The 115,343-nt window shown below is 33.5% G+C and carries 102 protein-coding genes, 1 pseudogene and 1 riboswitch (1 of these 104 running past the window's edge); of the genes and pseudogenes, 50 read left to right on the forward strand and 53 right to left on the reverse strand.

Annotated elements, in window-relative coordinates:
- The 3 genes from CJF42_RS01000 to CJF42_RS01010 all read right to left on the reverse strand — a co-directional run.
- Positions 1–514: CoA-transferase (locus CJF42_RS01000; RefSeq protein WP_141235449.1), on the reverse strand; the 514-nt coding region annotated here is incomplete at its 3' end.
- 49 nt (positions 515–563) lie between these two features.
- Positions 564–1,238 (reverse strand): 3-oxoacid CoA-transferase subunit A, encoded by a 675-nt coding sequence (locus tag CJF42_RS01005; protein WP_212668765.1) that lies wholly within the window; start codon positions 1,236–1,238, stop codon positions 564–566.
- A 62-nt stretch (positions 1,239–1,300) separates the two neighbouring features.
- A complete protein-coding gene (locus CJF42_RS01010; protein ID WP_252097493.1) occupies positions 1,301–2,920 on the reverse strand; it encodes a hypothetical protein in 1,620 nt (539 codons plus the stop codon).
- 185 nt (positions 2,921–3,105) lie between these two features.
- Here CJF42_RS01010 and CJF42_RS01015 point away from each other — a divergent pair, with 185 nt between their 5' ends.
- From CJF42_RS01015 to ybaK, 12 genes are all read left to right on the forward strand, one after another.
- Positions 3,106–3,930, forward strand: coding sequence for a LysR family transcriptional regulator (locus CJF42_RS01015; protein WP_095364883.1), 825 nt, complete (start codon positions 3,106–3,108; stop codon positions 3,928–3,930).
- Between the two features lie 177 nt (positions 3,931–4,107).
- Positions 4,108–5,304 (forward strand): alginate export family protein, encoded by a 1,197-nt coding sequence (locus CJF42_RS01020; RefSeq protein ID WP_095364884.1) that lies wholly within the window; start codon positions 4,108–4,110, stop codon positions 5,302–5,304.
- 127 nt (positions 5,305–5,431) lie between these two features.
- A riboswitch (molybdenum cofactor riboswitch) is annotated at positions 5,432–5,587 on the forward strand.
- Positions 5,577–6,548, forward strand: coding sequence for a GTP 3',8-cyclase MoaA (gene moaA / locus CJF42_RS01025; RefSeq protein ID WP_095364885.1), 972 nt, complete (start codon positions 5,577–5,579; stop codon positions 6,546–6,548). It overlaps the preceding riboswitch by 11 nt.
- 3 nt (positions 6,549–6,551) lie before the next feature.
- The gene (gene mobA, locus CJF42_RS01030) at positions 6,552–7,109 is read left to right on the forward strand and encodes a molybdenum cofactor guanylyltransferase (RefSeq protein ID WP_095364886.1); all 558 of its coding nucleotides are present in this window, start codon (positions 6,552–6,554) and stop codon (positions 7,107–7,109) included.
- 15 nt (positions 7,110–7,124) lie between these two features.
- The gene (gene moaB / locus CJF42_RS01035; RefSeq protein WP_042145519.1) at positions 7,125–7,670 is read left to right on the forward strand and encodes a molybdenum cofactor biosynthesis protein B; all 546 of its coding nucleotides are present in this window, start codon (positions 7,125–7,127) and stop codon (positions 7,668–7,670) included.
- A gap of 2 nt (positions 7,671–7,672) precedes the next feature.
- Positions 7,673–8,146: a cyclic pyranopterin monophosphate synthase MoaC gene (gene moaC / locus CJF42_RS01040; RefSeq protein ID WP_095364887.1), complete on the forward strand. Its 474-nt coding sequence runs from the start codon at positions 7,673–7,675 to the stop codon at positions 8,144–8,146.
- Positions 8,147–8,218: 72 nt separating this feature from the next.
- Positions 8,219–8,467, forward strand: coding sequence for a MoaD/ThiS family protein (locus tag CJF42_RS01045; protein ID WP_095364888.1), 249 nt, complete (start codon positions 8,219–8,221; stop codon positions 8,465–8,467).
- Between the two features lie 4 nt (positions 8,468–8,471).
- Entirely contained in the window at positions 8,472–8,924 is a 453-nt protein-coding gene (locus tag CJF42_RS01050; protein WP_095364889.1) for a molybdenum cofactor biosynthesis protein MoaE, read from the forward strand.
- 76 nt (positions 8,925–9,000) lie between these two features.
- Positions 9,001–9,729, forward strand: a complete 729-nt coding sequence (gene modA, locus CJF42_RS01055) for a molybdate ABC transporter substrate-binding protein (RefSeq protein ID WP_095364890.1) — start codon at positions 9,001–9,003, stop codon at positions 9,727–9,729.
- Positions 9,726–10,415: a molybdate ABC transporter permease subunit gene (modB, locus tag CJF42_RS01060; protein ID WP_095364891.1), complete on the forward strand. Its 690-nt coding sequence runs from the start codon at positions 9,726–9,728 to the stop codon at positions 10,413–10,415. Before modA ends, modB begins: the two co-directional genes overlap by 4 nt.
- The gene (locus tag CJF42_RS01065; protein WP_095364892.1) at positions 10,402–11,019 is read left to right on the forward strand and encodes an ATP-binding cassette domain-containing protein; all 618 of its coding nucleotides are present in this window, start codon (positions 10,402–10,404) and stop codon (positions 11,017–11,019) included. Before modB ends, CJF42_RS01065 begins: the two co-directional genes overlap by 14 nt.
- A gap of 173 nt (positions 11,020–11,192) precedes the next feature.
- The gene (ybaK, locus tag CJF42_RS01070) at positions 11,193–11,657 is read left to right on the forward strand and encodes a Cys-tRNA(Pro) deacylase (protein WP_095364893.1); all 465 of its coding nucleotides are present in this window, start codon (positions 11,193–11,195) and stop codon (positions 11,655–11,657) included.
- 98 nt (positions 11,658–11,755) lie between these two features.
- Here ybaK and CJF42_RS01075 read toward each other — a convergent pair whose 3' ends face one another.
- The 3 genes from CJF42_RS01075 to CJF42_RS29190 form a co-directional block, all read right to left on the reverse strand.
- Positions 11,756–12,004 carry a hypothetical protein gene (locus CJF42_RS01075; protein ID WP_095364894.1) on the reverse strand — a complete coding sequence of 83 codons (249 nt, stop codon included), beginning with the start codon at positions 12,002–12,004 and terminating at the stop codon, positions 11,756–11,758.
- 117 nt (positions 12,005–12,121) lie between these two features.
- A complete protein-coding gene (locus CJF42_RS01080; RefSeq protein WP_095364895.1) occupies positions 12,122–12,502 on the reverse strand; it encodes an HsmA family protein in 381 nt (126 codons plus the stop codon).
- Between the two features lie 124 nt (positions 12,503–12,626).
- Positions 12,627–12,956, reverse strand: a complete 330-nt coding sequence (locus CJF42_RS29190; RefSeq protein WP_212668768.1) for a DNA alkylation repair protein — start codon at positions 12,954–12,956, stop codon at positions 12,627–12,629.
- Positions 12,957–14,303: 1,347 nt separating this feature from the next.
- Here CJF42_RS29190 and CJF42_RS01090 point away from each other — a divergent pair.
- The 5 genes from CJF42_RS01090 (at position 14,304) to CJF42_RS01115 (ending at position 20,293) form a co-directional block, all read left to right on the forward strand.
- A complete protein-coding gene (locus tag CJF42_RS01090) occupies positions 14,304–16,547 on the forward strand; it encodes an acyl-CoA dehydrogenase (RefSeq protein ID WP_095364896.1) in 2,244 nt (747 codons plus the stop codon).
- 227 nt (positions 16,548–16,774) lie between these two features.
- Entirely contained in the window at positions 16,775–17,674 is a 900-nt protein-coding gene (locus CJF42_RS01095; RefSeq protein WP_095364897.1) for a Dyp-type peroxidase, read from the forward strand.
- Between the two features lie 348 nt (positions 17,675–18,022).
- Entirely contained in the window at positions 18,023–19,390 is a 1,368-nt protein-coding gene (locus tag CJF42_RS01105; protein ID WP_095364899.1) for a hypothetical protein, read from the forward strand.
- A 107-nt stretch (positions 19,391–19,497) separates the two neighbouring features.
- Positions 19,498–19,896 (forward strand): cytochrome b562, encoded by a 399-nt coding sequence (locus CJF42_RS01110; RefSeq protein WP_170940423.1) that lies wholly within the window; start codon positions 19,498–19,500, stop codon positions 19,894–19,896.
- A 142-nt stretch (positions 19,897–20,038) separates the two neighbouring features.
- Positions 20,039–20,293 (forward strand): hypothetical protein, encoded by a 255-nt coding sequence (locus tag CJF42_RS01115; protein ID WP_095364901.1) that lies wholly within the window; start codon positions 20,039–20,041, stop codon positions 20,291–20,293.
- Positions 20,294–20,301: 8 nt separating this feature from the next.
- On the opposite strand, the gene CJF42_RS01120 is transcribed toward CJF42_RS01115, so the two are convergent.
- Complete coding sequence (locus CJF42_RS01120) at positions 20,302–20,952, reverse strand: DUF6058 family natural product biosynthesis protein (RefSeq protein WP_095364902.1); 651 nt, start codon at positions 20,950–20,952, stop codon at positions 20,302–20,304.
- 184 nt (positions 20,953–21,136) lie between these two features.
- Between CJF42_RS01120 and dapA the strand changes: the two genes are divergently transcribed.
- Both dapA and CJF42_RS01130 read left to right on the forward strand, forming a co-directional pair.
- Positions 21,137–22,051, forward strand: coding sequence for a 4-hydroxy-tetrahydrodipicolinate synthase (gene dapA, locus CJF42_RS01125; RefSeq protein WP_095364999.1), 915 nt, complete (start codon positions 21,137–21,139; stop codon positions 22,049–22,051).
- Between the two features lie 317 nt (positions 22,052–22,368).
- Complete coding sequence (locus CJF42_RS01130; RefSeq protein ID WP_095364903.1) at positions 22,369–23,538, forward strand: DUF3300 domain-containing protein; 1,170 nt, start codon at positions 22,369–22,371, stop codon at positions 23,536–23,538.
- On the opposite strand, the gene CJF42_RS28970 is transcribed toward CJF42_RS01130, so the two are convergent.
- The 3 genes from CJF42_RS28970 to CJF42_RS01140 all read right to left on the reverse strand — a co-directional run bounded on the left by CJF42_RS28970 (position 23,535) and on the right by CJF42_RS01140 (position 26,924).
- On the reverse strand, positions 23,535–23,657 hold the full coding sequence (locus tag CJF42_RS28970; RefSeq protein WP_286203458.1) for a hypothetical protein: 123 nt from the start codon (positions 23,655–23,657) through the stop codon (positions 23,535–23,537). The genes CJF42_RS01130 and CJF42_RS28970 overlap by 4 nt on opposite strands.
- A 209-nt stretch (positions 23,658–23,866) precedes the next feature.
- Positions 23,867–26,188: a methyl-accepting chemotaxis protein gene (locus CJF42_RS01135; RefSeq protein ID WP_170940424.1), complete on the reverse strand. Its 2,322-nt coding sequence runs from the start codon at positions 26,186–26,188 to the stop codon at positions 23,867–23,869.
- Positions 26,189–26,258: 70 nt separating this feature from the next.
- The gene (locus tag CJF42_RS01140) at positions 26,259–26,924 is read right to left on the reverse strand and encodes a TorF family putative porin (protein ID WP_095364905.1); all 666 of its coding nucleotides are present in this window, start codon (positions 26,922–26,924) and stop codon (positions 26,259–26,261) included.
- A gap of 418 nt (positions 26,925–27,342) precedes the next feature.
- Here CJF42_RS01140 and CJF42_RS01145 point away from each other — a divergent pair, with 418 nt between their 5' ends.
- On the forward strand, positions 27,343–28,656 hold the full coding sequence (locus CJF42_RS01145; RefSeq protein WP_095365000.1) for a DEAD/DEAH box helicase: 1,314 nt from the start codon (positions 27,343–27,345) through the stop codon (positions 28,654–28,656).
- Positions 28,657–28,717: 61 nt separating this feature from the next.
- Here the strand turns inward: CJF42_RS01145 and CJF42_RS01150 are convergent, their stop codons facing one another.
- Positions 28,718–30,088 (reverse strand): Na+/H+ antiporter NhaC family protein, encoded by a 1,371-nt coding sequence (locus CJF42_RS01150; RefSeq protein ID WP_095364906.1) that lies wholly within the window; start codon positions 30,086–30,088, stop codon positions 28,718–28,720.
- A gap of 262 nt (positions 30,089–30,350) precedes the next feature.
- On the opposite strand from CJF42_RS01150, the gene CJF42_RS01155 reads away from it, so the two are divergent.
- From CJF42_RS01155 to CJF42_RS01160, 3 genes are all read left to right on the forward strand, one after another.
- On the forward strand, positions 30,351–31,301 hold the full coding sequence (locus CJF42_RS01155; RefSeq protein ID WP_095364907.1) for a DUF368 domain-containing protein: 951 nt from the start codon (positions 30,351–30,353) through the stop codon (positions 31,299–31,301).
- 399 nt (positions 31,302–31,700) lie between these two features.
- Complete coding sequence (locus CJF42_RS27105) at positions 31,701–31,868, forward strand: hypothetical protein (RefSeq protein WP_170940425.1); 168 nt, start codon at positions 31,701–31,703, stop codon at positions 31,866–31,868.
- Between the two features lie 304 nt (positions 31,869–32,172).
- Positions 32,173–33,294, forward strand: a complete 1,122-nt coding sequence (locus tag CJF42_RS01160) for a tetratricopeptide repeat protein (protein WP_170940426.1) — start codon at positions 32,173–32,175, stop codon at positions 33,292–33,294.
- A gap of 76 nt (positions 33,295–33,370) precedes the next feature.
- Here CJF42_RS01160 and CJF42_RS01165 read toward each other — a convergent pair whose 3' ends face one another.
- The 4 genes from CJF42_RS01165 to CJF42_RS01180 all read right to left on the reverse strand — a co-directional run bounded on the left by CJF42_RS01165 (position 33,371) and on the right by CJF42_RS01180 (position 38,062).
- Entirely contained in the window at positions 33,371–34,177 is an 807-nt protein-coding gene (locus CJF42_RS01165; RefSeq protein ID WP_095364909.1) for a DUF1338 domain-containing protein, read from the reverse strand.
- Between the two features lie 99 nt (positions 34,178–34,276).
- Positions 34,277–35,746, reverse strand: coding sequence for a succinylglutamate-semialdehyde dehydrogenase (astD, locus tag CJF42_RS01170; RefSeq protein WP_095364910.1), 1,470 nt, complete (start codon positions 35,744–35,746; stop codon positions 34,277–34,279).
- 10 nt (positions 35,747–35,756) lie between these two features.
- A complete protein-coding gene (gene astA, locus CJF42_RS01175) occupies positions 35,757–36,782 on the reverse strand; it encodes an arginine N-succinyltransferase (RefSeq protein WP_095364911.1) in 1,026 nt (341 codons plus the stop codon).
- A 74-nt stretch (positions 36,783–36,856) separates the two neighbouring features.
- Entirely contained in the window at positions 36,857–38,062 is a 1,206-nt protein-coding gene (locus tag CJF42_RS01180) for an aspartate aminotransferase family protein (RefSeq protein WP_095365001.1), read from the reverse strand.
- A gap of 184 nt (positions 38,063–38,246) precedes the next feature.
- Between CJF42_RS01180 and CJF42_RS01185 the strand changes: the two genes are divergently transcribed.
- The 3 genes from CJF42_RS01185 to CJF42_RS26560 all read left to right on the forward strand — a co-directional run bounded on the left by CJF42_RS01185 (position 38,247) and on the right by CJF42_RS26560 (position 40,093).
- A complete protein-coding gene (locus tag CJF42_RS01185) occupies positions 38,247–38,675 on the forward strand; it encodes an Lrp/AsnC family transcriptional regulator (RefSeq protein WP_095364912.1) in 429 nt (142 codons plus the stop codon).
- Positions 38,676–38,827: 152 nt separating this feature from the next.
- Positions 38,828–39,727, forward strand: coding sequence for a 23S rRNA pseudouridine(2604) synthase RluF (gene rluF / locus CJF42_RS01190; protein ID WP_095364913.1), 900 nt, complete (start codon positions 38,828–38,830; stop codon positions 39,725–39,727).
- Between the two features lie 171 nt (positions 39,728–39,898).
- Complete coding sequence (locus CJF42_RS26560; RefSeq protein WP_141235450.1) at positions 39,899–40,093, forward strand: hypothetical protein; 195 nt, start codon at positions 39,899–39,901, stop codon at positions 40,091–40,093.
- Here CJF42_RS26560 and CJF42_RS01195 read toward each other — a convergent pair.
- Positions 40,065–41,207: a hypothetical protein gene (locus CJF42_RS01195; protein WP_095364914.1), complete on the reverse strand. Its 1,143-nt coding sequence runs from the start codon at positions 41,205–41,207 to the stop codon at positions 40,065–40,067. The genes CJF42_RS26560 and CJF42_RS01195 overlap by 29 nt on opposite strands.
- Positions 41,208–43,364: 2,157 nt before the next feature.
- Here CJF42_RS01195 and CJF42_RS27110 point away from each other — a divergent pair.
- The 4 genes from CJF42_RS27110 (at position 43,365) to CJF42_RS28345 (ending at position 46,102) form a co-directional block, all read left to right on the forward strand.
- Positions 43,365–43,526 (forward strand): hypothetical protein, encoded by a 162-nt coding sequence (locus tag CJF42_RS27110; RefSeq protein ID WP_170940427.1) that lies wholly within the window; start codon positions 43,365–43,367, stop codon positions 43,524–43,526.
- Positions 43,527–44,026: 500 nt separating this feature from the next.
- Positions 44,027–44,191, forward strand: a complete 165-nt coding sequence (locus tag CJF42_RS29195) for a transposase family protein (RefSeq protein WP_095364915.1) — start codon at positions 44,027–44,029, stop codon at positions 44,189–44,191.
- A gap of 228 nt (positions 44,192–44,419) precedes the next feature.
- Positions 44,420–45,040, forward strand: a complete 621-nt coding sequence (locus tag CJF42_RS29460; RefSeq protein WP_502694768.1) for a TonB-dependent receptor plug domain-containing protein — start codon at positions 44,420–44,422, stop codon at positions 45,038–45,040.
- Positions 45,041–45,130: 90 nt separating this feature from the next.
- Positions 45,131–46,102: a TonB-dependent receptor gene (locus CJF42_RS28345; protein WP_252097495.1), complete on the forward strand. Its 972-nt coding sequence runs from the start codon at positions 45,131–45,133 to the stop codon at positions 46,100–46,102.
- Between the two features lie 433 nt (positions 46,103–46,535).
- Here CJF42_RS28345 and CJF42_RS01215 read toward each other — a convergent pair whose 3' ends face one another.
- The 6 genes from CJF42_RS01215 to CJF42_RS01240 form a co-directional block, all read right to left on the reverse strand.
- On the reverse strand, positions 46,536–47,459 hold the full coding sequence (locus CJF42_RS01215; RefSeq protein ID WP_095364916.1) for an ornithine cyclodeaminase family protein: 924 nt from the start codon (positions 47,457–47,459) through the stop codon (positions 46,536–46,538).
- 11 nt (positions 47,460–47,470) lie between these two features.
- Positions 47,471–48,469 carry a threonine/serine dehydratase gene (locus tag CJF42_RS01220; RefSeq protein ID WP_095364917.1) on the reverse strand — a complete coding sequence of 333 codons (999 nt, stop codon included), beginning with the start codon at positions 48,467–48,469 and terminating at the stop codon, positions 47,471–47,473.
- A 99-nt stretch (positions 48,470–48,568) separates the two neighbouring features.
- Positions 48,569–48,808 (reverse strand): transposase, encoded by a 240-nt coding sequence (locus CJF42_RS29200; RefSeq protein WP_141235452.1) that lies wholly within the window; start codon positions 48,806–48,808, stop codon positions 48,569–48,571.
- Between the two features lie 154 nt (positions 48,809–48,962).
- Positions 48,963–50,090 (reverse strand): PepSY-associated TM helix domain-containing protein, encoded by a 1,128-nt coding sequence (locus tag CJF42_RS01230; protein WP_095364918.1) that lies wholly within the window; start codon positions 50,088–50,090, stop codon positions 48,963–48,965.
- Positions 50,091–50,185: 95 nt separating this feature from the next.
- Positions 50,186–52,309, reverse strand: a complete 2,124-nt coding sequence (locus CJF42_RS01235) for a TonB-dependent siderophore receptor (protein ID WP_095364919.1) — start codon at positions 52,307–52,309, stop codon at positions 50,186–50,188.
- A gap of 307 nt (positions 52,310–52,616) precedes the next feature.
- The gene (locus tag CJF42_RS01240) at positions 52,617–52,823 is read right to left on the reverse strand and encodes an acetyltransferase (RefSeq protein ID WP_095364920.1); all 207 of its coding nucleotides are present in this window, start codon (positions 52,821–52,823) and stop codon (positions 52,617–52,619) included.
- 163 nt (positions 52,824–52,986) lie between these two features.
- Between CJF42_RS01240 and CJF42_RS01245 the strand changes: the two genes are divergently transcribed.
- The 3 genes from CJF42_RS01245 (at position 52,987) to CJF42_RS01255 (ending at position 55,075) form a co-directional block, all read left to right on the forward strand.
- A complete protein-coding gene (locus CJF42_RS01245) occupies positions 52,987–53,826 on the forward strand; it encodes a carbon-nitrogen hydrolase family protein (RefSeq protein ID WP_095364921.1) in 840 nt (279 codons plus the stop codon).
- Positions 53,827–54,009: 183 nt separating this feature from the next.
- Positions 54,010–54,846, forward strand: coding sequence for an SPFH domain-containing protein (locus tag CJF42_RS01250; protein ID WP_095364922.1), 837 nt, complete (start codon positions 54,010–54,012; stop codon positions 54,844–54,846).
- Positions 54,847–54,874: 28 nt separating this feature from the next.
- Positions 54,875–55,075 (forward strand): type II toxin-antitoxin system antitoxin, encoded by a 201-nt coding sequence (locus tag CJF42_RS01255; protein ID WP_095364923.1) that lies wholly within the window; start codon positions 54,875–54,877, stop codon positions 55,073–55,075.
- Positions 55,076–55,135: 60 nt separating this feature from the next.
- Here CJF42_RS01255 and CJF42_RS27115 read toward each other — a convergent pair whose 3' ends face one another.
- The 4 genes from CJF42_RS27115 to CJF42_RS01275 form a co-directional block, all read right to left on the reverse strand.
- Positions 55,136–55,309 carry a hypothetical protein gene (locus tag CJF42_RS27115; RefSeq protein WP_170940428.1) on the reverse strand — a complete coding sequence of 58 codons (174 nt, stop codon included), beginning with the start codon at positions 55,307–55,309 and terminating at the stop codon, positions 55,136–55,138.
- A 510-nt stretch (positions 55,310–55,819) separates the two neighbouring features.
- Entirely contained in the window at positions 55,820–58,576 is a 2,757-nt protein-coding gene (locus tag CJF42_RS01265) for a TonB-dependent receptor plug domain-containing protein (protein WP_252097496.1), read from the reverse strand.
- 280 nt (positions 58,577–58,856) lie between these two features.
- A complete protein-coding gene (locus tag CJF42_RS01270; protein ID WP_095364925.1) occupies positions 58,857–59,912 on the reverse strand; it encodes a FecR family protein in 1,056 nt (351 codons plus the stop codon).
- Entirely contained in the window at positions 59,913–60,476 is a 564-nt protein-coding gene (locus tag CJF42_RS01275; protein WP_095364926.1) for an RNA polymerase sigma factor, read from the reverse strand.
- 208 nt (positions 60,477–60,684) lie between these two features.
- Between CJF42_RS01275 and CJF42_RS28350 the strand changes: the two are divergent.
- A pseudogene (locus tag CJF42_RS28350) lies at positions 60,685–60,891 on the forward strand (hypothetical protein).
- A gap of 62 nt (positions 60,892–60,953) precedes the next feature.
- Here the strand turns inward: CJF42_RS28350 and CJF42_RS29205 are convergent.
- The gene (locus CJF42_RS29205) at positions 60,954–61,088 is read right to left on the reverse strand and encodes a transposase (protein WP_141235453.1); all 135 of its coding nucleotides are present in this window, start codon (positions 61,086–61,088) and stop codon (positions 60,954–60,956) included.
- Between the two features lie 313 nt (positions 61,089–61,401).
- Here CJF42_RS29205 and CJF42_RS01290 point away from each other — a divergent pair, with 313 nt between their 5' ends.
- Both CJF42_RS01290 and CJF42_RS01295 read left to right on the forward strand, forming a co-directional pair.
- On the forward strand, positions 61,402–62,064 hold the full coding sequence (locus CJF42_RS01290) for a TorF family putative porin (protein WP_095364927.1): 663 nt from the start codon (positions 61,402–61,404) through the stop codon (positions 62,062–62,064).
- A gap of 237 nt (positions 62,065–62,301) precedes the next feature.
- On the forward strand, positions 62,302–62,658 hold the full coding sequence (locus CJF42_RS01295) for a sensor histidine kinase (RefSeq protein ID WP_095364928.1): 357 nt from the start codon (positions 62,302–62,304) through the stop codon (positions 62,656–62,658).
- Positions 62,659–63,153: 495 nt separating this feature from the next.
- Here the strand turns inward: CJF42_RS01295 and CJF42_RS01300 are convergent, their stop codons facing one another.
- Positions 63,154–63,957 (reverse strand): alpha/beta fold hydrolase, encoded by an 804-nt coding sequence (locus tag CJF42_RS01300; protein ID WP_095364929.1) that lies wholly within the window; start codon positions 63,955–63,957, stop codon positions 63,154–63,156.
- 406 nt (positions 63,958–64,363) lie between these two features.
- Between CJF42_RS01300 and CJF42_RS01305 the strand changes: the two genes are divergently transcribed.
- The 5 genes from CJF42_RS01305 (at position 64,364) to CJF42_RS01325 (ending at position 73,106) form a co-directional block, all read left to right on the forward strand.
- Entirely contained in the window at positions 64,364–66,691 is a 2,328-nt protein-coding gene (locus tag CJF42_RS01305) for a S8 family serine peptidase (RefSeq protein WP_095364930.1), read from the forward strand.
- A gap of 128 nt (positions 66,692–66,819) precedes the next feature.
- Positions 66,820–67,560, forward strand: a complete 741-nt coding sequence (locus tag CJF42_RS01310; protein ID WP_095364931.1) for a ferredoxin--NADP reductase — start codon at positions 66,820–66,822, stop codon at positions 67,558–67,560.
- Between the two features lie 170 nt (positions 67,561–67,730).
- Positions 67,731–68,441 carry a YebC/PmpR family DNA-binding transcriptional regulator gene (locus CJF42_RS01315; protein ID WP_095364932.1) on the forward strand — a complete coding sequence of 237 codons (711 nt, stop codon included), beginning with the start codon at positions 67,731–67,733 and terminating at the stop codon, positions 68,439–68,441.
- A gap of 316 nt (positions 68,442–68,757) precedes the next feature.
- Entirely contained in the window at positions 68,758–72,414 is a 3,657-nt protein-coding gene (locus CJF42_RS01320) for a collagenase (protein WP_095364933.1), read from the forward strand.
- Positions 72,415–72,569: 155 nt separating this feature from the next.
- A complete protein-coding gene (locus CJF42_RS01325; RefSeq protein ID WP_095364934.1) occupies positions 72,570–73,106 on the forward strand; it encodes a thioesterase family protein in 537 nt (178 codons plus the stop codon).
- A gap of 427 nt (positions 73,107–73,533) precedes the next feature.
- On the opposite strand, the gene CJF42_RS01330 is transcribed toward CJF42_RS01325, so the two are convergent.
- From CJF42_RS01330 to CJF42_RS01360, 7 genes are all read right to left on the reverse strand, one after another.
- Positions 73,534–73,950, reverse strand: a complete 417-nt coding sequence (locus CJF42_RS01330; protein WP_095364935.1) for a type 2 periplasmic-binding domain-containing protein — start codon at positions 73,948–73,950, stop codon at positions 73,534–73,536.
- A gap of 9 nt (positions 73,951–73,959) precedes the next feature.
- Entirely contained in the window at positions 73,960–75,135 is a 1,176-nt protein-coding gene (locus tag CJF42_RS01335) for a porin (protein WP_095364936.1), read from the reverse strand.
- A gap of 100 nt (positions 75,136–75,235) precedes the next feature.
- The gene (locus CJF42_RS01340; protein WP_095364937.1) at positions 75,236–75,523 is read right to left on the reverse strand and encodes a VF530 family protein; all 288 of its coding nucleotides are present in this window, start codon (positions 75,521–75,523) and stop codon (positions 75,236–75,238) included.
- Positions 75,524–75,635: 112 nt separating this feature from the next.
- Positions 75,636–76,586: a sterol desaturase family protein gene (locus CJF42_RS01345; protein ID WP_095364938.1), complete on the reverse strand. Its 951-nt coding sequence runs from the start codon at positions 76,584–76,586 to the stop codon at positions 75,636–75,638.
- A gap of 128 nt (positions 76,587–76,714) precedes the next feature.
- Entirely contained in the window at positions 76,715–78,910 is a 2,196-nt protein-coding gene (locus tag CJF42_RS01350; protein WP_095364939.1) for a TonB-dependent receptor family protein, read from the reverse strand.
- 16 nt (positions 78,911–78,926) lie between these two features.
- Entirely contained in the window at positions 78,927–80,192 is a 1,266-nt protein-coding gene (locus tag CJF42_RS01355; protein WP_095364940.1) for an imelysin family protein, read from the reverse strand.
- A gap of 80 nt (positions 80,193–80,272) precedes the next feature.
- Positions 80,273–82,045, reverse strand: coding sequence for a DUF4856 domain-containing protein (locus CJF42_RS01360; RefSeq protein WP_095364941.1), 1,773 nt, complete (start codon positions 82,043–82,045; stop codon positions 80,273–80,275).
- Positions 82,046–82,324: 279 nt separating this feature from the next.
- Between CJF42_RS01360 and CJF42_RS01365 the strand changes: the two genes are divergently transcribed.
- Positions 82,325–82,558 (forward strand): TIGR02647 family protein, encoded by a 234-nt coding sequence (locus tag CJF42_RS01365; protein WP_095364942.1) that lies wholly within the window; start codon positions 82,325–82,327, stop codon positions 82,556–82,558.
- 176 nt (positions 82,559–82,734) lie between these two features.
- Here CJF42_RS01365 and maiA read toward each other — a convergent pair whose 3' ends face one another.
- Positions 82,735–83,376, reverse strand: coding sequence for a maleylacetoacetate isomerase (gene maiA, locus CJF42_RS01370; RefSeq protein WP_095364943.1), 642 nt, complete (start codon positions 83,374–83,376; stop codon positions 82,735–82,737).
- Positions 83,376–84,704: a homogentisate 1,2-dioxygenase gene (hmgA, locus tag CJF42_RS01375; RefSeq protein WP_095364944.1), complete on the reverse strand. Its 1,329-nt coding sequence runs from the start codon at positions 84,702–84,704 to the stop codon at positions 83,376–83,378. Before hmgA ends, maiA begins: the two co-directional genes overlap by 1 nt.
- Before the next feature lie 86 nt (positions 84,705–84,790).
- On the opposite strand from hmgA, the gene CJF42_RS01380 reads away from it, so the two are divergent.
- Positions 84,791–85,273 carry a MarR family winged helix-turn-helix transcriptional regulator gene (locus tag CJF42_RS01380; RefSeq protein WP_095364945.1) on the forward strand — a complete coding sequence of 161 codons (483 nt, stop codon included), beginning with the start codon at positions 84,791–84,793 and terminating at the stop codon, positions 85,271–85,273.
- Positions 85,274–85,419: 146 nt separating this feature from the next.
- On the opposite strand, the gene CJF42_RS01385 is transcribed toward CJF42_RS01380, so the two are convergent.
- Positions 85,420–88,692: a TonB-dependent receptor gene (locus tag CJF42_RS01385; protein ID WP_095364946.1), complete on the reverse strand. Its 3,273-nt coding sequence runs from the start codon at positions 88,690–88,692 to the stop codon at positions 85,420–85,422.
- Positions 88,693–88,756: 64 nt separating this feature from the next.
- Positions 88,757–89,614: a S1/P1 nuclease gene (locus tag CJF42_RS01390; RefSeq protein ID WP_252097497.1), complete on the reverse strand. Its 858-nt coding sequence runs from the start codon at positions 89,612–89,614 to the stop codon at positions 88,757–88,759.
- A 287-nt stretch (positions 89,615–89,901) separates the two neighbouring features.
- Between CJF42_RS01390 and CJF42_RS01395 the strand changes: the two genes are divergently transcribed.
- Both CJF42_RS01395 and CJF42_RS01400 read left to right on the forward strand, forming a co-directional pair.
- On the forward strand, positions 89,902–90,714 hold the full coding sequence (locus CJF42_RS01395; RefSeq protein WP_141235457.1) for a type 2 periplasmic-binding domain-containing protein: 813 nt from the start codon (positions 89,902–89,904) through the stop codon (positions 90,712–90,714).
- A 1-nt stretch (position 90,715) separates the two neighbouring features.
- Positions 90,716–91,645 carry a hypothetical protein gene (locus CJF42_RS01400; RefSeq protein WP_095364948.1) on the forward strand — a complete coding sequence of 310 codons (930 nt, stop codon included), beginning with the start codon at positions 90,716–90,718 and terminating at the stop codon, positions 91,643–91,645.
- A 55-nt stretch (positions 91,646–91,700) separates the two neighbouring features.
- On the opposite strand, the gene ushA is transcribed toward CJF42_RS01400, so the two are convergent.
- Complete coding sequence (ushA, locus tag CJF42_RS01405) at positions 91,701–93,359, reverse strand: bifunctional UDP-sugar hydrolase/5'-nucleotidase UshA (protein WP_252097498.1); 1,659 nt, start codon at positions 93,357–93,359, stop codon at positions 91,701–91,703.
- Between the two features lie 720 nt (positions 93,360–94,079).
- Here ushA and CJF42_RS01410 point away from each other — a divergent pair.
- Positions 94,080–94,829: a peptidylprolyl isomerase gene (locus CJF42_RS01410; RefSeq protein ID WP_095364949.1), complete on the forward strand. Its 750-nt coding sequence runs from the start codon at positions 94,080–94,082 to the stop codon at positions 94,827–94,829.
- A 145-nt stretch (positions 94,830–94,974) separates the two neighbouring features.
- Here CJF42_RS01410 and CJF42_RS01415 read toward each other — a convergent pair whose 3' ends face one another.
- The 3 genes from CJF42_RS01415 to CJF42_RS01425 are packed head-to-tail and all read right to left on the reverse strand — an operon-like array spanning position 94,975 to position 98,495.
- The gene (locus CJF42_RS01415) at positions 94,975–95,595 is read right to left on the reverse strand and encodes a PqiC family protein (protein WP_095364950.1); all 621 of its coding nucleotides are present in this window, start codon (positions 95,593–95,595) and stop codon (positions 94,975–94,977) included.
- Positions 95,596–97,254: an intermembrane transport protein PqiB gene (gene pqiB / locus CJF42_RS01420; protein WP_095364951.1), complete on the reverse strand. Its 1,659-nt coding sequence runs from the start codon at positions 97,252–97,254 to the stop codon at positions 95,596–95,598. It lies immediately after the preceding gene.
- Positions 97,251–98,495, reverse strand: a complete 1,245-nt coding sequence (locus tag CJF42_RS01425; RefSeq protein ID WP_502694769.1) for a PqiA/YebS family transporter subunit — start codon at positions 98,493–98,495, stop codon at positions 97,251–97,253. Before CJF42_RS01425 ends, pqiB begins: the two co-directional genes overlap by 4 nt.
- Before the next feature lie 223 nt (positions 98,496–98,718).
- Between CJF42_RS01425 and CJF42_RS01430 the strand changes: the two genes are divergently transcribed.
- The 4 genes from CJF42_RS01430 (at position 98,719) to CJF42_RS01445 (ending at position 104,251) form a co-directional block, all read left to right on the forward strand.
- The gene (locus tag CJF42_RS01430) at positions 98,719–99,927 is read left to right on the forward strand and encodes an iron-containing alcohol dehydrogenase (protein WP_095364953.1); all 1,209 of its coding nucleotides are present in this window, start codon (positions 98,719–98,721) and stop codon (positions 99,925–99,927) included.
- A 94-nt stretch (positions 99,928–100,021) separates the two neighbouring features.
- Positions 100,022–100,672: a cupredoxin domain-containing protein gene (locus CJF42_RS01435; protein WP_095364954.1), complete on the forward strand. Its 651-nt coding sequence runs from the start codon at positions 100,022–100,024 to the stop codon at positions 100,670–100,672.
- Between the two features lie 19 nt (positions 100,673–100,691).
- Positions 100,692–103,025, forward strand: coding sequence for an EAL domain-containing protein (locus tag CJF42_RS01440; protein WP_095364955.1), 2,334 nt, complete (start codon positions 100,692–100,694; stop codon positions 103,023–103,025).
- On the forward strand, positions 103,022–104,251 hold the full coding sequence (locus tag CJF42_RS01445) for a hypothetical protein (protein ID WP_095364956.1): 1,230 nt from the start codon (positions 103,022–103,024) through the stop codon (positions 104,249–104,251). Before CJF42_RS01440 ends, CJF42_RS01445 begins: the two co-directional genes overlap by 4 nt.
- Positions 104,252–104,301: 50 nt before the next feature.
- Here the strand turns inward: CJF42_RS01445 and CJF42_RS01450 are convergent, their stop codons facing one another.
- The 10 genes from CJF42_RS01450 to CJF42_RS01495 all read right to left on the reverse strand — a co-directional run.
- Positions 104,302–105,696, reverse strand: coding sequence for a hypothetical protein (locus tag CJF42_RS01450; protein ID WP_095364957.1), 1,395 nt, complete (start codon positions 105,694–105,696; stop codon positions 104,302–104,304).
- 223 nt (positions 105,697–105,919) lie between these two features.
- Positions 105,920–107,146, reverse strand: a complete 1,227-nt coding sequence (locus CJF42_RS01455; protein WP_095364958.1) for a threonine/serine exporter family protein — start codon at positions 107,144–107,146, stop codon at positions 105,920–105,922.
- A 199-nt stretch (positions 107,147–107,345) separates the two neighbouring features.
- Entirely contained in the window at positions 107,346–108,569 is a 1,224-nt protein-coding gene (locus CJF42_RS01460; protein WP_095364959.1) for a glycosyltransferase, read from the reverse strand.
- Positions 108,570–108,717: 148 nt separating this feature from the next.
- The gene (locus CJF42_RS01465) at positions 108,718–109,083 is read right to left on the reverse strand and encodes a hypothetical protein (RefSeq protein ID WP_095364960.1); all 366 of its coding nucleotides are present in this window, start codon (positions 109,081–109,083) and stop codon (positions 108,718–108,720) included.
- A gap of 78 nt (positions 109,084–109,161) precedes the next feature.
- Positions 109,162–110,631, reverse strand: coding sequence for a M48 family metalloprotease (locus CJF42_RS01470; RefSeq protein WP_212668766.1), 1,470 nt, complete (start codon positions 110,629–110,631; stop codon positions 109,162–109,164).
- Between the two features lie 16 nt (positions 110,632–110,647).
- Entirely contained in the window at positions 110,648–111,319 is a 672-nt protein-coding gene (locus CJF42_RS01475) for a hypothetical protein (RefSeq protein WP_095364961.1), read from the reverse strand.
- A 100-nt stretch (positions 111,320–111,419) separates the two neighbouring features.
- On the reverse strand, positions 111,420–112,031 hold the full coding sequence (locus CJF42_RS01480; protein ID WP_095364962.1) for a hypothetical protein: 612 nt from the start codon (positions 112,029–112,031) through the stop codon (positions 111,420–111,422).
- Positions 112,032–112,064: 33 nt separating this feature from the next.
- Complete coding sequence (locus CJF42_RS01485; RefSeq protein ID WP_095364963.1) at positions 112,065–113,069, reverse strand: vWA domain-containing protein; 1,005 nt, start codon at positions 113,067–113,069, stop codon at positions 112,065–112,067.
- A gap of 9 nt (positions 113,070–113,078) precedes the next feature.
- Positions 113,079–114,158, reverse strand: a complete 1,080-nt coding sequence (locus CJF42_RS01490; RefSeq protein WP_095364964.1) for a vWA domain-containing protein — start codon at positions 114,156–114,158, stop codon at positions 113,079–113,081.
- A gap of 4 nt (positions 114,159–114,162) precedes the next feature.
- Positions 114,163–115,343 carry the 3' portion of a hypothetical protein gene (locus tag CJF42_RS01495; protein ID WP_095364965.1) on the reverse strand. It continues 106 nt past the right edge of the window, so 1,181 of the gene's 1,287 nt are visible here — the last part of the coding sequence; its start codon lies beyond the right edge, outside the window; the stop codon is at positions 114,163–114,165.

Below are 115,343 nucleotides of genomic sequence, written 5' to 3' on the forward strand. Positions count from 1 at the left end.
CACGGGTTATTGAGGTGTTACCATCATTTTTAGTGACATGTTGTGTGATAATATAAATGGTTTTAACGCCGGCCACTAAATCCATAGCGCCGCCCACAGCTGGAATGGCATTTTTAGAACCTGTTGACCAGTTTGCTAAATCACCATTTTGAGACACTTGCATTGCACCTAATACACAAATATCAATATGTTGCCCACGGATCATGGCAAAACTATCTGCGTGATGAAAATATGCGGCGCCTTTTACGGCTGTAACTGGCTTTTTACCAGCGTTAATTAACTCAGGATCTTCACTGCCTACTTCAGGAGTCGGGCCCATACCTAATAAACCGTTTTCAGTGTGATATATCACTTCACGGCCATCAGGGACATATTTTGCTACTTGCTCTGGAATACCTATCCCTAAATTGACATAAGCACCATCTGGGATATCTTGTGCAGCGCGCTGCGCCATTTCATTGCGATCCCAACCTTTTTTGTTTAAATCAGTTTTAATATCAGAAACTTGACTCATGGGTAAGATACTCCTTGAGCTATTAATTTAGATTCTTGCAATGGCTCACTTATACTGTAACGATGCGATTAACAAATATGCCTGGGGTTATCACATGTTCTGGTTCTAACTCTCCAACTTCAATTTGCTGTGTTGTTTGTACAATTGTTGTCGTTGCTGCCATTGCCATAATAGGTGCAAAATTACGTGCTGTTTTATTAAATGTCAGATTGCCGTATCTGTCGGCTGTTTGTGCTTTGATTAATGCAAAGTCAGCTGTGATTGCTTTTTCGAGAACATATTGTTTACCAGAGAAAGCAGCTTCATCAAAGCTACGGTGCTCTTTACCATCAGCCAATACCGTCCCAACAGAGGTAGCAGTATAAAAACCAGGTATACCTGCGCCACCCGCACGTATACGCTCAGCTAATGTACCTTGTGGTACTAATTCAAGTTCAATATTCCCTGCATTATATAAGTCAGGAAATACTGTGGAATTTGCGGTACGAGGAAATGAACAAATCATTTTTCCTACTTGGCCATTTTCAATAAGTGCAGCTAATCCCACATGACCACTTCCGGTATTATTATTTACAACGGTTAAGTTTTTTGCACCTTGATCTATCAATGCATGTATCAACTCAATTGGACTACCAGCTTCACCAAAACCACCTATCAATACCGTGGCACCATCAAAAATATCGGCAACAGTATCTTTCACACTTGCAATAGATTTATCTATCATTACAACATCCAAAAACGATATATTTTGTAAAAAAAAGCGCGAAAAAATTCGCGCTATTATCTTTAGTTTAATTTCTTAGCCAATGCTGCAGCTAAGTCATGTTCGATTTGTTTAAGCTCATCAGCAAAGAAGTATTTTTCTGTATCAAATGGCGTTAAGAAATCTATGGTATTTTCTGTTTCATTAAATTTGGCATGGAATACTTTATCCATCCACTTCATATTTCTCGATTCAGTGAATTTAAGCGCAAAGCATTTTTCTCCACCAATTTCTGAGGTGCCTAAAATAGCTAGTTTACCCGCAGAAATGGTCATTGAAATATGACGAGAGGGGCGGTTAATTGAAGCTAATGAGCGATATACCTTATTAAATATTTGCTCAATATCAGCAAGAGGTGCTGTATAATAATGATGCTCACCTGTAGGGCGCGCACAATACATAGAGTGGAAGCCAACACACATCATGCCCAAAATTTCAGCTAGATCTATCCAGTTTTGCGCTGATTTATCGATATCAACTTTACCACTATCATCTTCAAATAAACTAATATGATTCATAATTGGGCTTTGAGATCGAATATTTACACCATGATCTTGTAATCTTCGAATGGCCGCAATAGTACTTGGATTTAATAGCTCTCTAGGAGTTGAAAAATGCGCCATCCAAGCAAGTTGAATACCGTTGTCTCTCAATAAATCAAATACTTCTAACATGCCATCATATTTTTCATTTAATATCATTTCAGGCTGAAAAGTAAGTGAACGAGTCGCTAAGCGAACATTTTTGACATGTAATAGACTTGGATCTTCAATTAAAGGCATGATGTATTGTTTTAAACGGCTAGCTGGCATATAGCCACCGTCACCACCAGTGATCAATAAATCAGTAATTTCTGGGTGTAAACGTACATAGTCATGTATTTGTTTAATATCTTTTTGAATAAACATATCTTCATCGCCACGTACTTGCGCATGGCGGAAACAATATGTACAGAATGAAAAACAGTTTTGTGTTGTCTTATCGAAAATAAGCTGACATTGTGGGTATTTATGCTGAGAGCCATCTAAAAATTCGATTTCACCTTGATCATTTTCAAACCAAGGCTTGTTTAATTGCTGATTACCATCATGTGGATTTGTTAACTCAGTATAATCAATCGCAACTTGTGTACGTGCTTTAGCATCAGTTGCATCTATGTATTTTTGAGTTGTTTCGTCGTTAATCATTTTCGGTTGAGGAAAAATTAACTGAAATACAGAATCAGTAGGATAGTCATCCCAATTAATACTATTTAAAGAGTGCCGTGTGGCTAAAAAGCGATAAACTTCTACAAAAAATTCGCGCTCGTCAATATGGCCAATATCGATGCCATTTTCATTTAAAATTGCACATACTTCTCTAAATCCAGACAAACCTGAGTAATGCGCTTTATCAGTAAATAAAAATGGTTTTTTCTCCATAAAACCAGAATGTTGAGGATATGAGGCATGCAAACGACTTAACAAACCAACAGGTAATAGGTTTTCTATATTTATTGTATTTATCATTTCATCAGAATAACCATATCTGTTCATGGTATCGCTAATATCTTGCTGTGAAACGACCAAATGTTTTGTATTTTTTATAGTTTCAGATGGAATAACTTTAACAGCAATATTACTTGCCTTGTTTTGATTAATCATTTTATCGCCCTATTAAATGAATTAAAAAGTAGAATGTTTTTTAACCTTATTATTTATGTGAGTATATGAGAAATATTTAATTTTTATGTAAGCTATAGGCAAAAACTATAGCTTGATATAGATCAAACTATTATATCTATAGATAAGTTAATCTGATTAAAAACCAATCAAGATTTTATTTATATATGGATTTAAGAGCGCTTAAGTATTTTGAAGCAGTATATGAACAGGGCAGTGTCAGTGCCGCAGCAAGGCACTGTTATGTATCTCAGCCATCAATCACTACTGCAATATTGCAACTTGAACAAACCCTATCAACACAATTGTTTAATCGCCATGCAAGAGGTGTTGTACCGACAGCCGCAGCTCAAAAGTTATATCCCTATGCCAAGGAAATGTCAGGAAAATCTAAAGCAATTCTGAACATGTTTAAAGACGGTCCATCACCAGTCCCTGTAAAATTAGGGATAATGCGCTCATTAGGGGCAAAACGTATGAGCCAATTGCTAACTAAACTTAATGACAAAATTGACAACTTGGAAATAACATTAGTTGATCCCCACGAAACCTGTGATGCCCGGGTTGTTTTAGCACAATCAGCCAATGCAAATGAAAGTTTCGTACCTATTTGGAAGGATAATTATGAACTTGCGCTACCTAAGCAATGGAATATCGCAAAAAAGTCGAATATTTCATTAATGAATCTTAAGAACTTACCTTTTATTAACCGAAATCCCTGTGACGCATTAGATAAATTAAAATTACAACTTGATATGTTAGATATTCAATTTCAAACAAGAGCCAACATTAGAACAATTGAATACGCATGGCAATTAGTCAGTGCGGGAGTCGGTGCAGCCTTATTACCTAAATGGCAAGAAATCATAGAAGCAAATGCAGTAACTTTTAAGCCAATTCACAAAATTAACTTATTTAAAGACATAGGACTTGCATATAAAACAGAAAATAAAAACGATCCACTTGTATCTGCATTGATAGCGATTTGTTAATTAGTTAAAGAAATTGTTAGATAAATCTAATCGTAAGTAATATAAATCATATAAACTTCAAAATATTTTTATATAAAATATAAAAATTGATTTTAATCAAATTCTCACCTTTAAATAGGCGTACCTTTAGCCTCTATAAATTAATAAGAATTCAAATAAGTCAACTAGGTAATTAAAATGAACAAAGGAATTTTCTCTGTCTCTAAAATAGTTTTAGCGCTTTCAAGTGTTTTAGGCATGAGCCAAGTAGCGATGGCAAACCAGGCTCCCTTTATTACTGATGCAGTTGCAAATGGTACGGTTAAAATAAATATGCGAGCGCGTTATGAAGGTGTTGATGAAGATAACGCTAAAAAAGGTGCAAACGCTGGTACTTTACGTACGCGTTTAACATATAAAACAGCTGGCTTTATGGGCATTAATGTGCTTGCTGAAGTAGATAATGTAACAGCAATTGGTCAATTCAACAGCACAGATAACGGCAATACAGGTTATTCAGTAGTTGCAGATCCAGAGGGTACTGATGTAAACCAAATCGCATTAACATATAAACGTGATGATTTAAAAGCAACAGCGGGTCGTCAACGTATATTACACCAAGGTCAGCGCTTTGTTGGTGGCGTAGGTTGGCGTCAAAATGAGCAAACATATGACAGCTTACGTGTTGAATATGCATTAAACTCTGCGCTTAACTTTGATTACGTCTACATTCATAATATAAATCGTGTTTTTGGTGACTCATCTGCAAAACCTGATATGCATGGTGCTTTCCAATTAGTCAATGTTAATTATAAAATCAATAAATCACATAAAGTAACAGGTTTTGCATATAACTTAGATTATGATACTTCTGCTGATAGCTCAACACAGACATTAGGTTTTGATTATGACGGTAAGCTTGGTGTAGTTTATCTTCATACAAGCTATGCTACACAATCAGATACAGCAGATAGTACAAAAGATTTCAGTGCCGATTATTATGCTGTTGATGCAAGTATAAAAGTAAGTTCATTTAAAATTAAAGCAGGTGTAGAAGTACTTGGTAGCGATAATGGCGTAGCATTCTCTACACCACTTGCTACTTTACATAAATACCAAGGTTTCGCTGATAAGTTCTTAGGCACACCTGCTACAGGTATCCAAGATGTATTTGCTGGCGTGGCAACTAAAATTGGTCCAGTAGCAGTAAGTGCAACTTATCATGACTTTAAATCTGATGTAGATAGCATAGATTACGGTTCTGAATTAGATTTAACGGCTAAGTACAAGTTCAACAAAAATGTGACTGGTTTAGTTAAATATGCAGATTACAGTGCTGACGAACATTCAGTAGATACAAGTAAACTGTGGGTTATGGTTAACGTTAACTTTTAAAGAAACAAGTTCCACACCAACAACCAAGGGCTCATTTATTACGCCCTAAATGATTTAAATCATGAAAAGATATCATAGTTCAAATTCAGACTAGCTTTATGTTTAAAGTATCTTTATATTGAACATAAGATTTTAACAACTCCGAGCCTTTATACCTTCGTTCCAGAGCGTTCAAGGAATACTGGCCGTGATCAGGTTAGTTTAAAAATAATTTGGTCACCAGGGTTTAAAAAGAAATTTTTAAACCTCCCACAACTTGGAAAGGTGTTGACATGCTACAAGACCCACAGGGTCGTAAATTTAGTTATTTACGGCTTTCTATAACTGATCTCTGTAATTATCGGTGCACTTATTGTTTGCCAGATGGATACAAGTGCAATTCTAAACCTGATTATTTATCTCTGGATGAAATAAAAATGGTTGTTGCTTCTTTTGCACGGCATGGTATCAATAAAGTACGGATCACAGGCGGTGAACCGAGTTTAAGACGTGATTTACCTGAAATAATTACAGCAATCAAAAATACCCCAGGTATAGAAAAAGTGGCATTAACAACTAATGCCCATCAACTTGATCGTAAAGTGCAGCAATGGGCTGATTGTGGATTAGATGCTATTAATATCAGTTGCGACAGTTTAGATGGTCGAATGATGAAAGCGATTATTGGTCGTGATAATTTAGCTGAAATGATGGCTGGAATTGACATTGCCCTTAAAAGCCCAATCAAACAAGTGAAGATTAACACTGTTCTATTAAAACAACATAACTACAAACAATTAGATCAATTAATTGACTGGGTAAAAGATACGCCTATCTCATTACGCTTTATTGAACTAATGCAAACAATTGATAATAAAGAATACTTCAAAGCTAATCATGTTAGCGCAGAAGAAATAGGTAAACACATAGAAAGCAATGGCTGGGCGCAAATTTTACGCGGTAAAAATGCGGGTCCGGCAAAAGAGTTTTGTCACCCTGAATATGATGGTCATATTGGTTTTATTGCGCCATATAGCAATGACTTTTGTGCCAGTTGTAATAGATTAAGAATATCATCAGTCGGTAAATTACATTTATGCTTATTTGGTGAGTCAGGCTACAGCTTAAGAGATTTAATTGTGAAAGGCCGCGAAACTGAACTTGATCAATTTATCGCAAACGTTTTACAAGATAAACCCGATACGCATTTTTTACATCAAGGATTTTCTGGTGGTACCACTGACTTAGCCATGCTTGGAGGTTAAATTATGTCTGTTTCAAATCATATTCATTATGGTTTAGTGCTCGCTGGTGGCCGTTCTTCAAGAATGGGTACAGATAAAGCGATGCTGGTAAAGGGCAATGTAAACTTGCTTGAAAATGCCCAAGTTTGCTTATCAACCAGTTTATGTAAACAGGTCTTGATCAGTAGAAATACCGAACAAGGTATACGTGACCGTTATCAAGATAAAGGTCCTCTGGCTGGTATTGAGGCTGCACTTGAACACATCCCTAATGGTGCTTGGCTAAGTATCTTACCCGTAGATATGCCACTTATTCGCAGTAGCGACTTAATACAATTACAAAAAACAGCACAAGAGTCACAAAACGCTGTTTATTTTGAATCTCATATGTTGCCTTGCATTGTAAAAGTCACTGAAGATTTAAAAATATTTTTAAAAGATGCCCTAGATGGCAAATTTAAAAACTCAATTTACGCCATGCTAAAGACACAAAACGCACAAACTTTGGTACAAGGCGAACCGCTTTACTTAACAAATGCTAATACACCAAATGATTGGCAAGCTGTTAAAACTCACTTTTAATTAAGGATTTCCACTATGGGCCATAAAACTCCACAACCTTTTCAACCATTACAAATTGCTGTTTTAACGGTTTCTGATACACGTGATGAATCAAATGATACATCTGGTGCAGCCTTAGTTGATGGTTTACAAACTGCTGGCCATAACCTAGCTGACAAAAAAATTGTAATTGATGATGTTTATAAAATACGTGCAATTGTATCTCAGTGGATTGCTAGCGATCACATACAAGCCGTCGTTATTACTGGTGGCACAGGTTTTACATTTAGAGATTCAACACCTGAAGCATTAACACCATTATTTGATAAAGAAGTGGATGGTTTTGGTGAGTTATTTCGTCAAATTTCTTATGAACAAATTGGTACTTCTACAATACAGTCTCGTGCAATTGCGGGTATGGCAAATAAAACCGTTATTTTTGCAATGCCGGGTTCAACAAACGCATGTAAAACTGCTTGGAATGATGTCATAAAACAACAATTAGATGCCTCTCACCGTCCTTGTAATTTTGTGCCTCAACTTAAAGAATCTACAGTTGAGCTATGTGAGAGTCGAGGTTAATTATGGGCTTTACACACTTAAACGAACATGGCGAAGCCAACATGGTTGATGTAACTGAAAAAGCGGTTACAGAACGTATAGCTCGCGCATCAGGCCGTGTTTACATGAAGCCTGAAACTTTAGCCATGATCCGTGATAATGGTCATAAAAAAGGTGATGTTTTACAGGTTGCACGCATAGCAGGGATACAAGGCGCAAAAAAATGCTCAGATCTGATCCCATTATGCCACCCGTTAATGCTTACTAAAGTACAAGTAGATTTTACTTTAAATGAATCACAATCATGTATTGATATCGAAACTCTCGCTAAATTAGCAGGGCAAACAGGTGTTGAAATGGAAGCATTAACAGCCGCTTCAATAGCTGCGCTTACAATTTTTGATATGTGTAAAGCAGTTGATCCCGCTATGTGCATAAGCGATATCAAAGTTTTAGAAAAGCAGGGCGGTAAATCAGGTCACTACCAAGCCCAATAAACCGATTAATTGTCAGGCTTAAACTCAATAGTTAAAGCCTGAATATATAAAATATTCATTTAAAGGTTAAAAATGATAAAAGTATTATTTTTTGGAAGATTAAGAGAATTACTAGATTGCTCTCAATTAGAAATCACGGATTTTGAGCAAGGTACCATTGCACAATTACGTTTAGAGCTTGCCAATAAGGGTACAAAATGGGCTGAATTTATAGCTGGAAACAATGCACTTGCTGCTATAAATCAAGAAATGGTTGAAGAAACTAGTATGATTAATTCTGGTGATGAAGTTGCTTTTTTTCCACCAGTAACAGGCGGTTAATATTATGATCAGCGTACAAGAAGCCGACTTTAATTTAAACACCCAGTATCAGATGCTACGTGCTAAAGATAATACAGATGGCGCGATTGTTACTTTTATTGGTTTAGTGCGTGATTTTAATCAAGGTCATGATGTTACAGGGCTATTTTTAGAACATTACCCAGCAATGACAGCCAAATCTTTAGAAAAAATATCAGATCGTGCTAAAGAAAGGTTTAAAGTAAACCAGTTAGATATTATACACAGAGTAGGGCAATTAGCCTTAGGCGATCAAATTGTCTATGTTGGTGTCAGCAGCCCACATAGAGAAGAAGCATTTGCTTGTGCGCAGTTTGTAATGGATTACTTAAAAAAAGAAGCGCCTTTTTGGAAAAAAGAAACACGTAAAAAACAACAACAAGATGTGTGGATTGAAACAAACCAAAAAGATAAAGAAGCTCTAAAAAAATGGCAATAGATTAATAATACTATAACATTGCTATTTCAATACGTTAAAGCCCTTTTAAATATAAAAAGAGAACAAACAAAAATATATGCTAACAAGATTTATAGTTTTATTAATCACAGTTTTTAGCTTTCAAAGTTTAGCAACACCGCTTCGAATCGCGGTTGCTAGTAACTTTAAATTGCCTCTAAATAAAATCGTTTCACAATACCAAAATACGACAGGTAACAAAGTCACTTTATCTTCGGCCTCTAGTGGCATTCTATATCATCAAATAAAAGCAGGAGCACCATTTGATGTATTTTTATCAGCTGATGTTGCTCGACCTGAAATGTTACTTAATGAACAGTTAGCACTAAAAAATAGTCAATTTATCTATGCCCATGGTCAATTGGTATATTATTCACCAAATACAAAAATTAAGTTAACCGAATTAAACAATACTAAAAATAAATTAGTTATCGCGAATCCTTTACACGCACCATATGGAGTCGCTGCAAAAAAGGTGCTAAATGAACTACTTGATGAGCCCTTTAAAGGTATATATATTACAAGTAGTAATATTGCTTCAGTATTTCAAATTGTGCATTCCGGCAATGCACCTTCAGGTTTAGTTTCTTTAAGCCATATTTTATCAAGTAAAGTAAAACGATCAGATTATAAAGTTTTAAAAAGTGAAGCAGCGCAAATCCCACAAGCTGCGGTCATTTTATCTCGCACTAAGAAAATATCAGAATCACAGCAATTTATTAATTATTTAAAAACAGATGAAGTTAAAAATATTATTAAACAGTATGGTTATCAGGTGAATAAATGAGTATATCACTTGGTCCTGCTGAGATTGCTGCATTTTGGCTAACACTCAAACTTGCTTTATCAACGACGATTATTTTAATGTTGATATGCATCCCCTTTGCTTGGTGGTTAGCTAAAAGTAAATCTTGGTTTGCTATGATCATAGAATCAATTGTCGCTTTACCTATTGTATTACCACCTACGGTATTAGGGTTTTATTTACTTATCGCTTTTTCACCTCAAACATTACTTGGTGAGCAGTATCTTGCAATAACAGGACAACAACTGGCATTTTCTTTTTATGGTATTTTGTTTGCTTCACTTATTTACTCATTGCCCTTTGCCATACAACCTTTGCAAGCGACATTTTCTCAATTAGATACCCGATTATTAGAAACCGCACATTCTTTAGGTGCAAAACCTTTAGACGCTTTTATCTCAATTGTGCTGCCAATATGTAAAAATGGCATTATCAGTGCTGCATTATTGTGTTTTGCACATACAGTAGGCGAGTTTGGTGTTATTTTGATGATAGGTGGCAATATCCCTGGTGAGACTCAAGTACTTTCCATTGCATTATTTGATGCAGTTGAATCACTACAATATGAAAAAGCCCATATGATGGCGGCTGGGTTATTAGTATTTTCTATGGTTATATTAATTGTAATGAATATTTTAAAAAGAGGGCAATTGCGTGCTACAGATTGATTGCGCCATAACATTAAATCAAAGACATTTTAAATATAAACAAAGATTAGATCTTAAAAACCGTTGCATTGGTATCAGTGGAGATTCAGGCTGTGGTAAAACAACCTTATTACGTATTATCGCAGGACTTGAAACACGTGCAACAGGCTCAATTAAATTAAATGAAATTATTTTACAAAATTCCAATGACAAAATGATGGAGCCAGCTTACAGTAGAGCTATCGGCTTCGTATTTCAAGATACGCGCTTATTTCCACATTTAACTGTTTCTGCCAATCTAAATTATGCATTAAAACGTGCGAACCAGATAAACTTTAGTTTAGAACGGGTAGTTGATGCTTTTTCACTCTCTCCTTTATTAAAACGTATGCCAAAAATGTTATCTGGCGGTGAAAAACAAAGAGTTGCTATTGCGCGTGCGATTTTAAGCTCTCCTAAGTTACTATTAATGGATGAACCACTAAGTGGCTTAGATTTAGCGCAAAAAAATGATTTATTGAAATATTTTAATCAAATTAAAACTAACTTTAACCTGCCCATTATATATGTGTCTCATATTGAGCAAGAACTTAACGAATTAAGTGATGAAATCATCTATTTATAACGTTAAGTTTTTTCAACTGTAATTCAACATAAATTCCATTATTATCAATCGATAAGTTAATATGGGAATGGGTATATATAAAGGCTTTATAGAAGGAACTTATAAACTCAGCTACGACAGTCAGACTAAAACTGGAAGTATGGCGAAAAATAGATTAATTTAGAGTAAAAATTATGACTCCTGCAATCGTATATTTAAAAAAACAAAAAGTGACGTTTGATATTCACCAATATCAGCACGAAGTAGATGCACAATCATTTGGTTTAGAGGCTGCCCAAAAACTTGGCGTTGATCAAGCCAAAATATATAAAACAATTGTACTTGAAACTGACCAACAAAATTTAGTTGTTGCCATTGTGCCTGTTAAAAACCAAGTAAATCTAAAGAAATTAGCCAAAGTATGTAAAGTTAAAAAAGTGATCATGGCGGATAAAGCAAAAGTGCAAGCCAGTACCGGATATATATTAGGTGGAGTGAGCCCATTGGGTCAAAAAAAACGCTTAGCCACGTATATGAATGAATCAGCTTTAGAACACCAACAAATATATATTAGCGCAGGACGACGAGGACTTGAAGTATCTTTAGCTGCAAGTGATTTAGCACAATTATTACAGGCAAGTTTTTGTGATTTGGTTTAAGGTACTTTTAATTTTAACAGCTGCTTGATACTTGAAATCTAGGTGGTATTAATATTTGTATAAAATAATAATACCTCTTAGTTTCTATAAAGGAAAAACTAATGTTTTCTTTTTACGCCATGGCGTACTATATCTTTACCTTGTTCAAATACTTCTTTAGTAACCCATTTAGAAAAAAGAAGCTTCTGATTTTTATCAAACACAGCAATAAAATGTCGACCATCAGAGTTATTAGTCGCTAAACCGATTCCTTCTACACCATTTAGGCCAAGGCTTCCATTTTCAACAGATAGTAAAAAACGTTCTAATTCAGCTAAATTATCAATTATATCCAGTTCGTTATTCATTTCTAATACTCTTAATTTATCTCACTGCTAACACCGCAGCTTAAGTTTTATGCCATAACATATTTTACAATTGATATTAATAAATTTGAATCTAAAATTTGTAATATTAAAACAGAACTAACCTAAGCTGCTTATTCCAAGGTACAAGCCAGAAATATAAGAAATCATCCAAAAACTCCATACAAGAATACTGAATCGATGGAAATTATTTAATAACTTAACATCGTTATTTCGTATCACCAAAAATGCCCAACTAAAATGGAATATCATTAAGAAAAGTCCGAAAAATCCTGAAATTGAATGAGCAGTAAAGATAAGATGACCAACATGTAAATACATTAATAATGTACCTAGGCTATCTGTTATAACTCCTAAACCAAACATACTTATATGCCATGCTTTTAATTGTTTATGGTAATAGTCATTCCATATTCCAACCGAATAAAAAATAAGGGCTAAGGTGAAGAATATAGCACCCCATAGAACAAATGGTGTCATTGATTTTCCTTATGAAAATTTTAAAATGCATATTAATCTAATTGAGAATTAATTGCACTTAAGTTTATTGACTACATACATCTTTATTAAAAATTACAGTTCATATCAAGATTTTATTTAGTCATTAAAAGAATTTTTTACGAGTATCAGTGTCCATTTTCTCTATTGCATATCTAATCGTGGCACGAGTCATTGCTGTAAAGTGTACTTCAATATATTCAATGACATCTTTTTCATGATGTATCGATGTTATTTTTAATAACCAACCTATACTTTTTTGAACATATTCATCTTCATCATTAAGAAGTAAGTCACAGTTTTTAAAAATTAATTTTTTATCTAAACAGTAAATTGATTTTCCTATTTTACGATGAATAAATTTGACCCAAACAACATTGCTAGCGCGACGACACCAAGGTACTTCTGAATACGCCCAATGCTGCGTTTGCTCTATTAAATGAGGCCGAGTGAGTCAGAACTGATAAATTGTTTTAATACATACATAAATCATCCACCAAAGACCAATTAGTTACGTTATTCTCCAACCAAAACTAAAACTGCAACAATAGTTCATCGCTATAATTTCTCTTGACAAATTTATTTATCAATTCAAAAGCTAGCATAATTTCCTCACGATACTGCACTTTTTGAAGTAAACATTCAGACAAAATAAGGACTTCATTTGCATTAAGCTCACCATTTTTTTATGACAATCATCTATGATTTATTTAATGTCAGAAGCATTAACACCGATGCAATGTATCCCTTTAGAGAAATAACGCTTACTGGCTTTAGCCTTTTTTGGTAAGAAATATAGTGCGCATACTGTGAGCGGGTGCTCATACCATTTCCGTTAATAAAGTGATAATTCAGCGTGAGTTCAAAGCGCTATGGGCAAGGCATTGGTTATTCTATTATCAAAACTAATAACGCTGCATAAAGAGCATTGAAGCCCGCCTAAAAGGAGATTTTGATAATTTACTCTTCGTTGTTATGTCACTCCTAAAGGGAATACCATAAATTCACTTAACTCAGAAAAAATAACTTGATGTTTATGGGTTGATTTTCCATCGATATCTTTTAACCCGAATTAAATTACAGGATCTTTCTTTTACTTATAAATAGATTCTTTGTCACTGAGGCAAGCTTTGTTCGATTCCAACGTAAGTCAGATAGAATAACTTGTAATTTTTGTTATTTCCGCCATACATATAAGAAGTATAGATACCATCTATTCGCGTTCTTCTTTTTGAATTTTTATCTTCATTAAAAAAATCTAGTAGAGTAAGACGATTTTGTTCTTTTTGGACATATTCAATAGCTGCATCATTTTCACCGTAATCATGATCATCCCAAATCGTAATTACATCAGTATATTTTTAAATGCTTGTATACCTAGTATTTCACTTAGTTGTTTATATTTGTTTGCGAGTTCAGCTATATTTTCAGTATCGCCATATACGTTATCAAAAAAAATTAACAAACATCGTTTTATTTATAAATCTGAGGTTATTTTTACAAAAATTTAATGACAATTAAAAGTCGGTTTAATGAAGAAATAACTAATTAAACATATAAATCAATAGCTAAAAATACCTTCTATATCTGTAAACACTAAAAATAATAATTAGTTTAAACAAGCGATATTATAGTCTTAAACTCAACCTACTGAAATAAAAGGAATATACATATAAAAAAAATAAAATTATGATTTTTTGTAAAAAAAAATGAATAGAGTAATTGATCTAAATCCATTTTTATGACGTAATAGGGATAATTAAACTGGTCAGATGAGTGAGTTATGAGCCTTAGAACAACATTAAGAAAAGTATTACCTACAATTTCAACAACAGAACAAGAAGCATTAGATGCAGGTGATGTGTGGTTAGAAACTGGTATTTATCAAGGTAAACCTGATTTTAATGGTCTAAGATCAATTCCAGTTGCGAAATTAACCTATGAAGAACAAGCTTTTTTAGACGGTCCTGTTGCTGAACTAATCGATATGATTGATGATTTTGAAATTCAAAACAGCATTCATCTTCCAGAAAAAATATTAAATTTCCTTAAAAAAGAGCGCTTCTTTTCTCTTATTATCCCTAAAGCATATGGCGGTCGTGAGTTTAGCCCATACGCAAACTCAACAATTGTAGGCACTATTTCTACTAAAAGTTCAGGTGTAGCTGTAACTGTCATGGTGCCTAACTCATTAGGTCCAGGTGAGTTATTAATGCACTATGGTACAGACGAGCAACGTGCATTTTGGCTACCTCGTTTAGCTGATGGTACAGATATTCCATGTTTTGCACTTACTAGCCCAGAAGCAGGCTCTGATGCCGGTGGTATTCCTGATGAAGGTCTCGTTACCATGGGTGAGTATCAGGGTAAACAGGTATTAGGTCTAGAAGTGACTTGGGATAAACGCTACATTACATTAGCACCTATTGCGACAGTCTTAGGGTTAGCTTTTAAAGTAAAAGATCCACAAAACTTATTAAGTTCAGATCAAAACTTAGGTATTACATGTGCGTTGATCCCACATGATCATCAAGGTGTTGAACTAGGTAATCGCCATAAGCCAATGGGCGTGAACTTTTATAATGGTACAACTCGAGGCGATAAAGTATTTATCCCAATGGAATTTATAATTGGTGGTCAAAGCAATATCGGTAATGGATGGAAAATGCTAGTCAGTTGTTTAGGTGCAGGCCGTGGTATTTCATTACCTGCGATGGGTGCATCAACAGCGCAAGTATCTTTTAAAAGTGCAGCAGAATACTGCGCGGTACGTGAACAATTTGGCTTATCAATCGGTCAATTTGAAGGTATTCAAGAAAAGCTAGCTGATATTGCCGGAAAAGCATTTTTACAAGAATCTATGCGCGTATTAACAACTGAAGGCTTAGGCATGGGATTAAAACCAGCTATAGTGACTGCAATTGCTAAATATCACATGACAGAAATTGGTCGTGATGTCTTAAATTCAGCAATGGATATCCAAGCGGGTAAAGCAATTCAATGTGGACCACAAAATACCTTAGCACAAGGCTATATTGCACAACCAATTGGTATTACTGTTGAAGGTGCTAATATCTTAACACGTAACTTAATGATTTTTGGTCAAGGCGTAATGCGATGTCATCCATATTTACAAAATATGGTAGAAACAATTCATAGTGAGAATAAAGGATCAGACAAGAAATTTAATAAAATATTATTGAATACTGTTGGCTACAGTGTATCAAACAGCTTACGTGCTTTTAGTTTAGGTTTAATGCCTTTTATGGCGAGTGCAAATTCAAATTTTGCTGAAGTACGTCCATACGAAAAAGCCATAAACAAACTGGCTTCTAAACTGGCTGTTTACGCTGATTTTTCTTTGTTAGTGCTAGGCGGTAAATTAAAACAAGCTGAAATGTTATCTGCTCGCCTAGGAGATGTAATGAGTTACTTATATGCAGCTATGGCTTCTATCAGATATTACGAGCAAAAAGTAGCAAACCAAGATAAAGAGCAAGCAAAATCTTACTTTCATTATGCAACTCGTTGGTCATTATTACAGGCTGAGCAAGCATTGTTTAAATTCTTAGATAACTTCCCTTCAAAAGTCACTAAGCATGCAATGAAGTTACTAACGCTTACTTACAATGAAAAGATGCCAAAAATCAGCGATGACTTAATACGTGAATTAGCAAAACAAGCACAGCTTGATACACAAATTAAAAAACAACTAACACATTTAGTAAAAGTAACACCAAACAGCGGCCATGAAATTAATGAAAATGCATATAAAGCTAAGCTAGAGTGTTTAGATTTATTAACAAAAATTAAAAAAGGTCTGCGTGGGAAAGTATTTAAATCGGGTATTAGATTTCCAGATACGTTAAATAATGCATTTACCGCCAATATTATTACGGCTGATGAATTGAAAAAACTACTTGATTACAATATTAAGCGTGAGCTTGCTATTCGTGTAGACGAGTTTGATTTTGATATGAACTTACTCAATACAGATACAACCGAAATAAAACGTAAAATAGCATAAAGCCTCAAAATCAACAATGCAACAAAATGTCACTTTAACCCAGTGACGTTTTTATTTGACATTAGAGATGATAAAAAACTAGCGTGGAGTCTTGTTAATGGAATAACAAGGCTTTTTTTATTTGTAATCTACTAAAAAATTACATTAATTATAACGCAGAAGTCTATATTTATTAAAATATTCATATATCCTGTTATTTTATTACCTAAATTTTGACAGGGGCCTTTATGTCTATACCTCAACCTGGCATTTTTGTAGAAACCAGTAACCAATTCTATTTTCTCGAATACCAAATTAACCACGGCTTACCTTTAGCTGAAATCAAACAACAGCTTGCTAAAGCACTCGATATTGCAAACGATGTAAATATTGTAATCGCTTTTGGTAAATCTTTAATTAATAAATTAGAAGCAAGTTCAATCAGCCTAGAACTAGAAGAGTTTAAAACAATTAAAGGCGTTAAAGAATTTTGTGCAAAAGGAACCCAAAGAGATGTCCTATTTTGGATCCACAGTCAAAATATCGGTAAAAACTTTGATGCTATGATGACAATTCATAATTCGATGAAGTCAATCTCTATTGCAGCGCTTGACTTGCATGGTTTTACTTACCATGATGATAGAGATTTAATTGGTTTTGTTGACGGCTCAGCTAATCCCAAATTACCAGAGCAACATCAAGTCGCTTTAATTCCACAAGGTAAAGAATATGCAGGTGGTAGTTATATGCTCACACAAAAGTGGTGTCATAATTTACCCAAATTCAATAAAATGCCAATAACAGAACAAGAACAAGTAGTAGGGCGTACCAAAATAGACTCTATCGAACTTGAAGGTAATGATATGCCAATCAACTCACATGTTAGCCGAACAGACGTGAAAGTTAATGGTGAAGCGATGAAAATATATCGTAGAAGCGCACCTTTTGGTAATACGTCTGAAAGTGGGTTGTATTTTTTATCTTTTGCATGTGAAATGCAACGATTTACAAGTCAACTAAACCGTATGTATGGTTTAACTGATGATGGCATTCACGACAAATTAATTGAATTCTCGAGCGCGCAAACTGGTTCATATTGGTTTGCACCATCTATGGATGATCTAAAACGTATTATTCAAGTTAATTAAAATCTTTATAACAACTGGTTGATAAGCTAGACTATATATACCCATGACACCTCAAAATGCGCGATTTCAACGAGAATTAAACAGAATTTAGGTAAGGCATTAATTGAAGATAATGGTTGTTCCTGTATCAAAATTAATAACGCAGCATAAATCCTGTTTAAACTCGCCGAGACGGCGTTTTTGAGCAAACCCACTATATCGTTGCATTGGTTTGAAAGGTGCCTACATTCCTTCATCAACACACCTTGAATTGGGCTCGCTCAGATAACTCTGAAACATGTATTTTGAAGTAATATGGGTATATGTAAATAGCATTATATTAGTCTTTAGACTGGGGTAAATATACGAGTGAATAAAACGACTTTAAATCAAGAAGAAAATCTTTCTTTTGCTATTAGCCACCAATTATTACCTCAAGCACATCAAAGACTAGACCTTTATTTCTCAATTCCGGTTGAGATGGGTATAAATCCACACACCTTATCCGAAGAAATTTTTTTTCATAGCAGTATTAACACCCGAAGTGCTTATTACTCTGACCAATTACACTTACCTTTAGTGCGAAGCCGTTTTATCTCTAAACAAAAAGGTGAACAAACAGATTACCGTGTAAACCTAAACCTTTTTTCATATCAAATTCGAATTGCGCTCAAAACAGATATTAAGCAAACTTTATTACTTAAAGATGTAGCTGAGTTTTATGCCAAAGCAGATGAAATTGCAGAACAAATTACTTCTTTACTTAAAAAATTACGTCGGTATACCCCGCCAGATAAAAAACTCAGTTCTTACTTTGAAAATGCTGATAATTATTTAAGCTGGAATGTTGAACAATCATTTTTGAAGTTGTTAACCAATGGCCCTAAAAGTAGTGAATATGCTGAGATAAGAGACAAGCTGTTTGAAGTGTGCCGTACTGAAAATCAATATCGAACTACAAACCAGTATAATTCAACTACGACGATAGAAGATCCCAATCGGATTTCAAATAAAATGAGGTTATTACAAAGACTAATTGAATATGGCGTTGTATTTAAAAAAGAAAACAGAAGACTTAATATAAACTACAAAAAGGTAGTCAGAGGCTTAGTGACTGCTGTGATCATGGCATTTGTTATGATGTTGATTTTACGTGCCCGTTCTACATTTACTGAAATCACATTATTATTAGTATCATTTCTTGGTTTTATTTACGGCTTACGAGAAATATTTAAAGATGATATCACAACGCTTATTTGGAATTATTTGAAAAAGGGCAGGCCCAAATGGCAAAATATCTTCACAAATAGCGCTACAAAAACTAAAATTGCAGTGCAAACTATTTGGTTAGAATATATTTCAAAAAAAGATTTACCCGAACAAGTAAACAAACTTTTTCAAAGCCGCCGCCAACAAAATAAACAAGATGCCCAGCTGTTACACTTTAGAAGCGATACTAAAGTGCTTGTAAAAGATTTTATGCCTGGATATGACGAAATACAAGAGCAGATTTTATTTAGCTTAGCGCCTTTTGTACGTTATTTAAAGAAAGGCGACGGTAAATTATATAACTTTGAAGGTAATAAAATTAATAAACAAGCGATAGAGCGCAGATATCAAATTAACTTGGTCATGGTACAAACAAATAAAGATAATAAACAAGAACTACAGAGGTATAAAGTAACCTTAAATCGCTCTGGTATCATTAATATTGAAGGGATCACAACTAAAGAGTAAATATTCTATTTTTTAATCCAACTTTGTAAAGCCCCTTTACAAAATAGTGATTCAAAATGTATTACCAAATGGTATACTCATGTGGATCTCAAACATTAGGCTCTCAAATGAAAATTATATTTTTAATATTTACTCTAATGAGTATTGCTGTAATGGCTAATCCAAAAGTAAAAGAATTTGATCTTGAAGCCAATATGAAAAATATGGGACTAGAATTTAAAAAAGCAGTTAAAGCGCCAAATAAAGCTGTACTGACTGAGCAATTATTCAAATTAAAGAAGCTTATTCGGTTAAGTAAAACAGCAAAATTTACAGATGGTAAAAAGAAAATATCACTAGAAGGTTTAAATAAAGTAATAAAGCAAATTGAGCTATCTGAACAACAAAATTCAAAAGGGCAATTCAACCAAGCAAAAGAAACATTAATGAGAGTTGACGACTTAAGAAAAGAGTACCATGAACATCATAAACCGCCGAGTATTTGGAATTTAGTTTTTAGTTTTTAGTCTTGAAAACACATGAAAATACTATTAATTGAACACTACGCTCACTTTATAAGCAATCAAACATTATATTGTTAAATATACTGGAATATTAATGAAACACTGGTATAACAAATAGTAGAAGGTTTGTGATAAGTGAGCAAATATGAATACCAAATTAAGTCGTGAATGTTTATCAGCCATAGAGTCTCATGATGTTAAGCTTGATATATTTGAAAAATTAGAACAGCAAAACTTAAAGCTAACCAAAGTCATTTCGTTACTCGCACAATATCAATCGATCAGTGAAAATGATGACGATGATATTGCCGATAATTGGCTAGACAGTTTGTCTGATATTGACCGTCAAGTTCTAAAAGCCTTTGAAATTGCCAGAGGTCGGTACGAACAAAGCACTTAGTTAATGACTTAAATAGATAAATCATATTGAGCAATGGTTTTGTTAATAAACCTTGCTCTATAACTTTGTGCTCTTTCATGCGGAGCAAAATGACTTAATGATTTATTTAAGTATTTTATTGCTTGCCTGATCCCAGTTTTATCATCATTAGTGAGTTCATCCACACTATGGCACTGTGTGGTATTCATAATGATCATCATGCCAACTTCAGCTTCAACTATCTCTTCAATATAGCCATTTTGTGTTGTTAAACCAAATTTACCATTAATAAAGTGTTGCCACTGTGTTTGAACATGTTCTTGTAATTGCTCTGTAAATATTTCATCTTCACAATAGAAACCCTGATTTTGTAAATACATTAAATGAGTACAATATTTATTAAAAAATAACTCAAATGCCTGGGAAGGACTGCATTCTTCTTTACTATTAATTAATTTTACCCATTTATCACAGCCTCTCGCGTAAAAATCCCAATATTCTTTACATTCATGCAAACCGTAATATGAACTACATTCTATTTGACTGTTTAGTCGGTATGCAGGTTTAGGAAAAATGCCAATATCTTGCCAACGTGATAATTGTTCAATATCAATAAAACAAGACTCTAGCACTTGGTTTTGATCGTAATAATATGATGATAAGTATTCAAATAAACTCATAATTAACCACTGTTGATTTATACAGTACTTATATAATGCAAGATATAAATAATTATTTCAAGGAGATATTTATCACTTTATATTATCAATAACAAAAAAACGTAATAAAAATGCTTTGAAAGATGCAAATTTTAAGCAAAATATGGTACAAATGGGTAAATTATTTAATAATCAAATTATGCTGATGCGCTCTATAGAACAAATCAAACAAGCAAGTCTTATCACAGCGATAAAAACTCCGTATTTAAGCAATGGTAATATTGACCTAAAAACTTTCGACGCATTAGTCAATGATCAAATAGACCATGGCGTAGAAGGTATCGTTGTTGGTGGCACTACAGGTGAAGGCCAGTTAATGAACTGGGAAGAGCATCTAATGTTAATAGCCCATACTGTTACTTTATTTTCAGACAAACTTATTATAATTGGTAATACAGGCAGTAATAATACCAGAGAGGCAATTAAAGCCACTGAATATGGTTTTGCAACTGGCATGCATGCATCTCTTCAAATAAATCCTTATTATGGACGTACATCAAATAGGGGTGTTCAAGAACACTTTAAAAGACTATTAACTTTAGGTCCTGCTTTTATTTACAACGTACCTGGTCGTACAGGCCAGGACTTAACACCTGAAATCATTGAACCATTAGCACAACATGAAAACTTTATTGGCGTAAAAGAATGTGCAGGTAATGAACGTATTGCTGCATATGAAAGCAAAGGAATAGCATGCTGGTCAGGTAATGATGATGAATGTCATGATGCTCGTCATTTATTTAATTCTCACGGTGTTATATCAGTAACATCAAATTTATCACCATCCTTGATGCGTAAGTTAATGGATAAACAGAATGATAAATTAAATGAACAATTAATACCTTTGATGAACTGGTTATTTTGCGAACCAAATCCAATTGCTATTAATACTGCAATGGCCATGGCTTCAGCAATTAATCCTGTCTTTAGATTGCCATATATGCCATTAACTCTTGCTCAAAGAGAAACAGGCTTAGCATTAATGTCAAATATCAATGAGTCTGATTTAGTAGGCGATAAACTACAACTTTTGTCCGATGATGAATTCATTATTTGCTAATATACCCAAGTAACTTGGAAATACATGATTTCAGCGGGAGTTTATCAGGTAAGTAATCACTACGTTACATCAGTTTTAAAGGCAGTAAGCATTCCTAAAATGATGTGCCTTGTGCTAACTCACCTGATAAATTCTAAAACAAGTATTATCAAATGGCTTGGGTATATACTTATAGTAAAATCTATATAAAGTGATAAATGCCTTCTAAAAAGAAGGCATTTATATTTTATTAATGCTAACACTGCACATTATTCATATTAGATTCAGTTAGCATGCTCTTTAATAAAGGTAATATATTCCCAAAAGAGTAAGCTAAAATGAAAAATATAATAATTAGATTTATCATGTGTATTTTAGTTGGATTAACTTCTTTATCGAGCTATTCAAATGATGACCAACAAAAGAAGTTTAATGAAGCAGAATTGGCTCAAATGCTTGCCCCGATTGCTTTATATCCCGATAGTTTATTAACGCATATACTTATTGCATCAACTTACCCACTTGAAATTGTACAAGCACACAGGTGGCAAATAACAGATGAATATTCTCGCCCTGCATTGGATAGTCAAATATGGGATCCCAGTATAAAAGCGTTAATTCCATTTCCTAAAATCATTGACAAATTAAATGAAGACTTACAATGGACGCAAAATTTAGGTGATGCATTTCTACAAGACGAAACAGCATTACTAGCCAGTATTCAGACTTTACGTCATAAGGCTAAACAAGCGGGTAACTTGTCTCAAATGGACAATGTTCAAATCAGCCAGAACAACGATAATATTGTGATCCAATCAATAGAAAGGCAAGTGATATACGTTCCATACTATGATACTCGTGTTGTATATGGAGATTGGCATTGGTCGCATCACCCACCAGTATATTGGCATCATTCAAACCACCATAATTTCTATCACCACAATGTATTTTCTTGGTACCCAAGGGTTCATATTTCATTCAATCATTTTTTTACAACATTTCATTGGCATAATCGTCATGTGATTATTAGACAAAAATACCCAAGAACTCATCACAATATCACAATCGTAAAACCAAAACGTTGGCACCATAACCCAAAACATAGGCACAATGTTGCTTATCGCTCAGTAAAGGTAAACCAAAAATATAAAACATCGCGTGCTTCAGTTTCACAAAGTAAAGTTGTTAAAAAATTAGTAAATCAAAGAACTTATAAAAACAATGTTGTAATAAATAAACACAACACATCTTACAAAGCAGATAAACGTCATACTAAAAAGGTTACCAAAGCCAACACTAAACATATTCAAGTTAAAAATAATAAAAATTCAAAAAATAGTAAACTTATAAAGCATATGAAAAAACAAAACCATATAGCAGCCAGCAACTATAAGTCATCCAAAGTAAAAGTTACAAAAAAAATGAATAATCAAACAAGAAGTTCTAGATCGAAAGTAAAAAGAAGTCACCACACCAACAAAGTAAAAAATAGAAAGGAACATTACTAAAAGGCAATATACCCAAACCACTTCAAAATGCGAGTTTCAGGACTGCTGAGCAATTCATGATTTAGGCGTATCTTTGTACTAATGGTCACTCCCTTAAAAGAAGATGCAACAACAAGCATGACTTGCTCAGAAGCCCCGGTACGGTTGGTTTAGAATCGATTTATACTGCGTTATTGATTTTGTAAAGGGAATAACCATTCTCTGCAATCAATGCCTTATCTAAAGCGATTCTAATTCCAACTGAATCCTGTATTTTGAGGTGGTTTGGGTATATATAAAAAAAACTGCGATATTGCAGGGCTTTTTATTCAAACGGTTACATTTATCATTAGTATTTAAACTGCCTAACAATACTTGACATATTAATAGCTAATTTTGCTAACTCATCAGATGCTTGCGCTGTTTGTAACGAGGCACCGGCAGTATTTTCAGTATAACGAGAGATCTCAATAATATTATTATGAACCTCTTCAACATTCGCATTTTGTTTACTCGCAACAGTTGCATTTCCAGCATTTTGTGTACTTACATCAGATACTAAGTCAGTCACTAAACGTAAGCTACTCGTAGTATCTTTTACTAAAGAAATGCCATCAATCGCCTGCTGAAATGCGTTATTCATAGCCGTTACAGAGCTATTAGAAGATTTTTTAAGTGCCGATATTTTATTTTGAATCTCAATTGTAGATTGTTGCGTTTTACCAGCTAACATTCTAACTTCATCAGCTACCACTGCAAAGCCTCGTCCAGACTCACCAGCCCTAGCAGCTTCTATCGCTGCATTTAGTGCAAGTAAGTTTGTTTGGTCTGCTATGCTATCAATGACACCTAAAATACTACTAATATCATAAATTTGGACTTCCAACTCTTTTAGTTCAGTAGAAGCGCGCTCAACTGAACCAACTAAGTTATTAATTGCGACTTGCGAATCTCTGGCAACTTGTGCACCATTAATGGATTCTTGATTTGCACGATCAGTCAAGCTCGCTGTTTGCTCTGTATTCATTGCTATTTCGGTAATACTACTACTGAAATTAACCATAGATTTAGATGTTTGATCTGTTTTGTATTTTTGTAAAGTAACAATTTCATTTGTTTCTTTTGTTACGCATGACAACTCTTCAGATGCCGAGGCAAGTTGACCTGCATGTTTATCTATATCAATAATTACGTTTCGAATATGCGCAACAAATTTATTAAATGCTTTACCGACATCACCAATTTCGTCTTTACGTTCTGCAAGACATAATGAAGCAGTTAAATCGCCTTCTCCTTCAGAAATATCTGTAATTCGATCAACTAGTAGGTTAATTGGAGAAACTAGAATTTTTGTAATATATAAACCAATTAGAATACTTAATATCGCAATAACAATTAAACAAAGTACTGAATAGAAAAATAAATCGTCAGACAATTTATATGCATCAGCGAATGCTTCGTCTACATCAATTTCGGCCATCAATGCCCATTTTAATTGACCAAAATTAATTGAAGTATAAGCGGATAAAACCGGTATATTCCTGTAATCGATAAATATATCGACTCCCTCTATACCTTGCAATGCTTGAGACACGCCACTTGTATTAACAAACTGTAAACCAATTGCAGAGTCATTGGATTGGATTTTATTGATATTTGGCTGTTGAGAAGAGGCTTTTAACGCTTTAATATAATTTGATTTATCTTGAATTAAAAAACGACTTTCACTTCTAAGTAACTTATCTTGCCCTACAAGATAAGTTTCACCAGATAAGCCTAAACCAACATCTTGCCATTTTTGTTTGTTTGTCATGGTATTATTAATGCCATCAATTGGCATTTGATAAATAAGTACGGCAATGGTTTCACCTAATTCATTTTTAATGGGAGATGATATAAAAGAAGCAGGGAAGTTATATGAAGGAAAATAATTTTTGAAATCAACCAATGCAGTATGGTTTACATCAAACGATCCAACTGATTGTCTAAATGCATCAGCAATACCTGAATTTGAATAAGGACCTTGTTTTAACGATGTAGCAAAATCTAATTCTTTATAAACCGAATAAACAATATTACCTGTGTCAGCATCCGCGATAAAGATATCGTAATAACCAAATAAGTTTAAGAAATCACGAAACATACTATGATACTTTTCATGTGTTAAATCATAAGGCGTATTTCCAGCCGAATTTAACTGATCTTTACTACCCAACGGAAATTGATTAGATGAAATATATTTATTTTGAAAATGTACACTTCGATCACTTAATTGAGATAATTTAGAATCTGCATTTATCTTTGAATTTGGATTTTTATTCTTAAATACTTGTGTAAAATCAGATTGATAATATAGAGATAAGTCACTTTTATTTGTTGTAGCATTTGAAGCTATGTTTTCTTGATTATAGCTGGATATAAAACCACTTGATGCGTCAATAACAGCAGGGTTTTTTGACATGCTAATAATTTGTGAGTTTATTGTATCAAAATAAGACTCAATTTGTGTTTTCTTTAATTCACGTAAAGATACCAATCTTTCTTTTGTTTTATTTTCTAAGGCATCAAATGACGCTTGATTTGCTTCAAGAGTGATAATTAGAGTTGTTACCAGAGCTGGCACTAATGCTAAAAATATAGCTTGAAATATTAATTTAGATTTAAGTTTCATTACTGTTCCAATAGCAATTGAAAAAGCCATTTAGACAATCTAAATGACTTAGAGTGATTAGTAATATTGTTTAAAGGTCAAAACTGCGGTTGTAAGAAATAGAGATAAGTTCATCTTCTAATGCTTGATTACCGTCTAATGTGGTTACCATAAGACTTAATCCACTGATATGCGACAATGCAATACCAAAGTCTCTGTAATTTCTAGCATCATTTAAATCGTAAAAGCCAGCGTGTAGGCCAAAAGATAAGTTTTTTGGCAACTCAAATGTATAGTTACCTTCAAAATATGTGAGTTCCGAAAAATTATCTTCCCACTGACTATCAACTAAAGTTGAAATTCCTAAATTTAGGCCATCAAAACTCACTTTAATATAAGCTTCACTAAAATGATTATCTTTACCTCCTTGGTAACCATAATAAATATAGCCAAAATCGACATCCGCACCTTTAATTTGAGTGCTGTAACCAGAATACATATCAAGTTCTAAATCCGTATCATCATTAAAATCAACGTTAGAAAGCCATGTGCCGGCATAAAATCCTGATTGATGATTGTAGTCAGCACCAGCAGAAACGCCCAGTTTTTTATCCGTTTGAGTAATGCCTCGCCATAGATAATTACTTGTAATTCCCACGTTTGTAGTAACCAAATGTTCAGGTGTTGAAAGATCAGTTGCATTTACAGTATTTAAGCAAGATCCAAGAAACGTAGAGTAAAATATAATTTTTTTCATGAATTTTTATAATCTATTGTATTAAATAAAGTCATACATATAACTAATTGATATATGTAAAAAACGGAATATACTCTAATTTAAAAGTATATTGGATTCAACGTTTATTACATTAATATTACAATTAAAATAAGAATTATAGGCATCTATACTTGCGATTCTACACATGTTAACTATAAGTAACTAAAATTGATTTCAAAAAAACAGTTGCTATTTTCATGTCTAAAATAATGAACTCGTTTAGTTACAAATTAACTTTGAAAAACGTAACTATGCATTAAAAAAAAGATTTAGAAAATATTCCAGAATGCCATTTCTTTTAATGGGCAATGTCAAAAAATATCAAGAGGACATTTATAGCTTATTAAAGTATAATCGCGAACAATTTTATACCTGTGTCATTAGTGAGAAACATAGCATGAATTTTAAATCTTTTAGCTTTGCACCAGAAATTTTACGTGCCATCGAAGAGTGTGGTTATCAAGAGCTATCCCCAATACAGAGACTTGCTATCCCTTTGGTACGCAAAGGTCACGATGTATTAGCAAATGCACAAACTGGTACAGGTAAAACAGCAGCTTTTGCTCTACCTATATTACAAAAAATCTTTGATACACCTAAAGAGCGTGTTACGGCTAATGCCCGTGTATTAGTATTAGCGCCAACAAGAGAGTTAGCTGAACAAATTGCAAAAAGCTTCGAGAAATATGGTCAGTTTATGGACTTAAAGGTTGCTGCTGTTTTTGGCGGAGTAGATATTAATACTCAAGCTAAAAAGTTAAAACAAGGTGTTGATGTTATTGTAGCAACGCCAGGTAGGTTATTGGATCATATTAATTCTTGTAATGTGAGTATTTCTAACGTTGAATTTTTAGTTTTAGATGAAGCCGACCGTATGTTGGATATGGGCTTTATTGCAGAAATAAATACATTAATGGAAGCCTCTAAGTCAGATCGCCAAACATTATTATTCTCAGCTACTTATCCAAATACCATGAAGAAGTTTTCTACTTCGGTACTTAAAAACCCGAAAATTGTTCAAGCCTCTAAAGATAATGCAACAGCAGATACAGTACAGCATGTTGTATACCCAGTAGAACAACGTAAAAAGCAAGCGCTTTTATCAGAGTTAATAGGCACAAAAAATTGGCAACAGGTTTTAGTATTTGTCAACTTTAAAGAAACAGCAAATGACTTAGTGAAAGAATTAAATTTAGATGGTATTAAAGCCAGTGTTTGCCACGGTGATAAAACACAAGGAAATAGAAGACGCGCACTTCGTGAGTTTAAAGAAGGTAAAATCCGCGTATTAATTGCAACAGAAGTGGCAGCTCGAGGTATTGACATTGAAGGCTTAGAACGTGTAATTAATATTGATTTACCATGGTTAGCTGAAGATTATGTTCACCGTATTGGTAGAACAGGACGTGCAGGTAAATCTGGACAGGCAGTCTCTTTTGTAAGTCGTGAAGAAGAGGAAACACTTGAAGAAATTGAAACGCTAATTGGTACAAAAATTCGTCGTATTTACGTTTCTGGATACGAAGTGAGTAACCGAGATGCGCTAGTTAAACGTCTTCATAACAAACCAAATCATTTAAAACGTGGTGGTCGTACTAATAACGTAAGTTCTCAAGCTGCTGGTGAAGCTCGAATCATGAACAGAAATAAAATTTCTGGCGTTCGTAAAAGTACTAAAAAGCAAAAATTAAAATTAAAATTATCAAAATAGTTACTAAAAAAGGAGAAACATACGCTTCTCCTTTTTTGTTTAATATTATAATATTTTAGACTTACATTAATAATCCAGCAATGATGTAAGCAATACATGTAATTAGACCACCAAATAAGGCATATGGTAATTGTGTTTTAACATGCTCTAATAAATCACACCCTGAAGCAATAGCAGAAACAGCTGTGGTATCAGAAATTGGAGAACAATGATCACCAAAAATACCGCCACCTAAAACAGCAGCGATGATCAAAGAAGGTGGTAAACCTAAAGTTTGAATTAATGGCACAGCTAAAGGTATTAATATTGCAAACGTGCCCCAGGAGGTACCTGTTGTAAAAGCGATTATTGCCCCTGCAATAAAGAGTACCACAGGTATTAAGAAGACAGGTAAAAATTCCCCGACAATGCCCGCAATAAAAGTGCCTGTACCTAGCTCTTTTAAACTTGCACCTAAAGCAAGAGAGAAAAGTACAATCGTTACCAGGGGCAATAATTCTGACATGCCTCCAAAACCTATTTTTACAAGCTGTTGATGTGAGAATTTTTTAGTAAGTATCATCATAATATAAGCAACAAAACATCCAAGGCCTGTAGCCCATAATATGGACTTAGAACCACTACCAGAAGCTAAATCGCCATTTCCTGTATAAAACATAAAAGCAACCATGCCACAAATCATAGTGCCCAGCGGTAGTAACATAAAACGTGCTTTAGTCGGTTGAAATTCATGTTCATGTTTTGTATTTACTTCACTTTTAATTTCGCTATATTTCATAGGCCCAAATACCTTACCAGATACTACGGTAAACATAACGAGTGCTATCGCTATTAGTGGGTAGAAATTATAAATTATTGTTCCCCATAAAACAGAAGCTGCAGATTCATTAAATTCATAACCGCTGAGTAGTGCTAATACATATGCTCCCCAACCATTTAATAGCACTAAAATACAAATAGGTGCTGCCGTACTATCTATTATATAAGCTAACCTTGCTCGGCTCATGCCAAATCTATCAAATAGTCCTCTAGAAAGAATACCTGATGTCAAAACACTTAAATTTGATTCTATAAAAATAAACATACCTGTAAAAGTTGTCATTAAACCAACTTGACGAGGTGTTTTAGCAACACCTTTTTTCATCAGCATTTCAACGGTTGCAGTTACACCACCAGAATGCCTGATGTAAGCTAAAAGAGTGCCAACTAAGAGGCTAAAAATAAGAATTCTAGTATTACCAGGATCACTAAAAACAGCAGTTATACGTTCAATAGAGGTGATGCCTCCCATAATTAATGTTTGATGTGGGTCTTTAAAAGCTAACAATAATTCTGATGTGAAAATAGCCATCAATAAAGCCAAAATGACTTCTTTTTTCCACAAAACAATCGTGATAGCCACTAATGGTGGTAAAACAGTTATCCAATCCATATAAATTCTACTTAATTTTTATTTTTATTTTTATTTTTATTTAAAAAGAGTACCCAATATTAAGCGCCTAATAAGCGATACGACTTAACAATTATAAAGCTTTGCAAGCTAACGTAATTTTAAGCGTAATGCAAATAATTGAGAGTGAAATAAATTTTAATTAGATACAAAAGCATTTAAATTTTTACAGTTATAAAAGAATGTAATCTGGTAGAATGCTGTTTGCCCCTCTAATTTTTTGCATAAGGATTTTTACATAAACATGTCAGCCAGTAAACAAACAAAAAAAGACCATTTATTATTATTTTTTAAGGGTGTAGGGATGGGTGCCGCTGATGTCATTCCAGGTGTATCCGGTGGCACAATAGCCTTCATCACAGGAATATATCAAAGACTACTTAACGCTATTCAAAGTATTAATATAGACGCTACTAAAATATTATTTCAAAAAGGCAGTTTTAAAAATAATATTAAAGCACTATGGCTGCATATAGATGGTAATTTTTTGCTAGCTGTTTTTGCCGGCTTAATTACAAGTGGTGTTTCACTGGCAAAAATAATTACCTATGTGTTAACTAACCATCCTATCTATGTATGGTCATTTTTCTTTGGATTAATAATCGCTTCATTTATTCATATCGTAAAACAAGTTGCAGTTTGGAATATAAAAACAATATCAAGCTGTCTATTAGGTGCTGCTTTAGCCTTTATTATTACCACTTTAAGTCCATCAGAGGCTAATCCACAATGGTGGTTATATACTTTAGCAGGTTCGATTGCTATCTGTGCAATGATTTTGCCAGGAATTTCAGGCAGTTTTATTCTATTATTGTTGGGTATGTATGGCCATGTTTTAGCAGCCATTAATAATTTAGCATTTGATTTAATTTTCTTATTTGTAACTGGCTGTATTATAGGTTTAATGGCTTTTTCTCGGATATTAACTTGGTTACTCGCCCATTACCATCAAATTACATTTGCATTATTATCAGGGTTTTTAATTGGATCATTAAATTTATTATGGCCATGGAAACAGGTACTGACTACCTATACAAATTCACATGGTATTGTTAAACCATTAACTCAAAAAAATATATTGCCAGATACCTTTTTACACATAACAGGACAAGATCCCCAACAAATAGCAGCTTTTTCACTAATGGTATTTGGCTTAGTACTCATTCTATTTATTGAAAAATTAAGTCAAAAATAACGGATGCTATTTCCGTTACGGTACTTAAAGCGCTTTAGACAAGCATTGATATTAATTGAAATGTAAAAAAATTTGCATTTCACTCTTTATTAATATATATTCCCATTCTAGTTAGTGAACCTCCTCTATTATTTACTAACTAGTAGTAATGCCTTTTCTTGCCTTGATCCAGTAAGCCTGCATTTTAAAAAGAATAAGCTAAATTATCGTACGGCGAAAAATCTATAAAAGCTCTATAGCTTAGAACTTTTATATAGAATCCAATTTTATTGACTATAAATAAAACCAATAAACATCGACTGCTCGTCAAAACTGTAATGAAGCTGTAACTAAAATTTGTTTTTATTAGTGTAAATTCAACTTTCACTCTTAAGACAAACAAAAAAAGTGAGTTTTATTATGTCTTATACATATAATGGGTCTGAGATCCAAATTGCACATCCAGTGCAGACAATCTCAATTAACAATTTACGTGTTATCTTTGCTGACAGCCAAGGTCAAAAATACACTCAGTTCGATACAAAAAGTCATGCTAGACAATTTGTAAAATGGCTACAAATGAGTTGATTGATATGACTTTAGATGTACTTCATTTTTGAGGTACATCTAACGTTAAATTTATCACTGCTTCTATGCAAAAATGATAAAGCCAGATAACAAACTAATTTAACCGAGAATTTAATTCCTGATTTACAAAGCTCTAACGAACTACAAAAAATAATGTTAACTAATTGTAATATTAAACTTTATATGTTGACAGATGTAAATAATTAATTATATGTTGATATTTTATATCATAAGAAAGGAATGTCTTATCTTACAATACACTAAATTTAATTTAATACTGCTTGTTTTTATATTATGTACTTTATTGGTAGGATGTAAAACAACACCTCAAACCACTGCAAAAAATGAAATTTCTAATATTTTAGATGTAATAGATTCCAGTGTTTTTGGGGACAAGCCTCAAATAATTCCAAGCAATTCGATATTTACTCTCAGTAAAAAAGATCAGGTACAATTTTTTGAGTATTATAATGCGCAGAACCACTCAGATATACCTCCTCATAAACGTGTTTATAATTATATAGAAAATAACCTGCATGCATTTAATTATTATGGGGAAACTTATACAGCTCAAGAAACCATTAATAATAATGCAGGTAATTGTATTTCCTTAGCCATTTTAACAACTGCTTATGCTAAATTAGCCAATATAAAATTTGGTTATAGCGAAGTAACTACCGCCCCTGTATATTTGAAAGAATCAAACTTCCAACTTATTTCAAATCATGTTAGAACAAAACTTTATGATCCTACGTTTGTAGAGTATGACAAGATGGTTTACTTCTATAAACCAGGTATCATTGTTGATTATTTTCCAAGTAGAAATAACTGGTCAAGTGGTATCGCATCTTATAATCAATTTATCTCAATGTATTATCGAAATTTAGCCGCAAAGGCATTGCTTAAAAATCAGTTTAACAAAGCAGGATGGTTAGTAATCGAATCATTAAAATTTGCGCCACAAAGCTTAAGTGCAATTAATTTGCTCGCTGTAATATATAGAAATCTTAACCGTTATGATTTATCAGAAGAAGTATATCTGCAAGGTTTAAAATTTAGTAAAGATAATTTAAATTTATTGACCAATTACCGCCTTTTATTATTAAAGAAAAATAAGTTTCTAGAAGCAGAGCTAATTCAAGAAAAGATTGATAGTGCAAAAGATCCAAGCCCCTTCAGGTGGTTAACTTTAGCGGATGAAAATTATAATAATCAGCAATATTATCAAGCGATAAAGTACTATAAAAAAGTGATAGAAATTGCGCCTTATTTACATCATGGCTATGCTGGTACAGCAAAAGCACTGCATAAACTGAGAAAAAATAGCGCTTCCAAAAAATTTATGGAAATTGCCTTAGAAAAAACGCATGAAGCAAAACAGGAAAAGCTATATAAAGCAAAACTAGCAATTTTACAAAAATATTAGCGGATTAAAATAATATAACGCCAGAATCTTCTGGCGTTTTAGGCTTGAATAAATCCAAGTTTATTTTATTGCAATGCTATCTAACATTTGTGCTTTCAAAGATCTTATCTGCAGATGCAGCAACAAAACCCGTGTAGATTTCTCCATCAGGTTTATTGTAACGTAGGGCAAACTCATAGAAACAACTAGGGATCAACATTTCACAATCGCTGAATTTAACATGAAAGTTATCAGCAAGCGTAGATGATTGCTCAAGCAAAACTTCTGGAGAACCTTTAACTAAACCACCAGTCGTATTCATTTCAAAGTTAGCATCAATTAGCTTTTGGTTTACAGCTTCAATTGTCTCAAACCCAGCTAAATAATTAATACTTACTGTAAAGTGGTTTGCACGGTAACCCCATGCAGCAGTCCAAGCGGCGTATTCACTTTCTTTTAATAACATTTTGTAAGTTTCTGAATCAATTGACCAATGCGTACCAGAATAAATAAAGTTTTCTGCTGTTACTGATGATTCATCTACTTGATCTACAATATCATGAATGACTTTTTGTAACTCATCAGAGAATTTTTCAACTAAAAGTTCAGATATAAATACTTTTGGTTTTGTTGGATCTGTGTGCTCAAAGTGTTTTGCGTATAGATTTTTTGCTTCAAAATGATATTCACCGCACTCTGTATAGCCAACAGCTTTAAAATGTGCCGCTAATTTTTCTAAAGCCACTTTTTCAATATTAAAAGTACGAAGTGCAATATGATCATTGATCACATCATCTTGTTGAGTAGAGCCTAATAATTCATGAACTTTTTTTGCTGATGGTGTCACTGCTAAATAGTCAGCCCATAAATTTGCAAAAAGTGTGTCTACATTAGTAGTGTGCATGTTAATTCCTAAATCTTAATCAATAGGAAGCCAATGTCTCAGACTTCCTAATTACTTGTGATATTAATTAAATTTAAACCATTTTACTGGCATTAGATATTAAACTGATAAACCAGGTGCTAACGTTGCTGGCATTGTCACTTTTTCAGCTTCAACAGATGCAACAGGGTAGGCACAATAATCAGCAGCATAAAAAGCACTAGCCCTATGGTTACCGCTGGCACCTATACCACCAAAAGGTGCAGCACTTGAAGCACCGGTGATAGGTTTATTCCAATTTACGATACCCGCGCGTATGCGCTTAAAGAAATGATCGTAATCAGCTTGTTCATCAGCAAGTAATCCTGCTGATAACCCAAATGAAGTATTATTACCTTCATTAATTGCAGCATCAAAATCTGTATACCTATACACTTTTAGTAATGGACCGAAATGCTCTTCATCTGGCAAAGGTTGCGCATTGGTTACATCAATAATACCAGGAGAAACAAAGCCAGTTCCGGCTTGTAAATGCTTAAGCTCAATTAAAGATTCACCACCAATCGCTTGTATTTCAGCTTGTGCCTTAACCATTCCTAAAGCTGCAACTTCAGAGATCATTGCGCCCATAAATGGCTGTGGTTCAGCAAAAGAATCACCCACTAATATATTTTTAGTCGCTTCAATAAGTTTTGCTAAGATAGCATCACCATTAGCACTTTGTTCAATAAACAAACGGCGTGAACAGGTACATCGTTGACCAGAGGTTACAAAAGCTGATTGTAAAATATCATGAACGGCAGAGTTTATATCTGATACATTTTTTACGATAAGTGGGTTATTACCGCCCATCTCTAACGCTAAAATTTTTCCTGGATTACCAGAAAATTGCTTATGCAACAAATGACCTGTATTTGAACTACCAGTGAAGAATAAGCCATCTATATCATTATGAGAGGCAAGTGCTTTACCTGTTTCAAGCTCACCTTGAACTAAGTTTATTACACCATCAGGTAAACCAGCTTGTTGCCATAATTGCAAGGTATATTCAGCAACCATAGGTGTTAATTCTGACGGTTTATATACAACTGTATTGCCCGCTAGTAATGCAGGTACGATATGACCATTTGGTAAATGACCAGGGAAATTATAAGGGCCAAATACTGCAACAACACCATGAGGTTTATGACGAATAAATGCTTTTGCGCCGGGCATAGGGTTCTCTGTGGTACCAGTGCGTTCTTCGTGGGCTTTAATTGATATAGCAATTTTACCAGCCATAGTGCCGACTTCAGTTTTGGTTTCCCAAATAGGTTTACCCGTTTCTTTAGCTATTACGGTTGCCATCGTTTCACTGTTATCTTTCAATAACTGAGCAAATTTATTAAAGATTTCGATTCTTACACTTAGCGCTAGATCTGACCAAGAATAAAAAGCAGTTCGCGCAGCTTTTACCGCATTATTTACTTGTTCTGCAGATGCACCTGCACCTTGCCAAATTGCTTCACCATTTGAAGGGTTAACTGATGAAAAGCTAGGTCCAGTGCCATTAATCCACTGACCATTTATAAGTTGTACTTTGAAGCTCATATGTGCATCCTTAAGTTAAGTTGATAAATCTAATTGAATCGCCTTCACTTACATTAAGTGCTTTGGCAACTTCGGATGAAATAACTGTAATACCTTTTTCTTTTATATATTTAACTTGTGGTGTGAATGTCGCTCTAAAGTCAACAATACTTGTATTACAAATAGCAAAAACAGTTTCATTAGCAATATCATCTGAAATTATTACTTTGCTATTTATGCTCTCTTTTACTGATCTGATTTTACTCAGTTTTGACTCTACAGTAGGTCCAGCATCAAATAAATCTACATAACCACGGTGTTCAAAACCTTCTTTTACGAGTAGACGCAATGCGGGTTTCGTTTTTTCATGAACTTGACCAATAACCGACTGTGCTTTTTTGCTGAGTAAATTGGCATAAATAGGGTGTTTGGGCATCAATTCAGAGATAAAACCTTTGCTGCCGATGCCTATTAAATGATCTGCCTCAGGGAAGTCTATGCTAAAGAAGTGCTCTTGTAGCCATTCCCAAAAAGGAGAGTGCCCATGTTCGTCAGATACACCTCGCATTTCAGCAATAACAGTATCAGCAAATCTCGTGGGATGTTCAGCCATAAATAAGAAGCGCACACGAGATAGAAGTCTTCCAGCCAAACCTTTTCTATATGCTTCTCTTAAAAACAATGTACAAATTTCACTGGCACCTGTGTAATCATTACACATGGTAAGTACTTCAACTGTGTTATAAACACCTAAAGCTTTAGAGTGATGAACCGATTTACTTTTATGATAATGGTATAAAGGTACATTCATGCCAACCGCTGCTTCAATTGCTGTGGTACCAAGAATTTCACCTGTTTGTGTATTTTCTAAAACAAAGAGATAGCCTTCATCACCAGGTGATGACACTGACTTATTAAAACTAAGTTCTGCTCTTTGTATTTTATCTGATAACTGTTCATCATTAACGGGTAATGATGTGAAACCATGGCCTGATTCAATGGCAATTTGCTTAAGTGCTGCAAAATCCGATTTTTTGATAGGTCTAATTACTTGCATAGTAAGTTACTCATACCTTTTATAGACATCAAAACAGGCTCAATATTTAGCCTGTTTAATTAATTAAAAAGTGATTAGCCTTTAACTACTTGTGCAACCGCTTTTTCAAAGCGATTTAAACCTTCTTTTATATCTTCAAGTGGGATCACTAATGAAGGAGTGAAACGAATAACATTCGCACCAGCAACTAAGCTCATCAGACCATTTTCAGCTGATGCAACTAAGAAATCTTTAGCGCGACCAGCGTAATCTTCGGTTAATACAGCACCTAAAAGAAGACCCTTACCACGAACTTCACTAAATACATTGTACTTAGCGTTAATTGCTGAAAAACCTTCACGGAATAATTGCTCACGCTCTTTAACTCCGGCAAGTACTTCATTAGTATTTACAGTATCGAAAGCCGCTTCTGCAACAGCACAGGCTAATGCGTTACCGCCATATGTAGAACCATGAGTACCAATTTTTAAATGCTTAGCAATATCAGTACTTGTTAACATAGCTGCAATTGGGAAACCACCACCTAATGCTTTAGCAGTAGTTAAAATATCAGGTGTTATACCTAGACCTTCGTATGCATATAAGTCACCAGTACGACCTACACCTGTTTGTACTTCATCAAAAATAAGTACAGCATTGTGTTTTGTACATAAATCACGAACACCTTGCATAAATTCATTTGTTGGAGAAATAATACCGCCTTCGCCTTGTAAAGGTTCAATCATAACTGCACAGGTTTTATCAGAGATCATCGCCTCAAATGCTGCTAAGTCATTATAATCAACGTGATCAATATCACCAGGCTTAGGGCCAAAGCCATCAGAGTATGCAGCTTGACCACCAACAGTAACAGTAAAGAAAGTACGTCCATGGAATGCTTTATTAAATGCTATGATTTGGCTTTTTTCTGCACCATAATTATCAAGGGCAACACGTCGTGCTAATTTTAATGCAGCTTCATTTGCCTCTGCACCAGAGTTTGCAAAATATACTTTTTCAGCAAATGTTGCATCGACAAGTTTTTTAGCTAAACGTAACGCTGGTTCATTAGTCATTACATTTGATAAATGCCAAATTTTTTCGCCTTGCTCTTTTAAAGCATTAACAAGATTAGGGTGACAATGACCTAAACAGTTAACTGCAATACCACCAGCAAAATCAATAAACTCTTTACCATTTTGATCCCAAACACGTGAGCCCTCACCTTTAACAGGGATCACATCAGATGGAGCATAGTTAGGCACCATTACGTCATTAAATATATCTCTTGTTACTTGCATTTTAAAACCTTTCATTTTCAGATTAAATATGATTAAAAATTTAGTTCACTTTACTTATATGAATCTAAGATAACCAATAATTATTATGATTTATCCATTATGTTTATAATTAATTTTAAAGTGCAGTGTTAATTTGTTAAAATTAACCGATAAAAATCACATTTTAACCAAATAAGTTAGCAAAATGATAAGTAAACAAGATGAAAAGCTACTTTCTATACTAAGAACAAACGCCAGAACAAGTGTTTCAGACTTAGCTAGAGCACTTAGTTTATCACGCTCTACTGTACAAAGTCGTATCTCAAAACTTGAAAGTAATGGTGTTATAAAGGGGTATGTTGTGCAATATGGTAGTGAGTTTTCACAAAATTTAGTATCAGCTCATGTATCTATTAAAGTAAAACAAAAATTAACGACAAAAACAAATTTAGAGCTTAAACAGATCAGTCAAATTAGTGAATTATATGCTATTAGTGGAGAGCATGATCTGATTGCAATTGTGCAAGCACAGTCTTTAGAGCAATTAAGTCGTATTCTTGATGATATTGGCAATTTAGATGGAGTAGAGCGCACAAACTCTTCTGTTTTATTAGAAACTAAGTTTAAACGCTAATATACCCATGTTACTTCAAAATACATGTTTCATAGCATTTTGAGATATCATGGGTATACACTTTTTTTAATTTAATAATTTTAATTATTGGTCGATTCGCTTAGCTCGTTTACAATAGCGCCGAACTTTGACTTTTATTTATTGGAACACCTATGACAGATACCAAACGTCTCAACAAATTTATCAGTGAAACCGGCTTTTGTTCTCGCCGAGAAGCTGACAAATATATTGAAAGTGGCAAGGTAACTATTAATGGTTTTAAAGCAGAAGTCGGAACGCAAGTTTGTGAAGGTGACGTAGTAAAAGTAAATGATCGACCTTTAAAAGAAAAACCTAAAGCTGTATATATTGCGTATAACAAACCAGTTGGTGTTACTTGTACAACTGAACGAAAAATTCAAAGCAATATAATTCGTGCGATTAATTATCCTGAGCGTATATTCCCAATTGGACGATTAGATAGACCTTCGGAAGGTTTAATATTTTTAACCAATGAAGGTGATATCGTTAATAAAATTTTAAGAGCAGGAAATAATCATGACAAAGAATATGTGGTTAAAGTAGACAAGCCTCTTAACAACACCTTTGTACAAAAAATGTCTAATGGCATTCCTATTCTTGGTACGGTTACAAAAAAATGTACTGTTAAAAAAATTGATAAAGATTCATTTTCAATGATACTTACGCAAGGGTTAAACCGTCAGATCCGCCGTATGTGTGAGTATTTAGGTTATGAAGTGATTACATTACAACGTACTCGTATCATGAATGTGACATTAAAAGGCCTAGCTGTTGGAAAGTGGCGTTACTTAACTGAATCTGAAATGCAACAAATAAATGGTTCCGTCAAGGACTCAGGAAAGACCGAAGAGCATTCAATTGATCTTAATAAGCGACATCAAAAAAAATCATTTAACAATTCACATAAAAATGATAATAAAAAGCTTTTTAATAAAGATAAAACATCTCACCCGAAAAGAAATAATGATTCTAATAAAAGTAAATCAATACAACAAAAGCGTATTAAAGGAACATTATCTTTAAAGAAGTAAATGATATACATTGTATATATACCCAAAGCACTTCAAGATGCAGGATTCAGTTGGAATTAGAAATGCTTTAGGCAATGCATTGATTGAAGAACATGGTTATTCCCTTTTCAAAATCAATAACGCTGCATAAAGTATTTATAAACCAACCTTACAGGGACTTCTGAGCAAATCATGCTCGTTGTTCCAGTAACCATTAATGCAAAGATGCGCCTAGCTCATGAATTGCTCAGCAGTCCTGAACCTCATATCTTGAAGTGGCTTGGGTATATAATAAAAAGCATAAATAGCTTATGTTTTTATTATATCATTGACTTGTTAATATTTAGTAGGGTATTGATCAAATCACATTCGAATCAGGGCAAATAAAATCACTGTAAACACGTCCTACTTTATCTGGCAGTTGATTAATTTCGTCATTAGTAATCTTTTTAGATAAACTCTTTAAACCTTTAAGTTTACCATTTGAAATGATCATCTCTTCAACAAAATGATCCGTTGGTTCTAGATAATATAGATAATCAAATTCTTCATCATTAATGCGTTTTTTAATAGGTGATGGTAACGTTTTGATAACATTTTTTTCAAGTAAATCTAATAATGCTGCACGCATATCTCTGCGTTTAGTTATGATTGATACCTGTGGTTTGCCAAAAGACTCCATTATACGCAATAAGCTGATTGGCTCTTTTCTATCAATTGTGGCTGATGTCCACATGCTTGATAAATAGAGATCTAAATATCGTGAGAACGTAGAGCCATAACAGGTCAAACGACTAAATAAAATTTGTCTATAGCTAAGGTTAGATATTTCTTGTACGACAAAGTCACTGAAACCAATGTAACAGCGATCTCTCCCTCTACCATTACCCTCTAACTCTAATACAGCATCTGACCATACATCATGTGTTATTTCGGCTCTGCGTTTAGAATTATTTTGATCTATTTGGCTGATACGTGTTTTTGAATCTCTTATTATAGTTAATGACTCGCGAATTTGTTCATAACTTTTTGTTTTACCCATTAATTGAAGATATTTTTTAATTTCATAAAGGCTAAAGCTTGTACCGTAACGGGTAATACCACCAATAGACTTTCTTTCTAGACCATTTGTTGATGCTATTAAAAAAATGACTTTTTCAATTAATTCTTCAGCGTCGGAAGGTAGAGCATAAAACTCTATTTTTTGTTTTGTTTTTCGATCTAACCTTTGGATCACTGCTGGCTGAACGCGGCAGGTATAATTTTTACCTTGAATTGAGAAGTTATTTGAAATTGAAACTGTATTTGATGCAAGATCAGCTACTGGCTTAATTGCACCATATCCTCTGTAAAATCTAGGGATTAAATCTATACTCGTTATTGAGTTTGAGTATTTCCTTTCTAAACTCAGATCATATTTATCTCCATCTAATACTTCAAATAAGCGTAACCTCAAAGCTTCTTTAGGATCAACTTTGAAATCAGGTGTTGTTGCTAGCATTAGATGTTCTCTTTTCTTATTAATAAATGATCATTAAGTGACTGGGATCATAAATTTTATATTCATAGCATGCAACTTAGCTTTGGTTAGAAATTGAGATCTTTTTTGATCTTAATTTTTTTAATGAAAAGGTAATCTAAGGAATTTCTTTTTGGTAAGGTTACAAAAGTATAATTAATAGTTTAAAAATAGGTTTTGGACTTGGTTAGGTAGATGAATTTAAGTAGATGTATTTTAAGTATTTTATTTTTTTAAAGATGCATATATCTAACCAAGTAAGTATATTTATCTGACTATTAATACCAATATTTCTGACTAATAGATCATAATTTCTGACCATTGTGATCTTCAATGAGATCAATATAACTAACCAAGTAAATACATATCTCTGACTATTATAGAACAGTATTTCTGACTAAAGAAATATTATTATTAGATCTATCCACAGTATTTTATGATTTTAAACACAATGAGATCAATATTTCTAACTATTAAATACGTTATTTCTGACTAAATAAAATTTTTATGATCAAAAGATCTAACTAAAAGATCAGTTGTTCTAATTAATAAAAACAGTATTTCTGACTATTAATATGAGTTATTCACAGCATATTGAGTGATTAATTTATAAAACCAAACAAATTTAATGATAATATTTAACAGCTGTTCACAATTAATTTTTATTTTTGATCTCTTTTTTAAAGTTATTTTAGTCAGAAATACAGATTTAATATTTATTTAAAAAAGTAACAGCTTCTAACTTTTAGTGAGAAATTTGCTGCTTGAATAATCTTTTTACTTAGAAATATCCTGCTTGTAATTAAGATCGTATAAAAAGTAGCTTAAATATGTGAGTGTTGGTTAGAAGCATGATGTTTGATTTCACTATCGGATCACTATTTCTAACCAAAACAAGTAAAAGCCAAACTTTCATTGGTTAGAAATAATGATCTTGTACTCAAGTTCACTATTTTATATGCCATTTTTTACTGTTATTGGTTAGAAATATGATGTTTATGACACTAACTGTTAGAAAATCATTGCCATGTATATCTATTAGATAACTAAGTTTGGTTAGAAATATGCTTCTCTTTAGAATTATATACATTATTTTAGGGGATGTTGATCGCTGTCCGAAGGATTTGGCTAAAAGCTTTTTATTCTTTGTTGAGTAGTATTTGCTTAGAATGACTAGGCTACACACTACTCGCCGCGACTATAATACTAAAACTTAACCCTGAAAGATCAGCAGCCCCTAGCTAATAATGAGCAAATTAATCAGTGTTTGATTAGAAATATGGTGCTTGAACATTTCTTTATTTTTAACATGTGTTTATGCTCGCCCAGTTTGGCGACAAATAATACATGAATGTTATGTTCAAATACTGTTTCTATAAGGGATTTTCTGGACATCAAGCAACCTCCTCCGATAATAAAATTTTCCTCGGATAAGACTTATTTATCAGATAATAAGGTTTAGTCGTATTCTACTATCTGTGATTTTAATCCTTTTTTTTCGCAACTTACTTTTGTGGCTTGACTTGGGAGCATCGCATCCATAAACAATATTGGCTCATCAAAAACTTGTGCTTTTAACTAAGCATATTTTTCAATAAAATCTGCTTACTTTATCTCATCAAACTTATTAGGAACACTGTTGGTTATTTTTAACTAAAGTCATGGAGATGAAGTCATTTAATAAAACCAGAAATATAAAAACGAACATCATGATCCTCATTTAGGTATAAATCAAATAACTTCATTGATCATGGGTATATAACTAATCGGGTTAACCTTCACAACAGTCATTATACAGGGTGGAGGTTCATTTATCGATACACATATCATGAGATTAATTTTATTTCAGACAAAAAAAGCCCATTAAGGCTTTTTTGAGAATTCATATCAACCGTCACCGATATGAGCAATGTAGCAAGTAATTAGGTTGATCATCGCAGCCCAATATCAAGGGGCGATAGTTACTAGACTGTCAATGATCATACTGTTTAACTGTACTTTTTAACGTTTACAGAGTTCTTTTTATCTAAAGAATCATGGCTTCCTGCCAAAATATGTTCTTTGTGAACTGAATTTAGATACTCCATTTAATTGAGAATAATTATCAATTATAATAAAATTCATAAAAGGGATGAACATATGACTAAAATAAATACAACATTATTACATATCGTGCTTGCTTGCATTGTAATTATAACAACAACGATTAGTATCGCACATAATAAAGAAGACACTATTGTGATATCAGAGCATCACCATATGCGTCATACAGACAATGACAAAGGTGGGTTAATGATCTAGGCTATTAGACATAACGACTTAAAAAAGTGAAAGCGTTAATAAATAGCAGATTAGCAAACTCCTAAACTTTTAGCTTCCTCCCATTGATAATCATCTGGATGAGATTACACATCTTTTTCTAAAGCTTGCATATCCACTTTTGTTGCAGGTTTTTGCCGATTAATACAAGGTGTAATGTTATTAGTCCAACGAAATAGTGTTCTGAGGCTAACATTTAAATACTCACTTGTTTTTTCAAAAGTGAGCTCATTTTTTTATTTGTAAGCCAAAACACGTTGGCTAAAATCTAAACTATATCCCATTCAGCTATATTATTTTTATTTAGCTATTTAATAGGTATATACCGTCATCTTCATCACTGTTTTAAATAACAGACACTATGCTGTTATGTTTTTAACAAAATTAGTCATTAAAGTGGGTAAACTGTAGAGCGATTGCATTAAAATTAACTTGACACAACCACCTAATTTTATCTATTACTTCGCTTTAAGCAAAGTAAAATGACCAAACGGAAGCCTACACTTATCGAACATTTCAAAGACATTACCGATCCACGCATACAAAGGAAGCAATTACATATATTGGATGACATATTTTTTATTACGCTCTGTGCTGTTATCTGTGGTGCGATAGCTGGGTTGCCATTGAAACATTTGCAAAAATGAAACGAAACTGGTTTAAGAAATATTTTCATAAACTGATCACAAAGTGGGCATTAAAATAAAGCAGCAGATATCAGGTTGGGATAACGATTACTTGCTTAAAATGCTGCAAATATTTTAATGCAATTGCCCTAACCAGGGGGTTGGATAAGCCGAGGTAACGGACAAGAGCACTTAACGGCTATTCGTTCTCCAGTCTTAACAGGAGCAGGAGGCTGTGGTGCCTTTTTTATTGCTCAAGATGGTATTTCATTACGAGCATCTGGCTTTTGTAATGCAAACCAATTATTTGATGCTAATACTGAACAAGTACAGCGCATTGAACTATTACGTGGCCCAGGGAGTACCTTATATGGTTCAAATGCAGTTCATGGGGTATTAAATGTATTAACACCTAATCCTTTTGATGAGCATATATCAAATATCTCCTTGAGTATTGGGCCTCACGATTATTCTCGCGGCATGTTTAGTTTTGCTAAACCTTATGATAAAAATGCTTTACTTGTTTATGGTAATGTTACGCACGATGGAGGGTATAAAGATGAAAGTGGATTCGATCAACAAAAAATAAATGTTATTCACCAATACCAGATAGTTAAATGGAATGTTAAAAACGTATTGGCAGCGACTAACTTAAATCAAGAGACGGCAGGATTCATCAAAGGTTATGAAACGTTTAAAGATTTAGCGTTAAAAAAGAAAAATCCTAATCCAGAAGCTTTCCGAAATAGTCAATCTATTCGCGCTTACAGTCAAGTGAAGTATACCCAAAACTATACCACTTTATTTAGTATTACCCCCTATTTTCGCTGGACTGATATGCAGTTTTTACAGCACTTTCTGCCTTGGTAGCCACTTGAAGAAAATAACCATCAAAGCGTAGGGTTTCAATCTCAATTTGAAAAAAACTACGGGGCTATCACTTTAATCAGTGGATTTGATTTGGATCATTCAGAAGGTCAATTGACTGAAACCCAATTAAAGGATTTTTCAACAACGATTCCAGTAGGCCAACACTATGATTATGAAGTAACAGCCAATGATAGAATACAGCTAACTGCTGGTCTTAGATATGAAAATACAACGTATGATTATCAAAATAAACTAAGTGTTGGCAGCGCTTGCGCCATTGAAGTTGAAAATTGCCGATTTAGTCGTCCGGCAGATCAAGAAGTTAACTTTGATGAATGGTCTTATCAGCTAAATGCTAACTATGTGTTGAGCCAAGAGCAAAGGTTGTATGTAAATTATTCAAAAGGTTACCGCCCACCTCAAGTAACCGAACTTTTTCGATTACAAGCAGGTCAAAAAATCGCAGAGCTAGACGCAGAAAAAATCAATTCGGTAGAGCTTGGAATCAGAGGTGAAATCTATCATTTATTTTATGATTTGACGGCATTCGCTATGCAAAAAAACAATTTGATTTTTCAAGACACTAACCGACAAAATATCAGTCATGGTGAAACTTCTCACCAAGGTATAGAGCTAGCGGTACATTATCAATGGAGTGACTTTTACGCATCTTTTAACGGGACATTAGCTAAACATAAATACGCCACAAGCTTGACGTTAAGTAGAGTTAATATTCAGAATAATGAAATTGATACGGCCCCTGAACATATGGGAAGTATGCAAGTAGGCTGGCGTTCAGATAATCAAAAGTTTCTTGAATTAGAATGGGTACATCAAGGTAATTATTATTTAAACCCAGAGAATACTGCTGATTATCGTGGTCATAATTTATTAAACTTGAGAGCGGGAATGGAAATAGCAAATCAATTGTCTATTAATGCTCGTATTACTAATTTAACAAATGAAGAATATGCAGAAAGAGCTGATTTTGGTTTTGGTCAGCACCGTTATTTTGTTGGTGAACCACTGTCTATTTATTTAACGGTTAACTATAGCTTTTAGTCTTATACTCAAACTACAAGAAGGTTTAGGCTTTAATTACTAACAATAGAAGGCAATTAATAAACTTCAATCAAGCAGGCATACGTGTTTTCTTTTGCGCATCAAATCTCGTACAGTTCTTTATTTCTTTGGATAAATGTAACCATCCGGCAAAATATCTAATCTTAACATCTCAGCTAACTAAGCAGTATCACGATTGTTATCAGCGTATTTCAAACCAGAATACTGTTGTATAGCTGTTGTGTTAGCGAGGCAAACAAAAGAATAGCAAAATTACTCATTAAAGTGGTTAAACTGGCATTGCATAGGCAAAATATTGTCAATAAATAGCCATCAAACGTCATAAAAATCCCAAAGATAGAACCGCATACTTTAGGATTTAGCCAAAAGGCCATTTATTTTATATTACTCTTAAATCTTGTTTTTATACCAATTAAATCAAATTTTTATATACCGCCTCAGAAATTTTAATATCTTGAATAGCGACACCGGTAAAATCACAGATACTGAGCCCCTCTTCAGGCTTTAGCTCTTTACTAAAGTAATCTCCCAGTTCAACAGGCTGCTGGTGTTCTTTAATTTCATTTAAATATTGTAATTCACCTTGTGTAAGACATTGCTCTATACTGTCGCACAATAATAAATCAGCTTCTGCTAAAAGATCTAAAGAGAGCTCCCGTTTACCTTCTGCATCACTGCCAAAAGCGTTTATATGTACGTTTGGCTTAAGCCATGATTTAAATATTAAAGGTTCTTTTGATGGTGTTACTGTTGTTATCAAGTCTGCGTTTTGACAGGCTTTTTTTATACTGGTATGTGGAATAACATCAATTTTATGAGGTTCTAATTTTTTCATAAGTATTTTGATTGTATCATCGCTTCTTCCATAAACATGAACTTGATTTAAACAAAGTGTTTTACAAGTATATAAAGCTTGAAAGTAAGCTTGACCTCCACTGCCAATAATTGAAAATTTATCAGGCTTTAAAGATAAATTATGAGCGACCAATGCCCCTGCAATAGCAGTTCTAACATCGGTAAGTAGACCCTCATCATATAGTAGTGAGACAGGAAATCCTGTTTTGGTATCATAGATCAAATTTAAACCACTCGAAGAGGGCAAACCAAGTGCACTATTTTTATAACTACCCGCTGCAATTTTGATTACTGCAAAACCAGCGTTTTCTTCCATACCATACTTGATATGTATTTCACCATTTGGAAGTGGCAAGTACCCAACCGGAGGGATTAAACATTTTTTATTACTATATGAAATAAAACCACTTTCAATAATATTTAGCAGATCATTTACAGGTGGAAGAGCATTCAATATTTGCGTTTTATTAAAAATTTTCATACCACTTTACCTTATATATTACTAGGGTGCTGTTGTAACACATTGCGAAATTTTTCATCTGGAATATTTTTACCGCATAAAATTATGACTAAATTTTTATTCTCATATAGTTTCTTTGATTTTATAAAAGCGGCGACAGCAACACCTGCAGACCCCTCTATTACCATACCAAATTCATCGTAAATATATTGCATAGCAAGCGCTATTTCTGACTCTGATACAGTTTCGGTAGAATTTATAACTTCTTGACAGAGTGGTAGGGTAATAGAACCCGGCTCAACTGCACCTGCAGTACCATCAGATAAAGTTGTTTGTTCCTCAACCTCAATAACCTTTCCAGCTTGCATGCATTTTAGCATTGAACAGGCGACAGCTGGCCAACACCCTATAACCTTACTAGTAGAGTTATGCTTTAAGACAGAGCCTACACCACTGACAAGTCCCCCCCCACCTACACTTATAAAAGCGGCATCTATTTTGGGAAGCGACTCAGTAATTTCTAACCCCATTGAAGCTTGGCCAACAATGACATCATAGTTGTTATATGGGCTGATATACTTTAAGCCTTTGTTTTGTGCATAACTTAAAGCCTCTTGTTCAGCTAAATCGGATAAGCCATCAACTTTGACTAACTTTGCACCGAGAGAGGCTATTTTATTCTCTTTTACAGAATTAATTTCTTCTGGTACAAAAATAGTACTGGGAACACCTAAAGCTTTTGCTGCATACGCCAGCGCGGCACCATGATTACCAGAGCTAGCTGTAACAATGCCACGTTTTTTTTCGTTAGGGTCTAAGTTAAGTACAGCGTTAGTCGCCCCTCTTAACTTAAAGCTGCCAGTAGTTTGTAAGTTTTCGCATTTGAGAAAAACATTTGCTTTGCCAAGTAATGACAGTTTATGTGAATATATTAATGGTGTTTTTTGTACTCTATTTAGATCATAAAAAGCGTCAGATTGAATATGTGCTACTGCATTAAAAATTTCTTTTGTTGTGATTTTAAATGTCATTATAGTTGCTCCAAATATCTATTTTAGACATAATGTATTAAAATCGGCCATCGTAGATGACGAATTGTTAACCACGGTCTCGCACGCTCTGTTACAAATTTAGGTGATATTGCTGATAAACATTAGGCATCCTCTTAGATAAAAATCTCGGCCGCAAGCAACCGAGTTTAAAAGAGTTCCAATTGACTTGCGTGAACTTCTTTTTATCACCTGAATGATCTGACTTGGTGACATTTTTAGGTAACTTATTACGACCATCTTAATATGGTCTTTTGGTATTTTTAATTCAATTATATCTATGTCGTAATCGTAACCAATTTTGTGAATTATAACTTTCATCGCTTCACGATAAGTCTCAGAAAAATTTTACGTCGATACGTCGATACTTAAATATCCACACAAAGTGATACATTAACTTGAAAACATAATGAGAATTTCTTTGGAGTTTCATGTAATGGATACTACAGACTGAGACAAGCCGTCGAGATTTCCGCTACTCTCTGTTAAATCTGGAGTCCTTACGATTTTGTTTAGCCATACTATTACGGCGACTTCGCTGCCAATATAAATAAAATCCAGTGAAGGATAGAAATACAGGGCTAAGCCCTAAAATACACCATATTATTTTACTTGTAAGCCCTGCAAAATAACCAAAGTGCAGTTTACGAAAACTATCTAATGTCACTGTTAAACCATCAGTTTTGCGAATATCTTGCGCGTGTATAAGTTTTCCTGTGTGTTTATCAAACGAGATCAAATTAGCATATTCACTATGTAATGGGTTGTGACTTTCTACCACACCATAAAAAGTAATATTCATATTGGGTTCGTATGGTAACACTAAATAAGTTGCTGTAAATGAATTAATGGCTTGTGCGCTAAGAGCTCTAAGTTGCTCAATTGAAAGTGATTGATTATGAAATAGTGTATTTATTATGACGGGCTCTTCAATTATATGTTCAGACACTTCATGAATAACAACTGATGCGTTCCAATAAGCTCCCGTCAATGCCAGTATTAACAAAACTGGAGAAGACGTGATACCAATCATTTTATGTAAGTCACTAAAGAATATATGTCTGGCTTTATGTAAACGTAAAGTAAAAAGCTTCAGCCAAAAATGGCGACGAAGAATAATACCGCTAATGACTAAAAATAAAAAAATAAGCGCAATAATAAAACCAACAAACGCACCTTTTGTTGCCAGTAATAATTGATAATGTAAGTCGAGTAACCAGTCAGTTAAATCGTGATCTAAATCAACAGGTTCTGATAAAATTACTCCTGTATATTGGTTTAAATATATTTTTTTCCAAATGTTATCGTTATGGCGAATAATATAGGCTGTATCTGAACGAGATTGATTATTTTCAATCTCGTTAAAGATCTCCCAAGTGCCGACTTCATAATTTGGAAATTGTTTTTTAATATTATGAATGAGTGTATCTAAAGATAAACGAGGCGAGTGTGGTAAAACCTCTACTTGCATTCTATCAGGCATAAGTAAGGTATCGATTTCTACTTTAAAAACTAAAACACTGCCAGTAATGCAAATGATAATTAAAGGAAGCATAGCAAGTAAGGCTAGATATGAATGCCATTTAAAGAGTTTTTTTCTCATTAGCTATACCACTTACAAAATAAAAAAGTGATAGCAAAACATTGTATCACTTGATGTTAACTCTGAAGGAGAAAATCCAAAGTCTGTGGAATTAGTTATAGCTGCCAGCTTAATATAGCAGTGTAGTTTACAGGCGCACCATAATAACCTTGTGCCCAATATAAGCTATTAATATATTTTTCATCAGTTACATTGTTAGCATTAACAGAAACAGATACCTTTTTGTTAATATCATATTTAGCCATTAAGGTAATAATACTGTAAGCATCTTGATAAGTTGCGATTTTTTGACCTGCGTTTTCAAGCCCTTCAGCTACAATGCCTTGAACACGTGAAATATCATCTTGCCAACGCATATTCATGCCGACACTTAAACCAGGAATTGATTCAACTTGGTAAATCGCTGCCATTTTTAATAAACGTCTAGGTGTATAACCACGAACTTGATCATCACCAGAGATGTTAAAATCGGTTAAACCTATACTGACTTGTAAACTTGGGTATAGCTCACCAGCAAATTCAATTTCAAAGCCATTACTGCTAATTCCGTCTGAATTGATATATCTATGCTGATCTCTTGGTTTATCAGCTGTTAACGGGTCTAATTTAGCTAAGTTTACTTGTTCGATATCAAAATAAGCAAATGAAGTAATTAACTGGCTGTCAAAAAATTCACTTTTAAAGCCAATTTCTTTACTTTTACCAGTGACAGGTTTAAGAATATCATTATTAATGTCGAGTTCTTTTTGTGATAAGAAAGTTTCTGTATAGCTGCTATATGCTATTAGTTGAGGTGTTATTTCATATACAGCACCTAAATAAGGAATAAATTCTTTATCTGATGCATCTTGTACTTCACTATATGCTTCGCCTTCAACATGCCAATCGTTAAAACGACCCCCTGTGATCATATGCAAGTCATCTAGTATATTAAAACGAGCAGTAAAGTAAGCTGCTTTTTGCTTAGCGACGACGTCGCTACCATTTTTACCATCATTAAAAGTTGGTTTAGTTGCATTGCCATCCCAATCATTTAAATCAGGCATTGCAGGAAAACCATTGCCAGTTGTGTAGTCATATAATGATGAGTCGACATAGCTTGTTTTTGCATAATTGATACCTGTTACTAACTGATGCTCACGATCAAATAACTCAAAATCACCACTAATGTAGACATCAAATAAATCATGTTTATCATCTAAATCATATTCACTACCATAGCCTGTAAGGCCTAACCCAGTTGTTTTATCGGGTGTGCCGTAAACATAAAATAACTCGGTATCTTCATCTGTTGTTTTTCGAGAATATGTAGCACGTAATCGCCAATCATCATTAAAATAATGACTAAGTTCTAATACAGTATTCTTTTTAGTTACTTTCCAGTGAGACCAATCTGCTGACGTATTAGTTGAAACGTCATAATTTGTAGGGCTGCCATCAGTATAATAAAGAGGTAATGCGCCCCAGTTATTACCCGTTGCATCGTTATTGATAAAGGTGTGACTGATAGAAAAATAAGTATTATCAGATAAATCAGTACCAATAAACGCATAAGCTATGCTCTTATCTTGCTGGTATCTATCTAAGTAAGAATCTTTTTTCTGTTTTACAGCAACAAATCGTGCACTTACACTATCTGTTAATTGTGTAGATGCATCTAACTCTATGCGTTGGTTATTCCAAGAGCCTACAGTGGCATTAACACTTAATCGAGTGTCTAAAGTAGGGCGTTTACGGATAAAATTAATAGTTGCTGATGGGTTACCAACACCTGTCATTAAACCATTTGCACCACGAATTACTTCAATTCGCTCATAAATTGCAGTATCTTCATCTGCGTGGTTATTATCAGATGTAAGTGGTAAACCGACACCATCTATTTGAAAGTTAGTAATATCAAAACCGCGGGCGGTATAATACGTACGGTCTGTTTCTATTCTTTCAACATTAACACCCGTTGCAGAATCAAGTGCTGCATTTATATCTTTTAATTGGAAGTCTTGCATTTGTGCGCTGGTGATCACAGATACTGATTGTGGAATTTCAATAATAGATAAATCTAATCGAGAAGCACCACCAACTTCGTTAGCAGCATAACCTTCAATATAAGTACCTTGCACATCTATTTTTTCGATATTTTCATCAGTTTTATTTTTTGCCATACTCAATGTGGCAAATAAAATTGAAGCTGTAATCAAACTTAGGTTACATGTTTTCATATTGTTTCATCCCATTATTGAAAAGTTAAAATTAAAGTTGACTGGTTGCTTGTTGAATAATCAATCAATAGAGTAAAGGTAAAAAACTAAACCGTAAATAAAAATCATTATCAATTGAGTTGTGTTGTTGTAAGGGGACGGAGGAGTGGTCTATTTAATAACAAATAAAATTTCTTTATAAAACAATTTCTTGTGGTTTTAAATTAAAAGGTACACATAGAAAAATCGGTGAAAATTAATTCCTCCAACTGTTCTGTTGAGAGGAATTAATTATATTTAATGCAAGTTCTGTTATGATAAATATTTATTATTTACGATAGTTAGGATCTGTCCAACAGCGGGGAAGCTCTTCGCCAGATAAAAAGACTAAATCCATTTTATTAAATTCTTCAGGATCTTGTAATTCTTCACCAGCTTGATATCGACCGGTTACTTTTTTATGGAACAAATTAGTTAAATCAGTCAATTCATTCACATCTATCATATCGCCATTTTTTCTGTGTTTTAAAAACATGCCTCACCTCTGTTATCAAAAAACACACCTTTTGAGTATAGCTTTTAAGCGAAATTTGCGTACATAAAAACATAAATTATACATTAGAGAAGTTTTAATCTGTTGTGTATTACTGTAATAATTTAAACTCAGATATATATAATTTAAATAAATAGGCAGACTTATGCTGAAACTCTCAGCGATACAAATGTGTTCAGCACCTAATGTTAAAGAAAATTTAAAATCAATTGAACTTCAATTAACCTCGTTAGTTAACTTAAATAGACAAGATAAACATCTTGTTGTTTTACCTGAATGTTGTTTATTTTTTGGTGGTAAAGAAACACAGCAACTGAAACTCGCACAGCAAGATAATAGTAAAGAATACTTAACCCAAAGCCTTGCTGGACTAGCTAAAAAATATCAACTTACTTTGGTCGCCGGCACCATTCCTTTATTGGCGAAATGTGGTCATAAATTTTTTAATTCTAGTTATGTATTTTCACCAAAAGGGGAAATATTAGGATCATATGACAAGATTCACCTTTTTGATGTTGCGGTTGATGACAATGAAAAAAGTTATCTAGAGTCTCGTTATACCCAAGCAGGGAAGTCAATTAGTGTCATCAAAACTTCTGAAGTTAATATCGGTTTATCAGTTTGTTTTGATATAAGATTTCCTTCCTTGTATCAAGCTTTACGTATGAAAAGTGCAGATATTATCACTGTGCCCAGCGCATTTACGCGCGTTACAGGTAGAGTTCATTGGCAGGCTCTATTGCAAGCGCGCGCAATAGAAAATCAAGTTTATATTATAGCACCGGCACAAGAAGGCATACATGAAAATGGCCGTGAAACTTGGGGTCATAGCATGATAATAAGTCCTTGGGGTGAAGTACTTTGTTGTTTAGCTCAAGGTGAGGGGATTATTACAGCTGATTTTAAACAGTTAGAGCTTGATAATATAAGAAAAAATATGCCAACTCTTACTCAAAATCGCTTTGAAATATCTTTAAAGCTTTAATAAATTGTGATTATTAAAGGTGCTTGTAGATGCTGGTTTTACAGTATTTATTAACGAAATAATTTATAACACGCCACTATAGAAACATAATTACTTACTTTTTGATATTGATATTGATATTGTTAATAAACTCAACTAAAGTGATATCAAAATGATATCACTTTAGTTTTAAGGAAGTATAAGATGAAAGAAAAAAATGGATTATCAATGAATGGTTATATTGCAGTTTTGGTAATTTTGATAATTGCACTTTGTGCTTTATTTAGTGTACCTAGCAATCCAGCTTGGTTATTGTTATTAGGTATTGATGTCGCATGTTTATTAGGTTTGTTTATGGTCCAACCAAATCAGGGGCGTGTATTAATGCTATTTGGCAGTTACGTTGGTACGGTTAAATCGTCTGGATTACGTTGGACTGTACCATTTTTCATCAGGAAAAATATATCACTTAGATTGCGTAATTTTGAGAGTAGTCGTATTAAAGTTAACGATGCCCATGGAAATCCAATTGAAATAGCCACTGTTGTTGTTTGGTCAGTAAAAGATACGTACGATGCCACGTTTGAAGTTGATGATTACGTGATGTTTGTAAACATTCAAAGTGAAGCGGCACTAAGAAATATGTCGAGTCGTTACCCATACGATCAACAGGAAGGTCATGAGACTGCATTAAGAAGTGATCCAGAAGTTGTTTCACAAGCATTAAAATTTGAAATACAAGATAGGCTGAACAAAGCTGGCGTTAAAATTCATGAAGCACGTATCAGCCATTTAGCATATGCACCGGAGATCGCAAGTGCCATGTTACAACGCCAGCAAGCATCGGCTATTATCGCAGCTAGACAAAAAATTGTAGATGGTGCTGTTGGCATGGTGGATATGGCACTGACACAATTATCACAACGAGATATCGTTGAACTCGATGAAGAACGTAAAGCAGCTATGGTGAGTAATTTACTTGTTGTATTATGTAGTGAAAGAAATACACAACCCGTTGTAAACGCTGGTTCTATTTATTAATGTTTTAATATAATTAAAGGTTTAAATTTTGGCGAGTAAAAAAAGCTATCCTTTACGAATTAGCCCTGATGTTTTAGCCGCAGTACAAAGGTGGGCAGATGATGAGTTAAGAAGTGCCAATGCACAAATCGAATATATATTACGTGATGCCTTGGTTAAATCAGGTCGTGTTAAAATAGTTCAAAAAATCATTACAGAAATAGAAGATAAAACATATAGTAAAGATTAAGAGTAGAGTCCATTAAAATTTTTTATTCAGTTTTAGTGTGCTTAACATAAAGCTTTTAAGTTAAATTAGTCTTATATACCCAAGCCACTTCAAGATGTGAGGTTCAGGACTGCTGAGCAATTCATGATCTAGGCGCATCTTTGCATTAATGGTTACTCCCTTAAAAAAAGATGGACCGGCAATATGCTCCTGCATTGCTCTAGTACCTACATCCATGCAGGCAACAACGAGCATTATTTGCTCAGAAGTCCCTGTAAGGTTGGTTTATAAATACTTTATGCAGCGTTATTGATTTTGAAAAGGGAATAACCATGTTCTTCAATCAATGCCTTGCCTAAAGCATTTCTAATTCCAACTGAATCCTGCATCTTGAAGTGGTTTGGGTATATAACCAAGCTACTTCAAAATGCATGTTTCAGAGCTATCCCAATTCAGAGCGTGCCGATGCATAAATCAATACAACGATGAAATGGGCTTGCTCAGAAGCGCCGTCTCAGCGAAATTTGGATAAGGGAACAACCATTATCTTCAATTAATGCCATACCTAAATCCTGTTTAATTCTAACTGAAATCACGCATTTTGAGCTATCATGGGTATATGCCTAATCTAGATTTTTTACTTGTTAATGATACATAATAAAAAATATTAAATGGAAGTAAAGGCAAAATAATTAAAAAATTTGATTATTTGAAGTAATTTTAAAACGAATATTACATGCTTTAATAATTAAATGTATCGTCATACTAAAATTGATACTCGACGCCAATATAATAGTACGCGCCATTAAAACCAAAAGGAGAAGAGCGACGAGAGTAAGTAAAAACGCCTTGACTACTGACAATTAGATTTCCTTCATTATCAATTATGGTACCAGAATGAGAATTACCAATTTTATTTTTATCTGGATAAATATCAAATATGTTATTTCCTCCCATGTTAAATGATAAACTTGCATTAACTTGATAATTTAACTGTAAATCTGTCAAAATTTTAGCACCATATGTTTGGGTACCACCATCTGTCACCGTATATTCTCCATAGCGATTAAATGCTAAGTTGAATGTAAAGTCATCAACTTGATATAAAGTGTTTAAACTGATCCTATCTTTTGGTTGCCACTGAGTAATGATAGAAATTGATTGTTGAGAAAATATATCTTCGGGAGCTATATTCCCTAAAGCACTATTTTTCGGAGTGAATACATTATCAACTTGCGTATCTGTAAAATTAGCTGCAAATATTAAGTCCAAATTGCCATTGAGTAGTGGGGTATTATAGGTTGCTATAATATCTACACCTTTGGTATGCGTATCTGCGCCGTTTAAAAAGAATTGTGCAGCACTTACGCCAGATGTTTTTAAAGCTGAATCTAAAGTTGAAGACAAGTCTTGTCCTAATGAATTACTTAATACAATGCGATCATCAATATAAATTGAATAAAAGTCGATTGTAAAATCAATCAGATTTTTTATTTTAAGTACCGAGCCCATGCTAAAATTGATTGCTTCTTCTTCTTTTAGTTGTGGGATTGATAAAGCTTTAGTTAAGTCACTGTCATTTCTAAAAATTCCAATGTGTAGCGCAGTTTGATCGCCGCCATAAGAGTTACTAAAAAATTGTGTACTGATATTATCAGTATAAAGCTGCTGCATTGAGGGGGCTCTAAAACCTGAACTAACAGCTCCTCGAATCGCGATATTTGGGGTTAAAGACCAATTAGCAGCCAATTTTAAATTAGTACTTTGACCAAATTCTTTATAATCATCAAATCTCAATGCACTGCTAATAAGTAAACTTGAAGTTAATTGTGTTTCAATATCGGTATAAAAAGAAACGACATCTCTTAATTCATTAACGGCTTGCCCAGGGGCAGTACCAATAAACCCTTGAATGCCAGCGAACGCATCATTTTCAAATAAGCTATTACCAAAAATATCGGTATCAAAATCTTTATATGCGTATTCATTACCCGGGATCACTTTAAATTTATCAGTTCTAAATTCGGCACCGATTGCTAAAGAAAGAAAATCAAAATCATGAGCAAAATCAAAATTAATGGTTCTTAAACTGAGCAAAAGGCCATAAGCATAAGCTTCTCTGGGAATAATATCTCTGATTTGGTTTGCGGTTAAATCTGTGGCGTATTGTAGTGCATTTGCATATGAGGCGTTAATCGAATTACCTGTTGTATAGTTTATAGAGTTTTCTCCATAAGTATATGAGACATCAATAAATGAATTATTATTGAAGGTGTTTTGGTAACCTAAACTATATGAAATATCATTTATTTCAGAGTTGATTTTAGGTAAGAAACCACTGGGGATAGTTGCATCATTATCTTGTAATGTTGGGTTTGAATTTTGATTTGCATTATGTCTAAAAAAAGCCGCTGATTCATTATTACGATTTGAATATGTAATAAAACCATAAAATTCACCTTGCGGAACTTCATAAGCAGAATTTATTGTCAGGGCTATCTGTTGTGAGTCAGTATCGCCTATTCGAAAGGTTTTTCTAGCCGCAGTTAACTCTCGGGGGTCTCCAGCAAGATTGATATTAGAATTTATTGAGGTGCAATTATCAAATTGACATGAACCATGTAACCCTGCGCGGTTAGTTGGCTGTGCATTCTTTATATTTAAAGTAGCAGTTAAAAAACCACTATCATTAAAACTAAAACCCTTAGATAAATTTAAATTTATATTATCACCATCACCTAAAGTATATTTACCAAAAATTAAAGATGATTTTCCACCTTCTGATATGTCATTTAAAACAATATTAATAACTCCGGCAATGGCGTCGGAACCGTATTGAGCGGCAGCACCATCCCTTAAAACCTCGATTCGCTTGATTGCAGCAGCAGGTATGGCGTTAATATCAGTACCTGCTGTACCTCTGCCAACGGTTGGGTTGATATGTATCAGACTTGCTTGATGACGGCGTTTACCATTTATTAACACTAAAGTTTGATCTGGGCCTAAGCCCCTTAACGTAGCTGGACGTAAGGCGTCAGTGCCATCACTTATAGCTGAACTTGAAAAGTTAAAAGAGGGTGCTATTGTTTGTAATATTCTACCAAGTTCAGTTTGACCTGTATGACTTAAAATATCAGTTGTTAAGATATCTACGGGAACCGGTAAATCATCAGCAGAGCGTCCTGCTACTCGACTTCCAATAATAGAAATTTTTTCTGTTTCATCTATTTCTTCAATAATGTGGTTATTTACTCGAGAGGCTGTTTTCAAAATATCATTTATTTGAGTAATTGTATTATCTGCACTAATAGTTATTTTTCCCAAATTATCGATTTTTGCTTGCAAGCCAGAATGTAATAAAAGTTGATTTAAGCCAGCTTCAAATGAATAAAATCCGTGAATGTCATTAGCTTGATATTGTTTTGTTAATTCAAATGAAAAAATAATAGTTTGATTTGATTGTTTAGCGAAGTTAATTAGGGCTTTATCGGCACGTTGTTTTTCTATTTCAAACTTAAGCATAGTTTGTGCAAAACATACGGGAACAGTGCATAACAATAAGATTAAAGATATATTAATACGAGAATGCATATAAAGTTTTTTGAAATGAGATTTGCAGAAAGTAATGTTTAATGAATTAAACAGCAAAAAAGCCTCAAATGTTGTAATTATTATTTAATAATTAATAATCTCTGAAATGAACTTAAAATGCTAGAGGTACAAAAGTAAATATTTAGTAAAATTATAAAAAGAGCCTATTCTTTTTAACTTAACAGTAACGCAAACTTTACATTGATACCGTTTATACTTTTGCTAAAGTAAGTTTTATGTTTTTTTCAGATACTCTTTTCAAATGAATACCTAAATTATCAATGAGTGATTGCAATAAGGTGTCTATATCCCCAGATTTAAAATATCCCGATATTTTTAATTCCGAAAGGCCTTTATCTGAAAATTCAAAATGAATATCGTTATACCTTGAAACTTCATTCAAAGCCGTGACTAAAGGTGTTGCATCAAAAATAAGCATACCTTGTTGCCAAGACAACTCTTTTTGAATTTGATCTAATGAAATTTTACTTATTTTTGTTTTACTGGTAACTATTGATTTTTCTCCTGAATTAACAACAGCTCCTGCTAATTTATGATGTTCTAAAGTTTTAAAGCTATTTACAATATTACCTAAACGTTTAGTGATAGTTTTAGTATCGCTGATCAAAACTTTCCCTTCAGTAACAACTAATTCTGAATCACTGCTATTGTTCTTCTGCACATTAAATATAGTACCTAAAGCAGTGAAGGATTTTTCTCCAATACTCACAGTAAACGGTCTATTTTTATCTTTGGTAACATCAAAACGCGCTTCACCTTTTAATAAAGATATTTGTCTGTGTTTATCTGTAAAAGCGACATGTACTTGGCTATTAGTATTTAATCTAATGCTCGTGCCATCAGATAATGAAAAGCTAATTTGTTCACCAACTTTAGTTTGATAGTCCTTTACTTGTGCTATTGTTTGGTTTGAATTCAAAAATGGCAATGAAATGTAGTCAAACATAAAAATGGCACTTGAAAGCATAATGATGGCAAAACTTGCAACCATAGCAATCGCTGTAACATGCTTGGGTTTGGCTTTTCTTTCTAAAGGAAATAAATCACTTAGTTCATTTAAAACACTTAAATCATCCCAGAGCTTTGCTAAATTAAATAGCGTATCTTTATGTACATCTGATTTATTTAACCAAATTGAGAGTTTATTTTGCTCATCAATAGATAAACCTCGATCCATGCGGCTGATCCAGAGGCTTGCTTGCTCTTGAATTACTTGTTTACTATTGAATTTAGTGACATTTGTCATTTATAAACTCTTTTTACCTTTAGATAATATCGAATGTGTTTCCGTTTTATTGAACTGATCTCTTTCAGCTTTAGCCATATATTCAGAACAAGTTAATAGTCCTTTTGCGACGTGTTTTTCAATGGTGCTTTCACTTAATGATAAGTAGTTAGCAATTTCTCGTTGGCTCAAGCCGTATACTTTTTTTAGTATAAAGGCTTTTTTAACACTTCCTTGCAATTGGTCTGTCGCTTTACAAAATAATAGAAATCTTTCTTTGCTTTCAAATTCATTTTCAAAATTCTGAGATATTAATTGGACAGGTGGCTCGCAAAAATCCTCTAGTGAATCTTTATATTTATTATCCCATTTCTGTACATGGTTAAGGGCTAGATTTTTTGCAGTTTTTAGCATATAACTACGAGCGTATTGTATTTCTTGTTTTAAATCGGCTTCGTAACTTTTAATGAACGTTTCTTGAACAATATCTTCGATATCTTCAGGACGGACAATTCGGCTAATGTAGTATCGAATATTGGCTGAATAATTAATAAAAATGTCTGCGATTTTATTTCCTTTAGCCATAAATCCTATGCTTTTCTCTTGTTTTAAAGAAACCAGTGTAGATCGAATTTTATATCATCTCAATGGTTAACAATTAATTAGCAAAAGTCATAATTGAGATATTCATGTAGTCTATTGATTATTCAAATTTAAATATCACTAGGGGCTGTTGATCTTTCAGGGTTAAGTTTTGTTCGAGATAAAAGCATTTTAGCCGCGGCAAGTAGTATTGTGTAACCTCGTCATTCTAAGTAAATACGACTCAACAAAGAATAAAAAGCTTTTAGCTAAATCCTTCGAACAGCGTTTGTTAGTCATTTTTACTGCGTTATCGCCTTTTTATGTGGAATAACCACATTACAAATGCTCTGCCATGTATAAATACCCAACATTTCGCTGCAAAAGTAATATCGAAAGATCAACATCCCATAGGTAAATTTACTTTATATAGCTAGTGATAAGACTTAATTATAAAGTGTTATAAAAGAATTGCCGAGTTTAAAAGAGTCTCAACTGACTTGGTGACATTTTTAGTTCACTTCTTACGACCATCTTAATATGGTCTTTTGCTATTTTTAATTCAATTATATCTATGTCGTAATCGTAGCCAATTTTGTGAATTATAACTTTCATCGCTTCACGAACAGCTCATAAAAAACTTTACGTCGATACTTAGATATCCACATAAAGTGATACATTAACGTGAAAAATAATGAAAATTTCTTTGGAGTTTCATGTAATGTATACTACAGACTGAGACAAACGCAGTCTACTCTATCCATGGCAAACCCTCGATATTTTCACTACACTCTGTTAAAAATAAAAGTATAGATAAAACCTAGTTAAACTGTAGATCTCGTCTAAAATTATTACTTAAGGGGATGAATACGATCATTACTATTTATATAGTAATTTGCATGGATATTTCAATAATGAAGGAAGCAAAATGAAGTATTATAAAAGTTTTACTTCAACTATAAGTATATTGTTTGTTTTTTCAGGGATAAATGTACAAGCAGATGAGGGAGTTACAGCCAATATAGGAGCCACCAATAACTATTTTTGGCGAGGTGTTACTAAAAGTGATAAAAAACCTGCTGTATCCAGCGGCATTGATTTATCTCGTAAATCAGGCTTATATTTAGGTACTTGGGCATCAAATATTGACTTTAGATCAGATGCAACAACCGAAGTGGATTTATATACTGGTTTTGAAAAGCAGTTAGGCGATTTTTCATATGATTTTGGCTATATTTATTATGTTTACCCCGATACAGAGAATTTAAATTTTTCTGAAATTATGGCATCTGCTTCATGGAATTTCATATCTGTAGGCGTTTCAACCACGGCTCACAGTGATTGGCAATCAGATTTTGGTGATGATACTTATTTTGAATTAAATCTTACATTCGAACTATTTAAAGATGTAGAGTTTGGTATGCACTTGGGCAGTTATGATTATGATACGGGAACAGATTATTTAGATTATAATATGAGCCTTAGTAAAGCAGGTTTTAGCTTTATGGTCAGTACTGTAGATGTAGATGAAGATAAAATTGAAGATAAATACAGTATTTCAATTTATTATACCCATGAAGTCAATTTTTAAATTTTTTGAAATATTCTACAATTTGCGTTTTTTATATTTTTATCAATGTGATGAGTTGCTCAAAAGATCGTGTTTCAGGTGCTTTTGATGAAGCTTGCCATCTTTATGAATATATTTATCTAATAAAAAAAGCTCCTCAAAGTTTAGTAATCAGATACTAGCCATTTGATAATAAATGTTTTATAAAAATTAATAGTTCGATTATTTCACTTAAATTATTCATTAGTCACAATATCAATGATTTTTGGTTACCCGCAAAAATTGCAGCAAGTCTTTATTACTTTATTAGTCAATGCATCACACGCAATTCAAAGTTCAGGTAAAGTATGGCTCACAACCAAACTTATCGATTTAAAAGTCTCTATTAGCATTAAAGATAATGGCCATGGTATTTCTTCTGAAAATATTAAAAAGCTGTTTGATCCGTTTTTTACAACAAAACCTGTAGGAAAAGGAACTGGTTTAGGCTTACATATTGTCAGCTCTATTTTAGAGGAACATAATGGTCATATTACAGTAAGCTCTACATTAAGACAGGAAACTAAATTCATATTGCATTTACCATTAAACCATGACTCAAACACTAAGTTTTAGTCGAAACCACAAAGTTACTTACAAAGCTTATAAGTAATTAATTTGCAATGAACTTTACCTTTTATTTACTGTATTACCAAAAGTTATTGTTATTACCTTAGTACTCATGCTATTAAGTAAAGTATATACCCAAACCACTTCAAGGTGGAGGATTCAGTTGGAATTAGAAAAGCTTTAGGCAAGACATTGATTGCAGAGAATAGTTGTTCCCTTATCAAAATTAATAACGCAGCATAAACTTGGTTTAAACTCGCCGGGACGGTGTTTCTGAGCAACCCCTTTTCTTCGTTGCGTTGGTTTTGAAAGGTGCCTACATTCCTTCATCAACACCCCTTGAATTGGGCTCACTCAGATAGCTCTGAAACATGAGTTTTGAAGTAACATCGGTATAGCCAATAGAAAACCTATGGTTAAATAAATTTCAACGTTACTCTTGAAAAGGTGCACAAAAATTAGATTTGTATTTTCGGAAAAAATAATGCGTTACTAATTTAACTATAATTTACAAATAATGTCCTTGATTAGTGCTGCTGTTTTTTCAGGCTGCTCTAGCGGAAACATATGACCCGTATTTGGCATTTTAATCATATTTATGTCATTTGTTTTTGTAAATCTTTTTACCGCACTTTCTGTACAAACCCCATTTTGAGCATAAATTAACGTAGCAGGTACATTTAACTTTTTCTTAAAGTTGCCAAGATTTACTGGAAGAGTTCTGAAAATTTCAGTTTCAACCTTAGCTGAAAATAGTAGTTCTTGCCTTTGATTTCGGTTGACGATGGCATGTGTTGCATAGTCAGATAGACATCTAGAATCAAAATTTTTGAATAACGCTTTATGCTTAAATTGATTCACCATATCAGCATTTAAAGGCCATTGCTTACGTCTCACCTTTGCTTTTCCTGCAGGGGTTATTTTATCAAATAATTGAGTGCCTTTAAGTAATTTCATCATAAAAGCGGTTACGCCTGTAAACGCTGGGGGATCTAACATGATGACACACTTAAAAAGATCTGGTCTTTGACAAGCAGCCATAAACGAAATAACCCCACCAAAAGAGTGACCAATATTAATTATTTTTTCATTGTCTTGTTTCAACGCTATATTTTTCATGATCACAAATTCTATTAATTCATCAACAAGATATTGCCAATTATGAGTGATAGAATACAAAGGGTTATGACCATATTTTTCTAACGCGATGACTTTAAAGCCATCTGTAAACATATCTAAGAATGTATTGTAGCTTTTTGCAGGAAAACCATTTGCGTGAACAAAGTTAATGATTGCATTATTCATTTTAATTACCAACTATAGAGTTATTGCTCTATTTAGAGTTAACAAAAATATCAAATATTTACTCTAAAAGCCAATTATTGCTATAAAACTAAATTATAGTAAAAAGAGAGCTCATTTGAGCTGGTGGTTGTCTAACTTGACTAAGAGCATTTATTTAAAGCAGATCGATAATTCGAAAGTTGAATTGTTGATATATTAAAAATCACTAAAACCTACTATATTGTTAAATTCAACAATAATAAACTAATTTAAAATCAATAGCTTGAATTGTTTATATATTTGGGTGTTTACAATTGTTAACATAATACTTGTTAATTTATTGTTTCATTTTTGTTTTTAATGTTATCTTGATGTTCCCAATAAGGGCTGACAACAATTATAAATAGACACATCCAGGGTAATCAATATGAGAAATACTTCAACAAAAACGATACTGATGACAGCAAGTGCTTTATCTTTAGCTGTATCAACTGCTTTATACGCGGCACCAAAAGGTGTTCAGCTTACAGATAATGCGATTAATTCTGTTACATCATCACCTTTACCTAAACGTTTTATCATAAAATACAAACAAGACAGCACAGTTGGAATGGATGACAACTTTGCTGCTTTTGCTTCTGATAATAATTCAGCTGCATCAAATGTTAAAAACAAATTACATAATCTTGGTGGCAAAATTAAGGCTGAGCATAAAAATATAAATATCATTGCTGCAGAATTAAGTGCATCAGATGCGATAGCTTTAAGCTTTGACAATAATGTTGAATATGTAGAAGAAGATTTACCACGTCGTTTAATGGCGCAAAACGTGCCATATGGCATAGGTATGGTTCAAGCTGATCAAGTAGATGACAGTGTTGCTTCTGCAAGCGCTGGCGGTAAAAAAATATGCGTAATTGATTCAGGTTTAGACTTACCACATGAAGATATGGGTACTCGTGGAGATACTATTTCAGGTACTAATGATAGTGGGACTGGTAACTGGTATGCACATGGTGGCCCACATGGTACTCATGTAGCGGGTACAATAGCTGCTTTAAATAATGGTATTGGTGTTAGAGGTGTTATTGGTACTAATCCAAGTATGCATATTATAAAAGTTTTTAATGATGCTGGTTGGGGATACTCTTCAGATTTAGTTAATGCAATTGATACATGTAAAAATAATGGTTCTGATGTAATCAATATGAGTCTAGGTGGTACTGGCTCTAGTATTTCAGAAAAAAATGGTATTCAAGCAGCATATGATGCAGGTGTTTTACTTATTGCGGCAGCTGGTAATGATGGTGTAGCAACAAATACGACAGATGTTGAAAGCTTCCCCGCTTCATACGATTCAGTAATGTCTGTTGCAGCGGTTGATAGTGTAAAAGCACTTGCTGATTTCTCACAAAAAAATAGTCAAGTAGAAATTTCAGGTCCAGGCGTTGATGTATACTCAACATACCATACAGGTGGTGGTTCTGTTGTTGAAGTTTCAGTCGCCGGTACTGGATACACTGCGAATGCAATGGAAAACCAAGGTACTGTAAGTGGTTCGTTATATAACTTAGGAACTGGTGAAGCAATTGATAATGGCGCTTCAGGTCGAATCTGTTTAATTCAGCGTGGTAATATTTCTTTCCACGATAAAGTAAAAGCATGTCAGGATAGTGGTGGTGTAGGTGCGATTATTTATAATAATGCAGCAGGTAGTTTTGGTGGTACTTTAGGCGATACCAATTCAACATCAATTCCTAGTGTAACAGTTTCAGATACAGATGGTGCAGCAATGCTAGTAAATGTAAGTCTGAACGCAAGCATCAATATTGGCACTGGAAACTACGGTAAAATGAGTGGTACTTCAATGGCTTCTCCTCACGTTGCTGGTGTTGCTGCATTAGTATGGAGTCATCATCCTTCTTGTACAAATGTTGAAATCCGTAATGTACTTAATACAACAGCACAAGATCTTGGTGCTTCTGGTAGAGATGTTAAATTCGGTTATGGTTTAGCACAAACTAAAGATGCAGTTGATTACATTACAGCGAATGGTTGTGACGGTAATGGTACAGGTCCAGGACCAGTTGAACCACCAGTAGATAATACTGAACTTGAAAATGGTGTAGCTAAAACAGGTTTAACAGCTACTACAGGTAATGATGTTGTTTACACTATGGAAGTACCAGCAGGCGCAACGGATATCTCATTCGATATGAATGGTGGTTCTGGTGATGCTGATATGTATGTTAAATTTGGCTCTACACCAACTGATAGTAACTACGACTGTCGTCCATATGAAAGTGGTAATACTGAATCTTGTGCTGTGACAGATAGTGCAGGTACTTATTATATTCGTGTAAAAGCATATAGTACTTTTGCTGATGTTACTTTAACAGGTTCTTATACTGCAGCTGATAATGGTGGCGGTAATGGTGGTGCAGTTCAACCAGTAGATGAAACTGTTTCAGATGTTTCTGTATCAAGAAAAAGCTGGACGCGTTATACATACGATTTAACTGCAGGATATGCTGATTTAACAGTAGCGATTGCAGGTGGTTCAGGTGATGCTGACTTATATGTTACGCAAGGTAAGCAATCAACTAAAACTGCATATGATTGTCGTCCTTATGAAAATGGTAATAATGAGACTTGTACATTTTCAGCACCAGCAGCTGGTACATGGTACATCGATATTTATGGTTACTCTGCGGCATCAGGTATGACATTAACGTTACAAGCTACACCTGAATAAAATAAACTAAATTTCCCAAATTGAGTTTATAAAGGGCAACGTAAGTTGCCCTTTTTTATGCGTACAGGCTTGATTAAATGATAAATCAATGTCATTTTTAAAGTAGCTAAACCCTAGGAAGCTTTAATATGGCAAATTGGTTAACCGGTAGAGTTAAAAATATAAAATGGTGGAACGACAGGTTATTTTCACTTATATTAAATGCACCGATAGAAGGCTTCAAAGCAGGTCAATTTACAAAATTGGCGATGAATGTTGACGGAAAACGTATCACACGAGCGTACTCTTTTGTAAATCCGCCAAAAGAGAGAGATTTAGAGTTTTATTTGATAAAGGTAGATGGAGGGAATTTATCATGTCCATTATCAAATTTACAAAAAGGTGATGAAATTGAAATTTCATCTGTTTCTTCAGGCTATTTTACAATAGATGAAGTGCCAAAATCAGAGCAACTATGGTTACTTTCTACAGGGACTGCAATTGGACCTTTTTTGTCAATTTTACAACAAGGAGATGTTTGGCGCAGTTTTCAAAAAATTATATTAGTTCATGCTGTTAGAGCTATTGAAGACTTATGCTATCAAGAGTTAATTTTCAACTTATGTAATAAATACACTCAATTAAAGTATGTTTCTATTGTTAGTCGAGAAGTAAACCCTTCAGGATTAGAAGGCAGAGTGCCAAAGCTACTAGAGTCAGGTGCGTTATTTCAATTTTGTGGCATAGAGCCTTCAATTAATAACAGTCAATTTATGATTTGTGGCAATCCTCAAATGGTCAAGGATACGAGTGTTACTTTAAATCAAATGGGCTATGAGCGAAATCGACGAAGTACTTCTGGACATATCACAGTTGAACAATATTGGTGATACTGTATTCATAATTTTAGCAGTATTCACTGTGTAGCAAGGTTATCGTTTTATTTATAATATAATCGTAATACTGTTAGTAATAAACATTGTTTTACTGGCGTTTAAGGCCCTTTTCCCGTTAAAATTACGCTATTATCTTAAAGAAAAATATTAAGGCTAGAATTCAGATGGGAAGAGCTTTTCAAAATAAAAAAAATGATATCGCTAAAACAGCTGGTCAAAAAACAAAAATTTACTCGAAGTACGGCAAAGAAATTTATGTTTGTGCTAAAAATGGTGGTGTTGATCCTGATGGTAACTTATCTTTACGTCGCTTAATTGATCGCGCCAAAAAAGATCAAGTACCAGCTCATGTAATTGATCGTGCAATCGATAAAGCGAAAGGGGGGGGCGGTGAAGATTATAGCTCAACACGTTATGAAGGTTATGCCCCTGGTAGCACAATGATAATTGTTGACTGTTTAACAGATAATAACAGTAGAACCTTTGCTGATGTTCGTGTTTGCTTTACAAAAGCAAAATCTAAAATTGGTGCTCAAAACTCTGTTTCTCATATGTTTGATCATTTAGCTATCTTTGTTTTTGATGGTGATGATGATGAAGTTGTGCTCGAAGCACTTATGATGGCTGATGTTGATGTAACTGATGTAGAATGTGAAAATGGCAAAATTACTGTTTTTGCACCCCATACAGAATTTCACAATACTAAAACAGTACTAGATGAGATGGGCGTGACACTAGATGTTGAAGAAATTTCTTTTGTGCCACAATCTATGACCGCCATTTCTGGTGATGATATTGAGGTTTTTGAGCGTTTCCTTGATATGTTAGAAGATTGTGATGATGTTCAAAATGTATACCATAACGCTGAATTTTAATATTTAACACACTCCATTTTAAAAAATCGTTATGGAAACTCCATAGCGATTTTTTATGTCTTTTACTCATATCTACACATTACGATCATATTCATCATTAACATTTCTATTTAATTATTTCTGTAATCCTCTGTTTTTATTATATTATTTAATAATAACGCACCTACCTGTTAATATACAACATTAACAAATGCTCCTAAATTGATGCGGAAGATTTAGACACCTATTACAAGCGATTATATCGTTTGTGTTCAATGAAAGAGCCCTCTTTTTTCAGGGTTAGTGCCCTGTTATATGAGCAATAAAGTGAATTAATATGAAAATAACTACAAAAAAAACATTATTAGCAAGCGCTGTTCTATTTTCGTTAAATATGGGAGTTGCTCAAGCAGCTCAATTATGTGGCACTAAAACATTAGAGCGCCAAGGTGAAGTACCTGTAAACCAAATGCATTGCATTACAGACTACGGTCATTATCTTTTTATCAATGTCCCGTATGAAAATAGCCAAGTAACTATTACAACATCAGGTGGCACATTTTCTGGTAGTGATGCTGATATTATTTTATTCGATGGTGATGACTGGAGTGGTAATGAAGAACAATCAAGTAAAACATCAGGTACTAACGACGAAAACCTTTCATTTACCTCAAGATCTGGTAATCGTTACTTTAGAATATCTGGCAATATAGAACAGACGAGTTTAATGGTTACTGTTACAGGTGGTGACGTACCACCACCTATGGGTGATTACATTGTTTTTGATACAAATATACAAGTTTCACTTCCATCACCTGTTATTGTTTCAAAAGCTGGATATGGCAGTACAATTCCAACTATTTTAGCTGCAAGTTATAGTGATTTTGAAAAAATCGCAAGCGCAAGTGTGGATCCTATTAAAGATGTATCCGAAGCTTTACATTACTTAGCGAGTACCAATGACTTAACGGATCCTGATTTAAATCAGATTTTATATTTTTTAGGTTCATATAAATATTACGCAGCAGATATGACCGACGTAGAAGCTTCTGATTTAAGCATTGCATTACAAGCTGTAGCAAAAATGACTGATTTTTTGGGTCCTGATGGTACCGTAATTCAGGAAGGTTATGCTAAAGCTTTAAATAATTTTGAACGTAAATCAGGCGCTGTATATTTCAAAGATCATCTTCCACATTTATTAGCTATTATTCAAACGCATTCATTAATAACAAACCCATTTTCAATTAGTAATGCCGGTGATTCAACGATGGCTTTATTAGGAGCCATTGGTTCTGCTGCATATTATGGTGATGCCAGTGTAAAATCTGTCATAAATAAAAATATGTTAGATGTATTATCAGTATTACGCTCTTTTGCGTTTTTAGGAGAAACATCATTAGATATGCGTTGGTCAACCGAAGCTGATCGAAAATGGATTTTACCACATACTATGATTGCGCTTGGTAAGGTGTCTAGTATTGCAAATAATGAAGCTAAAGCACGTTTTGATAGCACTGTACTTGAAGTTTACGATAAAGTTATTAAAGATATTTCAGTAGAAACAACACAAAAAATCATTACAAAAAATTATTTAAAATCAGCTGGACGCTTATGTCAATCAACAGATCCTTTATTTGGAAGTTGCGTTGTACCACCAAAAGAAGAAGATATATTAACAGTATCACATAAATGTACTGATAAAATTACAATTAGAGCACAGAGCAGTATTAGTCAAGCTACATTAGATCAATCTTGTGCTGACATGGCCTTACAAGAAACAGAGTTTCACGCGTTTTTTAATACTAGCGGCACACCAGTAACTGGAGATAAGAACGATACAATTGAAGTCATTGCATTTGCAAGCCCAGCAGACTATGAAAAATATGCGTCTGAGTTTTTTGGTATTAGTACAGATAATGGTGGTATGTATTTAGAAGGCACGCCAGAATCAGATACAAACCAAGCTAGATTTATTGCAATGCAATGTCCAGATGATTGGGTTGGAGGCTCATGTCAATATATAGACCAAATTTATAATCTTCGTCATGAATTTGTGCATTACTTAGATGGCAGATATGTCAAAGCAGGCTCATATGGCTCATTTAATTACAATGTATCTTGGTCTGAAGGTATGGCCGAATATATGGCTAATGGTAATGATCATCCCAGAACTTTAAACACATTAAAAGGTAAAACGATTCCGCCTTTATATAACTTGTTATTTATGGCCTACGGTTATGATGATTTATATCCTTGGAGCTATTTTGCGATGCGTTATCTTGCCGAAGTACATCCTACCGAGGTTGAAAACTTAACAGCAGCATTGCAAGTTGGCGATAATGCGGCTTATATTGAAGTTATAAAAAGTGTTGCTGCTCGTACTGAAAATGGTTTTGAAGCATTTGTTACTGCCAATTCTGAAGCTATCGTACCTCAAAGTGCTCAAATTCCGTCTGCTGATACAATCGGAAGTTGTGCATTAGTGCAACAATACGTTCGTCCAGTAGATGCTAATACCACTAACTTTACCTTTACTAATACAACAAATACGCCAGTGTCATTATTTTGGTTAGACTATAATAAAGGCACACCTAACTTTGGTAAAAACTATAAAACCTTGAATCAAGGGGATACATATACTTCTACAAGTTGGAAGGTATCAGACCGCTTGGTGTTAACTGATAACAATATGAATTGTTTAGGTGTAGCAGTAATGGCTGAAAATAATAACTCATTTACTATTGAGGCTGATTTAGTTAAAGATGTTATTCCGGAGGTAATACCTTCTCAAGATGAGCTAGGTAGTTGTACATTAGTGCAACCACATATGATTTTAGATAAATCACATGCATTTACTATTACAAATACTAGCGACAAATTAGTTAGGCTGTTTAGAGTAGACAACGCAACTGGAAAACCTAAATATAAAAGTGCTGCAACAGGGTTTGATCATGGTTATGGCACGTTAGCTCAAGGTGAAAGTTATACATCTGATATATGGTACGGTGATCGTCGCTTTATGGTGACAGATACACGATTGAACTGTTTAAGTGTTGGAGTACTTAATAATACAAGTGCAAGCTTTACTATTGACGATTTAATTGTGGCTAATGCAGCTGAGCCTGAGGTTATTCCTGTAGCGAATACAATAGGCAGCTGTGATTTAATGGAAAAGCATTTAATTGGTCCATTTGAAGCTGATTTCTCATTTACAAATACAAGTGATACGCCAGTACGAATATATCGTGTTGATAATGAAACGGGTGTATTAAGTGAAAGTTTTGGCTATACAACGCTACAGCAAGGTGAAACATATGATAGTGCTAATACTTGGAAATGGTTTGGTAAGCGTCGTGCTGCCATAACAGATACATCTGGGCAATGTTTAGGTGTAGCTGTCATGACAGAAAAAGATACGATTAATACTTATGAAATTACTGATGAGCTAACTGGTGGTACAAAACCTGTTGATACTGATGGTGATGGGGTGATTGATTCACAAGATGCTTTCCCAAATGATCCTAATGAATGGTTAGATACAGACGGTGATGGTTATGGCGATAATTCAGATGCTTTTCCAATGGATGCTACAGAATGGTTAGATACTGACGGTGATGGTATGGGAGACAATTCAGACCCATACCCTGAAGATCCAAATAATACAGCGCCTCATTGTGGTGCAACTACAATTAGCTATGGTCAGTTAAATTCGGGAGTCACACAATGTATTTCAGGTGGTAGAAGTTCATTTTATGTTTGGGTTGATAGCGATAATACACAATTAACTGTATCAACATCTGGTGGTGATGGTGATGTAGACATCCACTTTAATGCAGATACCTGGGCTACTGCTGCAAATGCACAAGCAGAATCTTCAACAGCAGGTAATAACGAAAGCTTTACTGTGAACGTTAATAAAGGTTGGCGCTATATTGATGCGAGTACTTCCACAAATTATTCGGGTGTAAGCATCGCAGTTAAAATGAATTAACCCCTGATATAACAATTGTAGAAATGCAGTTGGAGTATAGCAAACGGACCTTTAGGTCCGTTTTTTCATATAAAGTATAAGTTAGAATTAATTAGAGTTACTATTCTAGTGAAGTAATGGCTATAATTATATTTCATTATTTAAGGTCTATTTTCATGAATTTATATTTTCGTTTGTTTTATATTTTATTATTTAAAGTTAAAAAATTGAGTTACCGAATAGGTTTACTTGGTGAAGGCTCTATTTCATTTCGCGCATTACCAAGTGATTGTGATATTAACTTTCACCTTAATAACTCCCGATACTTAGCTATGATGGATCTTGCAAGAACTTGGCTTATGGCTGAGATGGGGTTATTGCACTTATTTATTAAAGATAAATGGATGCCAATAATGAACGCATGTTCTATTACTTATATTAGAGAAGTAAAACCATTTCAAAAATTTGATATCAAAACTAAAATGATTGGTTGGGATGATAAATATTATTATATCGAACAAAAATTTGAATCTGAAAATACCTTACATGCTATTGCATACGTACGTGGTGTGTTTATTCATAAAGGGAAACGCATAGAAATAGATGAATTATTAAAAGTCGCTAAGTTTGATGGGCAGGACCCCGAGCTTCCAGAGACGGTCATTCATTGGAAAATGCTATTAGATGCAAAGAAAAAACATCATAGTAAATAAAGCTTCGCTTTGTCATAGCCTATAGCTGTTAGTGGAAATAAAATTCAGCTCAAATTATAACCTTTTTCGTTTAATAAATGCTTTTCTATTAACGTATAAAAGATATGATGTAAGGGGTACCTATCGTGAGCAGTTAAATCTATGAAGCGATCTATAAACATAGGATGGTCAGTATTTAACTGAATCAAAGAAGGGGTTCATAACTCTGTATCAGCGTATAATTTATAAATATCCAGTATGCTTTCTAAGCGCACTTCAAACTTGACTCATTCAACCTTGAGACTTTTTTGTAGGAGTATCAATATATTTAAGGCTACACTTGCTCTATCCGTTTTAGCTTTTAAAGCCGTATTTAGTTTATATATTCTAAATCGTTTAAAATAATTACTATTCAGCCGACATACCTTTTATGACTTAATTATTAAGTTTAAAAAGTCTTCAAAACCTTAACCTTAACCTTATCGGTTAATACATTAGATTCAACATAACCAATTATATTTGGGTTAGATGAAACTAAATCTAATACCGCAGCGTTATTTTCGACGCTTTTAGGTGGTGAGCCTTTTCCTGTAAATACTAACTTAGACCAATAAGCCTTTATTTGACTAGATGATTTTCTTAATGCTTTTGAATTGAATTGAGCTGTTGCACTACTTGCCTCAATTTGATTCAAAGGTATTGCAATTGAGCCATCAGGAAATTTTTTTGATTTGCCTAAAAATAACCGAGATATTGAAGAGGCATCCATCGCGTTACTGTTTGAAGGATGAACAATTACTGTAATATCGGCAAAAGTAAAGTGACTACAGCAAATTAATGGAAGAAAACACAGTTTAAGTTTCATTATATCCCCCTAAAAAACAAGATCGATAGCAACAGAAAAATTACCTGAGCTCGCAGGATTGTCAAAGCTCCCTAAACTTCCTATATCTACAATATCGTCATAGCGATTATATTCAAATTTTAGCGCAGCATTAGCATGAAAATCATATTTTATACCTATAGTATAGGCGTTATATTCAAACATTTGACCATCTAAGGCACTTTGTAAAAAAATATTTAAGGGTGGTTGCGCTGGGTGTATTTGAGTTGGTAACAAAGTATCAGATATGGCTGCGATTTTTCTCTTGGTTTCAGTCGTTTGGTAAGTAACATAAGGCATTATTTCGTCAAATCGATAAGCAATACTTGTATACCATTGTTCGGTGTCGAGTGTTAAACTTTCTTCAATTGAGATAGCTGACCATTCAGTATTAAATAACCAATTACCATAATCAATTGTAAATCCTAATCCAAGAAAATCCCCGTAATCAGAATCTAAACTTATTTTAGTACCATTACCTGGTGATACAGATTCTGTAATTTGTGCAACAGTTTCAATACTAGAAGTAGGGATCAAAACATCTGTTCCAAAATAAGCTACATAAGCACTAAACCAGTCTTTACTCACTTGAATATTGATACCATAAATATCTTTTAGTTTGCCTTCGGTTGGATTAGTTGTTTTAAAGAATGTATCTTCTAGATTACCATAAACTATATTTGATGAAATATCCCAATCACTTAAAGAAAAGTTACTTAATAAGCTTAGCCCTTCATAGGTACTAAAGGTAAGACTATACATAGCACGAGGTGGACGTATCCAAGGATAAGCATAACCAACATCTAAATAATCTGAGTATTTATAAAAAGGTAACCTTAATTTTCCAGCACGAATTGTGTGAGAATCATTTAATTCATAACTTAGATATGCCCACTCAAATACTGTATCAAAGTCATTTGAACCTCTTGCAATCATTTGTGCGGTTGCACTAAGTCCTTGTGATAAGTCGGTACTGATTTGTAACGCAAATTTACTTTCAGCTTTAAAACTAATTTCATCGGTATAAGGTGAGTTAATAAAGCTTTTATTATCGGTATCTTGGCCAGCAACAATAGATGCAAAGCCATTAATTCGAATTTCAGATATTGCATCAGAAGAAAAAATAATTGATATGATTATCAGCATAACTCTGGGAAGTAGTTTCATTAAAGCGTTCTCCAGTGATATAAAGTCACTTACAAGACTAGTTAATGAAACAATATTTCGCTAATATTTATACCGACTAATTAATTTAAGTTTTATGCTGTTATTTTGTCGGCCAAGAAAAGTCAGCTGATTGTTTATTACATTTTATACTGTTTTTTATATTATTGTTATCAAAATCTAAATTGATATAAAGCTGTTCGACTTGCGTTCTTGCCCATGGTGTTTTTCGTAAAAATTTTAAACTGGATTTAATACTAGGATCGTTGGTAAAACATTTAATTTTAACTTGTTCCCCCATTTCTTCCCAGCCTATTTGTTCTTCTAATTTAAGTAATATTGTTTCTAACGTTATGCCGTGTAGCGGGTTATTAACTTGTTTTTTCGTCATTTGGGATATTTCTTTATTTAATATAATATGATTATAACAAATAAGGATTTTACTCTTAACTTAAATTATAAATTTTATTCAATTCATTGCGCAGCTGTATTTTTACACAAGTCTATTTTTTAAATTTTAAAGACTTTATAGCCATATAAAATGGCTTTAAATAAATCGCTACTATACTATTATGTCCCGCATCGTATTGACCAGCACCAAAAGTAATTTTACCGACTTGAGAAGCTTTTAAATAAGTACCAAATAATCGATCCCAAATAGCTAGTGCAGCGCCCAAATTTCTATCAAAATGTTTAGGGTTATCACTATGATGTATTTGGTGTTGTGCTGGACTAATAAATACTGATTCTATTTTATCGCCCCAACTTAACCACACATGTGAATGACGTAAATTTGAACCAAAAAAATTAAAGATAAATACAAATAAATTTGCTCCTAATACATCATACATGCTTAATGTCGCACCAAATAAATAATAACCAGCACCCACTACTGAGCCTTGTACTATTGCCATTCTACAGGCATATAAATAACTCTCTATTGGATGTGAGCGATATATTGTGAAAGGAGTCAGTACTTTAGCTGAATGATGAACTTTATGAAATTCCCATAAGAAAGGGATTTTATGTAAAATCCAATGTAAGAAAAATCGCGTAAAGTCATCAACTAAAAACAGAGCGGTTGTAAAAATGGTGACAATTTTCCAATGCGCTAAAATAAAGGGTTCAAAAGTACCTAAACTTGTTTCTAGTAAATTTGATAAAGCTAATGCAATCGGCACCATAGTTAAAACAATAGGTCCAAATAGCAACGTTTTTAAAACTTTGTTTAAAATCCAAAGCTTATAATCTTGTTTTGCACTTTCATGCAACCACACATCTTTGGGAAATAAAAATTTAAGAAATTCAGGTAAGGTTTTAACTTTACTCACTTTAATAAAAACAGGAATGGATAATACAACCCCGGAAATTAAATAGATTACAAATATACGTTTATTGGCATCAGTAAAATACAAAGGTAATTCTAATAAACTTTTTGATAAAAAATCTAACACAACACTTCTCAGTTTTTATTGTTAAGCAAGAGCCTATAAACTCTCTCATAATTTAGAGCAATTGACATATATAAAAGACAGCCAAAGCTGCCTTTTTAATAGATATATTAAGAATTTTGAATTAAAGATTAAAATTGATATTTATAACCAATAGACATTAACCTTGGCTTGCCAGGTCTTACACCATAGGGTTTATGGCTTACGATTGTGGCTTCGTCAGTCAGATTATCAACTTTACCATAAATGCGGCCATAATCACCAAGTTCATAACTAGCTGAAATGTCAAAGATGGCTGATTCATCTGTTCGTAAAACGTTTATATCATCACGTTCACCCGCACTTGAAAGCATTTCACCAACATACCTAACAGATAAATTAAACTGCCAATTATTTGCATCTAAACCAATATTTAAAGTTGTCTGGTGTTCTGCTAAATCAGGTATCTCATATCCAGGAAGTACATGACCCCACGGTTCATACTCTGATACAAATTCTTCCTTAAATTCACTTTGTGTATAAGTATATACGAGACTTAAAGGCACATCTATATGTGAATTAATAGAATAGCTCTGTTGTAATTGAGCTTCTAAGCCATATACTGTCGCTCTACCACCGTCATATTCCTGATCATCATTACAGCCAGTTGATTGTGAACAACTCGCTTTTAGGTTGTCATAATCGTTAAAAAAGCTTACAAGCTCTAATTTAGTATTATCTTTATTATAACGACCACCAAATTCATAGTTTATACTTTTTTCTACTTCAACTTCAGGTCCCTGTTTTGGGCTACTAGGTGAGAAACCTTGGTAAACCCCAGCTAGAAGACCTGAGTTTTCAGATAGTTTATAAAAACCACTAAGACCGGGTAATAATATACTGGTCGTTTTATCTTGCCAATCATCGGTTTTAACTTTGTCGTTATAATGCATATCCATATATTCACTACGTAAACCAGCGGATACAGTTAAGTTATCAATTGTTATGCTATCTTCTAAATAAATTGACAATGCTTTTGTTGATTCTATATTTTGAGTAGCATCATACGCAGGTTGAATGGTTTTTAATGCAGAGCCATCTTTCATTTCATATATTTCTTCAAAGTGGCTTCGGTCTATTTCATCTTCATGAAGACGGACACCCACAGAAATATCGTGTTGTAAATCAAACAGCTTAACAGTGAAATCAGCGTTAACTTGTATACCTTGTGAAACATAAGATCTATCATTAGTTCCCATGATTAGATTTAAATTCGTCTCTCCAATTCCTCGGTTAGAGTCTATTTGACCGGATATTACTTGATATTGAGCTATATTGTTTTCGTTTTTTGGGTTTTCCAATATTTCAGACAGGCTGGCCGTGGTATTTGTTAAGCCGTTAAGTTTACGCCAGGCTCTTTCATAATCATTACGATAAAGTCTGGTGGTAACATTTAAATTATCCGAGTTTAAATTATGTGTAAACATAATTTGCGTATGTTTTGTATCCATTTTAGCAGGTTGCGTTGCTGCGTATCTGCGGTAGGGGTTCGTATTAAAATCATCTTCCGTTAACCCAAGATAAGTTTCATTTGAAACTTCATCAGCATATGATAATTTTAACTCAATAATTTGATCATATTTCTTACCATCAATTAAATAATTAACTTTTGCTAAAAAATCATTTTTTTCAAAACCTGTATTACCACCACCGTCTAGGTCTTTAAAGCCATCGGCTTCTATATGTACAGCCTCAAATAAAGTACCGATATTATCATGGGTTTCACCAAAGTATGCATGTGCTTTGGCATAACCTTCTGTGCCAAGAGATAAGTCTAATCCACCTTCGTTGTGAGTTGGAATTGATCTCGTAACTAAATTTAAAGTACCAGCAACAGTTTGCGGCCCATGTTTTATAGCAGATGGTCCCTTGAAAACTTCAACCGCGGTCATACGTGTCGTTACAGGGAAATAATAAGCAGCTGGTGCAGAGTAGGGCGCAGGGCCAATTAAAACACCATCTTCTAGAATGGTTATCTTTTTACTTCGCTCAGGTGTTACACCACGAAAGCCGATATTTGGTCTTAAACCAAAGCCATCTTCTTCACGGATATTAACACCTGGAACAGATGCTAATATCCGATGGATATCATCATATTCATGTTTTTCAAGCTCAAGTTCTGTTAATAAAGTAGCTGAACCTGATTCTGTTCTTAATTTATCCCCATGACTTAAAATCTGCATATGCTCAATAGATTTATTGTTTACGTCATCGGTTGTATCTTCTGCAATAGCAACAATAGGATTAAATAAGATTGCAATAGATAATGCTAATAATGTTTTTTTCATTTTTGGATACCTTTGATTAATCGTTGTCGCCAGCTGAAGACTTTGGCAGCTCTAAAGCGAGTTTATTGATAAAATCATTTTTAAGTTGATCCGTAATATCCTTTACCTTAGCGTGTGCATGTTCTACTTTTTGATTTTCAGAAATTAATGCTGTTTTTAAATCTGTTTCAATTTGTGCTGCTGCATTTTTGGCATCATTAATGCCTTGGATCATAATATCTTTAGTTTCAGTACCGCCTTCTTTAACTAAAAAATCATCAAAACCCGTTTGTGCTGTTTCACCTTGTAAATTACCTAAAAACAACTTCTCAAATGCTACTAAGTTGGCTTTAATATTTCCTAATGAAAAACCTGAATCGTATGACTCAACATCTTCGGCACAGGTTTCAAAACCACAAGAGTTGGCAAATTTACCTAATGGAATGCCTAATTTTTTATCCTTTACGACAGAATCGGTATAAAACATGGCATCAGATATCAGGTTTACTACTGTGTGTGTAGATTCAAAGCTATTATCTGGCTGACCCGCATTTTTCAATTCATTTGCATAGCCATTTTCACCAGTCCATTTAGTTAATAACTCTTGCGAGCTATCAACTAAATCTTGTGATACTTCTTTAGCAAATTGACAACGTGCTACTTTTCTTTTTTGAACACTACGGCTATTCCAATCACTTAAGGCATCATTGGCAGTACTACATGCATGGTTATAGTCAGTATTAAATAGTAATCTTTGTACTGTGAATAAACCACGGCGAGTTGATGTTCTAGATTTTATATCATATGGCTTATTTGGGTCTAAGTTAACAATACCGTCTTCAAAATAAGCAACATCTTGATCTATCCCACAATAACTTATCGCAGGCCAAGAATAAATTCGGTTTCTTAACTCACTTTCATTTTCAATTAAAGGCCCCATTTGCATTACTTCAGCTTGTTGCCAAATTGCTATGGTATCTTGCCAATTTTGCTGCGCTATTAACATTGAAGCGGCGACTGGAGCAGGATCATCAATATCTGGCGTGAAGTTTTGTTCTAAAGTACAGTAATCTGTAACGGCAGCTAATTGATTTTTTGATTGTTCTGAAAATGCGTTAAAAGTTGGAGTGATTACTTGATCAACTAGGTTATTGATTAATTTTGATTCATCAAAATCATTACCTTGATCAGGTCTGTCGAACCCAGGCCCTGATTTACTTGATGTGCTCTCACCACAAGCAGATAAAAGCAATACTGTGCTAATCGCTAGGCAAAGAGTATTTAAGCGTATATTTCTAGCCATTATTATTCCTAAGTTTATATACAACAAAAGGTTAGTGCTTATTAAAACACTAACCTTTTACTAAAAAATATTACTTAAAACTACCAATTAGTAACATTTTCAGCATCAAAGTCATAAGCATCTTGAATTAACTGACGCGCTTCCAATAAACTTGTTTTATAAGCTTCAATGTCAGCTTGAACTATCACTGGTTTTTCACCAAATAATTGATGAATTTTAGCAAAGTTTTCTTCAGTGACTGGAGAAAAAGGGCTAAATTGGAAGTTTAACGCAAATCCTTTCATTTCAGCCCAATGCTTTGTAAATGCTGCGAATTGGCTTGCGGAATAACTCCCTGTAGCAATATCATCAATATCACCACTATCATCGTTGATCACATCGTTAATATAATGAACGACAGTGGCTGCAATTGCTTTTTCCCAATTTGCTACTGCCATATCTCTTTGAGCCTCAACAGCTGCAACTTGTTCTTCACTGAGTGCATTTGGTACAGCATCGTTAATAATTTTACGACCTGCTATAAAAGCATTCATTGCAGAAGCAGAGAAATCTGTCGGATTCACATTAGATTTGGTACCACGGTCACGCTTTGCAGCATTTGCTGAATTACCAAATATAAACTCAGAATTTAAATCTATTAATGCATCGTCATCGCTATCGTGCTTCCCTTGATAATCATCACGTCCACCTTTACCTGCAATTTCATCATCTGAATATTCTAAGTAATCACGTGTTGCACCAAAGTAACCAAAGCCTTCATCGAATTGATGTTCTAATGAAGTATAAGGTTTAGTATCTTTATCTTGTTTTGTATTATCTGCTAAAAGTCCGTCTTCAAGGTAATCATCTGTACCTTGAGAAAACATCACAGCACCTAAAACGTGCTTTTGTACCAACTGTTGTAAATCGATACCTTCAGGTGTTACAAATAGTTTTGTAATTGTATTACCTGCTGGATCTTCAATAACTTCACCATCATTATGTTTTTGAACCTGAGCTACTAGCATTGAAAACATATGCTTCACTAAACCTTCAGGGGTTTTAGCTTCAGTGCCGAAATCATTCCAACCAACAAATGTGCCTTCAACTAGCCAATCTTTAGTTTGCTTACTGCCATCGTTACCAGCGATTTTACCAGATAAAGATTTACCTGAGGAAGAGATGTCAGCAAATGTTTTCTGCTTGTAATTTGTTGGATCGACAAATGTGAATTCATTTTCAGCTATGGCTTCATAATCAGCAAACAAAGCATTTAAATGGCTTTCTACTTGAGTGGCAGTAATGGTATTCGCATCAACATTTTCAACAGTTAATGTGCCAATATATTTTTTAATTTCGTTTAATAAGCTTTGACGTGCAATCTGACCACTATAACTAACTGATGAACCATCTAGAAATTTTGAATCAAACTCATAAAGGTTAACACCTTTTTCAGCTGCTACATCTTCAATTGTTAATGTCAGATCTGCCGAAGTAGAAAGCGCGCCATCCGATACTGTAACTGTAACAGTAACAGTAACTGAATCTGAATCTGAATCACTTACTTCTTGCTCGAAATTAAGAGCAAAGTTATCTTTTAATTTTAATTTGCCATCAACAATCTCAAAACGACTATCTTCAACAGAATAAGTAAGCGCGGTTGTTGAATCATCAGTTGCAGCTAATGTACCAATAACAAAACCTGTTGCATCATCGTTAATTACAGATGCATCGATTGTAGGAGCACTTGGTGCTACATTTACAGGAGGCTCAACGACTGGATCTTTTTTATCGCTAGAACCACCACAAGCTGTAAGGCCCAAAGTACCAGCTAAAATAGCTGTTGCCAAAATAGATTTACGCATATTAAACATAGATAACCCTTGATTCTATTGAAGTATTAATTTTTTATGGGTATATTATATTATGCATCAATGATAATCAATATCATTTGTAATAAATTTAACATTTTTAATAATAATGTGATTTATATCAAGATTTGAGTTTAGTTTATATTACACATTTCAACACATAAAAAAATAACTTTTGTGTAATATGATGGTTTAAATCAATTTTGTGTAATTAATACTTTAAATTAAGACAACAACAGGTTATGTTTTAGTAGACAATAAAAATAGTTAAGGTGTGAATATATGCAATTTAGTCAACATATGTGTGAAGAACTTGATTTAATTTTAAAGTTTCCAATGGATAGTATGATGCAAGGCCTTAAAGTTCATCAAGATGCAGAGCCTGCACTGGTTGAAGCAGCAAAACGTTTATTTGAAAAAGGAATTATTGATCAAAAAGATGGTGGGTATTTAACAGATTTAGGCCTAGAATTAGCTGAGCATGCGCAAACATTACAATCGGCATTAAAATCATAGATCTACTTCGTAGCGTAATTTAAGACTCTATATAAGTTTAGTTACAGTGATCTTCTAAGAACTATTTTAGTCGTAAAAGTTATAAAAATGCCAGATGAACTTTATCTGGCATTTTTTATTGATATGTAAGCTTTTAATCACGAAGTCGCATTAATAAACATGCGTAGCTGGGCTATTTAGTTAGCATCTATTTGATTTTCGGGTGCAGCATCAATAAACGCTTGCATTGTATTACACTTCTCATAAACAGCTGCTATCTTTGGATATGCAGTCATGTCTACTTTAAATCTTATGGCGTTAAATACTTGAGGTACTAAATTAATATCTGCAAGAGTAGGAGACTCTCCGCAACAGAATTTTCCAGTATATAAACTTGACTGCTCAAGCATAGTTTCAATTTTATTAAAACCAACTTCAACCCAATGTTTATACCATGTCGTTTTTTGCTCATCAGTGACTTTTAGCTCACCTGATAAGTATTTTAATACACGTAGATTATCAATTGGATGAATATCACAGGCAATTGCGTAGCTGAAGTTACGGATCTGTGCTTGATTCCAGTGATCACCTGGTAAAATAGCTATATCAGGATATTCAGCTTCTAACCATTCTAATATTGCAAGAGACTGACCAATATTGCCTTTTTCAGTTGCAAGCGCGGGCAATAATCCTTGAGGATTTACTGCTAAATAATCTTGGCCATTTTGTGCTGAGTTCAATAAATTAACGGGTACTAGCTCATGTTTCAAACCTTTTAAGTTTAGTGCAATACGTACTCTATACGCAGCTGACGATCTAAAATAGGTATATAATTTCATTATTTTGGCTCCGAAGTAGGGGCTTGGTAATACTTTTTAATTTCACGCCAGCAATCTTGATAATGTGGCTGACGAGTTTCACCTTGCAATGCAAATTTAGTGGGTGAAATAATATATTTTGATTCAAACATAAAAGCTAATGTATTTTCATACCTTTGTGGCTGCAACTGTGCATTTGATGCTTTTTCAAAAACTTCAGCTTCGGGTCCATGAGGCGACATACAATTATGTAAACTTGCACCGCCAGGCACAAAGCCATGCTCTTTAGCATCGTATACCCCTTCGATTAACCCCATAAACTCACTCATAATATTTCTATGATAATAAGGCGGTCTAAAGGTATTTTCTGCTACCATCCAACGCGGTGGAAATACCACAAAATCAATATTTGCAACACCAGGTGTACCAGATGGTGATGTTAATACTGTAAATATTGAAGGATCAGGATGGTCAAAGCTTACAGTGTTTATTACATTAAAGCGTGATAAATCGTACTTATATGGGCTTGCATTGCCTGTCCAAGCAACAACATCTAATGGTGAATGTTTAATATCACAGCGGAACATATTGCCATTAAATTTAGTGATAAGCTCAAAATCACCTTCTTTATCTTCAAAAGCGGCCACCGGATATTGGAAATCTCGGTCATTAGCGTATCCGTTTGCACCTACTGGGCCACGTTCTGCTAATTCATAAGCATTACCATAATTTTCACAAATGTAACCGCGTGCACTCTCTGTGAGTAATTCAACGTTAAATTTAATACCACGCGGGACCACTGCAATTTCGCCAGATTTTATTGCTAATTTACCACACTCTGTATGCAGAATAATCTCACCATCTTGCGGTACAAATAACAATTCGCCATCTGCGTTACAAAAGTAACGACCATCCATAGATGTATTTGCAACATAAATATGAATACCGATACCGGTTTGTGCATTGACACTACCGTTCGCAGCCATAGTAATAAGGCCATCTATAAAATCTGTTTTCTCAGCTGGAATTGCAATTGGGTCCCAGCGAAGCATATCTGGTGGTGTTGGTATCTCAGTAATAGGAGCGCTTCTGATCAAAGCATTGTCTATCGGTTCGTAATTACCTTGAACAACGGATGGACGAATTCTATAAAACCAGTTTCTGTGATTATGAGAACGTGGCGCAGTAAAGGCGGTAATATTAAATTGTTCTGCATAAAGCGCATATTTTATTTGTTGTGGACTAAACTGACCAACAGGTAGTGCACCGTCAAGTGCTTCAGTTTCAAATTCATTGCCAAAACCAGTCATATATTGCAGGTTTTGCGTATCTTTTTTTGTTAAAGTCATGATTTTAAGCTCGACGTTTAGAAATAAGCTTTATAAAAATACTCTCATGTGAGAGTATTTTCAATCATTATATTTGAGAACATCATATGACAGCAGAAAAAGCAATTAAATTAGATGCATTTTTACCATACCGAATCGCCAATTTATCAAATAATATTAGTGAAGCCTTTTCTTCTGTTTATACACTTGACTATGGAATAAGCATTGCCCAATGGCGAATTTTAGTGAATTTATTCGAAAATGAATGTGTTACAGCCAAAGAACTTGGCCTGCTTGCTTCTATGGATAAATCAACAGTATCTCGTGCAATTCAAATTATGTTAAATAAGGGTTATTTAGAAAAACGAGTGAACAAAGATGACAAACGAGCATATTTCGTTAAACTGACAGAGCAAGGAAAAACTTTGTATTTTGCAATCGCGCCAAAAGCATTAGCATGGGAAGCGCAATTAAAATCATGCATGACTGAATCTGAATTTGAAACATTTATGTCTGTTTTAGAAAAATTAGATGAAAAGCTACTAAACATCCATAGAGAAATCACCAGCCATTCGAAGTCATTAAACTAGTGTAAATTAGCTATCTTTTAAATGATTTTATTATGATAAATTTACTTTACAGCTTGTGTTTATTTATATTTTCAACAAAAAAACAGCCCTCAAAGAGAGCTGCTTTTATTATTAATGTCTCTAGGGAAAGACAATATTAATAAAGTCTAAAACTTATAGCTTACACCTATCTTAGCTTGCCACGCTGAAGATTTATCAATAGTAGAGTAATTACGTACATCGGCACCTTCAAAGCGGTCATCTAGTTTGTATCTACCGTCGTCATCTAATCCTTTAAAGCCATATAAAGCCTGATTAGGGTAAATCATACGTTTTTCAACACCCCAATCGCTGTTTAACATATTAGCGAAGTTTTCAACCATGAAATAAACTTGACCTGAATGACCTTCAGTAAAACCTGGAATATCTTGCTTAATACTGATATCCATCGTAGTTACCCAAGGCTGAGATGCGGTATTTCTATCTTGAATACCAGTACCAGAGATACCCGCTCTATCAATAAGTGTTTTAAGTTCATCATAAGAAATATCTGATTCTTTCCAATTTACATTTGGATCATCAGCATCCGTTGGGATATAAGCTAAGTAAGCAGAATTTTTATAAAAATCATCTGTATCACCTAAGTCTCCGTTTTTAAACATGCCCATTACCCAACTAAATGGGCGACCTGAACGACGTTCAAAGAACATGTCAAAACGCGTTGCGTAACCAGAGAAGAACTCTGTTGAATAACTTAGGTTAAGTTTAAATGTATGCTCAACTTCATAATGACCATTTGCAACCATATCTTGATTACGATTTTTAATTACATTATGCTTGTAATTACTTTGTGCGCGTGATGAAGAGCCTGCTTGATTTTCTTCAATATCTTGATGTGCATAACTCATCGTCATGCTAACACCGTTTTCCCAGCGTTTAGCAAGGGCTGTTGAGAAAACAATTGAGCGGCCATCATCTTCAGCATTGGTCATCATAATATCAAAGTTCTGAGATTTATCACCAGAGTAGATAGTTTCATTGATAACACGTTCACCATCTGCAGCTAGACCTACAGGTTTAATGGAGGTATTTAACCAAACAGCTTCATTTTCTTTTTTATGGTACATCAAATCGGATGTCCATTTAAAACCATCACCTAAACCAGGGATTTCAAGATCATATTCAAAACCTATCTGTGCACGCCAGCTTGAAGGTAGCTCAAAATTAGGATCGGTATAATTAGTACTACCTGCACCTGATTGTAGTGAATCTTTAATTTCTTGTGGTACTGTGAAATTTGGATCAACTAAATTGTCAGAGTAATAATCAGCAATACTGCCCTCTGGTGCTGATACTAGAGTAATACCATCATTCGTGAATGGATTGTTATACCAAACATTGGGAATACCACCTTGGAAGCGACCGAGTCCACCATTTATCACTAAATCATCAGTTGCATAATATTTAAAACCGATACGTGGTAAAATAATATCTATACCGTCAAGATTCTCTTGGTTAGTCATTCCGTTATATGTTTCTTTGAAGTTCGTATTTAGTGTTGGTGTATCATCAGCTGAAAGACGTTCGTAACGGATGCCTGCAGTAATTTCTAAATCATCAGTAGCATAAAAAGTATCTTCAACATACAAAGAGAACTGACTACGTGTTACATCATATTCTGTGTCAACAGGATTGTTTGTATAAGCATTATCATAAGAGAAATCGTATTTTGTAATGTCAGTATATTTATTGTAATAACTTCCAATTTCACGATTTTCAAAATCATTTATACTATCAAATTCCCATGACCCCATAGAGTTTTGCGCGAATAGATTATATAAATTTAAGTTTTCGTATTGTGCACCAAACTTAATCTCATGATCATCCATTAAATAGGTTGCATCAAAAGAAAGAGTAAAGTTTTTAGTCTGTGATTTATTGGCATGACGGTAAACATCTGTACCAAATTGATAAGAAGGTCCTCGATAGTATTCTTCTATTTTTACACTACCTATATTAGAATTTGTTGAACTATCAGATGATACATCTTTGTAGCTTATTCCAATTTCAGTTGAGAAATCATCAGACCAATCGGAATAAATCTTAGTTGCAAAATTGTCAAATTTTGTTTCGTAAGTATAACGAGATGAAGCTAGCATGACACTGCCAGCACCGCCAGTACCAAAATTACGCTCGTCTTGGTCATCTTGCCATTGGTATGTGAAATCTAAACGATGAGCATCGCTAATATTCCAACTTAATTTAGCTAATAAAGTTTTATTAGTATCCTTTGGATCGCCGCCTAAAGAATCATTTAAACCATAAACGTCATTCATTATGCTTAAAACACGGTCAAAATTTTCTTGAGAAACTTTTTCGTATTCATGTACAGAATTACTACCTTCAAAGCCGTAATCCATTTCTTGTTCATTTGTCCAATCACTATAGTTTAAGAAGTAAAATAGTTGATCTTCAATTAATGGACCACCAACATTGAAACCGTAACGTGTTTCTGTTGTATTAGGTTTAATTTGGTGAGTTTCGTATGTTCTATGGCCATCTTGATCTAATATTGGATCGCCTTTTTTGTGAATGCGGTTGCCTTCAGCATCTTTAATATCTTCTAAATATTTTAGTTGTTGCTGTTTATCATAATCGCCAGCCATATCAGGGTTTGATTGTTCAAAGAAACCTGAAAATTTAAACTCATTTGCACCTGATTTAGTTACAGCATTAATAGTACCGCCACCAAAGTTTCCTTTTTTAGCAGAGAAAGGGGATACATCTACAGATACTTGTTCAATTGAATCTAATGCAACAGGAGGTTGTTCAGTTGGGTAGCCGCCATAGTTTAATCCGAAATCATCATTTTGACCGATACCATCAACTGTTAAACTGTTAGAACGAGGGTTACCCCCTGCAATAATCATTTCACCTGAACCGTTTAAACTTACTAATGGGTTCAAACGTGCAATATCTTTAATATCACGATTAAAACTTGGCGTATTTTGGATTGCAGCTTCACCAAATACACTACTTGAACCACCAACATCTTGTAAAATACGCGTACCTGAAACTTCAATTGTTTCCATTTTCTTAGATTCAAGTTGCGCGTTGACGCGTTGAGTTTGACCTAGCGAAAGGTAAATATTTTCTAACATATCATCAGAAAAAATATCGGAATCGATGACCACAGTATATGGACCACCAACACGTAGGCCTTTCGCAACAAAGACACCATTTTCGTTAGTTGTTAATTCTTTTGAAGTACCTGATGGTTGATGAACTACCGTAATTTTTACATTACTTGCGGCTTCACCTTGTGGTGTCAAAATTTTACCACGCATAGCAGAAGAAGTTTCTGCTGCCATTGCGCTGGTCGATAAACCTAACGCAAAAACCAATGCGCCTGTGATCTTCGAAAGTTGATAAGTTTTCATTTAGTCGTTTCCCGTGTAACAATTATTTGAAAGTTAATATACTTTTACTGCTAATTACTTATTGCTATTTTTTAGTAACTGCTAATGCATCTACTAATGGTATTGCTGATTTATCAAATATGTCATTTAATAAGCCCGCTAATCTAATGCCACCTTGTGTTAAACGTTTTTTCACAACAGGTGTTTGTTCGTATACATAGTTATATCTATAATTAGCATCACCTACGTCATATAGCTTTTGGGCAATATGAAAAGACTCTAAAATCCAGTCTTTAGGTTGGCTGTTAAGGTACTTTGAAATTATTCTTTGATCTTTTGTATCAATGAAATGAGTAAACTCAGTAAAAGATAAGTTTTGATTATCAACTAGCAAACCATCCCATAAAGAATGTAAATTACTGTGTTTACCAAAAAATTTGATCTTAATGCGATTTCCACCACGATCTTCGCTTCTCCCTACATGCATAGGCTGATGAATATCGCCAACAACATGAACTAAAAACTTGAAATAGAATTGTTTATCTTTTAAAGAAGAAGAGGGGTTTTTTAGCATTGAGGTTGCTTTTAAGATTAGTGCGTATGCATCTGTTACTTTGCCTGATTCGGCTGTTATTCGATAAGAAGAAGGTTTGAAATCGGATGCTTTGTTTATATTAACATAATGCCAACGAACTGATTCTTTTTGCCAAAATTTTTCAGGGTTTGAGCGCATCTCGTCTGGCCATGTAGATACTTCGGCTAATTTTTCACCTGCTAATAAAGGTTGAATTGCTTTTAAAGTTGTTTCAGTGAGATGATTTTCTGCAATTTTAGCAACGATTCTATGACCATTTTGACTCCATGCATGCGTATAAGTAGAAATTGTTGATAGCAATATTGCGTAAATGCCGATAATAAATTTAATTGTTAACTGTTTTTTCACTTAACCACCCAATTGCAAAAAATTAAAATTAGCTTTGTTTTGATGACTTATTTTCTCGTTTTTAAAGTCAAATAGAAAGGAGTTAACAACATTCATCATTTCTTGTTAACAAACTCATAAAAACAATAACTTACAATTAATCAGTAAAATTACTTGTTGCAATAAGTAATTAAACTTGTTCAAATGTATCATGTCTAAAACAAGTGAAGTGAAGTAAAGTGTTAACGTATCAAGCATTTTTTGGCAAAAGAGTAATTGTTACATTTTTGTGTACAGTATTTGTTGCCATGTTCTACTTAGGAAATACAAGTTTGAAAAGGGTGGATGAGTCAATCCCTGTTTTTCTTGAGATATCTAAAACATGTAAAACCAAAGGTAAAGCTTTTGATAATAATTTAATTATTTATGTTCCTTCTGAAGCCGTTGCAAAACAAGTTTCAAACAAACTATGTAAAGATAATGTTGTAGCTAAACAATATGGCAATGTAATTGTACATTGGGGTTATAAATTAGGAGATTCAGTGGAGTTTTTAGGTAAAGGTGTTGCTGATCTGATCCTTGCAAAAGAAAATATTATGCAAGCATTTATGGCTGAGTCTACCTATAACTATCAAGCTGTTTTGGGCTATTCTAACTACACAGCTTTTTTTATTTCACTGAAAGATAAACCAAAACTTAATAAATTATATTTTTTAGATAAAAAAATTGGTTTATTGGATTACCCAACAAGTCGTTCAGGCCATATATTACCAAAATCATTATTTAAAAATTTAAAAATAAATATAGATAATTTAGATATTACTTATGCTAACTCACATGAAGGATTAAGAGAGCTATTAGCTAGTGGTAAGGTTGATTTAATTGCATCATATTGGAAGCAAGGTGACGAAGAGCAGTTTTCAAAAAATTATATTATGCCCATAAGTGATCCAATAAGTGGCAGTAAGTGGTACTTAAAAATGGATGTTGAAAATACCGATTTATTATGTGCAGTTCAAAAAAAATTACTTGAGTTAGCACAAGAAAATGAAGCAACATATTTTAACCATGTTAAATTATTTAAATCGTGTCAAAATATTATGTCAAAAAAGGCACTCTAAAATGCTTAAATATCATAAATTTTTAATATCATTTGGATTGTTTTGGTTTTTATTTCAATTGCCATTTTCATTCGGTGTTTATTTAAAGCATCAAGATAATCTAAATCAATCAATTAATCATATACAAACCAGATTAGCACTGGATTTACCTCGCTTAAGTTTGCCTGATAAATCTCTTAATAATGTAGGTAATGAGGCTTCAGTTAAAAAGTACATTGAAAATTTTAATTTTCAATTAACTAAAATGGAATTTAGCTCACAAATAAACTCAATTCAAAATATTTCGGTTAAAAACAATATAACAGATACTTATATTGAACGTACTTTGCTTACTCTTGGCGGATCAATTAGTATAAAAATAGCAATTAAAACACTTCCTTTGAGTAACTATTTCAGTGTAATGCCAATAATTTTAGCAATATTGTTTTTATATTTATCTTTAGATCACATTATAATATGGCAAAATCGAAATAGGCAATTACCTTTATTGTTAGATGAGCCTCAACCAATACTGATTATAAACCTCAAAGAAAAGGTTATTAGCAATAGTAAAACACAGTCAGCAATACCGCTGGCAAATAAACCTTTATGTTTTTATGTCGCACTAACAGAGTTTTGCACCACCAATAAAGAGGTTATTTTAAATCAAAATAAAGATTTACCAATAGAGTTAACTGACTTGGCAAACAAGTATTTCCTTCGTTTAATTGAACTAGGTCACACAGTTCGTAAAAGACCCAACTTTAGTAATAGTTTAGAAAAAACACTCAGTGAGATCAGGGCAGCATTAGATGAAGCCTTTACTGACATGCCAGAAATAAAGAAAATATATTATCCGCCAAAAGCGCATGGTGAAGGCTCAAGATCTAAATTACACCATTACGGGTTAAATTTAATTGAAAGTAAACATATAGATATTATAGGAAAATAAACAATAGCGTATTGTTCGGTATCAAAAGTAAACCTTAATACCGAACAAATTAATATTATTGGTATTTTATCTCACCTTTAGGAGAGAAGTCACTGGCATTAATAGGAGAGTTTTTTATCAAAAATTCTTTTAATACTTCTGCATCAATAAAGTTTGTCGCGACATAACCTGGATGCTTATTTAATTTAGGGTAACCATCACCACCTGCAGCATTGTAACTATTAAGACTAAATCTATAGGTACGATTTAAATTTAATGGCTTATTTTGTATTTTAATATTTTGTGCAACACCATTTTTTAATGTTAAAGATACACCATAAAATTGTGTATAAGCCCCTGCATCAGATGGAAAACTGGCTACTGTTGATAAAAAGGACTTTATTTCTTTGCCGTTCATTTCCACATAAGTTAAACGATTTTTAAAAGGATGGACTGTTAAAACATTTTTGTAATTGACGTCTCCTGCTGCAATTGAGTTTCTGATCCCGCCACCACTAATTACGCCAAAATCAGCATCTACTTTTTTCATTTGCGCTGCAGCGATTAATTTACCAAGATTTGTTTGATGAAATCTTACGTGATTTCGTTCACCATCTAAATCACCTTTCAATTTGGCAATAGGTTGAGTTAGCTGTTTTTGACCTTGCTTTTGATATTGCGCTAGAAATTTATAAATCTTAGGATCGTTTGCAATCTTTTCACCAACAAGTTCTTTTGATTTTGTGCCATCAGTTGCAACAATTAATCTTTTATAGTTAACAGGAATTAATTGGTAATCAAGTAATTTTAATTCTTTGTTGCGATACTCAAATTCTGCTTTACCCACATATTTCCCCCATTCATGCGCTTGCATGATCCAAGTGCCATTTTGTTGATCAGGAATGCATTTATCTCCAGGTTTAAAATCTGTATCATACATATTTTCACTGTCCATACAAGCCGGTTCTTGTGAATGACCACCAATGATCACATCTAATAATCCCGCTTCTAAATTACGTGCTAAGCTAACATCTCCAGGTGCGTTAATGCCATATTGTGCGTCTATAAAATGACCCATATGGGTAACTGCTATAATAATATCTGGATTGTCAGTTTTCTTTAAATTATGGATCAGTTTCTGAGTTGTATTTGTTGGAGATTCAAACTTAAGATGACTTATATACTCAGGATTACCAATTTTTGCTGTATCTGTTGTTGTTAACCCAATTACAGCAATTTTAAGACCGTTTTTATTAAATACTTTGTAAGCTTGAAACGGACGCTCCCCTGTTGTTTTATCATATATATTTGCAGACAAAAGTGGAAAGTTAGCCCATTTTTGTTGTTTTTCTAATACTGATATAGGATTGTCAAACTCGTGGTTGCCGATTGCCATCGCATCATAACCTAATAAAGACATGGCTTTGAAATCAGGTTCAGCATGCAGCATATCAGATTCTGGGATCCCTGTATTAATATCACCACCAGATAGTAATAATACTTCACTGCCTTTTGCCTTAGCCTGAGCACGAAGTTGATCTAGTAATGTTTTACGAGCAGCCATACCGTACTCGCCATCTTTATTGTGCCAAAAGCGACCATGATTATCATTGGTATGTAATATTGTGATTTTTTGTGAATTTGACTCAGGGGTTTGCGTTTGAATTAAAGAGCAAGCGTTTAATGAAAAAATACTTGAAAGTAAAACCATTTTGTATATTTGTGATAAAACCATAATGAACCTATATTTTCAAAAAAAAATAGCTATTTAAATATTAATTCCGATAATTAAGTGACCACTCAGAGCTTATGAGGCTTTACAATGCTAGGCATGTCAGTGAATTTATGGTATTCCCTTTAGAACTGACATAACAACGCAGTGTAAATTCACAAAAACTCCTTTTATGCGGGTTTAAAAGCGCTTTATGCTGCGTTATTGGTTTTGATAAGGGAATAACCATTGTCTATAACCAATGCCCTAACTAAAGCGCTTTGAACTCACGCTGATTGAGTGCTTTATTAACGGAAATGGTATAAATAGCCATCTGATAATGTTTATATGGTAACTGAAAATTGAGATTTGAACAATTATACTCGTCTTTCTAAAGAGTCCTTAAGAGCCCATTTTGAAGTGACGTGTGTATACAAGCTACTTTTTGAGGTGAAATAATACTTTTGTTTGATATCGACTACTGTACTCCTTTAAAAATAGGCTAATAACTAATATTTAAAAATACAGTATTCGAACACTTAATTTTAAAATTCATGTGCTTATATCATTATATTTTTTATGTTTTATCTAAAGTTAAACTAATTATAGGAAAAAGCGAAACATGTAACTCAATGTTAATTCAAACATCTAAAATGTTATCAAATAAGCTATTTATGGTTTTTTGAACTGCAAGTGTTTATGCTAGCTTACCTAACAATAAAACAACAAAGTAGTAACGTTTAAATGAAAAGTAAACTAAACAAGGTTCTTAAACCTTTAATTACAATTGGTGCATTAACATTGTCACACTTGTCACAAGCCACAATTGTTGAATTTCAAACAACGCATGGTAACTTTAAAGTCAATTTGTTTGATCTGACGACCCCAAAAACAGTAGAAAACTTTCTTCATTATGTAAATGAAAATAAATATGAAAACGTACTTATCCACCGAGTTGCGAGTGAAAGCTCTGGTGGCACAATAGTACAAGGAGGTGGGTATCAAAATAATGGTACATATAGTGCGCCACATATCTCCACGATTGGAACTGTAAAAAATGAACCTGTCTGGTCAAATGTTAAAGGTACTATTGCAATGGCTAAAGGCAGTGATCCAGATAGTGCTACGAGTGAATGGTTTGTTAATTTACATGATAATAGTGATAACGGCTTTAAATTAGATACTCAAACGGGTGGTTTTACAGTGTTTGGTCACATTGTTGAAGGCATGGAGCACCTAGAAGCTATTTCAAACTTGACACTATGTGGAAGTAGACCAATGGTTGAGTGTGTTGAAAGTAGTGAAAACTTTGTAACTATCACTCATACATTAGTTCTCGACGATGATCCTGCATCAGCAAATACTCTTTCACCAATCAAAAATACGCTTTTAGAAGAAGATAAAAAAGATACAAGCACGAGTGGAGGTTCCATTGCATGGTTGAGTATATTAGCCTTTGGGCTTATTGCTTTTCGAAAAAAAATGATTGAGTAAATTTAAACCAATAAAAGCAATCAGTTAAGATTTTTTAAACTGCAACAAAATTAATAGATACTAAATAGGAAATAATGATTTTTTTGTACTTTATCTGAGACTAACGTATTGAAGTTATCTATAGCTTAGATATTTTATAGTTAAGCTATAGATGAGTTGATAATTTATCAAGTGCTAACATAAAATCATTATTTACTTTAAGCCATAATGATTCTAACGCAGATACTAAACCAATATAACCATCTTCACAAAGCAGCTTGTGTTCATTAAAATATTGTTGCTGCAAAAGTGAAATTCTGCCATTTTTGTGATGTTTATATAATTGCCACATGCCTGAAATTTCTGCATCATTATTTAAGCCGCCATTAAATCTGTTTATATGCCATTTAACCTCAAAACGTACATTACTTTGAATTTGATTTTCACGCGCTCTTTGAGTGAGAATTAGCCAATTTTTTTTCATTGAAACAAGATTTGATTCTGCACTTGAAAGTAGCATTTGATCAGGTGAGGTACTCCAAAGATGCCAGTTAGCATTTTGTAATTGATATCTATTTAACCGCATTGCTATACCGCGATTGTTCAAACTACCCGGTAAGTGGATATCAGAAATCATTAACGTAGGTTTAGCAACAGAGTTTGAGATGCTCAATATGTTATTTTGATCATAAAATTGATAGTAGCGAGTCTTATTTAAACTGTTATTTTGAGAGCACGCACTCAAGAACACAATTATTAAGAAGACTAATACTGATTTATAAAGCATTTACTTTTTACTCCTAGGTTCAATATCTTGAGTATTATTTTTATCGAAAAGCATCATGTTAGGTTGCTCATTTAAGCTTTTAGTAAAAGGCTGTAGTTCTTGACTTAGTTGTTTTATTTCAGCCAACGTACTTTTTATTTCTTCATAAACTTGAGATCCATCTTCATAATCAGACATGGTTTTTCTAAATTGCTTCATGGTTTGATCAAACTGAGCCATACTTTGTGTGACTTGTGTCATTGTTTGATTAAAGTTTTCTGGAACTATCTGTGTATAATCCTGTTCTATTAAGGAACTGATTTGGGATGCTAGAATTTCATATTTAGACATCGATTTTTCAAATTGTGCTAAAGAACCTTCAATATTAAGTTTATTAAATTTTGTTAAAACTTCAGATATTTGATTTGTTAATACACTAAAACCGCTGGATATACTAGGTAGTATTGGATAATTGGCAATTGTCTCAACCTGATACTTAGGTGCATCTGTATAAATATCAAAATCAATATATAATGCACCTGTAATTAAATTTCCTGGTTTTAAAGATGCACGCATACCTTTTTTTAGCCAAGTTTTTAAATGCGATTGCCAAAAATTTTTTGAAACTTTTCCGTTATAGAATATTCTTTTATATTCCACTTTTATTAATACTGGAACTCTTGTATCTTCGGTTGCAAAATATGCAGGCTTATCATCAACAATAAGCATAGCAGGAGATTCTACAACGGTGCCTATTCTTATGCCTCTATATTCTACTGGTGCGCCCGCATTTAACCCTCGGATAGATTGTTCAAACTGTATGACATAATAATCATACAAAAAGTATCTTTGCTCGAGTGCTTTTTTGTAGTTTTTACTTAAAGAAAATATATGACCTGCTGTCACTATGTCGCCTGGTTTTTCACGTTCTGGAACCCTAAAGGATATACCTCCCTTTAACATTTTACTCAAAGAACCTGTTTTTATATTGATACCATCGGCAGATAAGTCGACTTCAAGCCCTGAATTGACCCAAAAAACAGTATTAAATGTCACTAAGTTTTGAAAAGGTGCTTTGATAAATATTTGATAGCGCATAGTTTGCTCTTGCCAGTCAAAATGAGCTGTTTCAATTTGGCCTACTTCATAACCTTTATAATATAATCCAGTACCAACCTCTATGACTTCAGAATTACGACTGAGCAGGTTAAATCGACCACCTTTAATATCATGAGCAATTAAAGGTGGTTCATCAAGTAATGTAAAATAACTACTGGTATCTTCAATTGAACCAGGGGAAAATTCAAGATAAACACCTGAAAGTAAGGTATTTAACCCTGTTATACCGGCTTTATCTATTCTGGGTTTAACTACCCAGATTTTAGCATCTTCAGTGAGTAAGTGCTGATATCGTTTATCAATCTCTGCGCGTGCTATAACGTACTTTCGATCATCAGATAGTTTTACATCTGTGATCACCCCCATATTAACACTACGTACTTTTATCTGTGTTTTACCTGTAATAATACCTTCAGCATGGGGCATTCGTATAAAAACCTCTTCACCCTTAGCACTTTGATATTGGTAAACCATCCAAATTCCAACAAATAAAGCAATAAAAGGCAGTATCCATATTGGCGATATTTTAGCACCTTGTTTTATTTTTGCTGATTGTGTCATGCAATATCTCTATTATTTTCTAATGAATTTTTGCTTTTGTCCCAAAGGAGTCGAGGATCAAACGCATGAGCCGCAAACATGGATGTAAATACCATAGCAGCAAAAAAAATAGCTCCCTTACCAGGAGTAATTGACATTAATGCATCTAATTGGACTAAAGCGACTAATACAGCGACAACAAATACATCTAACATTGACCACTTGCCAATAAACTCTGTTACTTGATAGATTTTTGTATATTGATGCTGAGCAATAAAATCAATATCTTCTGTATAGCTAACAACATAACATAAAAGGCTTAATACGAATATTTTTGCTAATGGAATGATGATACTTGCAATAAAAATAATTATAGCAATAGGATATGAGCCCATTTGCCATAAAGTGATTATACCATCCAGTATCGTTGCAGGTTCATCTTGGTTTAATACCCAAGTATGCATGATAGGGTAGAAATTTGCAGGAACATAAAGCATTAAAGAAGTTATCAGCAAAGCAGTTACTTTTTGTATACTTAAAGGTTTTCTAAAAAATGTTTTACTATTACATCTGGTACAATGTGATTCACATGTAAGTTGTTGGCATACTTGACATACTCTTAAGTTATTCTCTATTGCTCTTGTTGGACTACAAATAAGAGGACGATTATCTGAACTGGAAATTTTATGCCACAATTTCTTTTTATCAATATGAGACACGGACAGTAAATAACAAATAATGAAGACAGAAAAAGCATAAAAACTTAAACCGAAATTAATATCCGCGATTGACATTATTTTTACCATGCTGATCAATATGGCTATCATAAAAATTTCTGACATCACCCAAGGCATCATATTAAAAATTAATTTTAATAATCTAATTCCGTAGTTACGAGGGACTAATGTTAACAAACCTATATGAATTAGCACAAAAAGCACCAATAAAATCAGTGGTAAAAATATAATTGAAATATCTATTAACAGACCCAAAAATGGACTGTTGTATTTGAATAAGATCTTACCGGCATCAAGTAAAGTGATAGTTTGCGTGATCCCTTGTTCACTAAAAGAGATAAAGGGGTAGAATAGTGCGCTTAATAACATAACGATTGCACATAGACTGAGTGCGACAACTTTTTGTTCACTATTCTCCTTTCCAACATGCAATTTACAATAACAGTTTGGGCAAGACGCAACTTGAGAAGGCTTTAAAGCTTCGATAAAAATAAGATCATCACAGTGATCACATGCTAAATGTATTTGCATTTTGAACCAAGGAAATATACTCGAAGTTTAGTGTAGTGTAAATTTTTGAAGAATACATGATTTCAAAATTATTTAACAGTTCATCACACTCAACTTTTTAAATAGTTAATAAGCGTGTTAATTAACACAAAATAGATTTAATACTCTAATTGACTTTTAACTGTTACCAAAAAAAGATAAGGTAAACTTATAAAAATAATAATTAAGCACCCATTTTATGTGGCCAACAACAAAACTTTATTATCGTAGTTATCATTATTCTCTAAAATTATTTAGTTTAATTTTTCCTTTTCCAAGACCTGCTTTATATCAAGGTGAACAGGCTTTAAATCAATTAATTGATAGGATCAAAATAAACAAACAAAAATCACTTTTGCTTGTAACTGATAATGTTTTGCAAGAACTTGGTTTATTAGAACCTTTAGTCGAACTACTTATAAAACATGAAATATCACACACTATCTATAGCGATGTACAGCCTAACCCTACAATTGAAAATGTTGAGAATGGCCTAAATGCTTACTTAAATGCAAATTGCCAAGCTGTAATAGCACTTGGCGGTGGATCCGTTATGGATTGCGCCAAACTCATCGGCGCGCGAGTTGTAAAACCAAAAAAGTCAGTTGCTCAGTTAAAAGGACTATTTAAAGTACTCAAAAAACTTCCTGATTTATACGCAATCCCAACGACAGCAGGTACTGGCTCTGAAACAACAATTGCGGCTGTTGTATCGGATCCTTTAAACAAACAAAAGTATGCGGTAACAGATCTTGTTCTAATGCCTAAAGTTGCCGTATTGTTACCAGAACTAACATTAAAACTACCTCCACACATAACAGCCGCAACAGGGATGGATGCGTTAACTCATGCAATTGAAGCGTACATTGGAGTCAATGGTAATAAATTCACAGATGATCGCGCATTAAAAGCAAGTAAACTTATTTTCGAAAATTTACAAAACGTATATCAAGAAGGGGGTAATCTTATACAGCGAAATAATATGTTATTGGCTTCTTTTTATGCTGGTGAAGCCTTCACTCGTACTTCAATTGGTTATGTTCATGCAATTGCACATAATTTGGGTGGGTTGTACGGTACTCCACATGGTTTAGCCAATGCCATTGTTTTACCCTATATTTTGAAATGGTATGGTAAAAAAGCACATAAATCATTAGCTAAAATGGCTGTTAACTGCGGAATAGGGCTGGAATATCCTACTGACAGTGATAAAGCGAATGCTTTTATTACTGCTATTGATAAGTTAAACCAAGATATGCAAATACCAAAAGGATTACCTGAATTGAAAAAGTCAGATATTAAAAAACTTGCAAAAAAAGCACTTAAAGAAGCACATCCTGATTACCCCGTACCTAAGTTTATGACATTAAATGCATGTGAACAGATATTAAATAAGTTATTAGTTTAAATATAAAATTTTGAAATTTTTTTTTCAAAATATGGGTCTATAATTTATGGAGTTATTAGTGCTATTTTATAAACTCAATCTTTAGGTGAATTTCTTGATAAATAAGTTTTTTTTAATTAATTTTTTATTTTTTAATACTCAGGCTTTTGCAAATAATATTACAATTAAAGTAATGGACTCGAAACAGTCAAAAGTAGAAGGCGTTATAGTCTATTTAACCCCTGAGAATAATACATTAAATCATGCTTTGACTAAGCATCCTTTAATTATTTTCCAAAAAAATAAAAAATTCACACCTTACATCGCAGTTCTACAAAAAGGACAAGAAATAAACTTTAAAAATCAGGATGATGTAACACATCACATATACTCAGCTTCAGGTGAAAATCGTTTTGATTTTAAAATTAAGGCGGGAGAACAAAATAAAAGTACGGTGATAACGACTTCAGGTGAAGTTGCAATGGGATGTAACATTCATGATTGGATGAGTGGTTACGTACTAGCTGTAGATACGCCATATTTTGATCAAACTAATTCACAAGGCTTGAGCATTTTTAAGCACATACCACCAGGGAGTTACAAGTTAACAATTTGGCACCCACAATTAGAAACACAAAAAAACGAATTTACAAAAAAGGTAGAAATACATAACAACTATCATTTTAAAGTTATTTTGCCTAAACCTCTTTTACCTATTCCAGCTCAACAAAATCAAGATGAATTTGATTTCTTAGAAGGATATTAATTCAGTGGCAATCCCCTTTATGAAAAGCTTACAAAGCCGTATTTTTATCTTATTTATATCTTTACTACTGTGCGTTCAAATGATGTCTTTTTTTTCGACATATCAAGCAAAACAAAAATCAGAAACTGTACAACTCAACAATAAAATAGAAACTGCAAAACAAGTATTTGAAACTCAATTTGATAACCGGAACTATTATCTAAGTGCATTTGCTGAAACGGCGGCAAAAGACTACGGCTTAAAAACTGTTTTTTCAGAAGATAGAAAAAGCTTTTTACTCGCTTTAAATAATCATAGAAAAAGAATTAGTGCAGATTTGGCCATAGCAATTAAGCCTGATGGAGAAATATCAGGACAGTTAATTACTTACATGAAGAACAAGCAAATTAAAGTTAAAATTGGTCCCGAACAAGGTCAACAATTCAGTAATTTAGAACTGTTTACGCAAACACAAACTGCTGAACTCTATTATTTAGATTCGAAAATATATCAATTAAGCTTAGCACCTTTAAAAAGTGGTAGCAGGGTGATTGGTTGGATCGGTTTTGGTTATATAATCAACCAAGATTTAGCAAATAAACTCGCAAAGTTAACAGGGGTTAATGTCAGCTTTTTACTAAAAGATCCTGATTTGCCTACGTCAAAAAAAATTATTAATTCAAATAGCATCAATAAAATCACGTATGAATCCAAATTTATTCACGCTATAAATTCGGGTAAAAATGATAACTACATTATTAGTCATTTTAAGTTAGGTGAAATTGATAAAACAAGCCTAACAGCATTGTTGTTTCAGTCGAAAGTATCTGTTCTCAAAAAAATTCATGATGATTGGCAACAATTTTTAATCATATTTATGCTTGAAATTATACTATCACTTTTTGGTGCATATTTAATTTCAGCAAGCATTACTCGTCCGATCAAACAATTAATTCATCAAATAAAATATATTGGCCTAGGAAAGTATGATCAAGATATTACAATAAATGCGAGTCAAGAATTAACTCAATTAGCAAATGAATTTAATCAAATGAAAGATGCTGTAGTAGCACGTGAACAATTAATCCGCCATCAGGCATATCATGATTCAATTACTAATTTACCGAACCGAAATTATCTCGTTGAGCGTTTATCTAAACTACAAAATAAGCAACAGAACTTTATTATTCTGCAATTAAATATTAGAAGAATAAAAGAAATTAATGACACTTTAGGGCATCAAGTTGGAGACAAAGTGATTGTAGAATTCTCAAATCGCCTTAAGTTATTTGATTGTAATGATGAATTATTTCATTTAGGCGCAGATGAATTTGTATTGATCAGTCAAAAACAAGATATAAAAAAAACGATTTCACAATTATCAATTAGCTTAGATTCTTTGTTTAATCATGAAAATTTAAATTTACATCTGCAATACTCTATTGGAATAGCTAAGTATCCTGAACATAATAGTGAGAATATTGCAGACCTTTTAAAGAAAACAGATATCGCCTTGCAGTACGCAAAAAAACATAATCGCATTTACCAAATTTATGATCGCCAGTTTGACTTTAATACTTTAGAACGACTGCATTTAATCAATAGTTTAAAAACGGCGATAGAACAAAGTCAACTTGTCCTACATTATCAACCTAAAGTCTCTTTAGCGTCAATGAAAATTAGCCATGTAGAAGCACTTGTCCGTTGGGAACACCCAATAAATGGGTTAATTCCTCCAGACTCATTTATTAGTATTGCTGAGCAAACAGGTCAAATGGATGCATTAACTCGTTGGGTTACAAAAGAAGCAATTAGACAATATTTAGCTTGGCAAAAACGCAATATAAATATAAAGATCGCCATCAATATTTCTGCTGAAAATTTAAAAGATAAATCATATAGTGACTATGTTATCGCTTTGAAAAATGATAACAATATAGCCGATAATGAGATAACTTTGGAAGTTACAGAAGATGCAGTTTTATCCGACCCTGCTAAAGCGACTGAAATTTTAACTTACTTAAAATCTCACGGTTTCAAATTATCAATTGATGATTATGGAACTGGTTATTCTTCTCTGGCTCAATTAAAGCAACTTCCAGTTCAAGAGCTAAAAATTGATAAATCATTTGTACAACATTTGATGCAAAATACAGATGATCAAATAATTGTTAGATCAACGATTGAGTTAGCACATAACATGGGATTAAGTGTTGTAGCCGAAGGAATAGAGGATGAAAGAACGCTACTTTGGCTGAAGGAACATCATTGCGAATTAGCACAAGGCTACTTCATTAGCCGACCTATTCCAGCTAAACTATTCCAAACTTGGTTAAAAGAATGCACATACACTACAGCAAAGGAAGGCAAATGATTAAGTTTATAGTCATATCATTTTTACTTATCAGTTCTGATATTTACAGTGCTGAACAATCATTTAAAGGGTTAGTCGATACGCGGGTTGTATCTGTAGAATATGATACTCAAAGTTATTTAAGTGGGAACTATGGAAAATTTAATTTTGATTCTGATACCCCATTCACATTAGCACAACTCGGATTGCAATATACTATGAAATGGGAAAATAATCTATCATTTCATGCTGTTGGAAATATATATATTGACGGACGAAATAATGGAATAGGATTAACCGAAGCATTTTTATCTTATAGAAACTTGCCAAATCAAAATGGATGGCGAATAAAATCAAAAATAGGTGTTTTCTATCCTAAAATTTCCTTCGAAAATATAGCAACTGCTTGGTCAACTCCTTATACATTAACGAGTTCAAGTTTGAATAATTGGGTGGGTGAAGAATTAAGGCATTCTGGATTTCAATTAACTTTGGATAAACTTGGAAAATTTAATAAATCTCAGCATAATTTTAGTTTTGACATCAGCCTATTTCAAAACAATGATACAGCAGGTGCTATGTTATCGTGGCATGGATGGACTTTAGGAAATAGGCAAACATTACTAAATGAGAAATTAGTCGTTCAACCTTTTGCAGCAAGATCAACGACATTAGCTACACAAGCTTCTTATTCAGATCCATTTATTGAACTTGATAACCGTTGGGGCACACATTTAACAACAAATTGGCAGTATGATAATTATTTAACTATTTCAGGTGGTATATATAATAACAATGCGGATGCAAGTATTGTAAAATCAGGGCAATATACTTGGGATACAAACTTCAAACATGTCGGTATTAAATATAACATCAATCAAAAGATACAACTCATTTCTCAGTATATGACTGGTAATACTTTCATGCAATCTCCTTATGGAGATAAAGTAGTAGAAAATGACTTTAATAGTGGCTTTATCATGTTACGATTCCAACAGAATAAGCATCAGTATGCGATCAGAGTAGAAGAATTTGAAGTAAAAGATTTTGATTCTACTGTAGGAGATAATAACAATGAATATGGTAAAGGCATTACATTAAGTTATAGATATAAACTTAATAAAAGGAGTTTTATTCATAGTGAATTTAATTGGCTCAACTCATCAAGGCCTGCACGTTGGTATTTAAAACAAGATGTCAATTTAACAGAGCAGCAATTTCAGTTAGCTTTTAGACATTATTTTTAACAAAAAAGAAGCCCATTCGGCTCCTTTTATAAGTTATTGGAAAGTAAGAATTACTCTACAATGTTTGCCACTGTATGTTCAATTGTCAATTTAAACTCAGCATCATCACAGTTCTCAGTATTACAATCTTTTTCTTCTAAAACGATAATGTAGTTACCGTCTTGGGTGAAAGCTTGCTCTGGTACGGTAATTAAACTTCTAAGCTGACCATCATCATCAAAAACTACTTGAATTGTGTAAGTTTCATTATCAATAGCAACTGACTTATGTTGATATTTTGTGATGTTTTTAGCAAAAGTATTTGTATCTTCAATACTTTCACCTGATTTTGTAAAGAAGACATCAAGTTGACTTAATTCAATACCATTAGAAGAATTAATTAAGTTGATGATTTGAATATCATGTGATGTAGAGTTAGGTGATAAATTTTCAGTGATAGATTTCATACTAGGCTGAATTCTGTCATTATCTTGATATACTATAGCAGCAAGACTTTCTTCACGATTCAGTGTGATTAGGTATTTCTCTATAACAACTTCTCCCGTCGCTTCGTCAGTCATACTAATAGTATAATCACCTGGAACAAGCTTCATATATTCTGAAAAACTGTCAGAAGCAATAGGTGCAGTACTATTATCTAAATTAGTCGCTGTAAATGTTACATTTTCATACTGATTTAACGAGTTATAAAAATGAATTTGTCCTTGTGCATCTTCATGTTTTAATGCAATTACATTATTGCTGTCTGATACTAAATCGATTGTAATGCTGCCATCAGTAACACCGTAAACATCACGAATAATCGCGATGTAGCTAATGCCATCATATAATGATGTTTCAGTTGAACGGAAGATAACTTCATCTTCACCCGCTTTTGTAATATATAGGCTAAATTTGCCTTCAGTATAAGTGATAAAATCACTTGCTGATAATTTAGTTGTTGTTGTGACAAAGTCAGCATCAGTAAAATCATCGTCTTCACTGGCCAGATACACATCAAAATTCACATCAGAACCAACAGTATTAATAAATGCTAAACTAAATAACTCATCATCGCTATTTGATTCATCAACATCTTCAATAGAGATTTCAGTAAATGTAGGTTCTGCAAAGTCACCAGTCATAATTATAAGTTGTTTTTGATCTGAATTAATTTTTACATCTTGTTCAAAAATAGATTTATAGTCACCATCATCATTTTGGTATTCATAACTTACTTCGTATGTATCCGATTGGTAGCTATGGCGAGTTGAAACAGCACCAAACTTGGATCCAGTTCTTTGCACATCCTCTATAAATAAAAATGTTTTTGGGCTGTTATATGAACCATTATATAATTGAATATAACCATTATTGTTTGAATCACTTGAGCTACTACCACAGCCAGTTAATGCAAGCCCAATTAATGCTGGTAAAGCGAGTTTTTTTGTTTGGTTTAATTTCATTGTTTAGATCCGGTTATATATCAATTGGCGACAGGGCAGTATGGCACGCAAACATTAAAATAATGACTAACTTTACCAATTATTACCATTGATTACTTTCAATTACAAAAGTAACAAAAATTCACAATTGAAGGATGATTTAAATAGGATATAAAGTGAAATATTCAGATTAGATACAGCTGAAAATGAAAGTGAATAACCCTAGAATATTAGGGCTATTTTATTAAAGACTTTTCTTTGGAGGTAATGCAACGTTAGCAAAAATGAGCCCGGCTATTAAAGACATAAAAATAATGAAAGTTTGCTGACCTATATGATCCGTATGTAAAAAATCTTGGCCTGACATCAATGCATTTAATCCTATATAGGTTTTACTGCCTGGTACTAACACTATTAATCCTTGCATTGAAACAATACAGGCCGGTGCGTTTGCAATTCGCGTAAATAAATTACTATAGATGCCAACCGCAAATGCACCAACAAAAGCGCCTAAAGTGAAATCTAAATATATGGCTCCTAAGTAGCTTGCACCAAACGCAATAAAACCAGCAACAATTGACCAAACCGCATGCTTCGCTTTAGTTTTGAAAATGATAATTAAACTTGTACATAATGCCGCAATTGCAACCCAAGCAGTCCATTTTTCAAGTGGTACAGGGGCAATAAACTCTGCTTGTCCAAACAATGCAAAACCCAAAGCCATGCCTAAGAAAGCGCCAAAATATAATTTGAATAACAGCATGATAGCATCCATAATCCTCGCTGTTCCAGAAACTAAATGGCGGGCAGAAAGCTCAGCTAACCCCAGTGTTAATGCCAAACCAGGAATAAAAACAATAATGGCAGATAGGATCACCAGCCTAATATTTATGCCAGGATCAATATAAACACTAATAGCACAAGCAAGTAATGCTGATACAACGGCAACAAGCGGCTCTAACATATGAGCGACACCTTTAGAACGCTCAGACCATAAAACAAAAATATAAACAACTAAACTAATAATTGCAGACCAAAAAGCATCATTCCAGCTCGTGCCCATAAGCATTGCAAAAGCACCACCTGACATTGAAAATGCTAAACCAGTAGCAACTTTACTATATGGATTTGGTAAGTCATTAATCTCATCTAATCTACTATCCGCTTCTTCTAAAGTTCGAGAACCGTTAGAGAGTTCATCAACTAATTCATCAGTACGTGATAATGAGCCTAAATCAAGCTCACCTGGTGTGACGCGGGCAGCATGTGTATACTCATTTTCATGACCTTCACTCCATATAACAAATGTTAATGCCGTAGGAGTGATGATAAATGAAGATTTCAGTCCTAAAGAGCCAGCTACATTTAATAAATGCGCTTCTAACCTATAAGCTGGCGTACCATACTTGTGAAGCATTTTTCCAAGTTTTACTATAAACTTTCTTTTCTGAGTAAAAGTCGCGTTATTCAAAATTCATTCCACAGATAGTAGTGCATAAACTATCGCTAGAATATTTTAATAAAGCGATAGGTTATTAAATTAATTAAAATTATTGGCTTAATTAGTTTTAAGCATATTTTATTACATAAATTAAGGAATATAGTTTATGCAATACTTTTAGGGAATTGTAAATTGAAAATTTAATCTGTCACGCTTTATTTTGTGTTTTCTATCTGTTTTTTGCTTCTATCCATTGTGCCATATATTTTGTACTCGCCATCGTATGATGTTTTAACATCGCTCCTATGAAGTTATTTAACCTATGTTTGCTTAACTCACTGCTGGTTTGTGTTAATTTATCAATAAATAGCTTTCCTAGTGCTTCTCCATCATATCTGTTTTTAAGTAAAGGAGTTGCGGCATGTTGTGCTTTATTCCAAGACTGTTCATTCTGATAAAGATGGACAGCTTGTTTCACAAAATCGTTAATATCTTTAGTTATTTCACCGGGCCATTGTTCATTATCGTACATACCTTCAGCACCTATATCAGTTGTAATATTAGGTGTACCAACTATCATGGCATCTAATAACTTTCCTTTTATTCCTGCCCCAAATCGTAAAGGTGCTAAACAAATCCTTGCGCTTTGTATTACCTCTAACGCATTATCAGCCCAGCCCTTTATATTAAAGCCCATTTTAGGATTATTTAATGCAGTTGCCTTAGGAGGTGGATAAGAACCATAAATATATAATTGCGCATCCGGAAGTTGCTTTCTGATCAAAGGCCATAATTTTTGTAAAAATAATACGGCATCCCAATTAGGCGCGTGACGAAAATTTCCGATTGTCATAAACCCACAACGCTCATTAAATGACTTTGTTTTAGTTGGCAACTGCTTTAAATCAAGCATAAAAGGTAAGTAATGCAATATATCGCTTGATATATTAAAGGTATCAGTTAACAACTGCATTTCAAAACTTGATATAATTAAAGAAATATCACATCTTAAAATTGCTGCTATTTCTCTTTTTGCAATATCGCTATGTAATAAATCAGAGCAAGTCATAGTTCGCTCCTGTTTGTGAGCTTGATGACGTGCATTTCTTAAGCACTGTAAATCTTCTGTATCTAATATTTTCAATGCATCAGGGCAATATTTATCTATTCGCCAACCAAATTGCTCTTCCATCATAAAACGATCAAACATGACGATGTCAGGAGATAATATTTGAATATATTCATCAAAACTTGAACAGTTAAGTGTAATTTCTTTACTTGTCATCCCTTCGCTATCTAAATCTATCATATGTTCTGTTTTTTGAGCCGGTGTTGCAAACTCGACCTGCCAACCTTGCTTCTTGAATAATCGTAATATTGATAGCATATGACTACCAGCAGCTGATGAATTAGGCTCGGGCCAAACATAACCGATAACAAGTATTTTTTTCATTTTTGAGTTCTTCTTACGAGAAAATATGGAAACTTTATATGTTTTTAAAATCGTGAAACTAATGCCTGATAATTAAAGGTATTATAAATAAAGGATGATAGCAGATAAATTAGATCACCAATTCATCCCTATTAAGCGTAGGGCATTCTTATTTCTCTATTTTAGAATTAGCATTTTTTATTTGGCAAAAATGTATCCTGCATTTTAGAGATTCAATAGCAATTTGGCTAATAATTAAATTCATTAATATTAATATCGCTAAGCCTAACTGAATAGGACCATGGTTAATTCCAAGTTCAGAATCATAAATCGCGAGACCAAATAATAAAAATAAAATAACCAAAAAAACTTTTAGCAGTTGATTTGTATAAAAGGTTAAAACACCTTCTTTTTTGATATCTTTTTTAATAAAAACAGAACAAAAATATGGGATAACTTTTACTTTAAATCCAGATTGCTTTTCTACAAAGTGCTCATTCATCAATGTTAATTGATCACGTAATGCATCAATCACTAAAATACCTATCTAGTTAACTTTTTGATTGAGAAGTGTAATCAAATACATTTAAAAATGCACTCACTAACTGAGGTCTCACTTTATTATTTTTATCCATTGTCCAGGTAAAGGCTCCCCTCGCGGATATTGACCATTAATCAACCTCAGTTGCTGTTCCCCATAAAGTCCGATCTTTAATTGTTTTGCCAGTAGTGAAAATTTAGTTTGGTCATTGGCTTTGACATAATGAATGACTTTAGATTTTTTATTGGTATTTTGCACTCTGTGAGGTTTAAAGCTATGAATACTTTTCAAAAATAAACTATCATAATCTACTTTTGGATCTGGGTTATTCACTTGTGAAATAATTGTATAAGCTCGTCCACCTTGAAAAATCGTTGCGACCCTTTGATCATTATCGCCATTAATACCTTCAATAATACCTGTATGTCCAACTAATCCATTTTGTTTAAAATCTTCTGAACGTTTTAAAATAATCACTTTAGTTTGGTTTCTTAAATGCTTCCCTGGAGATATACCTTTTAACCTCTTAGAAACACGTAATTGAATTTTTGCTGATTTGTTTTCAGGCTCAATTATGATTGATTTTCGTGTATTTTTAACTTTCCAATCCATGGGGAATAACAGTGAAAAACCTAATTTCTCATGAATATATCTATTTTTTTCTACCGGTTGTTTTTTCAAAAGGGCACTATAATTAACACCATAGATCATGCCTTCCGTTTTTTCTCTATATACCTGTTCATTAATATTTTTGTTATCACTCGATTGAAGTGAGCCAGCTTTAGAAATGACTTCTTTTAATCGAATATCGTTTCTTGGGTGAGTAGCAAATACACCATGATAACTTTTAGTTTTTTTTCCTTCTTCTTTAGCTCTGTAGCGGGCAAATTTTTCTTGGTCTTTAAGCACCCCAATTGTTTCAACCATAGCATGAGGATCATAACCGCTACTAAGTAAATAATCCGCACCTAAACCATCGGCTTCTAATTCCATTTCTCTACCATAGCCTTTTACAGCTGCGGTACCCAATAAATTAGTCACATCACCAATAGCTGCACTGCCAGTAGTAAATATAGATAAAACAGATAATACACTTGCACCTTTTCTGGCAGAGTCTTGTCTAACAACATGCCTGGCTGTTACATGTCCAACTTCATGTGCCAATACCGCCGCTAGTTGAGCTTCAGAATGAAGATAACTTAATAAGCCACGATTGATATATATGTAACCTCCGGGTAAGGCAAAGGCATTGATATCTGGGGCATCTATTATTGTAAAATGGTATTCAATATCGGTCCTATGACTATTTTTTACAATCTTTTGACCTATGCTATTTACATATTCAGTGAGTTTTTTATCCTGATAAATAGGCATAGATTTTATTAATTTTTCATGCATTTCTTTACCCATTGCAATTTCAGAACTTTCAGACATCAAAACAATATCAGGAGTCCCTGTAGCAGGGTTAATTGAACAGCCTAGATTTAAAAAAAACAAAGATATGAGAATAAACTTGATAATAAGCATAGGTGTTAATTTCATATTATTTCCTCTGGGGTTAACCCTGCGTATTATTAAAGAAATGTTTTAATTGTACAGCCATTCCTTTACAAGCATCAGCTTGTACTTGAGCAATAATTGGTATGGGTATCACAACTGCTGGCATATAGGATGTACCATCGGCTTCACTGCTGATTTTACCGATCAACTTTTTATTTTTATAATCCCAAATAGATGCTTCATATTCTGCTTTTTTATCCCAAGTTCCAAAGCCAAAACAACCCAACCCACCACCACCTAAACTGCAAGTAATACTGCCACTACTGCGAGTTGTTTCGGTATTACCATCAACCCATACTATATAATGTACATTAAAATCACTGAATTTTTGTGATACTGCATCATATGTCAATAGTCTTTGTAGATCTCGTACTCTTAAAGGTGCAGTTCTCGGTTCAAACCAGGGATATAAATTATCAACAAACGTTTGCTCAGGTATAACATTGAGTTGATTTTTACCTTTAGCTAATATTTTACCAATACACGAAATAAGTTCGGGTTCTGTTTCGTAATCACTACTGGTTCTTCTACCTATTATAACTATTGACTCTCCTTCAACCAATTCGGTAGCTGAATGTTGAATTTCTTCAATAGTAACAGTCGTGCAACCAGCTAATACTACTAATATATAAATTAGGCTTAATACACATTTAAAAGATAGTTTAATCATCATTATTACCTGTTGTATTGAGCAATTAAGTGAAAATGCTTTTACTTTATATGGTACAAATTAAGCATAGCTTCTATTATTTAAATTCACCATTTCAAGCTTATTTATTTGCATGTTTCTTTAACCAGTTATGTATTTCAGGTATATGACTAAATTTAAGTGTTAATCCAGCGCCTGCATCTCTAAGCGCAATAACCATCGCTTCATTAAGCGCACTTTCTTGAGATTGCATAAAAGAAGTCGGTGTTTTCCCGTATGCTGTTAAAATCCAATCAGCCAGTAACAGACCTGCATTATCATAAACCTTCATATTATATTTAATCCAAACCTCAAACATATTCAATTTTGTTTCTGCTGGAACGTTATATTGAAGTTCATCAACATGAGGTTTGAAAAAAATATCAATTGAATAATTTTGTTTGTTTTTGATATCAGTAACACTGACAACATCAGTGAACATTGCAGGTAATACAGTATTAAATAATTTTAATTGTGCTTCACCGACTTCAATTTCCCATTCATCTCGTTTAGTATCTTTTTCTGTATATTGGTAATCTCTAAAATCGCTGTCATAAATAACACCTAAAGTATAAGGTAATTTATTAACAACAGGAGTTGGGAATTGCCCCTTAACCGTCAAAGTACTCTTACAGCCAGTAAAAATGACTAAAGTCACAATAAATATCAATAGTTTTAAACTGTTAATTATCATTTATTTATCCTTTTAAAATAAAATTTAGTGATATTACTTAATTTTATAATCATTTAAACCAACAAAGGTACCACCATTTCTATATGTTAATTCTCTCATCAAAGTGGCAAATCGAATTCCAGTCGTTTGCAAATGGCTTGGTCTCATAAATTGAACAGGAAAACCAACAGCATGTATTCTTACAAGTCTTTCATTATTTTTGTTTACTTTATTAATACGCTCAATTGTATTGAGTACTGTTTGTATGGAGCGACCTGAAAACTCATCACCCATAACATATAAGCTAATTCTTTTATCTTGGCTAAAAAAGGTACTAATTGCTTTTTGAATGCCCTCTACGGGGCTACTATTACTAAAAGGATTCCAAGTTCTTAAGCGTTTTATAATCGCCTCCCTGCGACCTGGAGTATCCGGAATCCATTTTCTACGATAATTTGTAAACATATACTTGCCCATATCATTCATAATTTGAATGCCTTTTACTTCAGGGTAAATGTCTAAAGTCGCTATTATTTCCTCTAACAATCTCTGCCATCCATAATTATACATACTGCCTGAAGTATCTATAATGAAAATAAGATACTCACTATCTACTGGGATCCCTCCAATCAGGTTATTTTTATTTTGATAATTAGCGCCTAGTAAACGTGTCATTTCATCAGAAAGAGACTGTAGTGCAATAGCAAGTTTTCCCTTCTCTTTTTGCATATAGGTAGCAGCTTTTGCAGTTTGTGCAAATTGTGCTTGGATTGTGGCTAATTTTGTTCTTAAAATGGCAATACGTTTTTTTTCACTATCAATTTGTTCATGCTTTGCCGTTAAATTTCTATTGAAAATCGTTGTTTCACCTCTTATAGTAAATAAAATTTTTTGTAAGTTTTCAACTTGAGCATCTAAATTAATTGCCGATTTTTCCAGCACAATAGGCTGTACAGTTTTAGTAATCATTAATAGTAAAATTATGGCACCAAAGCCACAACAAATTACATCTAAAAAAGCAATGCTTGACTCTTGTTGTATCCTTTTATTTCTTGCCATATAGGACTCCTAAGGCCAATCACTTGAAGGACTCATAAATGAGCCAGATGTATACTGTGCAAGTTTCCAAAAAGCAGATGCTGCCATAGGATCACCTTCCATAGGCCATAACAAAATATTTACGGGGATCCCTTCAGGCAGACTATTTACAGCTTTTTCAAATAATATTTCTCTTTGAGGACCTGTAATTGTTGTTGCCTTATTGTTACTTTCATTACCTTGAGTGGGTAAACCATCAGTGATTAATAAAATATTATCGGGTAGAGGATCTAAATAGTTTACTGATTGAAATGCTTTTTCTAAATTTGTTCCACCGTTAGGGATTATCATTCTTAAGTTTTGAATACTTGAATTGAGTGTTTCTCGATCTGAAATATAATGCCATTTATGAATACTTTCCTTAAAGGCGGCAGATACTTCTGTATTAAATCCATAAATTTGATATTGGCTTTGAACGGGAAATTTCGCAATTAACCATTCTACTGAGAGTATAGCCCGAGTCCATTTTGCAGATGACCTTTTTAGCTCATCAGGAACGTATTTTTTTCGGATTATATTTACAATTGAGTTGTCTAACATGCTCGCTGATTTATCTAATAAAATTAAGGTTCTTGCGCCACTGAGTTTCAGTCCTGTTAAATACTGTCTATTACCTTGTCCTGCAAAATCTCTTGCGTCATTGGCTTTTGCTTGTTCATCCTCTAGCTTTTCTTTTTCTAACATCAGAGTTTTAATCTTGTGTTTTAAGTCTAAAATTTGCTGATCATCATCTGGCATATCAAGTTGAGTGATTTTATTATTTATTGCATCAATTTCATCATTTATCCTTCGTGCTAAACCGCTTGTTTCAACCAGTGCTTGATCTAATGTTGATATCGTATTTTTTAATTTAACTAAGTGTTTATCGCCCTCTAAAATTTCTTCTTCTAATAAATTAACTTCAGCTTTTAGTGTATTATTTTGTGCATCTACAACGGTATCAACATCATGCTTTATAATTAAAAATACCAATATTACAGCACCAAATCCGCAAGACATGATGTCAAGAAATGATAAGCTAAAAGTTGTAAATTGGCGCTTTTTTGACATAAACTTAAAACTCCTTATCTAAGAAAATCACTTTCAAATTTAGTTTGTCTAAATTCGAAATCGTATCACCACAATTTAAAAGTATCGTTTGTGAGATGTGTGATTTATTGACTACTATTGGAATATCCTTTAATAAGGTAAGTAATACATTTTTCTTGTTTGGGACTAGAGCAATAAAAGATGACTTTGTTTGCTTTCGACTAAATGGGTGAACACCGTTTTGAGTTTCATTTAAATATATCGTTGCATTTTTAAATGCAACGCAAAATTGGTTACATAAAATATGAGTTGGGGTATCATAATTTTTTTCATTGTTCCTTTTATAATCTTTTAATATTGGGATTTTATCAAGTAAACATATTCCTGTTTGTTTATTTATGAATGGTAGATACTGTTTAATTAAGTAATAAGTTGGAGTTATTGGCAGTAAATTACATTCATGTTTGTATGATGTGTTAGAAATTAAATTATATAGTTTTGTTGTAAGATATATTGATTGATTTTGTGAGGCACTTTCGAATAAAGTGGCAAAAAATTCAGTTGTTTTATCTATCAAATCTAGTCGTTCTATTTTAATTGATTTCTCATTTATCAAAATATTCTGATCTTCTATTAAGCCTGTATTTGATAATTGGTATAAGATTTTATATATTTGATCAAACAACGCTTGTTCTGTGAGTGCGCTGTGTAAAGCATCAAATCGTAAATGTTTTATAAATATTTGATTACACCAATTTGAAATATATGAGACTAGTTCTAAAAAACCTGATTCAGGGAAAGTTTTGTTGCCGGTTAATTCAATAGATTGATTTATCGTAAGCAGAGACAAACTTGAGTTGTGTAATCCTAATTGGCCAACACCATACTCTCCTTTAAAATCAACTTTTACTATATTGAAAACATCATGATTTATGATTGTTAATGTATGTAATTTACAACTTGTTGCTAATCCTAAAAGTAAAGCTAATTGTTGTTCTTTATAATAAGAAGGAACCATAAAAACAACCTGAGTATTATCTTTGTAATTTTTAGTGATCTCAGATAGTTGCAGGTAAACTAAGTCAGCAAAATGTCTAACATTTTTATTATGGCTGTTTATTTTTTCATAACCCAAACGCTGCCAATAATGAGAGTAAAAGTCATCTGGAGATATCTTAATATTAGATAGCGCTTTATCGCCAAATA

The organism is Pseudoalteromonas sp. NBT06-2 (assembly GCF_002276045.1).
Classification (GTDB): Bacteria; Pseudomonadota; Gammaproteobacteria; order Enterobacterales; family Alteromonadaceae; genus Pseudoalteromonas.

What these genes read in the sequence shown, in the direction of transcription:
- CJF42_RS01005 (WP_212668765.1), bottom strand. Translation starts at nt 1,238, where the DNA reads ATGATAGATAAATCTATTGCAAGTGTGAAAGATACTGTTGCCGATATT.
- CJF42_RS01010 (WP_252097493.1), bottom strand. Translation starts at nt 2,920, where the DNA reads ATGATTAATCAAAACAAGGCAAGTAATATTGCTGTTAAAGTTATTCCA.
- CJF42_RS01015 (WP_095364883.1), top strand. Translation starts at nt 3,106, where the DNA reads ATGGATTTAAGAGCGCTTAAGTATTTTGAAGCAGTATATGAACAGGGC.
- CJF42_RS01020 (WP_095364884.1), top strand. Translation starts at nt 4,108, where the DNA reads ATGAACAAAGGAATTTTCTCTGTCTCTAAAATAGTTTTAGCGCTTTCA.
- moaA (WP_095364885.1), top strand. Translation starts at nt 5,577, where the DNA reads ATGCTACAAGACCCACAGGGTCGTAAATTTAGTTATTTACGGCTTTCT.
- mobA (WP_095364886.1), top strand. Translation starts at nt 6,552, where the DNA reads ATGTCTGTTTCAAATCATATTCATTATGGTTTAGTGCTCGCTGGTGGC.
- moaB (WP_042145519.1), top strand. Translation starts at nt 7,125, where the DNA reads ATGGGCCATAAAACTCCACAACCTTTTCAACCATTACAAATTGCTGTT.
- moaC (WP_095364887.1), top strand. Translation starts at nt 7,673, where the DNA reads ATGGGCTTTACACACTTAAACGAACATGGCGAAGCCAACATGGTTGAT.
- CJF42_RS01045 (WP_095364888.1), top strand. Translation starts at nt 8,219, where the DNA reads ATGATAAAAGTATTATTTTTTGGAAGATTAAGAGAATTACTAGATTGC.
- CJF42_RS01050 (WP_095364889.1), top strand. Translation starts at nt 8,472, where the DNA reads ATGATCAGCGTACAAGAAGCCGACTTTAATTTAAACACCCAGTATCAG.
- modA (WP_095364890.1), top strand. Translation starts at nt 9,001, where the DNA reads ATGCTAACAAGATTTATAGTTTTATTAATCACAGTTTTTAGCTTTCAA.
- modB (WP_095364891.1), top strand. Translation starts at nt 9,726, where the DNA reads ATGAGTATATCACTTGGTCCTGCTGAGATTGCTGCATTTTGGCTAACA.
- ybaK (WP_095364893.1), top strand. Translation starts at nt 11,193, where the DNA reads ATGACTCCTGCAATCGTATATTTAAAAAAACAAAAAGTGACGTTTGAT.
- CJF42_RS01075 (WP_095364894.1), bottom strand. Translation starts at nt 12,004, where the DNA reads ATGAATAACGAACTGGATATAATTGATAATTTAGCTGAATTAGAACGT.
- CJF42_RS01080 (WP_095364895.1), bottom strand. Translation starts at nt 12,502, where the DNA reads ATGACACCATTTGTTCTATGGGGTGCTATATTCTTCACCTTAGCCCTT.
- CJF42_RS01090 (WP_095364896.1), top strand. Translation starts at nt 14,304, where the DNA reads ATGAGCCTTAGAACAACATTAAGAAAAGTATTACCTACAATTTCAACA.
- CJF42_RS01095 (WP_095364897.1), top strand. Translation starts at nt 16,775, where the DNA reads ATGTCTATACCTCAACCTGGCATTTTTGTAGAAACCAGTAACCAATTC.
- CJF42_RS01110 (WP_170940423.1), top strand. Translation starts at nt 19,498, where the DNA reads ATGAAAATTATATTTTTAATATTTACTCTAATGAGTATTGCTGTAATG.
- CJF42_RS01115 (WP_095364901.1), top strand. Translation starts at nt 20,039, where the DNA reads ATGAATACCAAATTAAGTCGTGAATGTTTATCAGCCATAGAGTCTCAT.
- CJF42_RS01120 (WP_095364902.1), bottom strand. Translation starts at nt 20,952, where the DNA reads ATGAGTTTATTTGAATACTTATCATCATATTATTACGATCAAAACCAA.
- dapA (WP_095364999.1), top strand. Translation starts at nt 21,137, where the DNA reads ATGCGCTCTATAGAACAAATCAAACAAGCAAGTCTTATCACAGCGATA.
- CJF42_RS01130 (WP_095364903.1), top strand. Translation starts at nt 22,369, where the DNA reads ATGAAAAATATAATAATTAGATTTATCATGTGTATTTTAGTTGGATTA.
- CJF42_RS28970 (WP_286203458.1), bottom strand. Translation starts at nt 23,657, where the DNA reads ATGCTTGTTGTTGCATCTTCTTTTAAGGGAGTGACCATTAGTACAAAG.
- CJF42_RS01135 (WP_170940424.1), bottom strand. Translation starts at nt 26,188, where the DNA reads ATGAAACTTAAATCTAAATTAATATTTCAAGCTATATTTTTAGCATTA.
- CJF42_RS01140 (WP_095364905.1), bottom strand. Translation starts at nt 26,924, where the DNA reads ATGAAAAAAATTATATTTTACTCTACGTTTCTTGGATCTTGCTTAAAT.
- CJF42_RS01145 (WP_095365000.1), top strand. Translation starts at nt 27,343, where the DNA reads ATGAATTTTAAATCTTTTAGCTTTGCACCAGAAATTTTACGTGCCATC.
- CJF42_RS01150 (WP_095364906.1), bottom strand. Translation starts at nt 30,088, where the DNA reads ATGGATTGGATAACTGTTTTACCACCATTAGTGGCTATCACGATTGTT.
- CJF42_RS01155 (WP_095364907.1), top strand. Translation starts at nt 30,351, where the DNA reads ATGTCAGCCAGTAAACAAACAAAAAAAGACCATTTATTATTATTTTTT.
- CJF42_RS27105 (WP_170940425.1), top strand. Translation starts at nt 31,701, where the DNA reads ATGTCTTATACATATAATGGGTCTGAGATCCAAATTGCACATCCAGTG.
- CJF42_RS01165 (WP_095364909.1), bottom strand. Translation starts at nt 34,177, where the DNA reads ATGCACACTACTAATGTAGACACACTTTTTGCAAATTTATGGGCTGAC.
- astD (WP_095364910.1), bottom strand. Translation starts at nt 35,746, where the DNA reads ATGAGCTTCAAAGTACAACTTATAAATGGTCAGTGGATTAATGGCACT.
- astA (WP_095364911.1), bottom strand. Translation starts at nt 36,782, where the DNA reads ATGCAAGTAATTAGACCTATCAAAAAATCGGATTTTGCAGCACTTAAG.
- CJF42_RS01180 (WP_095365001.1), bottom strand. Translation starts at nt 38,062, where the DNA reads ATGCAAGTAACAAGAGATATATTTAATGACGTAATGGTGCCTAACTAT.
- CJF42_RS01185 (WP_095364912.1), top strand. Translation starts at nt 38,247, where the DNA reads ATGATAAGTAAACAAGATGAAAAGCTACTTTCTATACTAAGAACAAAC.
- rluF (WP_095364913.1), top strand. Translation starts at nt 38,828, where the DNA reads ATGACAGATACCAAACGTCTCAACAAATTTATCAGTGAAACCGGCTTT.
- CJF42_RS26560 (WP_141235450.1), top strand. Translation starts at nt 39,899, where the DNA reads ATGCTCGTTGTTCCAGTAACCATTAATGCAAAGATGCGCCTAGCTCAT.
- CJF42_RS01195 (WP_095364914.1), bottom strand. Translation starts at nt 41,207, where the DNA reads ATGCTAGCAACAACACCTGATTTCAAAGTTGATCCTAAAGAAGCTTTG.
- CJF42_RS27110 (WP_170940427.1), top strand. Translation starts at nt 43,365, where the DNA reads ATGACTAAAATAAATACAACATTATTACATATCGTGCTTGCTTGCATT.
- CJF42_RS29195 (WP_095364915.1), top strand. Translation starts at nt 44,027, where the DNA reads ATGACCAAACGGAAGCCTACACTTATCGAACATTTCAAAGACATTACC.
- CJF42_RS01215 (WP_095364916.1), bottom strand. Translation starts at nt 47,459, where the DNA reads ATGAAAATTTTTAATAAAACGCAAATATTGAATGCTCTTCCACCTGTA.
- CJF42_RS01220 (WP_095364917.1), bottom strand. Translation starts at nt 48,469, where the DNA reads ATGACATTTAAAATCACAACAAAAGAAATTTTTAATGCAGTAGCACAT.
- CJF42_RS29200 (WP_141235452.1), bottom strand. Translation starts at nt 48,808, where the DNA reads ATGAAAGTTATAATTCACAAAATTGGTTACGATTACGACATAGATATA.
- CJF42_RS01230 (WP_095364918.1), bottom strand. Translation starts at nt 50,090, where the DNA reads ATGAGAAAAAAACTCTTTAAATGGCATTCATATCTAGCCTTACTTGCT.
- CJF42_RS01235 (WP_095364919.1), bottom strand. Translation starts at nt 52,309, where the DNA reads ATGAAAACATGTAACCTAAGTTTGATTACAGCTTCAATTTTATTTGCC.
- CJF42_RS01240 (WP_095364920.1), bottom strand. Translation starts at nt 52,823, where the DNA reads ATGTTTTTAAAACACAGAAAAAATGGCGATATGATAGATGTGAATGAA.
- CJF42_RS01245 (WP_095364921.1), top strand. Translation starts at nt 52,987, where the DNA reads ATGCTGAAACTCTCAGCGATACAAATGTGTTCAGCACCTAATGTTAAA.
- CJF42_RS01250 (WP_095364922.1), top strand. Translation starts at nt 54,010, where the DNA reads ATGAAAGAAAAAAATGGATTATCAATGAATGGTTATATTGCAGTTTTG.
- CJF42_RS27115 (WP_170940428.1), bottom strand. Translation starts at nt 55,309, where the DNA reads ATGCTCGTTGTTGCCTGCATGGATGTAGGTACTAGAGCAATGCAGGAG.
- CJF42_RS01265 (WP_252097496.1), bottom strand. Translation starts at nt 58,576, where the DNA reads ATGCTTAAGTTTGAAATAGAAAAACAACGTGCCGATAAAGCCCTAATT.
- CJF42_RS01270 (WP_095364925.1), bottom strand. Translation starts at nt 59,912, where the DNA reads ATGACAAATGTCACTAAATTCAATAGTAAACAAGTAATTCAAGAGCAA.
- CJF42_RS01275 (WP_095364926.1), bottom strand. Translation starts at nt 60,476, where the DNA reads ATGGCTAAAGGAAATAAAATCGCAGACATTTTTATTAATTATTCAGCC.
- CJF42_RS29205 (WP_141235453.1), bottom strand. Translation starts at nt 61,088, where the DNA reads ATGAAAGTTATAATTCACAAAATTGGCTACGATTACGACATAGATATA.
- CJF42_RS01290 (WP_095364927.1), top strand. Translation starts at nt 61,402, where the DNA reads ATGAAGTATTATAAAAGTTTTACTTCAACTATAAGTATATTGTTTGTT.
- CJF42_RS01295 (WP_095364928.1), top strand. Translation starts at nt 62,302, where the DNA reads ATGATTTTTGGTTACCCGCAAAAATTGCAGCAAGTCTTTATTACTTTA.
- CJF42_RS01300 (WP_095364929.1), bottom strand. Translation starts at nt 63,957, where the DNA reads ATGAATAATGCAATCATTAACTTTGTTCACGCAAATGGTTTTCCTGCA.
- CJF42_RS01305 (WP_095364930.1), top strand. Translation starts at nt 64,364, where the DNA reads ATGAGAAATACTTCAACAAAAACGATACTGATGACAGCAAGTGCTTTA.
- CJF42_RS01310 (WP_095364931.1), top strand. Translation starts at nt 66,820, where the DNA reads ATGGCAAATTGGTTAACCGGTAGAGTTAAAAATATAAAATGGTGGAAC.
- CJF42_RS01315 (WP_095364932.1), top strand. Translation starts at nt 67,731, where the DNA reads ATGGGAAGAGCTTTTCAAAATAAAAAAAATGATATCGCTAAAACAGCT.
- CJF42_RS01320 (WP_095364933.1), top strand. Translation starts at nt 68,758, where the DNA reads ATGAAAATAACTACAAAAAAAACATTATTAGCAAGCGCTGTTCTATTT.
- CJF42_RS01325 (WP_095364934.1), top strand. Translation starts at nt 72,570, where the DNA reads ATGAATTTATATTTTCGTTTGTTTTATATTTTATTATTTAAAGTTAAA.
- CJF42_RS01330 (WP_095364935.1), bottom strand. Translation starts at nt 73,950, where the DNA reads ATGAAACTTAAACTGTGTTTTCTTCCATTAATTTGCTGTAGTCACTTT.
- CJF42_RS01335 (WP_095364936.1), bottom strand. Translation starts at nt 75,135, where the DNA reads ATGAAACTACTTCCCAGAGTTATGCTGATAATCATATCAATTATTTTT.
- CJF42_RS01340 (WP_095364937.1), bottom strand. Translation starts at nt 75,523, where the DNA reads ATGACGAAAAAACAAGTTAATAACCCGCTACACGGCATAACGTTAGAA.
- CJF42_RS01350 (WP_095364939.1), bottom strand. Translation starts at nt 78,910, where the DNA reads ATGAAAAAAACATTATTAGCATTATCTATTGCAATCTTATTTAATCCT.
- CJF42_RS01355 (WP_095364940.1), bottom strand. Translation starts at nt 80,192, where the DNA reads ATGGCTAGAAATATACGCTTAAATACTCTTTGCCTAGCGATTAGCACA.
- CJF42_RS01360 (WP_095364941.1), bottom strand. Translation starts at nt 82,045, where the DNA reads ATGTTTAATATGCGTAAATCTATTTTGGCAACAGCTATTTTAGCTGGT.
- CJF42_RS01365 (WP_095364942.1), top strand. Translation starts at nt 82,325, where the DNA reads ATGCAATTTAGTCAACATATGTGTGAAGAACTTGATTTAATTTTAAAG.
- maiA (WP_095364943.1), bottom strand. Translation starts at nt 83,376, where the DNA reads ATGAAATTATATACCTATTTTAGATCGTCAGCTGCGTATAGAGTACGT.
- hmgA (WP_095364944.1), bottom strand. Translation starts at nt 84,704, where the DNA reads ATGACTTTAACAAAAAAAGATACGCAAAACCTGCAATATATGACTGGT.
- CJF42_RS01380 (WP_095364945.1), top strand. Translation starts at nt 84,791, where the DNA reads ATGACAGCAGAAAAAGCAATTAAATTAGATGCATTTTTACCATACCGA.
- CJF42_RS01385 (WP_095364946.1), bottom strand. Translation starts at nt 88,692, where the DNA reads ATGAAAACTTATCAACTTTCGAAGATCACAGGCGCATTGGTTTTTGCG.
- CJF42_RS01395 (WP_141235457.1), top strand. Translation starts at nt 89,902, where the DNA reads ATGTTCTACTTAGGAAATACAAGTTTGAAAAGGGTGGATGAGTCAATC.
- CJF42_RS01400 (WP_095364948.1), top strand. Translation starts at nt 90,716, where the DNA reads ATGCTTAAATATCATAAATTTTTAATATCATTTGGATTGTTTTGGTTT.
- ushA (WP_252097498.1), bottom strand. Translation starts at nt 93,359, where the DNA reads ATGGTTTTATCACAAATATACAAAATGGTTTTACTTTCAAGTATTTTT.
- CJF42_RS01410 (WP_095364949.1), top strand. Translation starts at nt 94,080, where the DNA reads ATGAAAAGTAAACTAAACAAGGTTCTTAAACCTTTAATTACAATTGGT.
- CJF42_RS01415 (WP_095364950.1), bottom strand. Translation starts at nt 95,595, where the DNA reads ATGCTTTATAAATCAGTATTAGTCTTCTTAATAATTGTGTTCTTGAGT.
- pqiB (WP_095364951.1), bottom strand. Translation starts at nt 97,254, where the DNA reads ATGACACAATCAGCAAAAATAAAACAAGGTGCTAAAATATCGCCAATA.
- CJF42_RS01430 (WP_095364953.1), top strand. Translation starts at nt 98,719, where the DNA reads ATGTGGCCAACAACAAAACTTTATTATCGTAGTTATCATTATTCTCTA.
- CJF42_RS01440 (WP_095364955.1), top strand. Translation starts at nt 100,692, where the DNA reads ATGAAAAGCTTACAAAGCCGTATTTTTATCTTATTTATATCTTTACTA.
- CJF42_RS01445 (WP_095364956.1), top strand. Translation starts at nt 103,022, where the DNA reads ATGATTAAGTTTATAGTCATATCATTTTTACTTATCAGTTCTGATATT.
- CJF42_RS01450 (WP_095364957.1), bottom strand. Translation starts at nt 105,696, where the DNA reads ATGAAATTAAACCAAACAAAAAAACTCGCTTTACCAGCATTAATTGGG.
- CJF42_RS01460 (WP_095364959.1), bottom strand. Translation starts at nt 108,569, where the DNA reads ATGAAAAAAATACTTGTTATCGGTTATGTTTGGCCCGAGCCTAATTCA.
- CJF42_RS01470 (WP_212668766.1), bottom strand. Translation starts at nt 110,631, where the DNA reads ATGAAATTAACACCTATGCTTATTATCAAGTTTATTCTCATATCTTTG.
- CJF42_RS01475 (WP_095364961.1), bottom strand. Translation starts at nt 111,319, where the DNA reads ATGATTAAACTATCTTTTAAATGTGTATTAAGCCTAATTTATATATTA.
- CJF42_RS01480 (WP_095364962.1), bottom strand. Translation starts at nt 112,031, where the DNA reads ATGATAATTAACAGTTTAAAACTATTGATATTTATTGTGACTTTAGTC.
- CJF42_RS01485 (WP_095364963.1), bottom strand. Translation starts at nt 113,069, where the DNA reads ATGGCAAGAAATAAAAGGATACAACAAGAGTCAAGCATTGCTTTTTTA.
- CJF42_RS01490 (WP_095364964.1), bottom strand. Translation starts at nt 114,158, where the DNA reads ATGTCAAAAAAGCGCCAATTTACAACTTTTAGCTTATCATTTCTTGAC.